Annotated in this window: 96 protein-coding genes and 2 other annotated features (1 of these 98 only partly in view); of the genes, 21 read left to right on the top strand and 75 right to left on the bottom strand. The window is 31.8% G+C overall.

Translation table 11 applies throughout. The features are described 5' to 3' along the window. The 6 genes from rpoC to RR561_RS07660 form a co-directional block, all read right to left on the bottom strand. Positions 1-1,953 carry the 5' portion of a DNA-directed RNA polymerase subunit beta' gene (gene rpoC / locus RR561_RS07685; protein ID WP_332507107.1) on the bottom strand. 1,542 nt of this gene lie to the left of the window's left edge, so the window shows 1,953 of its 3,495 coding nt (coding positions 1-1,953); the start codon lies at positions 1,951-1,953; the stop codon falls past the left edge of the window. Between the two features lie 113 nt (positions 1,954-2,066). Then, the gene (gene rpoB, locus RR561_RS07680; RefSeq protein WP_442952303.1) at positions 2,067-5,813 is read right to left on the bottom strand and encodes a DNA-directed RNA polymerase subunit beta; all 3,747 of its coding nucleotides are present in this window, start codon (positions 5,811-5,813) and stop codon (positions 2,067-2,069) included. 531 nt (positions 5,814-6,344) lie between these two features. Continuing rightward, positions 6,345-8,087: a DHHW family protein gene (locus RR561_RS07675; protein ID WP_332507104.1), complete on the bottom strand. Its 1,743-nt coding sequence runs from the start codon at positions 8,085-8,087 to the stop codon at positions 6,345-6,347. A 16-nt stretch (positions 8,088-8,103) separates the two neighbouring features. Further along, complete coding sequence (locus RR561_RS07670) at positions 8,104-9,519, bottom strand: MBOAT family O-acyltransferase (protein ID WP_334309605.1); 1,416 nt, start codon at positions 9,517-9,519, stop codon at positions 8,104-8,106. 6 nt (positions 9,520-9,525) lie between these two features. Next, a complete protein-coding gene (locus tag RR561_RS07665; protein WP_334309604.1) occupies positions 9,526-10,185 on the bottom strand; it encodes a DUF4358 domain-containing protein in 660 nt (219 codons plus the stop codon). A gap of 4 nt (positions 10,186-10,189) precedes the next feature. Further along, entirely contained in the window at positions 10,190-10,933 is a 744-nt protein-coding gene (locus RR561_RS07660; protein ID WP_332507099.1) for a GDSL-type esterase/lipase family protein, read from the bottom strand. Positions 10,934-11,356: 423 nt separating this feature from the next. On the opposite strand from RR561_RS07660, the gene RR561_RS07655 reads away from it, so the two are divergent. Beyond that, positions 11,357-11,590, top strand: coding sequence for a hypothetical protein (locus RR561_RS07655; RefSeq protein WP_332507097.1), 234 nt, complete (start codon positions 11,357-11,359; stop codon positions 11,588-11,590). Between the two features lie 91 nt (positions 11,591-11,681). Here RR561_RS07655 and RR561_RS07650 read toward each other — a convergent pair whose 3' ends face one another. The 13 genes from RR561_RS07650 to RR561_RS07590 form a co-directional block, all read right to left on the bottom strand. After that, positions 11,682-12,701 carry a lactonase family protein gene (locus tag RR561_RS07650; RefSeq protein WP_332507095.1) on the bottom strand — a complete coding sequence of 340 codons (1,020 nt, stop codon included), beginning with the start codon at positions 12,699-12,701 and terminating at the stop codon, positions 11,682-11,684. Between the two features lie 386 nt (positions 12,702-13,087). Beyond that, a complete protein-coding gene (locus RR561_RS07645; protein ID WP_332507094.1) occupies positions 13,088-13,846 on the bottom strand; it encodes an ABC transporter ATP-binding protein in 759 nt (252 codons plus the stop codon). A 4-nt stretch (positions 13,847-13,850) separates the two neighbouring features. Continuing rightward, positions 13,851-14,645 (bottom strand): ABC transporter permease, encoded by a 795-nt coding sequence (locus tag RR561_RS07640; RefSeq protein ID WP_332507092.1) that lies wholly within the window; start codon positions 14,643-14,645, stop codon positions 13,851-13,853. 11 nt (positions 14,646-14,656) lie between these two features. Further along, positions 14,657-15,640 (bottom strand): ABC transporter substrate-binding protein, encoded by a 984-nt coding sequence (locus RR561_RS07635; RefSeq protein WP_332507090.1) that lies wholly within the window; start codon positions 15,638-15,640, stop codon positions 14,657-14,659. Between the two features lie 96 nt (positions 15,641-15,736). Then, entirely contained in the window at positions 15,737-16,711 is a 975-nt protein-coding gene (locus RR561_RS07630; protein WP_332507088.1) for a hypothetical protein, read from the bottom strand. A gap of 342 nt (positions 16,712-17,053) precedes the next feature. After that, positions 17,054-17,419, bottom strand: coding sequence for a 50S ribosomal protein L7/L12 (gene rplL, locus RR561_RS07625; RefSeq protein ID WP_332507086.1), 366 nt, complete (start codon positions 17,417-17,419; stop codon positions 17,054-17,056). Positions 17,420-17,515: 96 nt separating this feature from the next. Further along, the gene (rplJ, locus tag RR561_RS07620) at positions 17,516-18,034 is read right to left on the bottom strand and encodes a 50S ribosomal protein L10 (protein ID WP_332507085.1); all 519 of its coding nucleotides are present in this window, start codon (positions 18,032-18,034) and stop codon (positions 17,516-17,518) included. 45 nt (positions 18,035-18,079) lie between these two features. Then, positions 18,080-18,207: a sequence feature (ribosomal protein L10 leader region), on the bottom strand. Positions 18,208-18,274: 67 nt separating this feature from the next. Continuing rightward, complete coding sequence (gene rplA, locus RR561_RS07615) at positions 18,275-18,973, bottom strand: 50S ribosomal protein L1 (RefSeq protein WP_332507084.1); 699 nt, start codon at positions 18,971-18,973, stop codon at positions 18,275-18,277. Positions 18,974-19,064: 91 nt separating this feature from the next. Further along, positions 19,065-19,490, bottom strand: coding sequence for a 50S ribosomal protein L11 (gene rplK / locus RR561_RS07610; RefSeq protein ID WP_332507083.1), 426 nt, complete (start codon positions 19,488-19,490; stop codon positions 19,065-19,067). A 14-nt stretch (positions 19,491-19,504) separates the two neighbouring features. After that, on the bottom strand, positions 19,505-20,047 hold the full coding sequence (gene nusG / locus RR561_RS07605) for a transcription termination/antitermination protein NusG (RefSeq protein ID WP_332507081.1): 543 nt from the start codon (positions 20,045-20,047) through the stop codon (positions 19,505-19,507). Between the two features lie 30 nt (positions 20,048-20,077). After that, the gene (gene secE / locus RR561_RS07600) at positions 20,078-20,287 is read right to left on the bottom strand and encodes a preprotein translocase subunit SecE (RefSeq protein WP_332507079.1); all 210 of its coding nucleotides are present in this window, start codon (positions 20,285-20,287) and stop codon (positions 20,078-20,080) included. Between the two features lie 48 nt (positions 20,288-20,335). Next, a complete protein-coding gene (gene rpmG / locus RR561_RS07595; RefSeq protein WP_106777200.1) occupies positions 20,336-20,485 on the bottom strand; it encodes a 50S ribosomal protein L33 in 150 nt (49 codons plus the stop codon). Between the two features lie 268 nt (positions 20,486-20,753). After that, a complete protein-coding gene (locus RR561_RS07590) occupies positions 20,754-21,836 on the bottom strand; it encodes a M24 family metallopeptidase (RefSeq protein WP_332507077.1) in 1,083 nt (360 codons plus the stop codon). 345 nt (positions 21,837-22,181) lie between these two features. On the opposite strand from RR561_RS07590, the gene pip reads away from it, so the two are divergent. Continuing rightward, a complete protein-coding gene (pip, locus tag RR561_RS07585; RefSeq protein ID WP_332507075.1) occupies positions 22,182-23,141 on the top strand; it encodes a prolyl aminopeptidase in 960 nt (319 codons plus the stop codon). Between the two features lie 653 nt (positions 23,142-23,794). Here the strand turns inward: pip and RR561_RS07580 are convergent. The 8 genes from RR561_RS07580 to RR561_RS07545 form a co-directional block, all read right to left on the bottom strand. Further along, positions 23,795-25,192 carry a peptide MFS transporter gene (locus tag RR561_RS07580; protein ID WP_332507073.1) on the bottom strand — a complete coding sequence of 466 codons (1,398 nt, stop codon included), beginning with the start codon at positions 25,190-25,192 and terminating at the stop codon, positions 23,795-23,797. Between the two features lie 224 nt (positions 25,193-25,416). Beyond that, entirely contained in the window at positions 25,417-27,243 is a 1,827-nt protein-coding gene (locus RR561_RS07575; RefSeq protein WP_332507072.1) for a bifunctional homocysteine S-methyltransferase/methylenetetrahydrofolate reductase, read from the bottom strand. A gap of 10 nt (positions 27,244-27,253) precedes the next feature. Further along, complete coding sequence (locus tag RR561_RS07570; RefSeq protein WP_332507070.1) at positions 27,254-29,818, bottom strand: homocysteine S-methyltransferase family protein; 2,565 nt, start codon at positions 29,816-29,818, stop codon at positions 27,254-27,256. Between the two features lie 10 nt (positions 29,819-29,828). Further along, positions 29,829-30,518: a hypothetical protein gene (locus RR561_RS07565; RefSeq protein WP_332507068.1), complete on the bottom strand. Its 690-nt coding sequence runs from the start codon at positions 30,516-30,518 to the stop codon at positions 29,829-29,831. A gap of 156 nt (positions 30,519-30,674) precedes the next feature. Next, positions 30,675-31,601 carry a homoserine O-succinyltransferase gene (locus RR561_RS07560; protein ID WP_332507066.1) on the bottom strand — a complete coding sequence of 309 codons (927 nt, stop codon included), beginning with the start codon at positions 31,599-31,601 and terminating at the stop codon, positions 30,675-30,677. Between the two features lie 369 nt (positions 31,602-31,970). Beyond that, the gene (locus RR561_RS07555; protein WP_332507065.1) at positions 31,971-33,248 is read right to left on the bottom strand and encodes an O-acetylhomoserine aminocarboxypropyltransferase/cysteine synthase family protein; all 1,278 of its coding nucleotides are present in this window, start codon (positions 33,246-33,248) and stop codon (positions 31,971-31,973) included. Between the two features lie 141 nt (positions 33,249-33,389). Further along, positions 33,390-33,654 (bottom strand) — a binding site (T-box leader). 106 nt (positions 33,655-33,760) lie between these two features. Then, complete coding sequence (locus RR561_RS07550) at positions 33,761-33,928, bottom strand: hypothetical protein (RefSeq protein ID WP_332507063.1); 168 nt, start codon at positions 33,926-33,928, stop codon at positions 33,761-33,763. Positions 33,929-34,181: 253 nt separating this feature from the next. Further along, a complete protein-coding gene (locus tag RR561_RS07545) occupies positions 34,182-34,817 on the bottom strand; it encodes a Crp/Fnr family transcriptional regulator (RefSeq protein WP_332507061.1) in 636 nt (211 codons plus the stop codon). Positions 34,818-34,929: 112 nt separating this feature from the next. On the opposite strand from RR561_RS07545, the gene RR561_RS07540 reads away from it, so the two are divergent. From RR561_RS07540 to RR561_RS07525, 4 genes are read left to right on the top strand one after another with little or no spacing between them, the layout of a single operon-like run. After that, positions 34,930-35,949, top strand: coding sequence for an ABC transporter substrate-binding protein (locus RR561_RS07540; protein WP_332507059.1), 1,020 nt, complete (start codon positions 34,930-34,932; stop codon positions 35,947-35,949). Further along, complete coding sequence (locus tag RR561_RS07535) at positions 35,924-36,691, top strand: ABC transporter permease (RefSeq protein ID WP_332507057.1); 768 nt, start codon at positions 35,924-35,926, stop codon at positions 36,689-36,691. The genes RR561_RS07540 and RR561_RS07535 overlap by 26 nt, the downstream gene beginning before the upstream one ends. Further along, positions 36,669-37,364 (top strand): ABC transporter ATP-binding protein, encoded by a 696-nt coding sequence (locus RR561_RS07530; protein WP_332507056.1) that lies wholly within the window; start codon positions 36,669-36,671, stop codon positions 37,362-37,364. Before RR561_RS07535 ends, RR561_RS07530 begins: the two co-directional genes overlap by 23 nt. A gap of 26 nt (positions 37,365-37,390) precedes the next feature. Further along, positions 37,391-38,032 carry a cupin domain-containing protein gene (locus RR561_RS07525; protein WP_332507055.1) on the top strand — a complete coding sequence of 214 codons (642 nt, stop codon included), beginning with the start codon at positions 37,391-37,393 and terminating at the stop codon, positions 38,030-38,032. Between the two features lie 169 nt (positions 38,033-38,201). Here RR561_RS07525 and RR561_RS07520 read toward each other — a convergent pair whose 3' ends face one another. From RR561_RS07520 to RR561_RS07395, 26 genes are all read right to left on the bottom strand, one after another. Beyond that, complete coding sequence (locus RR561_RS07520; RefSeq protein WP_332507054.1) at positions 38,202-38,627, bottom strand: GNAT family N-acetyltransferase; 426 nt, start codon at positions 38,625-38,627, stop codon at positions 38,202-38,204. Positions 38,628-38,843: 216 nt separating this feature from the next. Beyond that, on the bottom strand, positions 38,844-39,650 hold the full coding sequence (proC, locus tag RR561_RS07515; protein ID WP_332507053.1) for a pyrroline-5-carboxylate reductase: 807 nt from the start codon (positions 39,648-39,650) through the stop codon (positions 38,844-38,846). 520 nt (positions 39,651-40,170) lie between these two features. Continuing rightward, on the bottom strand, positions 40,171-42,540 hold the full coding sequence (hypD, locus tag RR561_RS07510; protein ID WP_332507051.1) for a trans-4-hydroxy-L-proline dehydratase: 2,370 nt from the start codon (positions 42,538-42,540) through the stop codon (positions 40,171-40,173). A gap of 2 nt (positions 42,541-42,542) precedes the next feature. Next, positions 42,543-43,454, bottom strand: coding sequence for a trans-4-hydroxy-L-proline dehydratase activase (locus tag RR561_RS07505; RefSeq protein WP_332507049.1), 912 nt, complete (start codon positions 43,452-43,454; stop codon positions 42,543-42,545). Positions 43,455-43,867: 413 nt separating this feature from the next. After that, positions 43,868-44,503: a V-type ATP synthase subunit D gene (locus RR561_RS07500; RefSeq protein ID WP_332507048.1), complete on the bottom strand. Its 636-nt coding sequence runs from the start codon at positions 44,501-44,503 to the stop codon at positions 43,868-43,870. A gap of 1 nt (position 44,504) precedes the next feature. After that, entirely contained in the window at positions 44,505-45,890 is a 1,386-nt protein-coding gene (locus RR561_RS07495) for a V-type ATP synthase subunit B (RefSeq protein WP_332507046.1), read from the bottom strand. Beyond that, the gene (locus RR561_RS07490; protein WP_332507044.1) at positions 45,883-47,661 is read right to left on the bottom strand and encodes a V-type ATP synthase subunit A; all 1,779 of its coding nucleotides are present in this window, start codon (positions 47,659-47,661) and stop codon (positions 45,883-45,885) included. The genes RR561_RS07495 and RR561_RS07490 overlap by 8 nt, the downstream gene beginning before the upstream one ends. A 14-nt stretch (positions 47,662-47,675) precedes the next feature. After that, a complete protein-coding gene (locus tag RR561_RS07485) occupies positions 47,676-47,999 on the bottom strand; it encodes a V-type ATP synthase subunit F (RefSeq protein ID WP_332507042.1) in 324 nt (107 codons plus the stop codon). Beyond that, a complete protein-coding gene (locus RR561_RS07480) occupies positions 47,999-48,994 on the bottom strand; it encodes a V-type ATP synthase subunit C (RefSeq protein WP_332507040.1) in 996 nt (331 codons plus the stop codon). Before RR561_RS07480 ends, RR561_RS07485 begins: the two co-directional genes overlap by 1 nt. A gap of 13 nt (positions 48,995-49,007) precedes the next feature. Next, positions 49,008-49,553 carry a V-type ATP synthase subunit E gene (locus RR561_RS07475; protein WP_332507038.1) on the bottom strand — a complete coding sequence of 182 codons (546 nt, stop codon included), beginning with the start codon at positions 49,551-49,553 and terminating at the stop codon, positions 49,008-49,010. Positions 49,554-49,589: 36 nt separating this feature from the next. Further along, positions 49,590-50,075 (bottom strand): V-type ATP synthase subunit K, encoded by a 486-nt coding sequence (locus tag RR561_RS07470; RefSeq protein WP_332507036.1) that lies wholly within the window; start codon positions 50,073-50,075, stop codon positions 49,590-49,592. 61 nt (positions 50,076-50,136) lie between these two features. Continuing rightward, complete coding sequence (locus RR561_RS07465; protein WP_332507034.1) at positions 50,137-52,113, bottom strand: V-type ATP synthase subunit I; 1,977 nt, start codon at positions 52,111-52,113, stop codon at positions 50,137-50,139. A 1-nt stretch (position 52,114) separates the two neighbouring features. Continuing rightward, complete coding sequence (locus RR561_RS07460) at positions 52,115-52,426, bottom strand: hypothetical protein (protein ID WP_332507032.1); 312 nt, start codon at positions 52,424-52,426, stop codon at positions 52,115-52,117. Between the two features lie 992 nt (positions 52,427-53,418). Then, positions 53,419-55,206, bottom strand: a complete 1,788-nt coding sequence (locus RR561_RS07455) for an aminopeptidase P family N-terminal domain-containing protein (protein ID WP_332507030.1) — start codon at positions 55,204-55,206, stop codon at positions 53,419-53,421. A gap of 335 nt (positions 55,207-55,541) precedes the next feature. Beyond that, the gene (locus RR561_RS07450; protein WP_332507028.1) at positions 55,542-56,966 is read right to left on the bottom strand and encodes a peptide MFS transporter; all 1,425 of its coding nucleotides are present in this window, start codon (positions 56,964-56,966) and stop codon (positions 55,542-55,544) included. A 369-nt stretch (positions 56,967-57,335) separates the two neighbouring features. Continuing rightward, positions 57,336-58,010, bottom strand: a complete 675-nt coding sequence (gene sigH / locus RR561_RS07445) for an RNA polymerase sporulation sigma factor SigH (RefSeq protein ID WP_332507026.1) — start codon at positions 58,008-58,010, stop codon at positions 57,336-57,338. Positions 58,011-58,034: 24 nt separating this feature from the next. After that, entirely contained in the window at positions 58,035-58,598 is a 564-nt protein-coding gene (locus tag RR561_RS07440) for an NYN domain-containing protein (protein ID WP_332507024.1), read from the bottom strand. Then, positions 58,564-59,298, bottom strand: a complete 735-nt coding sequence (gene rlmB, locus RR561_RS07435) for a 23S rRNA (guanosine(2251)-2'-O)-methyltransferase RlmB (RefSeq protein WP_332507023.1) — start codon at positions 59,296-59,298, stop codon at positions 58,564-58,566. Before rlmB ends, RR561_RS07440 begins: the two co-directional genes overlap by 35 nt. A 14-nt stretch (positions 59,299-59,312) precedes the next feature. Next, a complete protein-coding gene (locus tag RR561_RS07430) occupies positions 59,313-59,735 on the bottom strand; it encodes a Mini-ribonuclease 3 (RefSeq protein WP_332507021.1) in 423 nt (140 codons plus the stop codon). Then, entirely contained in the window at positions 59,720-61,123 is a 1,404-nt protein-coding gene (gene cysS, locus RR561_RS07425) for a cysteine--tRNA ligase (RefSeq protein WP_332507019.1), read from the bottom strand. Before cysS ends, RR561_RS07430 begins: the two co-directional genes overlap by 16 nt. Positions 61,124-61,220: 97 nt before the next feature. Beyond that, a complete protein-coding gene (locus RR561_RS07420; protein ID WP_332507017.1) occupies positions 61,221-61,682 on the bottom strand; it encodes an S-ribosylhomocysteine lyase in 462 nt (153 codons plus the stop codon). Between the two features lie 15 nt (positions 61,683-61,697). Next, on the bottom strand, positions 61,698-64,169 hold the full coding sequence (locus RR561_RS07415; RefSeq protein WP_332507016.1) for a cell wall-binding repeat-containing protein: 2,472 nt from the start codon (positions 64,167-64,169) through the stop codon (positions 61,698-61,700). 609 nt (positions 64,170-64,778) lie between these two features. Beyond that, entirely contained in the window at positions 64,779-66,122 is a 1,344-nt protein-coding gene (locus RR561_RS07410; RefSeq protein WP_332507014.1) for an APC family permease, read from the bottom strand. An 842-nt stretch (positions 66,123-66,964) separates the two neighbouring features. Then, on the bottom strand, positions 66,965-68,218 hold the full coding sequence (preA, locus tag RR561_RS07405) for an NAD-dependent dihydropyrimidine dehydrogenase subunit PreA (protein WP_332507012.1): 1,254 nt from the start codon (positions 68,216-68,218) through the stop codon (positions 66,965-66,967). A gap of 1 nt (position 68,219) precedes the next feature. Then, positions 68,220-69,449, bottom strand: a complete 1,230-nt coding sequence (locus RR561_RS07400; RefSeq protein ID WP_332507010.1) for an FAD-dependent oxidoreductase — start codon at positions 69,447-69,449, stop codon at positions 68,220-68,222. A 633-nt stretch (positions 69,450-70,082) separates the two neighbouring features. Continuing rightward, positions 70,083-70,619, bottom strand: a complete 537-nt coding sequence (locus RR561_RS07395) for a DUF1097 domain-containing protein (RefSeq protein ID WP_332507009.1) — start codon at positions 70,617-70,619, stop codon at positions 70,083-70,085. Between the two features lie 553 nt (positions 70,620-71,172). On the opposite strand from RR561_RS07395, the gene RR561_RS07390 reads away from it, so the two are divergent. From RR561_RS07390 to RR561_RS07380, 3 genes are all read left to right on the top strand, one after another. Further along, positions 71,173-72,750, top strand: coding sequence for a sigma-54 interaction domain-containing protein (locus tag RR561_RS07390; protein ID WP_332507007.1), 1,578 nt, complete (start codon positions 71,173-71,175; stop codon positions 72,748-72,750). A 305-nt stretch (positions 72,751-73,055) separates the two neighbouring features. Beyond that, positions 73,056-74,444 (top strand): dihydropyrimidinase, encoded by a 1,389-nt coding sequence (gene hydA, locus RR561_RS07385; RefSeq protein WP_332507006.1) that lies wholly within the window; start codon positions 73,056-73,058, stop codon positions 74,442-74,444. 98 nt (positions 74,445-74,542) lie between these two features. Beyond that, positions 74,543-75,775 carry a Zn-dependent hydrolase gene (locus RR561_RS07380; protein WP_332507004.1) on the top strand — a complete coding sequence of 411 codons (1,233 nt, stop codon included), beginning with the start codon at positions 74,543-74,545 and terminating at the stop codon, positions 75,773-75,775. A 108-nt stretch (positions 75,776-75,883) separates the two neighbouring features. Here RR561_RS07380 and RR561_RS07375 read toward each other — a convergent pair whose 3' ends face one another. The 7 genes from RR561_RS07375 to RR561_RS07345 form a co-directional block, all read right to left on the bottom strand. Continuing rightward, entirely contained in the window at positions 75,884-76,138 is a 255-nt protein-coding gene (locus tag RR561_RS07375; protein ID WP_332507001.1) for a glutaredoxin domain-containing protein, read from the bottom strand. A gap of 32 nt (positions 76,139-76,170) precedes the next feature. Next, on the bottom strand, positions 76,171-76,647 hold the full coding sequence (locus tag RR561_RS07370) for a hypothetical protein (protein ID WP_332507000.1): 477 nt from the start codon (positions 76,645-76,647) through the stop codon (positions 76,171-76,173). A gap of 123 nt (positions 76,648-76,770) precedes the next feature. Then, a complete protein-coding gene (locus RR561_RS07365) occupies positions 76,771-77,553 on the bottom strand; it encodes a metal ABC transporter permease (RefSeq protein WP_332506998.1) in 783 nt (260 codons plus the stop codon). Further along, entirely contained in the window at positions 77,554-78,219 is a 666-nt protein-coding gene (locus tag RR561_RS07360) for a metal ABC transporter ATP-binding protein (RefSeq protein ID WP_332506996.1), read from the bottom strand. A gap of 596 nt (positions 78,220-78,815) precedes the next feature. Then, positions 78,816-79,571, bottom strand: a complete 756-nt coding sequence (locus tag RR561_RS07355; RefSeq protein ID WP_332506994.1) for an ABC transporter ATP-binding protein — start codon at positions 79,569-79,571, stop codon at positions 78,816-78,818. Then, positions 79,558-80,502: an ABC transporter permease gene (locus RR561_RS07350; RefSeq protein WP_332506993.1), complete on the bottom strand. Its 945-nt coding sequence runs from the start codon at positions 80,500-80,502 to the stop codon at positions 79,558-79,560. Before RR561_RS07350 ends, RR561_RS07355 begins: the two co-directional genes overlap by 14 nt. Before the next feature lie 717 nt (positions 80,503-81,219). Continuing rightward, positions 81,220-82,170 (bottom strand): metal ABC transporter substrate-binding protein, encoded by a 951-nt coding sequence (locus tag RR561_RS07345; protein ID WP_332506992.1) that lies wholly within the window; start codon positions 82,168-82,170, stop codon positions 81,220-81,222. 771 nt (positions 82,171-82,941) lie between these two features. Between RR561_RS07345 and RR561_RS07340 the strand changes: the two genes are divergently transcribed. Then, entirely contained in the window at positions 82,942-84,357 is a 1,416-nt protein-coding gene (locus tag RR561_RS07340) for an alanine/glycine:cation symporter family protein (protein WP_332506990.1), read from the top strand. Between the two features lie 76 nt (positions 84,358-84,433). On the opposite strand, the gene RR561_RS07335 is transcribed toward RR561_RS07340, so the two are convergent. Further along, on the bottom strand, positions 84,434-86,434 hold the full coding sequence (locus RR561_RS07335) for an oxidoreductase (RefSeq protein WP_332506988.1): 2,001 nt from the start codon (positions 86,432-86,434) through the stop codon (positions 84,434-84,436). A 550-nt stretch (positions 86,435-86,984) separates the two neighbouring features. On the opposite strand from RR561_RS07335, the gene RR561_RS07330 reads away from it, so the two are divergent. The 5 genes from RR561_RS07330 to RR561_RS07310 all read left to right on the top strand — a co-directional run bounded on the left by RR561_RS07330 (position 86,985) and on the right by RR561_RS07310 (position 92,248). Continuing rightward, the gene (locus tag RR561_RS07330; RefSeq protein WP_332506986.1) at positions 86,985-87,992 is read left to right on the top strand and encodes a helix-turn-helix domain-containing protein; all 1,008 of its coding nucleotides are present in this window, start codon (positions 86,985-86,987) and stop codon (positions 87,990-87,992) included. Between the two features lie 110 nt (positions 87,993-88,102). After that, entirely contained in the window at positions 88,103-89,080 is a 978-nt protein-coding gene (locus RR561_RS07325) for an ABC transporter substrate-binding protein (RefSeq protein ID WP_332506985.1), read from the top strand. After that, positions 89,067-90,128, top strand: coding sequence for a FecCD family ABC transporter permease (locus RR561_RS07320; protein WP_332506984.1), 1,062 nt, complete (start codon positions 89,067-89,069; stop codon positions 90,126-90,128). The genes RR561_RS07325 and RR561_RS07320 overlap by 14 nt, the downstream gene beginning before the upstream one ends. 2 nt (positions 90,129-90,130) lie before the next feature. After that, positions 90,131-90,892, top strand: a complete 762-nt coding sequence (locus RR561_RS07315) for an ABC transporter ATP-binding protein (RefSeq protein ID WP_332506982.1) — start codon at positions 90,131-90,133, stop codon at positions 90,890-90,892. Positions 90,893-90,895: 3 nt separating this feature from the next. Next, positions 90,896-92,248, top strand: a complete 1,353-nt coding sequence (locus tag RR561_RS07310) for an MATE family efflux transporter (RefSeq protein WP_332506980.1) — start codon at positions 90,896-90,898, stop codon at positions 92,246-92,248. Between the two features lie 250 nt (positions 92,249-92,498). Here the strand turns inward: RR561_RS07310 and RR561_RS07305 are convergent, their stop codons facing one another. Beyond that, positions 92,499-93,863: an APC family permease gene (locus RR561_RS07305; RefSeq protein ID WP_332506978.1), complete on the bottom strand. Its 1,365-nt coding sequence runs from the start codon at positions 93,861-93,863 to the stop codon at positions 92,499-92,501. An 824-nt stretch (positions 93,864-94,687) separates the two neighbouring features. Here RR561_RS07305 and RR561_RS07300 point away from each other — a divergent pair. From RR561_RS07300 to RR561_RS07275, 6 genes are all read left to right on the top strand, one after another. Further along, positions 94,688-95,146: a Fur family transcriptional regulator gene (locus RR561_RS07300; RefSeq protein ID WP_332506976.1), complete on the top strand. Its 459-nt coding sequence runs from the start codon at positions 94,688-94,690 to the stop codon at positions 95,144-95,146. 250 nt (positions 95,147-95,396) lie between these two features. After that, on the top strand, positions 95,397-95,558 hold the full coding sequence (gene rd, locus RR561_RS07295) for a rubredoxin (RefSeq protein WP_332506974.1): 162 nt from the start codon (positions 95,397-95,399) through the stop codon (positions 95,556-95,558). Between the two features lie 216 nt (positions 95,559-95,774). Next, positions 95,775-96,572 (top strand): MBL fold metallo-hydrolase, encoded by a 798-nt coding sequence (locus RR561_RS07290; protein ID WP_332506973.1) that lies wholly within the window; start codon positions 95,775-95,777, stop codon positions 96,570-96,572. A gap of 91 nt (positions 96,573-96,663) precedes the next feature. Next, a complete protein-coding gene (gene rlmH / locus RR561_RS07285; protein ID WP_332506971.1) occupies positions 96,664-97,146 on the top strand; it encodes a 23S rRNA (pseudouridine(1915)-N(3))-methyltransferase RlmH in 483 nt (160 codons plus the stop codon). Between the two features lie 226 nt (positions 97,147-97,372). Beyond that, complete coding sequence (locus RR561_RS07280) at positions 97,373-98,419, top strand: DnaD domain-containing protein (protein WP_332506969.1); 1,047 nt, start codon at positions 97,373-97,375, stop codon at positions 98,417-98,419. Between the two features lie 120 nt (positions 98,420-98,539). Next, a complete protein-coding gene (locus tag RR561_RS07275) occupies positions 98,540-99,526 on the top strand; it encodes an ATP-binding protein (RefSeq protein WP_332506968.1) in 987 nt (328 codons plus the stop codon). 509 nt (positions 99,527-100,035) lie between these two features. On the opposite strand, the gene dnaB is transcribed toward RR561_RS07275, so the two are convergent. From dnaB to RR561_RS07210, 13 genes are all read right to left on the bottom strand, one after another. Beyond that, entirely contained in the window at positions 100,036-101,367 is a 1,332-nt protein-coding gene (gene dnaB / locus RR561_RS07270; RefSeq protein WP_332506966.1) for a replicative DNA helicase, read from the bottom strand. Positions 101,368-101,790: 423 nt separating this feature from the next. Then, complete coding sequence (locus tag RR561_RS07265) at positions 101,791-102,471, bottom strand: hypothetical protein (protein WP_332506965.1); 681 nt, start codon at positions 102,469-102,471, stop codon at positions 101,791-101,793. Between the two features lie 158 nt (positions 102,472-102,629). Continuing rightward, entirely contained in the window at positions 102,630-103,076 is a 447-nt protein-coding gene (gene rplI / locus RR561_RS07260) for a 50S ribosomal protein L9 (RefSeq protein ID WP_332506963.1), read from the bottom strand. Between the two features lies 1 nt (position 103,077). Then, positions 103,078-105,093, bottom strand: coding sequence for a DHH family phosphoesterase (locus RR561_RS07255; protein ID WP_332506962.1), 2,016 nt, complete (start codon positions 105,091-105,093; stop codon positions 103,078-103,080). Then, positions 105,086-106,123, bottom strand: coding sequence for a DUF2232 domain-containing protein (locus tag RR561_RS07250; RefSeq protein WP_332506961.1), 1,038 nt, complete (start codon positions 106,121-106,123; stop codon positions 105,086-105,088). Before RR561_RS07250 ends, RR561_RS07255 begins: the two co-directional genes overlap by 8 nt. Positions 106,124-106,472: 349 nt before the next feature. Further along, complete coding sequence (locus RR561_RS07245; protein ID WP_332506959.1) at positions 106,473-107,393, bottom strand: D-alanyl-D-alanine carboxypeptidase family protein; 921 nt, start codon at positions 107,391-107,393, stop codon at positions 106,473-106,475. A gap of 298 nt (positions 107,394-107,691) precedes the next feature. Next, positions 107,692-108,807, bottom strand: coding sequence for a sensor histidine kinase (locus RR561_RS07240; protein WP_332506957.1), 1,116 nt, complete (start codon positions 108,805-108,807; stop codon positions 107,692-107,694). Continuing rightward, positions 108,791-109,483 (bottom strand): response regulator transcription factor, encoded by a 693-nt coding sequence (locus RR561_RS07235; protein WP_332506955.1) that lies wholly within the window; start codon positions 109,481-109,483, stop codon positions 108,791-108,793. The genes RR561_RS07240 and RR561_RS07235 overlap by 17 nt, the downstream gene beginning before the upstream one ends. 142 nt (positions 109,484-109,625) lie before the next feature. Then, positions 109,626-111,647 carry a cell wall-binding repeat-containing protein gene (locus RR561_RS07230; RefSeq protein ID WP_332506953.1) on the bottom strand — a complete coding sequence of 674 codons (2,022 nt, stop codon included), beginning with the start codon at positions 111,645-111,647 and terminating at the stop codon, positions 109,626-109,628. Positions 111,648-112,993: 1,346 nt separating this feature from the next. Continuing rightward, the gene (gene rpsR, locus RR561_RS07225) at positions 112,994-113,221 is read right to left on the bottom strand and encodes a 30S ribosomal protein S18 (RefSeq protein ID WP_106777152.1); all 228 of its coding nucleotides are present in this window, start codon (positions 113,219-113,221) and stop codon (positions 112,994-112,996) included. A 20-nt stretch (positions 113,222-113,241) separates the two neighbouring features. Further along, positions 113,242-113,691 (bottom strand): single-stranded DNA-binding protein, encoded by a 450-nt coding sequence (locus tag RR561_RS07220; protein ID WP_332506951.1) that lies wholly within the window; start codon positions 113,689-113,691, stop codon positions 113,242-113,244. 14 nt (positions 113,692-113,705) lie between these two features. Then, positions 113,706-113,996, bottom strand: a complete 291-nt coding sequence (rpsF, locus tag RR561_RS07215; protein WP_332506949.1) for a 30S ribosomal protein S6 — start codon at positions 113,994-113,996, stop codon at positions 113,706-113,708. Between the two features lie 305 nt (positions 113,997-114,301). Beyond that, positions 114,302-115,201 (bottom strand): radical SAM protein, encoded by a 900-nt coding sequence (locus tag RR561_RS07210; protein ID WP_332506947.1) that lies wholly within the window; start codon positions 115,199-115,201, stop codon positions 114,302-114,304. Between the last annotated feature and the right edge of the window lie 142 nt (positions 115,202-115,343).

The raw sequence follows: 115,343 nt of genomic DNA, 5'->3' as shown, positions 1-115,343 counted from the left end.
ATTTTCAGCTTCTTTTATATATTCATACTTAGCTTCTGGTATATCCATGTCAGATACGGCAACTGTTATACCACCTACTGTAGAATATTTATATCCTATAGACTTGATATAGTCAAGTAGTTCTGCTGTCTTAGTATTTCCGTGTCTTCTAAAACACTTATCTATTATCTTTCCTAGTGATTTTTTGTCAGCTAAGAAATCAGCTTCTAATCCAAATGGATCTTCTTCTCTATTTACAAATCCTAGATCCTGAGGTATACCTTCATTAAATATGAATCTACCTACAGTACTCTCAACTAGAGAACTTCTTCCATCTTCAAGAGTTACCTTCATCTTTACTAGAGCATGTAATTCAACTTTTTTGTTGTAATAAGCTAGAGTAAGTTCATTGTAATCCTTAAATATTGTACCTGTGCCCTTGGCATTTTCTTGAGCTTCAATAGTCAAGTAGTATGATCCAAGAACCATATCCTGTGAAGGAGTAGTGATTGGAGAACCATCCTTAGGTGCTAGTATATTGTTTACTGATAGCATCAAATATCTTGCTTCAGCCTGAGCTTCTACTGATAGTGGAACATGGACTGCCATCTGGTCACCATCAAAATCGGCATTATATGCTGTACAAACAAGTGGATGAAGCTTAATAGCCTTACCTTCTACTAGTACTGGTTCAAATGCCTGTATTCCTAATCTATGTAGTGTCGGTGCACGGTTAAGAAGAACTGGATGACTCTTAATTACTTCTTCCAATACATCCCAAACTTCTGGCTTTACCTTCTCAACTATAGTCTTTGCACTCTTAATATTGTGTGCAAATCCTTGACTAACTAGCTTATCCATTACAAATGGCTTAAATAGTTCTAGCGCCATCTTCTTTGGAAGACCACACTGATAGAACTTAAGCTCTGGGCCAACTACGATAACAGAACGACCAGAATAGTCAACTCTCTTACCAAGCAAGTTCTGTCTGAAACGTCCCTGCTTACCCTTTAGCATATCTGATAAAGACTTAAGTGGTCTGTTACCAGGACCAGTAACTGGTCTACCTCTTCTACCATTATCTATAAGTGCATCAACTGCTTCTTGAAGCATTCTTTTTTCATTTCTTACTATGATTTCTGGAGCTCCCAATTCTAGAAGTCTCTTCAATCTATTATTTCTGTTTATAACTCTTCTGTATAAATCATTTAGATCTGATGTAGCAAATCTACCACCATCTAGCTGAACCATCGGTCTTAAATCTGGTGGTATTACTGGGATAGCTTCCAAAATCATCCAAGAAGGCTTATTTCCAGACTTCTTAAACGCCTCTACAACTTCTAGTCTTCTGATAGTTCTCACTCTCTTTTGACCAGTAGCATCTCTTAGAGCTTCTCTAAGTTCTAATGACTGAGCATCTAGATCTATATTTTCAAGCAATCTTCTAACTGCTTCAGCACCCATTCCTACTTCAAAGTTACCATATCCATATTTTTCAATGGCATTTCTGTATTCTCTTTCTGTAAGAACTTGCTTGTATGCTAGACCAGTTTCACCCTGATCAACTACTACATATGAAGCAAAATATAATACTTTTTCAAGAGATCTTGGAGACATATCCAATAAAAGACCCATTCTTGATGGAATTCCCTTGAAATACCAGATATGTGACATTGGAGCTGCTAGCTCTATATGACCCATTCTCTCTCTTCTTACCTTGGCTTTAGTTACCTCAACACCACATCTGTCGCAAACTACACCTTTATATCTTACACGTCTATATTTTCCACAGTGACACTCCCAGTCCTTAGTAGGTCCAAATATTCTTTCACAGAATAATCCGTCCTTCTCTGGCTTTAGTGTTCTATAATTAATTGTTTCTGGCTTCTTTACTTCTCCTCTAGACCATTGTCTTATCTTCTCTGGAGAAGCTAGGCCTATCTTTATCGACTCAAAATTGTTTAATTCAAACAAGGAGTTCTCTCCCTTCTTTTCGATACTTATATAATTAACTGTCTCTTAGGTTCCCGATATGAGAACCTAATGACATGTCATTCTACCCTAATTAGCTACTTTGCGAATTGTTCTTAGTACTCTTCCTTTTCTTCATCGAAGTTTTCTTCTTCATCAAAATCTGATTCTTCTTCCTCTTCTTCATCTACGAAGTTTTCATCAAATTCTTCCTCTTCTTCAACGTCTTCCTCTTCTGCATACTCATCTTTTTCTTCTTCAACTTCTTCAATTACATGAGTATCTTCTATATCATCTGGAACAATACTTTCTATTTTGAAATCATCGTGACTTTCTTCATCAACAGATTCCTTAATATCAATTGGACTACCATCTGCATCTAGTGCACTTACATCCAAGCATAATGACTGAAGCTCTTTCATCAATACTCTGAATGATTCTGGCATACCTGGTTCTGGTATATTTTCGCCCTTTACTATTGCTTCGTAAGTTTCAACTCTACCCTTAACGTCATCTGACTTCACTGTCAAGATTTCTTGAAGTATGTGAGACGCTCCATAAGCTTCTAGAGCCCAAACTTCCATTTCACCAAATCTCTGTCCACCAAACTGAGCCTTACCACCTAGTGGCTGCTGAGTTACTAGTGAATATGGTCCTGTACTTCTTGCATGTAACTTATCATCAACCAAGTGATGTAGCTTTAAGTAGTACATATAACCTACTGTGATGTCATTTTCAAATGCATCTCCAGTACGTCCATCAAATAGTTCTAGCTTTCCATTTCTTGGATATCCAGCTTCTTCTAGAGCATCCATGATGTCATACTCATTGGCACCATCAAATACTGAAGTTGCAACATGCCATCCAAGCTTTTTAGCTGCTAGTCCTAAGTGAACTTCTAGCACCTGACCGATATTCATACGAGAAGGTATACCCTGTGGATTAAGTACTATATCCATTGGAGTACCATCTGCCATGTATGGCATATCTTCTTGTGGTAATACTCTAGAGATAACACCCTTATTACCATGACGTCCGGCCATCTTATCTCCGACTTTTATCTTTCTCTTCTTAGCAATATAGCATCTAACAAGCTCATTTACACCTGGAGATAAATCATCTCCATTTTCTCTTGTAAATATCTTAATATCTACTATAATTCCTGATTCACCATGTGGAACCTTAAGTGAAGTATCTCTTACTTCTCTTGCCTTTTCTCCAAATATAGCTCTTAAAAGTCTTTCTTCTGGAGTAAGTTCAGTTTCACCCTTTGGTGTTACCTTACCTACTAATATGTCACCTGAGTTTACTTCAGCACCTATTCTTATGATACCTCTGTCATCTAGGTTCTTAATTGCATTTTCACCTACATTCGGTATATCTCTAGTAATTTCTTCAGGTCCTAGCTTTGTATCTCTAGCTTCACATTCGTATTCTTCTATATGAATAGTAGATAATCTATCTTCTTTAACTAATTTTTCATTTATTAAAACGGCATCCTCGTAGTTATAACCTTCCCAAGTCATAAATGCAATCAAGCAGTTTCTACCAAGTGCTATTTCACCAAGATCAGTAGCTGGACCGTCTGCAATAACGTCTCCTTCTTCTACTACCTCACCCTTGCTTACTATTGGAGTCTGATTTACACAAGTACCAGAGTTTGATCTCTTAAACTTAAGTAACTTATATTTATCTCTATCTCCATTTTCTTTCTTTATAAGTATTTCATCAGCAGATACTCTATCAACTATACCACTGTTCTTTGCTACAACCACTGCACCAGAGTCTTTTGCTGCTCTATACTCGATACCTGTACCGATAATAGGAGCCTCTCTTCTTACTAGTGGAACTGCCTGACGCTGCATGTTTGATCCCATAAGCGCTCTATTGGCATCATCATTTTCCAAGAAAGGAATCATAGCAGTCGCAACAGAAACAACCTGCTTAGGAGATATATCCATGTAATCAACTCTATCTTCTGGAACCAATTCAACTGCACCATGTACAGTTCTACAGATTACTCTGTTATTTATGAAATGTCCATCATCATCTAGAGGCTCATTGGCCTGAGCTCTTACATAAAGATCTTCTTCATCAGCTGTTAAATAATGTATATCATCTGTGACAACCTTGTTTTCTTTGTCATATCTTCTGTATGGAGATTCTATAAATCCATACTCATTTATCTTTGCATAAGTTGAAAGAGAGTTTATAAGACCTATATTTGGTCCTTCTGGAGTCTCTATTGGACATATTCTACCATAATGTGAATGATGAACGTCACGAACTTCGAACCCTGCTCTTTCTCTTGAAAGTCCACCTGGTCCAAGAGCTGATAATCTTCTCTTATGAGTTAGTTCTGATAGTGGGTTTGTCTGATCCATGAACTGTGACAACTGAGAACTACCAAAGAATTCTTTGATTGCTGCAGATACTGGTCTGATATTTACAAGAGCCTGAGGTGTGATAGTTTCCATATCTTGAACTGTCATTCTTTCCTTTATAACTCTTTCCATTCTAGAAAAACCTATACGAACCTGATTTTGAAGAAGTTCCCCAACACATCTGATTCTTCTGTTTCCTAGATGATCTATATCATCGACATTACCAACTCTATATTTTCCTTCTATTATATAAAATAGACCGAATTCATAGCTTATAGACGCAATAATATCATCAAGCAAGATATGCTTTGGTACTAACGCCTTTATATTAGCCTTTATTACTTCTTTGATTTCATTTTCATCATCATACTTTTCTAATATTTCCTTTAAAGTAGGATAATGAACATCTTCTTTGATATTTAAATCAGATATATCAAAGTCTACATGAGACTGTGCGTCTACGAAATTGTTACCAATTACCTTGATTTCTTTTCCGCTTTCACTTTCAACAATTATCCAAACTTGGTTAATTCCTGAATTTTGTATTCTCTTTGCTACATCAAGTTCTATCTTTTCTCCAGCCTTTACGAATACTTCTCCAGTTTCTCCATTTACTATATCTCTTGAGGCTACCTTATCCATTATTCTATAACAAAGAGCCAACTTCTTGTTGAACTTATATCTACCAACTTTGGCAAGATCATATCTCTTTGGATCAAAGAATAATGAGTTAAGAAGTGATGAAGCACTCTCTACTGTAGGAGGTTCACCTGGTCTCAATTTCTTATATATTTCTACAAGTCCTTCTTCAACATTAGTGGTATTATCCTTTTCTAATGTGGCTCTTAATCTCTCATCATCACCCATTAGGTCAAGTATTTCCATATCTGTACCTATTCCTAGAGCTCTTAGAAGTACTGTTACTGGTTGCTTTCTAGTTCTGTCTACTCTTACTGATATAATGCCTGAAGAATCTGTTTCATATTCTAACCAAGCACCTCTGTTAGGTATTACAGTAGAAGAAATTAGTCTGCTACCTGTCTTATCTCTCTCTTCAGCATAATAAACACCTGGAGATCTAACTAATTGTGATACGATAACTCTTTCTGCACCATTTATGATAAATGTACCTCTGTCTGTCATTAGAGGGAAATCTCCCATAAATACTTCTTGTTCCTTTATTTCGCCAGTTTCCTTATTTATAAGTCTAACCTTTACTTTTAAAGGTGCGCAGTAAGTGCTGTCTCTTTCCTTACACTCTTCAATATCGTACTTTGGTTTTTCATCTAGAGAATAATCCACAAACTCCAATATAAGATTTCCTGTATAATCTTCTATTGGTGATATGTCTGTAAATACCTCTTTTAAGCCTTCTCTTAAGAACCAATCGTATGAGTCTACCTGAATCTCAATCAGATTTGGCACGTCAGCTATTTCCTTAATCTTGGAAAAGCTCATTCTTTCTCTTTTTCCAATCATCACTGGATGTGGTACCACAATTTTCACCTCACTAAATTAAATTTTATTGCATTTGTTAATTTATGAGTCCACGCTTATAAATCCACCTCGCTCTAGTAATTAAATGCAAAAGAAATTTACCTCTACGAGCCCACTTTATAAATCGCAATTATCTAATAAAATAATGCTTATCGCAATAAATGCGCCAGGAAAACAATACCACGTCATTAACAAAAACGGGTAATATTTCACAACATAAGCAGTATATTATTTTATCACAAAGAGTCAAGTTTTTCAAGTATTTTTTTGTTTTTTTATATTTTAAATTCTTTTTATTATGCTTATAATTTTTTAGTCTTCATGCAAAAAGATGCGAGCCAATTGGCTCGCATCTTTTCTATCAATTTTATTTAAGCTCTCTTTTTTATTTAAATTCAACAATTAACATTTTTCATTAATTGTTATGATATTCTGAGAGCTAATTTCTCTTTTTACTAGTAAATCTATTTTTTTATTTTCATTTATACTCTTAAAATTTTTATACCTATAAGCTTAGCTTGTCTTTGACTTGCTATTTATGCTCAAGATAGATGCATCCGTGTTGAATGTATTTACATTATAAAGAAGTAAGACATCTGTAATATCATTATTATTAATTACCTCTTCCATAGTTCCTGTATAATACCTCAAATCAATTACATTTATTTCCGCATAATTATTCACCAAAAATGGTAGCATTGAGTTTGCATATGAATCTTTTACTAAAAGTAATTTCTTATCAGTATCAACATTTGTTCTTATCTTAATCTGAGTATGATTTCCTCCTGTAAACACTTCATATGGATCTCTTCCTTCTAACTTAGATGGATCATAAAGAGTAGGAACTTTTTTCTTTGTATCATAATACTTTGTTATTAGAGGATTATTTGCCTCCTGAACATATAGGTACAAATCATCTGGAGAACCTATCTGTGCTCCATTTTTATAATACAAGCTTCCATAGAATTTGTCTGTAGCCAAAGTCTTTGTAAATGTGCTCTCACTGGCAGGTTCCATTCCTAATTTCTTACAATAACTTAGATATGCTGTATAGGCTCCATCACTTGTCCAGTGGTGATCTGTCTTAAAATAAAGTTGTTCTGAGTTTTTAACTTTGTTAAAATCATCTATTAAATTTATAAACCTAATTTTATTATCTGCCATTGCACTAAGCTCTTTTAGATATTCTGCCTGAGAGTCTACTGGAGCATTTGCTGGCAACAAATTATTATAAATTTCAACTTTATTTGGAACAATCATCATACTTGTCTTTAATTTTGGATTACTAGTGACAAATGTATTGACTGCATCCATTTTTTCTTTGGTTGTCTCTTGATCTGCCTTTTTGAAACCTTCCATTAGGTAGCCATCTTTGCATACATATACACCATTGATTTCTTTCTTACCAAACATCATATCCATATTTGCCTTAGTTTTAATAAAACTACTCCTCTTTGGAAATTGATCAGACATATATTTTGCATAGTCTTTTGAGTAGCTTCCATCGACGAACTTTGACATAGAGAATTTTGGTTTTTGTTGTAATTCTCTATTTTCTGCAACAGATACCTTCTGGCTAGGAGTAGCCATTACTGCTACAGTCATCACTACTATTACTAGCATTGATACTATTGTCAAATTTCTATAGAATCTATAATCTAATACTCTTTTTCTTTCTTCTTTTACATATTTTTTCTTATCTCCACCTCTGAATATAAAATTAAAGAAAAGAGTAATTGAATATATAATTATCTGCAAGAAATTCGCTGATTTTCTCTTTCTTACCTTTTTCTTTTTCTGAGGTTTTTTCTTTTGCACTTGCTTTCTCTGTGCGTTTTCTATTTTATCTTTTGATATTCTTTGTGTTTGCTCTAGCCTAGATCCATATGTTCTTTGCTTGCCGTTTACAGGTCTAGCCTGAGTTGGCCTTGTTTGACTTGGCCTTGCTTGACTTGGTCTCGCCTGAGTTGGTCTCGCTTGACTCGGTTTTTTCGAAGATTTAGCTTTTGTATTTATAGGCTGTTGCTTCTTTTTTGTTTTAGACGAAGAAGGCCTCTGCTTCTTTGAGCTTTGCTGTTTCTTTGAATTTGGTTTTTTCTTAGATCCAGCTTTATTATTTGGTCTATTGGCCGTACCTGCAGGCTTTTTAGTTGCTTTCCTAATATATGATGGATCACTTTCTACATCCAAATCCAATAACTTTTTAAGGCTGTCAGGCATTTCAGGTTCTACGTATTTTTTTCTTTTTTTACTCATCCTGCATCACCTCCACCTAAAAATTAAAGTATAGGAATGGACTGTAGCTTTCGCCTATCAAAGAAGATACTGCTAGCATAAATATTGCAAAATAGAATATTGATATCGCTATATATCCACTTCTTCCAAACCTAGATTTTATATTATCTATTATTCTCTTTACAAGAGTTGTTGAACCGATCATTGCTGGTATTATAATCTTCCATGATGTCTTAAATAGATACATGGCAGTCGGATCAACTATTCCGTTTGCCCCAACTATAAACATATTACCATAGAATTTTGTTATTTGTGAGACTCCTTGAAGATCAAACATTACCCAACCTAATACTACTATTAATAGACAGTATAGAGTTTGAACTTTACTATTTCTTTTTTCAAGGAAGCCTAATATTTTTATTTTTTCTAAATATATAATAATTCCAAAATATAGACCCCATATTACAAAATTCCAACTAGCACCATGCCATAATCCAGTAACCATCCATACTATGAATATGTTTCTTATATGTTGCGTCTTACTTCCTCTATTACCGCCTAATGGGAAGTATATATACGTCTTGAACCAATTTCCAAGAGATATATGCCATCTTCTCCAAAACTCTGTTGCACTCTTAGATATGTACGGATAGTTAAAGTTTTCTGCCCACTTAAATCCAAGCATGTAACCTAAACCTATTGCCATATCAGAGTATCCACTAAAGTCAAAATAAATCTGCAATGTAAATGCAATTATTCCTATCCAAGCACTTGCTGCTGACATCTCTAGTCCAGGCATGTCTTTTACCTGTGCCCATATCAGTGCTAGATTATTTGCAATTAAAACTTTCTTACCAAGACCTATTATGAACTTTTCAAGCCCTTTACCAAATTTATCTGTTGTGCACCTTCTATTTTGAAGTTCTTTTTCCATCTCATTGTACTGGACTATTGGTCCTGCACCAATTTGAGGGAATATACTAATATATAATGCAAAATCTGATAAACTTGCTTGCGGCTTAGTTTTTCCAGTATAGACATCTACTATATAAGAAATTATCTTAAATGTATAAAATGAAATACCAAATGGTAATGGTAGATCAATTATTCTAAGATTCATTCTTGTGACAAGGTTGAAGTTGTCTATTAGGAATCCGTAATACTTAAAAAATGCTAATATGGCCACATTAATTACTATCAAGCAGACCATATAAAACTTTGCTTCTTCGCGCCTTTTTCTAATATCGTACATCATTCTGACACCAAACCATGTCACTAGAATTGATGCTATCATTAATATTAGATACGCAGGTTCTCCCCAGCTGTAGAAAAATAAACTCAAAACTAAAAGAACTTTGTTTTTTATCTTTCTAGGTGCCACTGTATAAATTATTATTGCTATTGGGAAGAACAAGAATAAAAATGTTAAACTAGTAAAACTCAAAACCCTCACCTTCCCTTATTTATAACTTTTTTTTATAATATTATCTACAATACTTACATCCTTTGCTGATACAAAGTATATGTAATCGCCCTTTTTCTTTAGCTCGCTGGAAGATATTATTTTATATTGATCTGGCGCATAGTTTTTGAAACTATTAGATTGTGAATCTATTCTTCCTTGAATTTTTTTCATTACAACATCTGAGTACTCTGGCTTACATTTTACTATCAAAATTTCATTGGCCTGCATATTGCTCTTTGGAGCAAATGATACATAGTTTTCAATTTCATTTTGATTAATTCCATATAGCTTTCTTAGATCCTGCTCATCTCCAACATAAAGCTCACTTATATCTATATTTTTCGAAATATTAGTCTTAAGTGCAGGAAAATCAACCTCTTTTACTTTTACAAATTGATATGCTAATACAAATACTATACAGACTATTATAGCTAGAACAATATATTTCTTTCTATATATGCTGCTCATTTTCATGGGTTTTCTATCGGCTATAATCTCTGGATTTTCTTTTATTACTATTTTTTCTTTAATTTTTTTACCGTTGGGATTATTGCCTCCCTTTTCTTTTTCTTCTTTTACAATTCTTAATCTAGCAGTGTGTTCATAGTTTACAGGTGGTTTTTTATTATCTTCTTCATTCTTCAAATGGCACACCTCCCTACATATTTTCGCTTAAGAAAAATAACCAGTTTTTATAAAAGTCGTACTTCAAATGTATTCCATCAGGTTCATACAAATCATTTGATGTAATTAATCCATCAGATGATAAGAACTGAGCCCCTGTTTCACCTGCTACTTCTTTTACTTTATCTGAAAACATCTTAATATTATCATTGTTTATTCTCATATCCTTTTTTGATGCAACACTTTCATTTACTGGAAGAGGTGCTTGTAGATAAATTTTCACGCCTGGATCTACCTTTTGTATAGATTTTACTAACTTGATATATTCTTCTTTATATTTTTCTGGAGAATAGGCATTTATATCATTTGCACCATATAGAATAACTATTTGTTTTGGTTTCAGGTTTTTTATTTCCTCCAAGTGTTTACTCGCTTGATTTATGTGTTCACCCTTCATGGCCAAAACGCTAGATGCATCCAGTATATTACCCTGTTTCAAGTATTCAGTGATTGAATCCCCCAAAAAAACGACGTCTTCGAATATTCCCTTGACAGACGCCATATTAAATTTTGTAATTGAGGTATCTTTGTTTACCTTGTTTATTTCTGCCTCTACATCATCTAGATTTTGATCAGCCTGTCTTTTCAGAAAATTAATTGTCCACTCCGGATTTTCCTTAATCTTTATAGAGCTATTTGCTGCAAAGACCTTTGATCCTATCATCATAGAGCCAGATATTAAAATAGCAGTCATAGTTAAAACTTTACTTTTTTTCATATCCAACATCCCATCTAAAATATTTTTTTAATCATACTTATAAATAAATTATAGTCTTATATTCATAACAAAACTTCCTTTCAAAATAAAACATTGTATTTTACTATGTTTTTTGTTGTTTTGCCCCCTTTGAATAATTTCTTTTAAAAACAGATATCGCTTGCAGAGTATATCTTATTTTCTGCACTAAACCTTATTTTTCACTTGCTAACATGTCTTTTAAATAATAGTTTTTAAATATTTACTCGACAAAATTAACTCCTAAATTTATTTTATAAATTGATATAAAAACGGCATTCTATTCATATTATAGCATAAAGAACTTGGTAAAATCTTGTTTTTTTCAAAAAAAGCTATACTTGTTATTAAGCTTTCTATAGTATAATATTTTATACAGATTAAAGAATAATTGGAGGTGCAAATTTGATAGCTACAAATCCAGCTGCCATAAGAATTTTTATTGTTACATTTATAGCTATGGCTATAAACACGCTTTTTCCAACGATTATGTATATCAGGGTTAAAAGAAAATCAGAAGGTAAAAAAGGCTTTTTCAAAAGATTGATTTTCACCGTTATAATACCTGAAATTTTGATTTTACTATCTAGTGTATATATTATATACCTAGTCGTGATGAGAAGCTTAGGTCTCAACTAAAAAAGATAGGTGTATCTATTTATACGCCTATCTTTTAATCTGTATATATATTTATTTTTCACTATAATTTTCCAAAGCATATTATTTATAACTAACTTAATACACACACAATTTCCTCTATATTTAGACATCTGCCATCTAAATGTTTAATTTTTCCTGTTTCTTTATCCCTATCAAATAGATGTATCAAACCATTCTGATGACCTACTAATATCATTTCTTCATCTTTTATAAGGGCAAAATCTCTAGGAGTATCTCCCTTTGTTTTTTCTATTTGAAGCAACTCTAACTTACTATTTTCAATAATTTTAAAGACAGCTATACTGTTGTGACCTCTATTTGACGCATATAAAAATCTATTATCTTTTGAAATTTTGATAGCAGAAGCAGTATTTTCCCCTTCATAGCCTTCAGGAAGAGTCGATACGTTTCTTATAAATTTAAAGGTACCCATTTTTCTATTGTATTTTACTACATCAATTGATGAGTTTAGCTCTCCAATTATATAGGCATATTCTCCTTCTCTATCAAATACCAAATGTCTTGGTCCCATTCCAGCTTTGGTGTTATACATTCCAACCAATTTATAGCTACCATCTTCGTACATTTTGTAAGAATATATACAGTCAGCTCCCAAGTTAACAACAATTAAATACTCATCATCTTTATCCTTAATTGCCATATGACATTTAGAAGAATCTTGATCAGGACTAACTATACTATGCCCAAAGTAGTTTATTGTATTTATTATTTTCATTTCAAGATTATCATCTACTTTTATTATATCCAGTCTACCTAGATGATAATTGCTTGCATATATGATACTTTGCCTCTCATCAAAATAGATATGGCAAGGTGATTTACCCATGTATCCAACCGTATCTACAAGATTGTATCTTCCATTTTCTAATTTATAAGAAGCTACTCCTCCTTCTTCCCTTGTAGTTATAGAAAATAGTTTTTTTCTATCCCTGCTCAAAGCCAAGAAAGTTGCTCCTTCTTCTCTTATAAACTCTACTTCATTTAATTTATCATTATTTTTATCTATTTTTAAAATATGAATTCCCTTATTCGTTTTCCTCGTATATCCGCCCAAATATATCCTCTTCATAAATTCACCTCCGAAACACTGTTTAACTTTCTTTTATAGTAATATAAATTAATAACGCTCTCATAGTAGTATTATACCCATTTAGAACATGGATGAACAATACTATTTTTATTACTAATATTTTTAACAATAGTATTAATATCAATTGTTCGTATTTCATTATTGTTTGTAGATATCTATTCGCTTATACTTCATTATTGTTAGTGAATATCTATTTGCTAATTTGTAAGAGCTTAATGTATATTCTTTAAATATATATAAAAATATCCTATCTATTAGATGTATACAGTGTATACATCTAATAGATAGGATATTATATTTATTAAAATTAATTCTTGTTATCACTTTTATTTTTCAGCGACTTAATTTATCAAGCAAATTACTTATTAAGATATAAGCATTTTTAAAAGCTTCTTTTTTATATCTACAAACTCTGCATCACTTATTAAATCAATTTTTCTAGGTCTTTTAAACTTTATATCCAACACTTCTATGATTTTCCCTGGATTTTTACTCATTACTATCACTTTATCTGAAAGAAGTATCGCCTCTTCAATATCATGAGTTACAAATATTATTGAAGGCTTGTAGTGTTCCCAAAGCCTTAATGTTAGCCCTTGCATCTCTATCCTAGTTTGATAATCAAGAGCTGAAAAAGGTTCGTCCATAAGAAGGATTTCAGGATGCATTATCAAACTTCTAGCAAGTGATACCCTCTGTTTCATACCACCAGACAATTTGCTTGGATAGTAACTTTCATAGCCTTTTAGGTCTATCTCCCTGATGTATTCATCTGTAAATTTTTTAATTTCATTCTTAGGTGTTTTTTTAAGCTTTAAGCCATATCCAATATTTTCTTCTACAGTAAGCCAATCAAAAAGTGCTGCTTCTTGAAATATATACCCTCTATTAGAAGATGGACCAGTTATCTTTTGCCCTTTAAATAATATAGACCCCTCATAACTGTTATTTATCCCACCTATGGCACCCAAAAGAGTTGATTTTCCGCAACCACTTGGCCCGATTATACTTACAATTTCACCCTTTTTTATGTCAAAGCTTATATCTTCCAAAACCTTTTTATAGTTTTTTCCATTTGCATATCCCAAGTTGATATCTTCTATTTTTAGAATAATTTCATCCATATATCTACCTCAATTCTGCTGGTCTAAGAACCTTAAAAATAGCAAGTAATATTAAGTCAAATATTCTTCCAAGAAATGCTATAGATATCATACAAACTATTATCATATCTACATTTCCTAGCATTCTAGAGTCCATCATAACAGCTCCTAGCCCTTCATTTACACCTGTAAGCTCACCTAGTACTAGGTAGGCCCAACACACTCCCATCCCTAACCTCAAGCCAGAAAATATTCCTGGAAGTGAGGCTGGAAGTATAATGGTCCTCATTATATTCCCTTGACTTGCTCCTAGTAGCTTGCCCACATTAATTAGTGTATCATCCACGTCATTTACTGCTCTTAAAGTATTTACATATATTGGGAAAAATGCAGCTAGTGCTACCAAAAATATTGTTGTTTTATTTCCGACACCGAACCATACCATAGCAATAGGAAACCATCCTATACCTGGAATCATTCTGATAATATGTATAAATGGATCAAACAATCTTTTTATATATATATAATATCCAGAAAGAATCCCCATACCTACACCCAGTGTACTAGCAATCAAAAAACCCACAACCACTCTATATGTACTTGCTAGAGCATTGCTTAAGAAGCTTCCAGAGTAACTACTTAGCTCATAACTACCCGTTATAAAGTCTATAAACCCTTTAGCCACTGTACTAAGTGACGGTATTAAATACTTTGGAGTATCTAGTAATGTAGGCAAAATAGCCCAAGCTGCTATAAATATAATCGGTACAATGAAGCCAACAAAATCAATCGTACTATTTTTATTTATATTTTTTTCCATTTTATTCACCACTATTTAGCTTCTTCTTTTGCTTTCTCTAAGAATGTAAGATCAAACATTTTGTCGATATCAGGAACATTATCTATTATTTTTTGTTCCTTCATTCTTTCAGCAAGATTCTTCACCTGCTTTATCGTTTGAGGTGTAATATCATATGTTAAGTCTATATTTTCAGTAGATTTAGTAATGTATTTTTTATCAGTACCAAATTCTACAGCTTTATCAATCCACTCTTCCTTATGATTCATAAGATACTTAGTTGATTCAACGTGCATATCAACCATTTCTTGAACCTTAGCTGGATCATTTTTGATTTCATCCTCAGTAGTAATCATAGCTGCATTAATATATCCTATGCTATCATCATAGTAAGGGTAGACTAATACTTTTCCATATCCATCTGTCATTGCTATTGATGGGTAAGGTTCACCGCTACAAAATGCATCAATTGATCCTGAAGCAAGCGCTTGTCCCATATCAAAGAAATCAATTTTCTTTAGTGTTACATCCTTATTTGGATCAAGTCCTGCCTTATCCAACACTTCTAACAATAATATATGATGCATCGTTCCTGGAACATAAGCTATTGTTTTTCCCTTTAAATCTTTTATATCATTTATGTTGCTATCTTTTCCAACTACTAGTGCAGAACACTTTTCTGTCATACTAGCTACAACTTTAATTGGTTCTCCCTTTGATGCAGCCATAATAGCTGTTACCCAAGTAGTTCCAGTAAAATCAAGATCTCCTGATAACAAAGCAGTCTTCATATCTCCAGGATTAGTAAAAGGTTTTACCTCTAGCTGATCTTTCTCACTTTTAAACTTATCATAAATAAATGGTTGTATGGTCTGAGCTGTCTTCCAAGTTCCTACATTCATCTCCATTTTTTTGTTGTCAGTCTTAGTTGTTTCTTTCTTTGATGAGTCACTACAACCCATCATAGAAACAGAAATAACAAGAGCTGACATTAATAGTAACGCTTTTTTCTTCATTGCTTCCTCCTATATTGATTCCCTTAAAATTTATATATTTTAATAAAAACAAATATTTTTCAAATATATTAGTCTTTATAAATATAGCATTTCTACTTATTGAACATAATATCCACTATCCACCAAAAGCATTTTTGCCTTTTCTGCATCTATAGAATCCCATTCTTTAAGTTCAATTTTTGAAGACCTCGGGATTGCACCAATATCGACCACTATTGCATTTGCCCCACAATCCAGTGCCTTTTTGTTGTATGGATGTACTATTATATCCTCAATATGCCCCCTAGTGGCTATTCTCATGACAGCTACTATATGAGCCAGTCTGTCTTCATCCAAATCACCAAAAGCAAATTTTGGAGTTCCTTCTACTGAGACTCTTTTCATGACACCACCAACGGTAGTTTTTTCTTCAACTATTCCAAGTATTCTATCTGCAATTTCTTCTGAAGTATGTTCTGGTCCTATTGGTTCTAGATACTGAGATAAAATCATCCCTGATTCAGTTATTTTTTCTAGAGTGATTTTTCTATCATCTATAGCAAAATCAGTATCCACACCTTCCCTTAATCTTATGGCTTGATAAACCATATCAAAGCCTGCATCTTTTAATTCTTTTGATCTTCTAGAGTTTTCGTCACCAGTATTCACTGTAAATATGACATCTTCTGGTAGTATGCTCTTTATTTTACGGGCATAATAAACAAGCTTATCAAAATCATAGAACTCTGTGGTTCTAATGACAAGCCAATTTACACCATTTTCTATAAAACCCTCTGTAATTTTCATCACTTCAGCTTCTTCTAGCTCATAATATTTTCTTGTAGAATTCCATTCTTCTCCCAAGGAGCAAAAGCTACAGTTCATCTTACAACTTGCATAATCTAGCCCTATGGCAGCCCAAATCTTACCTCTATTATCAGCGACACTCTTACTGATACTTCTGGCTAGGGCTCCCAATAATTTTACCTCTTGGGACTGTGAAGGTAGTTCTAAAAGGTTTACAATATCTTGCTTATCAAGAAGCTTACCATCCATAGCTTTCATTATGGAACTTTCAACCTCGTCTTTCATAATCCCTCCTATATAATATATCTATCCACTTTTAGACATATTCTTTTTCAGTTTATCATCTTATGCTTATATTAGCAATTACATACATTATTTATATATAATTGCTATAGCTCATACTATATCTATAGTAAATATCTATTTAAATATTTCAAAACGCTTTACTTTAGCTGTATATTAACTTGATCAAATATAGGCATATTTTACATAATTTTTTTCGAAATAATACTATAATATTCTCTATTTTCAATACAATTCAGCAAATTTGCGCAAAAAAAGAGTCGCCCGATCATTACGATACAGACAACCCCCTGATAGCAATTTTGTCTTAAATTAAAAGTTAAATTACTTTACTTCTACTGATGCACCAGCAGCTTCTAACTTTTCCTTTATTTCATTAGCTTCGTCCTTAGATGCGCCTTCCTTAACTGGCTTTGGAGCTCCGTCAACTAATTCCTTAGCGTCCTTTAATCCTAATCCTGTTATAGCTCTAACTTCCTTTATAACACCTATCTTTGAAGCACCAGCTGAAGTTAATATTACGTCAAATTCAGTCTTTTCTTCAGCAGCAGCACCGCCTGCAGCAGCACCACCAACCATTACTGGAGCAGAAGCTGATACGCCGAATTTTTCTTCAGCAGCCTCAACTAATTCATTTAATTCTAAAACTTTCATGTTTTCTATAGCTTCTAAAATCTGTTCTATTGTCATTTTATTGCACCTCCGTGTATTATTTATCTTTTATTTTGTCTTAATTTCGATTTAAACTTTTGGCTAATTAGCCTACCAGATTAACTGGTGTATAACTTACGCTTCTGTAGCTTCGTCTTGCTTCTTTATTATTGCATCCAATAAGTATACGAAGTTTGACATTGGAGCCTTTAGGCTGCCAAGAAGCTTTGCAATAAGTACTTCTCTTGATGGTATTGATGCAAGAGCAACAATCTTTGATTCGTTGTAGAATTCACCTTCAACAACACCCATCTTTAGAGTTATCTTTTCTGGATTCTTATCCATAAAGCTCTTAAGAATTCTAGCTGGAGCAACTGGATCTTCGTAACCAAATGCAATTGCGTTTGGTCCTACTAACTGTTCATCATTGAAGTTTGCAAAAGCATCTCCACCGACTTGGCTAGCAGCTCTTCTTACAAGTGTATTCTTGTATACCTTGTATTCAACACCAGCTTCTCTCATCTGACTTCTTAGTTCTGTTACCTGCTCAACTGTTAGTCCCTTATAATCAAGAACTATGACAGAAGCAGCTTTTTCTAGCTTATCCGCTATTTCAGCAACAACAGCTGACTTAGTTTCCATAGCATTATTCATAATCTTAGTGCACCTCCTTCACAAAAATAAAGTTTAGCACTCACCGTAAAATATAAAAAACCCCTGCAACCATTTTATAGACTGCAAGGGTACAAGTATCACGTATATCGCAACCTCGGTGGGAAATTAAGCAATGTAGCACCCACTGTCTACGGTAAATCTATTCTTTTTCAACATTGACAATGATATCATATATGTCAACCTGTGTCAACAGTATTTCAAATATTTACTTGAAATTTATTAGTCAGTTACCTTTGCAGGGTTGATTTTAACACCAGGTCCCATTGATGCAGCAACTGTAACACTCTTCATGTACTGACCCTTAGTAGCAGATGGTCTAGCCTTTATTATAGCATCCATAAGTACCTTAAAGTTGTCAAATACCTTTTCAGCACCAAATGATGCCTTACCAACTGGAACGTGTATTATATTAGACTTATCTAGTCTATATTCTACCTTACCAGCCTTGATTTCTTCTACAGCCTTAGTAACGTCAAAAGTAACTGTTCCAGACTTAGGGTTTGGCATTAATCCCTTAGGTCCTAAAACTCTACCTAATCTACCAACTACACCCATCATATCTGGAGTAGCAACAACTATATCAAAATCAAACCAGTTTTCTCCCTGGATCTTCTGAACTAAGTCTTCAGCTCCTACAAAATCAGCTCCTGCTTCTTCTGCTTCCTTAGCCTTTTCTCCCTTAGCGAAAACTAAAACCTTCTTAGTCTTACCTGTACCGTGTGGTAAAACTATAGCTCCTCTAACCTGCTGATCAGCATGTCTAGAGTCAACTCCTAGTCTTACATGTACTTCTATAGTTTCATCAAACTTTGCACTTGCAGTATCTACTGCTAGCTTCATAGCTTCTGAAGCGTCATAGTATTCATTTCTATCTACTTTAGCGATTACTTCTTCGTATCTTTTACCTTTTCTTCCCATTTTAAATTCCTCCTTGTGGTATATACGGTATTTTTACCTCCCACTAATAAGGCATTTTACCTTACATAGCGAAATATATTAGTTGATTTTATTAGTCAACTACTTCAACACCCATACTTCTAGCTGTTCCTGCGATCATTCTCATTGCAGATTCAACTGAAGCAGCATTTAAATCCTTCATCTTAAGCTCAGCTATTTCCTGAACCTGAGCGCTAGTTATCTTACCAACCTTATTCTTATTTGGTTCACCTGAACCTGACTTTAGGTTGATAGCCTTCTTGATAAGTACAGCAGCTGGTGGAGTCTTAGTTATGAAACTGAAAGATCTATCCTGATATACTGTTATAACAACTGGTATAAGCATTCCTGCCTGATCTGCTGTCTTAGCGTTGAATTCCTTTGTGAACGCCATAATATTAACACCGTGCTGTCCTAGTGCTGGTCCAACTGGTGGAGCTGGAGTTGCCTTTCCTGCAGGTATCTGTAATTTAATTTGTCCTATAATTTTCTTAGCCATTGTGTTGCACCTCCTTAAACTTTCTCTATATTTTCAAGCCCTAGTGTTACCAAGGCCTTCCTACCAAATGCATTAACATAGACTTTTACTTCTCTTTTTTCGATGTTTATGTCTTCTACTTCTCCAATATTGTCAACAAAAGCACCACTTATTACTCTTACTGCATCTCCTGGGTTTAGATCAACATCACCAGAGACAATCTTGTCAGATGGAAGTTCAATTCCCATATTAAACACTTCGTCTTCTGTTAGAGGAACTGGCTTTGAGCCAGGTCCAACGAATCCTGTAACACCTTTGGTATTTCTAACAATATACCAAGATTCATCAGTCATTTCCATTTTTACTATTACATAACTTGGAAATATCTTTCTTTGACTAATTTTTTCTTTACCAGTCTTCGTAGTTGTTACTACATCTTCTGTTGGAACTACTACCTGTTCGATAATATCTTCCATACCCCTGTTTTTAACAGTATTTTCAATTGTAGTTTTTACTTTGTTTTCATGACCAGAATAAGTATGAACGACATACCATCTCTTACTTCTTTCTTCTGACATAAAAAATCATCCTTTCAATATGGATTACTACTATCTACCAATTAGTATACTTAAAAGTTTTGATAAACCTGTGTCTACTAACCACACAAATAGAGTAGCAATTACTACTACCGCCAAGACTACTGCAGTCTTGCTAGCTAGCTCTCCTTTAGTTGGCCACGTTACTTGTTTAAGTTCATTTATTGTTCCCTTAAAAAAGCCAACTTTTTTTTCTGAAACTTCTACATTTTCCTTAGCCATCTAATCACATCCTTTACGCTAAACACTTAGTTACCTGATGTGTCTCAATTACTTAGTTTCTTTATGAGTAGTATGCTTCTTACAGAATTTACAGTACTTCTGTAATTCTATTCTGTCAGGATTATTCTTCTTATTCTTTGTTGTATGGTAATTTCTCTGACCACAGTCTTTACATGCTAAAGTTACTTTAACTCTCATCATTACACCTCCATGATTAATTTTATATATGATGATATAGCTTCCTGAAAAAAATCAAGTAACTATTACCTTCCGTAATTTTTACAACTCAAACTGACGACTATAGAAAAGCCGTCTAAAATAAAATACCACAAATTTATTGCTATGTCAATTGATTTGTGGTATTTTAATCTGATTTTTTTTATTTTTATTTTTATTTTATGACCCGTATAAAACGAGTTTATACGGGTCATATTTGTATACCATATATAATAGTATAAATTATTTATTAGTCATTTCCTATTACTTGAAGATCCTTAGTATATGAATTCAATACTTCGCATCCATCTTCTGTAATAAGAACTAAGTCTTCTATTCTAACACCGAATTCACCTGGTAGGTAAATTCCTGGTTCTATTGAGAATATCATTCCTGGTTCAGCTACGTCTGTATTTACAGATGATACATCGCCATAGTCATGATCTTCTAGACCTATATGATGTCCTGTTCTATGAGTAAAGTATTCTCCATATCCCTTTTCAGTGATGTAATCTCTACAAGCTGCATCTATATCACAGAATCTAGCACCTGGCTTAGAAGCTTCTATACCTCTTCTGTTAGCTTCTACAACTATATCATAGACTTCCTTACCCTTTGGACTTACTTCCTTCCAGAATACTGTTCTAGTCATATCAGAGCAGTACATACTCTTCTTGCAACCGATATCTATTATTATAGCATCTCCTGGTTGAGCGTATCTATCTCCTGGTTCTCCGTGTGGGTTTGCACCGTTAGCAGCCATACCTATAATAGGATCAAATGAAAGACCTTCTGCTCCCATTTCCTTATATAGATTTATTAGTTCATCAGCTATCTGCTTTTCTGTCTTATCTCCTGTAATTCTACCTATGATTTCTTCACAAGCCTTATCATTCATTACAGATGCATTTCTCATAAGCTTTTGTTCTTCTTGATCTTTATACATTCTTGATGTATCTACTATAAATGAAGAATTTACAAACTTATTGTCTGGGCACAAGTCCATTAAAGCAAGTACAAATCTTGCTGGCCAGTTCTTATCGACACCGATAGTCTTTCCCTTTTCCATATACTTAGCTACAATTGCGATTGAATCGTCTGTATCTGAGAATATAACCTTTTCTACACCTAGATCTTCTTCTATTGGGAATAAAGCGTTCACAAATAATTTATGATCTCCATTTTCCTTTAAGTATAGTGCAAATAGTCTTTCTCCTGGATTCAATAGATATCCTGTAAGATAGAATATTGAAAGTGGATCACTTACTATCATCTGAGGAATATTATTTTCCTTCATCTTCTTTAAAACTTGACTTACTCTGTTGTCTTTCATAATTAGGCCTCCACAAAAAAAATATTATGAATTTCGATCTATTTTTAGAATATTTTCTATTTAATAGTAAAATCAAAATTCATATATAATTATAACACTTAATCATAATAAATAAAACGTTTTTACGAAAAACATTATATTTATTATTTGACCATCTGATATATTTGTTATTTCATTGTCTTTTGCTAGAATTCTATTATTGTATGTGCTATAATTTTTATTAGAGTAGTATTTATAAGCTTTATATTATACTATTTTTATCGTCTTCAAATAAATAAAAATTGAATAATATTTGGATTAACTACTAAAATACTACAAAAATATTTTTTTCAAAGGAGTAGTAATATGAGCGAATTAAGAACACTTTATCCATCAATTGAAGCTAACTTTACTGATTTTATCAAGGTAGATGATGTTCATAATATTTATTATGAAGAATCTGGAAACCCAAATGGAAAGCCAGTAATATTCCTACATGGCGGCCCAGGATGCGGTACTGCCCCATCTTGTAGACAGTTCTTCGATCCAGAATTTTACAGAATAATACTATTTGACCAGAGAGGTAGTGGCAAGAGTACACCACATGCCAATCTTACTAATAATGATACAGATAGTATCATTTCGGATATGGAAAAGATCAGAGAAAAATTAGGAATAGAAAAATGGCTAGTATTTGGTGGTAGCTGGGGATCAACTCTTGCACTAAGCTATGCTATCAAACATCCTGAAAAGGTTGTAGGCCTAGTACTTAGAGGTATATTCCTAGGCAGACAGGAAGATATAGACTGGATATATCAAGAAGGTGGCGCATCTAATATATTCCCTGATAAGTGGGAAGACTATGTAAGCGTTATACCAGAAGCTGAAAGAGATGATATAGTTACAGCTTACTATAAGAGACTTACAAGCGACGACAGAGCCACTAGAGTGGAAGCTGCTAGAGCTTGGAGTATGTGGGAAGGTAGTATTGTAACTTTACTTCCAAATGAAGATTTGGTAAACGACTTTGGTGATGAAGACTATGCTATTTCTATGGCTACAATAGAGTGTCATTTCTGGATGAACAATATGTTTAGAGAAAATAGAAATTACATACTAGATGAAGCTGACATAATCAAGGATATACCTACTACTATAGTTCACGGAAGATATGATATGGACTGTAGATTTATCGGAGCTTGGTTACTTAGCAAGAAGTTAAATAAATGTGATTTAAATATTACTATTTCAGGTCACTCTTCTGGAGAACCAGAAGTAGTAGATAGACTAGTAAAGGCTACTGATAATTACAGGAAATTATTCTAGTAATTTCAGTATTATAATATTGAGTAAATTATTTTACTTTAGCATTAATATACTAAATAATCAGAATTTACTATATAAAAGAGAGCTTTATAGCTCTCTTTTTAATTAAAATATTTTTGTTATTTTATTATTTCAAGATCAATATTATCATTTTTTTAACACTTTTTATTTTAATCTATATTAAGTACACCTATATATATAAATATCCTTATATTATCTCTATTTATTTAAATTATTATTTTTTATATAATATATTTCTCTATTTATTCATTGTTTTATATCTATTTAAATTCACTCTTTTTCTTTCTATTTATCTCTATATTATTAGCTAATATTGGGGTTTTCCCAATATTGTATATAGAGTTCGCTATTTTATCTTTTTATATTTTTTCAAAATCCTTTTTGCGATTTCTAATCTATCATAAACATATCATACTTTTCCTATTATTCATTTTTATTTAATCTCTTTTTTTATTTAATTTTTTTATTTAATTAAATCATTTTATTACTTTTATTTTAATCTATTACAAAATAATTCATTCCATAAGAAAATGATAATTTTAGACCAAAATAAAAGGACTGCTACAAAAGTAGCAGTCCTTCATATAAAAATTTTATTATTCCCAAAATTTGTTGTTATTTAAAATTGCTTATTAAGCTTCTTCGTCTTCATCCTGAATCAACTTATTAAGTGGCTTAGTTAATAAGAACATTATAACTGCAACAACAAATGATACAATTGCAAATGTTACGAATATATTGTAGATACCAAGTTTTTCAACGAATCCCTGAATATATCCATTTAACTTAGATGCCACAAATGTAGCAACTGTCCAAACACCTATTAACAATGATAGATATTTTTTTGGTGCGAACTTACTTACGAATGAGTTTCCAAGTGGAGAGAAACAAATCTCACCTATTGTCAACAATAATCCAAATAAGAACAACCATAATACAGTTACCTGATGGCTTGCGTCAGCACCTACGCCTCTTGATAATTCCATAGCTATAAGTACAACATATGCTAATCCTAAGAATATAAATGATATTGTTACCTTCTGGAACATTGACAAGTCACCTTGTGGTCTCTGAGATAACTTAAACCATAACTTAGATGCACCTACACTTAGGAATATACATAGTAGACCATTCCAAGTAGTAGATAAATGCTGAGGAGCAAATGTAAATCCACCCAATGTCATGTTAACATACTTATCCATGTATATAGTTAATGCAATATCCTGCTGGTAGTAGAATAGCCAGAATATGATAGATACAAATGATACGAATACTATTGCAGCAACTCTCTTCTTTTCGTTCTTAGTAAGAGGTTCACTAGCTTCTTTCTTAGCTTCTTCCTTTGTTTCTTCTTCAGCTTCGCCTATTATGTTACCATTAACGTCAGTTTTGTACTTGAATGGCTTTATACCTTGTCCCTGAAGTGTTCTATATCCTAATGTAAAGAATACACCACCTAAGAATACCAAGATACCACAAACCAAGAATACTGGTCTGAATCCAAATACGTCTCCCTGCTTAAATGTACTCATATAAAGAACACCCGTAATCGCAGAACCTAGCATTGCACCAATATTAACAAATGAATATTGAACTGAGAATGCAGAGTCAAGTAAATCCTCATCGTCAAATAGACGACCGATAATCGCTGCAAGGTTACCCTTAAATAAACCAGTACCTATTGATACTATAGCAATCATCCATAAAATTGAGTTTACCCCTGTTGCCTTCCAGCCAAATAGATAGCCAATCGCCATAAGTACACAACCTATAGATACAGCATATCTAGCCCCTAACCAACGGTCACAAATAAATCCACCAATAACTGGTGCGATATAAGTCCAAGCAGTAAAGTCTGCAGCAATTATAGCAGCCTCTTTCGCTTCAATTCCTAGACCACCCTTTGATATAGCTGTGATCAAGAATAGGATTAATAGTGGCTTGCTACCGTAGAAAGCAAATCTTTCAAATGTGTAAGTTAAACTTGACACATAAAAGCCCTTCGGGTATTTTGCTTTAATTTCTCCCATAAACCTAAACCCTCCTTAAGATTAAATTAATAATATAAAATTTTGCGTTATCATATGAGACTACAATAACGTTATTAGAGGGATAGTAAATATCCCTCAATCAACAGTTTATATTCTAATTAAGATTTAGTCAAGGTATTTACTAAAATAAAAAAATAATATTTTTATATTTTTAAAATTTAGTGAATATTCAAAACCATGAATGCAATTAACTATACATATTCTTACTTATCTATGTATTTTTTCATTATTTCTTCAATAATTTCTACCCTGCTAAATGGCGTTATCAGATAAAACCCATCAACTTTATCTTCAATCTTTCTCATAAATTCCAAACTGATTTCTACCGCCAATCTGCTTGCTTTTTCTTTTGATACACCATTATATTTTTCTATTATTTTCTTCCCAACGCTTATTCCAGATATTTCCTCATTCATAAAGACAGCGTTTCTGTAACTGACAATAGGTATTATTCCTCCCATAACTTTTGACTTCAAAACTTTTTTAGCCCAATCCAAGTTCTCTATAGCCTTCTCAGATAGTATTGCTTGCGTAAAAAACACCTCTACACCTGCCTCTTCCTTTTTCTTTGCTTTCTCTAATTCCATTGCAAAATTTCTTGCATTTATATTTAATCCGCTTGATATCATCATATTATTTGTGAAAATCTTTTCATTCAGCTCTCTTATATACTGGGATAATATCCTTGAATTGAAATTAAAAACAGGCTTAATTTCATTTTTTTCAGCATTCGGAATAGGGTCACCTGTCACTATAATCAGATTTCTTATGTTTTCTATGTTTAAACCCAACAAAAGTGCTTTCGTCGCATTAAGGTTTCTATCCCTACAAGTAAGGTGGACTATTGGCTCTATATCTAACTCATTTTTTATCTTATATGCCATAAGAGAGCTGTCTATCCTCGCCCTAGCTACTGGACAATCTGCAATTGTAATCGCATCTACACCTGCCTTTTTTAGGCTATAGGCATTCTCCATGTATTTTTCTATATTTATGTCAGCAGGAGGATCAAGTTCTACTGCGATAACTTTCTTTGAAGAACATAGCTTGTCATAAAAAAGATTGGGATTTTTCTTCGTTTTTATCTTCCTCATAGACTCTATTTTATCAGTTGATATTAATTTTTTAAGACTTTTTATGTCCTTTCTTTCCCCTATAATATCATTTATTTTATCTATATGCTTCGGTGTAGTACCACAACATCCACCAATAATTTCCACACCATAATCCAAAAAATCCATCATTGCATTGGCAAAGTAGCTTGCATTATCAGAGTAATATACCCTATTACTTACAATAGTTGGATAAGATGCGTTGGGCATTATAGAAATTGTACTTTCCGGTAGATTGATTTTTTCTATCGTTTTCAATAAATATCCTGGACCAGAAATACAGTTAAAACCAACAGAATCCACCAGATTACTCTTGCTTATATTCTCAATTAGTTCTTCTCCATAATATCCCTTTCTCGTATAACCATCTGGGTTTATAGCAAAAGAAACCATAATAAAAGAATCTGCTTCTTTCTTCCTTATATAGTTACATACATCCAACAAAAATATATCTTCATCTAGAGTTTCAAATATAAAGTTTTTTGCGCCCAACTCTAGAAATTTATCCACAATATCCACATATTCTTCCACCAAATCTTTATAACTATATGAATCTGATGGATGAGAAATTGGACCTATATCTGCAAATACAAACCTATCTTCCCTAGCTATTTTATTATCCTTACAATATAGCTTTACAGAATCTTGAGCCAGTCTATATCCTGATTCTATAATAGTAGATAATACATCATCAGAACAGTTTAGAGACTCTTTATTTGCTCCAAATGTATTTGTCTTAATAGCTACTGCTCCTGCATCTAAGTACTCTTTATGTATATTAAAAATGACATCTCTATCAAATATATTTGCCATCTCACATTCTGGAAGTGCATTTTCTACTTTATCCCTATAGTAAGTTCCCATCGCACCATCAAATATAAGTGGAAATTTACTTTTTATTTTGTCCACATTATCCATAGCTTATCCCCTATCCAAATACTATCTTTGCACATTCAACACTTTTCTTTGCATCCTTACAATAATAGTCTGCATCAATTTTAAAAGCATATTCTTCAGTAAGTACAGCTCCACCAACCATAATTTTGCAAGCTGGGGCTGATTTTCTTACCCTTTCAATAGTTTTTTCCATACTTTTAAGTGTTGTTGTCATAAGTGCACTCAATCCCAACAATTTGATATCATATTTGACTACGGTATCCACCACTTTCTCTATGTCTACATCTCTTCCTAAATCTATTACATTATATCCATAGTTTTCTAAGATGACTTTTACTATATTTTTCCCGATATCATGAATGTCCCCCTTTACTGTAGCCATCACGATATTGCCCTTTGATACACTATCACCACCTTGAGATGCTATTTTTTCTTTAATCACCTCAAATGCCTCTTGAGATGCTTCAGCAGATTTAATCAATTGTGGCAGAAATATATCTCCTTTTTCATATCTATCTCCTACTCTGTCTAGGGTAGGTATCAGCCTATCATTTATTATTTCAAGCTCCGAGTACACGTCTAACAATTCCTCAGTGATCTCTCTTGTTTCATCTTTTAGACCTTTTTCTACTGCTTCTTCTATACTTAGCTCTCTTTTATCCTCTATTATTTTATTTCTTTTTTTATAGAACAGATTTTTATCATTTGTTTTTTTATCAGCTTCTATAAAATCACTAAATTTTTCTATATATAATTCTGAATCTTTGTCAATATTATTCAATACTTTAAATGCTGAGATATTATCCATGACCTGCTCTGAGGCAGGATTTATAATAGCCAAGTCTAGACCATTATTCATAGCCACAGTCAAAAATGTTGAATTGATCAGTTCTCTATTTGGAAGCCCAAAAGAAATATTGGACACGCCCAATATTGTTTTTAGCCCTAGATTTTCTTTTACAAGCTTTATCGCCTTTAATGTCTCTTTGGCTGCATCTTGTTGAGCCGATACAGTAAGAACTAGACAATCTACGTATATATCTTCTTTTTTTATACCGTATTTTTGACATTCCTTATATATCTTTTGAGCTATTTCAAATCTTTCCTCTGCCGTTTTGGGAATTCCCCTTTCATCTAAAGTCAAAGCAACTACTCCTGCTCCATACTTTTTAACTAAAGGTAAAATATTATCCATAGACTTTTGCTCTCCATTTACAGAGTTTAGTATTGGCTTTCCATTATATACTCTAAGACCCGCTTCCAAAGCATCATAATTTGAACTATCTATTTGAAGTGGTATATCCGTAATTGATTGGATTGCTTTTATTACTTTTCTCATCATCTCAGGCTCATCTATCTCAGGAAGCCCTAGGTTGATATCTAATATATCTGCACCTGCATCTACTTGTTCTATTGCCTGAGTCAGTATGTAATCCATCTCCTCATTTACTAGAGCCTCTTTAAATCTCCTTTTACCAGTTGGGTTGATTCTCTCACCCACAGTTTTTATACTATCTATTTCCACCAATGAACTCTGGCTACACACTACAGACTTTCTTTTCTTCTTTCTTTTGAATGATACACTGTTATTCAAATTTATTTTTTCTTCTTTATAATTGCAGTTTATATTATTACTGTTTTCATTATTTTTTCTATCACAATTTCTATTTTCATTATTGCTGCATTCATGATTCTTAATTTCATTATTGCCATTTTTATAGCTACCATTATTGTCTTCTATATGTATTGAGTCCAAAGCCTTCTTTATTTTGGATATATATTCTGGGCTAGTCCCACAGCAGCCACCTATATACTTCACGCCCAATTTGGCTATTTCTACTATATATCTACAATATTCATCCGAATCCAAATCATATCCACCTGTTTCAAGATTTGGGAGTCCTGCATTTGCCTTTACTATAATATCTATATTTGAGAGTTCTCTGATCTTTTTGGCTATTGGATATATTTCATCTGGACCCAAAGAACAGTTGATTCCTAGAGCATCTACTCCTAGACCCTCTACAGTTGCCACGAAAGATTCCACACTACAGCCAGTAAATGTCCTTCCATTTTTTTCAAATGTCATACTTGTAAATACAGGCAAGGATGTATTTTCCTTGGCTGCAAGAATAGCTGCCTTCAACTCATACAAGTCAGTCATCGTTTCTATTACAATCAAGTCAGCTCCACTTTCCTGACCAATTATCATTTCTTCTTTGAAAATATCATATGCTTCTTCAAATAAAAGACTTCCATTTGGTTCCAACAACTCTCCTATAGGACCAACATCTAGAGCTATGCACGCACTTTGACTGCCATTTCTCGCAGCTAAAACTGCATTTGAAATAACATTTTCAAGATTTAAATCTGTATCTTCTAGCTTATGTCTATTGGCACCAAAAGTATTTGTATAAATTATTTCAGATCCACTTTTCTCATATAAGGAGTGTATCTCTGATATGATTTCTTTGTTTGTAATATTAAATTTCTCAGGTCTTTCTCCTAGTTTTAGACCAGACTTTTGGAGCATTGTTCCCATAGCTCCATCTAAAATTACAAATCCATCTCTTTTCATTAGTTCATCTATCTTCATATACACCCTCCTAAAAACTTTCTTTACAAGTATTTCCAGATTTTCTATACTCACAATCCATAAACAGATTACAATTTTCGCAGCCTCTAAATCTCTTTTTCTGTCTCTTTTGTGATATACCAATTATAGCTGTCACTGATTTTCTTGGTATCATAATCCCACTACTACTGACATTTATACCAGTAATTCTTCTTGCATCTATTAGCTCTATGAAATCTTTTTGGACTTCTATTGCTAGATCACCATAGCCAGGGCTGAATCTATCCGTAATAAACTTACCTTCTTTTTCAATATCATATTCTAACTTCTCATTGATTTGATTGCAGATAGATTCAATGGCACTACTTGCACAACTATCCACCACAATTGATTTTGCCATATCTCTTATCTGTAAGCTTCTAATCATTTGATCAATTTTTATGCCAAGGGTTGCTGCTAAGAGTATACATCTATCAGAATCTTTTAAAAGGTTTTTGATATCTTCTCCTTCAAGCTCAAAATCACTATTATTTAAAAATATTTTATTTTCTCTTCTATCTATATCAAATATCTGGTAGTTGTATTTTGGATTTGAAGTTTTAATTACTTCCTCAATGCATTCATCTATCAAATTATCTATTTCTACAGGAATTTGACTACCCCTATATGACAAATATTTCAAAACTTCTTGCCTGTTAATTTTTTCAATTTCAATATCCATAATACTCCACCCTTCTTTATATATTAGTAGTATTATACATACTTTTAGCTCCTATAGTCAAAAATTTGGCATTGTACAAGCACTTTTGATTGAATATTTTTCATTCTTGATTATATATATTTTTTTAGTTTACTTATTCTAGGTTAGCTTTTGTTTCTACACTGCCCTTTCTTCAATTCTTTCTCTATTATAATTAGTTCTTTGGTATACACAATAATTTAGCCAGTTAGAAAAAAGTAAATTGCTATGAGCCTTCCACTTGACAGATATATCTTCGTTTGGATTATTATCTTTATAATAATTCACAGGCACATCTATATCTAGCCCAGAGTTTTTGTCTCGCAAATACTCTTGCTCAAGAGTCTCCTCATCATACTCACCGTGACCAGTCAGAAAAATAAATCTTTCGTCCTTTGTCGATGCAATATTTAATCCAACATCTTTAGAAGAAGAAAGTATTACTAAATCTTCAATTTCTCTGATATCATCTATATTTGAATTAGTGTGTCTTGAATGCGGAACAAAAAATTCATCATCGAATCCGTTTGTAATTATAGAGTCTTCTTCTAATACACATTTGTATACACCAAACAGCTTTTTATCTAATTTTTTCTTTTCAATTCCATAGTAGTGGTATAATGCGGCCTGAGATGCCCAACAGATAAACATTGTTGAATATACATTTTTCTTTGCAAACTCTAGAATTTCTACCATTTCATCCCAATAATCGACCTCTTCAAACTCTAAATTTTCTATAGGTGCTCCTGTAACTATCATTGCATCATATTTTTTATCTTTAATATCATCTAAAGTCACGTAGAAATTTTCCAAATGTTCCTTGGAAGTATTCTTACTTTCATGACTGCTTGTCTTTATAAAATCTATCTTTACTTGGAGTGCTGTGTTTGATATCCTCCTTAAAATCTGTGTCTCAGTTTTTACTTTTGTAGGCATCAAATTTACTATTGCCAACTCTAATGGTCTAATATCTTGTCTGTTGGCTCTTTCCTTATCCATCACAAATATATTTTCATCTATCAAGGTCTGATAGGCTGGCAAATCTCTAGGTATAATTATTGGCATTTTAATACTTCCTTTCTTTTTAATATGAAGAGATTGAGCATTATTTTAGAAACTTAATACTCAAACTCTTATATTAAATTCTTATTTTCATTTTATTTTTATTATGAACTCCCAAGAATAACTATCACAAATCTATAAAAAGCTACATTAAACACCCTCGTTAGCATATCGTAGTTTTATAATGTATTACTTTTTATATTCTAGATAAAGCTCTTGGTCATTTTAATAATATTATTATCTTCTATATTCTTGATCTTAATACTCACAATATTCTTAATCTCAATACTCACAATTTTGATATTACTAATATATATTTTAGTAATATTATATATTTTTCTTTTGACTGCTTAATCTTTTTCTAGATCAAGCTTATATTTGAGAAAGTGCTCCTTCTATATCATCTATCAAGTCTTCTACATCCTCAATTCCAACAGATAGTCTGATCAAATTCTCTGTGATTCCACCCTTTTCTAGCTGTTCCTTACTCAACTGTCTATGAGTTGTACTTGCTGGATGAATTACACAACTCTTTGTATCTGCTACATGAGTGACCAAAGATATTATATCCAGATTATCAATAAATTTCTTTGCCGCATCTACTCCACCCTTTATTCCAAAGGCAATTATTCCACTATTTCCACCCTTAAGATATTTCTGAGATAATTCATAGCTTGGGCTGCTCTTTAGACCTGGGTATTTTACCCATTCTATTATGTCTTTGTCCTCCAAATATTTTGCTATCTTTAGAGCATTTTCGCTATGTCTTTCCATTCTAATAGGAAGAGTTTCAATTCCTTGAGTAGTTAAAAATGCGTTAAATGGAGCCATGATAAATCCTATATCTCTTACAAAGGTACATCTAGCCTTGGCTGAGTAGGCTGCCTTACCAAATGATTCTACAAAACTAATTCCATGATAGCTGTCATCTGGAAGAACTAAATCTTCAAATTTTCCATTTGACCAATCAAATCTTCCTGAGTCTACCACTACTCCACCCAATGTTCTTGCGTGCCCATCAATATATTTTGTAGTCGAGTGTGTGACTATATCAGCCCCAAACTCTATCGGCCTACAAAGTATTGGTGTTGCAAATGTATTGTCAATTACCAAAGGAATATTATTTCTATGAGCTACAGCTGCAACTTTTTCTATATCTAATACATCTACTCCTGGATTTCCTATGGTTTCTCCAAATATCAACTTTGTATTTTTATCTATTGCTAATTCTAGTTCTTTTTCATCTGCATTTATATCTACAAACTTTACACTTATCCCATATCTACTAATTGTATGAGTGAACAAGCTCACTGTTCCTCCATATAGGTTGGAAAGTGCCACTATGTTATCCCCTTGCTTACACAAAGTAAGTATGGCTAACAGATTGGCCGATTGACCTGAAGATGTAGCTACTGCAGCTACCCCACCTTCAAGATCTGCTATTCTTTCTTCTAATACAGCCACTGTTGGATTTGATATTCTTGAATAGATATGACCTTCTGTCTTTAAATCAAACAAATCTCCCAACTCATCTGCTGTATCATACTTATATGTTGTTGACTGAACTAGAGGGAATACTCTAGGATCACCATTTTCTGCTTTGTAACCTGAATGAATACACTTTGTTGCTGACTTTAATTCCTTTGACATAATACTTACCTCCTAATTTTATCTTTTAATATTTAAATTTTTTATCATAATTTATTCTATGAAAAATCTATTATCCATACTCCAATGTTTTGTAAATAAAAATGCTTTGTAAATAAAAAAAGCCCTTTTCAACTATTAGTTGAAAAGGACGTTATATACACGTGTTACCACCTTTTATTTGTAGAATCCTCACAGACACCACCTCTTCGGCTACACCAGGTCTACAAATATAAATATTCGAGTACCATCATACCCTAGCGCTATAACAGGCGCACCTGAATGAGTCTAAAAAATTCGACACATCTCCTCTAAGACCATGTTCAATACGTTCATCTTCCCTGCTCTCACCAAATACAGGTTCTCTGTAGAAAAATCCAATACCTACTCTTCTCTTCAATGGATTAATATTTCTTTTTCATTTGTTAACTATCTTATAACAATTTTTGCACATTGTCAACAGTTTATTCTGATTTTTTTGATTATTCAATATTACTGGATTATCAATATTACTCCTAGAAATCATCTTTTTCACATATCTTCTTTTCCACATCTAGATCCAAATTTACTTCTTTTCTCTGATCCAACTTGCTATCAGTACTTCCTGCTCTAAAATCTTCAAGGTAATTCTCATACACTTGGTCTACAACAGCCTTACAAACAAAATTAAAATCAATATACATACAAGCCTCCCCTTTCCATAAAACTATTACATAGCTAAAATATATTTTTATTTTTCTAAAATTATCTAATAACTAATACCCAGTTCTATTTAATAACTTAATATTCACGTCTTTTCCTAACATGAATTTTACAACTTATCTTCCGCCACTCTTAGAATCAATTCGCTCTTAAATTTAACCTGTATTCGATTTACTATAATCATTACAAGGTTTTAATTTCATTTAATATTTATTATTAAATACTAATATTAAATCAAACATCTATAAGCCTAACTGTATTTCTATCAACTTGAATCAGACCTTCATTTTCCATACGTGATAATTCTCTAGATAGTGCAGATCTATCACAATAGAGATAAGATGCAAGGTCACATCTTTTAAAAGGCAATAAAATTTGTCCAGAACTCTGTCTTGGCTCTAACTTTTTAAAATATTTTATTATTTTTTTTCGCAAAGATTTTTCTAGGTAAAGATCTACCTTATGATCCAACTCATGACTTTGATTATTTTGTAATTTTATTATATTTTCCATAATATTTTTTCTTATTGGACAGTTATTTTTTTCTTTTTCAAATATTGCTCCCAAGTCTAAAATCAATATCTCTACTGGGCTTACAGCAACAAAATCTTTACTTTCATCCTTTATATCAAAAACAAAGGACTGATTCTTGAAATACCTTTCATGAAGTAGCATCTTTCCCTCTTCATCAGAACTTATTAAATCAACTGTGCCTTCTAAAACTATAGCTGCCTTTAAAGTATTTCTATCTATATTTAAATATTCTTTTGCCTTGTATTTTTTTATATGACCATCTAAACATTTTATGGCCTTTGCATAATCTTCCTCTTTTATATTATCAAAAATAACAATATTTTCAAAATTTTTCACAATATTCCTCCTTTTTGTTGCTGTAGCAACCGATAATAATTATCATTAGTATACAATATAAGTATGGATATTTCAAACATTCTTTTTGCAGTTTATTTGAAAGGATGATGATATGAAGAAAATTTTACAAATATCGACACTAGTTCTCTTGTTGGTATTTATGGTTGCTTGTTCCGACCAAACTAAAGAAGATAGTAGTGTAAAAGCAAAAAAAGAAACTTCAGCTGTTATTGATGATAAAAAAACTGACGAAGTGATAAATATTGCTGTTCCAAAGGCTCCACCTGCACTACCGCTACTTAGGATGAAAGAAAATCACTCTCTAGGCAAAAATGTAGATATAAACATTAGTACTTGGGAAGAGCCAGAATCTTTGATAGCAATGGTTCAAGGTGACGAACATGATATGTTTGCATTTCCACTCACTGTTATATCCAAGCTCTATAATAAGGGCATGGATGTGAAGCTAATGAATGTAAACACTTGGGGTGTAGCAAGCTTTTTAACTACTGATAAAAACTTTAAATCTTGGAGTGATCTAAAGGGTAAGACTGTCTATGTAACATTACAATCTTCACCTCCAGATATACTTACTCAGTATTTTCTAAAAGAAGCCGGATTGGAAGTTGGAAAAGACGTAACTATTAATTATGCCAGCAAGCCTGAAATTGCACAGCTATTGATATCAGGTAAAGCTCAGTACGCAACTTTAATAGAACCCGAGGCTACTAAGGTCACAATGGAAAATCCAAAAGCTAAAATAGCCTTTAGCTTTGAAGATGAATGGAAGAGAGTCAATAATACCGATACTATGATAGCCAATGCTGGTATTGGTGCTAAGGATTCTTTTATTTCAAAAAATCCAGACCTTATGAAAAAGTTCCAAGAAGAATATAAAAAGGCCCTTAACTGGACTCTCAAAAACCCCAAAGAGGCGGGAATTTTGGCAGAAAAACATTTGGGTCTAGATGCACAATTAATTGAGAAGGCAATTCCAAATATGGGATTAAATTACAAGTCTGCAGAGGAATCTAAGGAAGAACTATCCATGTTATATAAATTATTATTTAATTTTGACCCTAAGACAATCGGAGGGAATATACCTAATGAAAGCATGTATTACCAAGATTAAAGATAAATATTTTTATACATTTTTATCTTTATTTATAATCCTTACTATCTGGGAGTTTTCTTCTAGAAATCTCTCACCATTGGTACTACCAAGTGTTTTAGATGTTTTTAAAAAAATTATTGATATTTTTTCTAATAAAGATTCGATTTCAATGATTTTTATAACTGTTCACAGGCTTTTTATTGGATATGGTATAGGATTGGCTATAGGATTGATATTTGGAGTGTTGATGGGACAATCAAATGTACTGGACAAAATGATATCACCTCTCATAGGTATTATACAGACTATCCCTCCTGTTTCGTGGTTAGTCTTGGCTCTTGTCTGGTTTGGTATAGGTGGTAAGCCTGCAATATTTATAATATCACTGTCTACTATACCTATAGTTGGCATCAGCGTTAAAGAAGCTTTTGATAGTATTGATTATAATTTAATAGAAATGTCTAAGGTCTATAATTTTTCAAATAAAAAAACTTTCTTTGAAATAATTTTACCTACTATAATGCCCTTCTTTAGGTCAGGTAGCATATCAGCACTTGGTAATAGTTGGAAGATAGCCGCTATGTCTGAGGTTTTGACTACAACAGATGGTATAGGTGGAATGATTAAGCTTGCAAGGATAAATATAGAACCTGACAGTATCTTAGCTTGGTCAATAATTTTAGTCATTCTATATTTTATTTCAAAAGTCCTATTTGTTAAACTTTTTAGTTTAGGAGGTGTTTATTCTGATAGAAATTAAAAATATTTGCCATAAATTTGGTGAACTATCTATTATAGACAATATAAATTTTTTTATTAAGGATCAAGAAATTGTCGCGATACTTGGTCCATCAGGTTGTGGCAAATCTACTTTACTTAGAATCTTATCTGGACTTGAAGATAGCACTTCTGGAACTATCACCGGCATAAAAGGTAAAATTGCATTTACTTTTCAAGACGATCGTCTCCTAGCTTGGAGAAATGTTTGGGATAATATAAAAGTCGTCAAGGATAAAGAAAATAAAGAAAAAATAAGAACTTTAATTAAAGATGTTGGGCTCGAAGGGTTTGAATCTTATAAACCCGCTCAACTGTCTGGAGGAATGAAAAAACGTTTAGGAGTAGCAAGGACCTTTTACTACGAGGGTGATCTTATACTTATGGATGAACCTTTCTCAGGCCTAGACTACTATATGAGGCAAGATATGTTGGAAATGCTTCTAAGGGTCTGGAATAAGAATAGGCAATCCATTTTATTTGTTACCCATGAAATAGATGAGGCTCTCAAAATAGCTGATAGAATTCTTATTCTGAGTAAAAGGCCTACAAGTATTAAAAAAGAATTTCAACTTCCTGATAGGAGTCTACGTCACGAAAAACGTGAACTCATCAATAATATAAGAGAAGAGATACTTGCTCTTACTATGGATTAAAAATATATATAGAAAGGGTGATAAAAGTGAGAAACTTGGCAAAAGGTGAAGTCTTTAGAATTGAAGATAGCATTGTTTTAAAACAGCATCAAACTATATCAAAATCAATAATTGATACAGATAATTTTAATATAGTTTTGTTCTCGCTCGCAAGTGATACAGATATTAGCAAGGAGTTCTACCATACACAAAGCATATTTTATGTGTTAAAAGGAAGTATTAATGTTTTGGGTGAAAATATCAGTACGAATAATATTTTAATAAGCCCTAAAGACGTGTTAAGAGGCATAGAAACAAAGGAAGATAGCATATATTTAGAAATTGAATTTAAAGGAGAAGAAGATATGAAAAATATAGAAAAGGCTAAAATAATAAATCTGAAAGATGCAATTGAATATGTAGACGGCGGTATATCTAACTTAGATATAGTATCAAAAGATAAACTAAAAATTATGTTAATGGCATTTGACAAAGGAGAGTCACTATCTGAACATGCAGCACCTGGAGATGCTATGGTTATAGCTCTAGAGGGAAGTGCAGACCTTAAGGTTGGAGATGAAATCCATCAGATAAAGGCTGGCGAACAATTGGTATTCCCAAAGGATATAATACACAATGTAACTGCAAGAGAAAAATATAAAATGGCTCTGATTTTGGCGGTGGACTAATGGATAGTCTATCTCAGGTAGTAATAAAGGTCTCTAAATAACAATAAGTAAAACTTATTGCGTCTATATAAAAAGGGAGTGGTATTTTACCACTCCCTTTTAAATTAATCAAACTATGATTTTCATAAAAAGTTTCTATTTTACTTCAAAGCTACAGTATTTTTCAAATCTATAATTTTAGGTGTAAAATAGGATACGGTCTACCTTCATCATCTAAAGGACTTTCTTTAAAAACCTTAAAGCCTTTTCTAAGATAAAATTCTTTGGCAAGATTATTATCTTTATTTACATCTACAGTATCAACTAAACCTTCTTCGATTAAAGTATTTATTATTTTGCTACCATATCCTTTTCCTATATATTTCGGATCCAAAAATAACATGTTCAAATGTTTTTCTGAATCTGAGGAAAAACCTATGATTTCTTCACCTTCTATCCACAAATTGATTTCAAAATTCGGTAAAATCCTTACTAAATCACTTTTAATATCCTCAATTTCTTTTATACTCAAAAACTTGTGGCTGTGCTTTACTGAACGTTCCCATATATCTACAATTTCATCAAAATTATTCTCTTTTGCTATTATTTTTTTCATTTATATCCTCCTATTTTTTTATTATCACTTCCCCTCAATTTCTGATTTAATTGTTTTGCTATTTATTATCCAATTTAATTTCTTTTTCATAATCTAACTCCCCTAATTTCATATAATTATAATACACACACACATTAACTGCAATCCTATAAATTTTTTACGACGACAAATTTTATCCACAATAAAAAAGGAGGGTCATTGACCCTCCCAAAGAATTTACTTCTTTGCCATTTCTATTGATTTTTCCGCACAAGCCAACTGCCCCTGTATTACTGCATTTCTAAATCCATAAGATTCCAAAGTTTCTACTGCAGAAATTGTTGTTCCACCTGGAGAGCACACCATGTCCTTTAGTTCTGCTGGATGCTTACCTGTTTCGAGAACCATCTTTGCTGCACCGTATACTGATTGAGCTGCGAATTTATATGCTTGTGCTCTTGGCATTCCTGTAAGTACCGCAGCATCTGCCATAGCTTCTATAAACATAAATACATATGCTGGAGAAGATCCACTTACAGCGACTACTGAGTCCATTAGAGATTCTGCTACTACTTCTGCCTTTCCGAAAGAATTAAATATACTCAAAACATACTGTAAATCTTCATCAGTAACATTTTCATTAGGAGACAATGCTGACATCGCCTCACAAACCAATGCAGGAGTGTTTGGCATTACCCTTACAATTTTATTAGATGAACCTATATGTTCACTTATAGCATCTATTGAAGTAGCTGCTGCTATTGATATTATTATTTTTTCCTTATCTATCACATCTTTGACATCATCTAGAATTTTTCCTATAACATTTGGCTTTACTGCAAATATTACAGCATCCGCAGATTTAACTGCCTCTTTTGAGTCTGTTGTAGTTTTTGCTGCATAATCTTTCATTACACATTCAAGACATGATTCAAATGGATCTGATACAATAATATTTTCAGCTGATATTAAACCTGAATTTATTACTCCCCCTATTATTGCTCTTCCCATGTTTCCTGCACCTATTACTGCTAATTTCTTCATAACTTCCCCCTCATTTATTTATACAGTAGACAAGTAGATACCTAGAGTACCAGATTAATTTCTAGATCCATATTTAGATATCTACCCTCCATACTGTATGATTTATATAAATATATTTTAAATTTTATTTATACATTTTTATTACTTAATTATTTTCTTCTTTTTTATTGTTTAATACTTTTTTACCTTCTTGCTCTCTTCTTTTTATTAATTTTTTTATTTATTTTTTTTATTAATTTCTTCTTTTTATTAATTTTTTTATTTATTTTATTATTTTTATTGCTTTGGCATTTCTTATATATTTCTTATGTATTTTTTATTATCATCTATTCCTACTTTTGCATATCTTTCTAGTTAGATATATATTTTGTTCTTCACAAATTTTTATTTACTTTTCAATAAATTTATACATATATTCTCAAACTATACAAATTTTTAGCATATGGATATTTTATATTTTTATGTATAGTTTCTGAAATCGCCTAAATTTATCCATTCATATTGGAAATAATATATATGTTTAGAAAGTCTGCTCAGTTCTATTTATTATTTCATCCTGCAAAGCTCTACTTAGATTATTGAAATGGTCAGAGTAGCCTGCCACTCTAACTATCAAGTCTTTATAATCATCTGGCTTTTTCTGAGCAGCTAGCAATACATTTTTATCAAATACATTAAATTGTATATGATGTCCATCCATATTGAAGTATGCTCTAACAAGATTTCCCATATTATCTAGTCCCTCATCTCCAACCACTACTGAAGGAGCAAATCTCTGGTTTAGTAAAGTTCCACCTGTCTTTAAATGATCCATCTTTGCACATGATTTAATTACAGCTGTTGGTCCATTTGTATCAGCACCCTTTTCTGGGGATATTCCTTCAGAAAGAGGTATCCCTGATAATCTTCCATTTGGAGTTGCCTTCATTACTTCACCAAAATACACATGACAAGTAGTAGGTAGCATATTGATTCTATATTTTCCTCCTGTTACAGTTGGTCTATTGCTTACTGTGTTGTAATAAAGATCAAAGAAACTTCTCATTACTTCATCAGCATAGTCATCATCATTACCATATTTTGGAGTTTTATTTTTTACCATATTTAATATTTGTTCATATCCCTCGAAGTTTGCATCCATTGCATCCAAAAGAGTAGCCATATCAAACTTTTTCTTATCAAAGACATTATATTTAATAGCTATAAGTGAGTCACTTATAGTACCTGTACCAACACCCTGAATATATCTAGTATTGTATCTTGCTCCACCTCTTTGATAATCCATCCCCTTTTCTATACAGTCATCCACTATTATAGACATCAAAGGAGCTGGACAATGTTTAGCATATATATTTTCTATGATTTGATTTCCTCGCATCTTAATATCTACAAAATGATTAAGTTGCTTAGAAAAAGCTTCAAATAATTCATCATAAGTCATAAATTCTCTTGGATCTCCAGTTTCTATACCAAGATTTTTGCCAGATACTGGATCTAAACCATTGTTTAAAGTTATTTCTAGTACTTTTGGTATATTTAAGTATCCAGTCAAAACATATGCTTCCTTACCAAAGCATCCTGTTTCAACGCATCCACTGCTTCCACCACATCTAGCATCTTCTAGTGTTTTGCCTGCTTCCATGAGCTCTGAAACTATTGCATCAGTATTATAAAATGCTGGTTGACCCCAACCTTCTCTTGACACTTCACATGCTCTTTTTAAGAACCTCTGTGGAGTTTTTCTACTGATCTGAACATTTGAGCTAGGCTGAAGAAGCTTCATTTGATCCATTGTATCTAGAATTATATAACTTACTTCATTTACACCATTTTTGCCATCAGGAGTGATACCACCCGTATTTATATTGGCAAAATCTGTATAGGTAGCACTTTCCTTCAATGTAATACCTACCTTTGGTGGAGCTGGCTGATTATTGAACTTCACCCAGAAGCATTCCATTAATTCTCTTGCCTTTTCCCTGTCAAGTACACCCTCTTCAAGATCTTTTTCATAGAAAGGATTTAGATGTTGATCTAGCCTTCCAGGGCTAAATGCATCCCATATATTTAACTCTGTTGTAACACCTATATGAACAAACCAATACATCTGGATAGCCTGATGGAAAGTTTCTGGTTTGTGAGCTGGTACTACATCACAATTGTGAGCTATCAAAAGAAGCTCTTCCTTTCTCTTTGGATCAGTTTCAGCTTCAGCCATATCTCTAGCCTTTTGTGCATACCTTTTCCCAAGTACAATCATTGCATCACAAGCTATAGACATAGCCTCTAGATCAACTTTTTTGTTGTAGGCGTCTGTATCGTTAACAAAATCAAGTTTAGCTATTCTATTTTTAATATCTTCTTTAAATTCAGCAAAACCTTTTTGATAGAATCTATTTCCACCAACTGTATGACCAGGAGCTCTTTGCTCCATGAATTCAGTGAACATTCCTGATTCATAACAATCCAGCCACTGTTGATCTACATTACTGATTATTCTATTTCTTATCTGTCTTCCTTTCCAGAAAGGTATTATTTTTTCTTCTTGAATTTTCATATCTTCTTCTGTAACCTTGAAGTTCACAAGATCTCTACCGTTCATTACCTTCATATCCTCAAGAGAGTGACAACATTGATCTGGATATGTAGGAGCTCCTTGTGGACCATCTCCCTTTTCTCCAACAATTAATTCTCCGTCATTTATACAGAGAGATCTATTTTCCATATAATATTTAAAAGCCTTAGCTCTAAGTATTGGTGTTTCAACACTTCCTTCAAACTTCTGATATGCCTCAGTCATCAAGACAGCCCTTTCTATACTGATATAAGGCTGTGCCGAAGTGCTCTGTTCTCTTAATTTTTTTGTTCTTTCAAATGATCCCCTACTCATAACTAACCTCCAATTTTAATATTGTTAAAATTATTTTCTAAAAATAATTCTTTAATCTCTTCTAACTTTTCATTGCTTGGCTTTTTAAAGATCTCACACTTATATTCTTTATCTAATTTTTTATACTTATGTTCCATAATATTATGATAGGGCAATAAATTTATAGATGAAATTCTAAGTGGTCTTAAAATTTCGATAATTCTTTTTATTTCTTTATTATCTTTATCTACGTTTACTCCTTCTATCAAAGGTATTCTAATATTGATGTCAGCGCCAACTGAATCTAAGTATTTTAGATTGTTTAATATCAAACTATTAGATTTGCCAGTAAATTTCTTATGAGAAAGCTCGTCTGCCAGCTTTATATCATATAAAAATCTATCTACATTTGGATAAATTTGCTCAAAATTTTCTTGTGGTGCATACCCACAGGTATCTATTGCAACATCTATACCTCTATTGTGTAAAGTTTTGACTAGACTATCCAGATATTTCAAATCCTGACACATAACTTCACCACCTGACAAAGTTACACCGCCACCTGATTCTTCATAAAATATTGAGTCTTTCTCTATTTCCTTTACTAGTTCAGAAATTTCATACTCATCTCCAACAAGTTCTCTTGAGCCCGTTAGACACCAATCCAAACATTCCCCACAAAGTTCACATTTATTCTCTAACCTTATCAGTTCCCCCTCTTTCACGCATATTGCATGATGCTCACACTTATCTATGCAAGTATAACAATGAGTACATTTTTCTGGATCATACATAAAGTCGACCTTATAATTTTGACTCTCTGGATTATGACACCATGTACAATCAAGAGGGCATCCCTTAAAAAATACTGTCGTACGTATTCCTGGACCATCATGTATGCTACATTTTTGAATGTTTAATACTAAAGGTCTCACCCAATCACCACCTTAATAAATATCTATTATTGATAATTTAAATACTATAATGCAAATGTTTTCTTTGATTTTATTTTAACACTACTGTTAGGTCTTGTCTATATTATTACCTAAAATAAGTTAAGTTTTTTATTAAAAAAATAATTTATTAACATCTTTTTTTAACTCATTTTTTACAAGAGTTTTATAATTGAAATTTAAAACTTTCTTTTTAATAAAAAATTTAAATAGCTGCTATACTCTTAAAATTCATTTAAATAAATTTTATAGAATCTATTTGTTTATAGTATAAACCTTTAAATTCCTTTATAATCATGTAGAAAGTTATAAAGGAAGCGCGGTGAACACTACCGCACTTCCTTTAAACTTTATATAAATTTTAGGCAATCTATCAATTTTACTAGAGCAAGATATTACTTATTAATAATATCTTTGACTTTCATTAGTCTTGTAATAGAACTTCTTTCGTTCTCTTCAAGTTTCATTCTTATATATACAATTGTTTCTTCTAGTTGAGGAATCGTCATATATTCAAGTGCATTTACTCTTCTTCTTGTACTTTCTATCTCATCAGCCATAAGCTGACAGGCTTTCTCAATTTCAGCAAGTTTCAACAAATCTGGCAATATGTCATATAGTTTTTTGACAGCTTCATCAAGTTCTGCAGATGTCCCTCCAAAACCATATGGATATATTGCTGATGTATCATCTTCATCACTTCTATTAAATGTCATCACCGGAACGTTGACGCTCATCAAGTTCTTTGTCTCTATTTCCAGATTTATACTCTCTTTTGATATAGCTAGCGCTTCATCCAACATTTGAGATGAGTTCATACTTCTTGCCAACAAAAAATCTTCAAAGGAATCTGTAACTTTGGATTCAACTTCTTCTCTTAATTTTTTATTTTCCTTAATCATCGCTATGAACTGTCTCATCAACTCATCTTGCTTATCTTTCAAAAGTTTATGTCCTCTTGTTGAAGTAGAGAGTCTCGCCTTTAATCTCGAAAGCTCCATTCTAGTTGGATTTACATTTAATCTAGCCATATTAATCCACCTGGCTTTCCTCTGGTAAATACTTCTCTATATATTTGTCTTTTATTCTCTTTAATTCTGTTCTTGGAAGAATCTTTAATAAATCCCATCCAAGATCAAGAGTCTCAACTATAGTTCTATTGGTATTGTATCCTTGGGACACATATCTTTTCTCAAATTCATCTGCAAATTTTGCAAAAGCTTTGTCTGATTCAGATAAAGCTGACTCACCTAGGATTACCTGTAGTTCTTTTGCTTCTTTACCTGCTGCGTATGCTGCAAATAGCTGGTTCATTGTATCGGCATGATCTTCTCTTGTCTTTCCTTCACCGATACCCTTATCTTTAAGTCTAGACAAAGAAGGCAATACGTCTATCGGAGGCATCAAGTTTTTCTTGTAAAGTTCTCTCGATAGTATGATCTGACCTTCTGTTATATATCCTGTAAGGTCTGGAATAGGGTGGGTTTTATCATCTTCTGGCATTGTTAGTATTGGTACCTGAGTGATCGATCCCTTTCTTCCCTTGATTCTACCAGCTCTTTCATAAAGTGTTGAAAGGTCTGTATATAGATAACCTGGATATCCTCTTCTTCCTGGAACCTCACGTCTAGCTGCTGAAATCTCACGAAGAGCTTCACAGTAGTTTGTAAGATCTGTCATAATTACTAGTACGTGCATATCCTTTTCAAATGCAAGATACTCTGCACAAGTAAGTGCCATTCTAGGTGTCGATATACGTTCTATCGCTGGGTCATTTGCTAGATTCATAAATAAAACTGCTCTGTCTATAGCTCCAGTTTTCTTAAAGTCATCGATAAAAAACTGTGCTTCCTCAAATGTTATACCTATAGCAGCAAATACAACCGCAAACTTTTCATTAGTCCCCAATACCTTTGCCTGTCTAGCTATCTGTGCTGCTAGATTTGCATGTGGTAGACCTGACCCTGAGAATATTGGAAGCTTTTGCCCTCTAACTAGAGTATTCAAGCCATCTATAGCAGACACTCCTGTCTGTATAAATTCAGATGGATAGTCTCTAGCTACTGGGTTAATTGCAATACCATTTATATCCAATTTTTTCTCTGGAATCAGATTTGGTCCTCCATCATTTGGATTTCCCATTCCGTTAAATACTCTACCAATCATATCTTCTGATACACCTAAAGTTAGTGGTTTTGCCAAAAATCTAACCTTTGAATCTCTAAGGTTAATACCTGCAGAGCCTTCAAATAGCTGTACCATCGCCTTATCACCATTTATTTCAAGAACTCTACCACGGCGAATAGCTCCATCTTGCATTTCTATTTCAACTAGTTCTTCATATTTTATTCCTTCTACACCATCTACCATCAAAAGTGGACCGACTATTTCTCTAATGGTTTTATATTCTTTAATCATCTAGTCCACCTCCTCTACTATTTATTAGTTCATCTACTTCTTTTGCAACTTCCTTAGATATTTGATCTATTTTATCTATATCAGCCTCTTCAGTATACTTGGCTCTAGCTATAGATTCTCTTACTGGCATTTTTAATAATTCATCTAAATATACATGTTTCTCTAATGCTCTTAGAGATTCTCTATAAAACTTAAGCACCAAATCTAACATTTTATCTTGCTTTTCCAGTGATGTAAATGTATCCACCTCTTGGAAAGCATTTTGTTGCAAGTAGTCTTCTCTTATGGACTTTGCTACTTCTAGTTTCAACTGGTCTTTTTCTGATAATGTATCTCTACCTACCAATCTAACAATTTCTTGTAGACCTGATTCTTCCTGAAGTAAAGACATTGCTTCTATTCTATTTTCTGGGAATCTAGGAGATACATTATCCCCCATCCAATCATCCACATCTGGCTGATATAACGAATATGAATCAAGCCAAGATATCGCTGGGAAATGTCTTCTATAAGCTAGATTTGCATTTAGCCCCCAGAATACTTTTACTATTCTAAGAGTTGCCTGACAGACTGGCTCAGATACGTCTCCACCTGGAGGAGAAACTGCACCTATAATTGTAAGAGCACCTTCTCTATTGTCCTTACCCTTACAGATTACCTTACCAGCTCTTTCATAAAACTCTGCTGCTCTTGATGAAAGGTAGGCCGGATAACCTTCATCACCTGGCATTTCTTCAAGACGACCTGACATTTCTCTTAGAGCCTCTGCCCATCTAGATGTCGAGTCTGCCATAACCGCTACTGAGTATCCCATATCTCTGAAATATTCTGCAATTGTGATTCCTGTATATATACTAGCTTCACGAGCTGCAACCGGCATATTAGAAGTATTGGCTATTAATACAGTTCTCTTCATCAGTGTTTCACCTGTATGTGGGTCAATTAGTTCTGGGAATTCATTCAAAACGTCTGTCATCTCATTACCACGTTCGCCACATCCAACATAAACCACTATCTGGGCATCTGCCCATTTTGCAAGCTGATGCTGTACTACTGTTTTACCTGAACCAAAAGGCCCTGGAACACAGGCTGTACCACCTTTTGTAACTGGGAAAAATGTATCTACAACCCTTTGACCAGTGATTAGTGGAACTCTAGGAGCTATCTTTTGTTTGATTCTTCTACTCACTCTAACTGGCCATTTTTGCATCATTTGAACTGATGATTTTTCTCCATCTTGAGATTTTAATACAGCTATATCATCTACAATAGTAAACTCGCCCTCTTGTATGCTTTCTAGCACACCACTCATTTTATATGGGACCATTACTATATGTTTTACTACCTTGGTTTCTTGTACATAACCTAATACATCGCCCTCTTCTAGCATGTCTCCTACTTTTGCTTCAGGATGGAAATACCATTTTTTATCTCTATCTAAAGAAGGTACTTCTATACCCTTTGTTAGGAAATCTCCCGCTATAGCTCTAAACTTTTCAAGAGGTCTTTGTATACCATCAAACATATTTTCTATAAGACCGGGTCCGAGTTCCACACTTAGCTGTTCACCTGTTGTTATTACAGGTTCACCTGGACCTATACCCGCTGTTTCTTCATATACCTGTATTGAAGCTTTGTCATCACGCATTTCTATGATTTCACCTATCAGCTTTGAGTTTGATACCTTCACCACGTCATATATGTTGGCATCTTCCATTCCCTCGGCTACGACAAGCGGACCAGACACTTTTACTATTTTACCTGCCTTCACTAAGCCTCTCCTCCTTATTTATCAGAATTGGCAAATATATTACTACCTACTGCCTTTTCCACATTTTTATTTATATCATTCATTCCTATTCCCAGCGTCCCTTGATTAGAGGGAATCAGTATAATTGCTGGTGTTAGTTTTCTTTTATATCTTTGTATTGTTTCCTCAATATATTGAGCAATATGTTCTGTAACAAATATTAATCCATATTGTCTATCTGCCAAATCATCTATCACATCTCTTGCTTGATCTCCATCAACTACTGGATATACATCTATTCCTATAGACTTAAAGGCCAATATTGAGTCTTTATCTCCAACTGCTCCTATCTTATACATTAAATATCACCCAGCCTCTCTCTAAGTTTTGTAGACGGGATATTATTTAATTTTCCGACTAGTATCAGTCTGACTATCGATATTTCCTTTTCCTTTGCCACAAGATAAGCAAATATTGGTTCTGGACCAAAAGAAATAAATCTTGAATCAGAATTTAACCTTCTTAGATAAACGTCTTTTTCATTGTCTACTACAGATAGGCTTCCAGTTTCTTTGTACTGTTCTGCACTATCCAATAATGCTCTGCCAACTTTTTCAGATTTTAGTGAAGTCGCTATTCTATCAAAGCTTTCTCTTGATAGTTCAATTAACTTACCTGTGGATATTCCACCGCCTTCAACTAATATGTCGTTTAGAAAGTTGGTGTTTTTACCCATTTTCATAGCTCTTAGCATTGATGATACATTATAAAAATCTATGCTTCCACTCACATAATCACTAAATAGTTCTATCTCTAAAGAATCTGCTATACTTCTTAAGTGTCTAAAGTACGCTCTGTCCACTACAATATCTATCATTTGAGGATCCGAAGTATCACTATATTTCTCTTCAGCCTCTCTAAGAGTTTTTATAAATTCACTCTTTGTATCAGTGAAGTGTCCACTTTCAAATTGTAATCTAATTTTTTCTGGATTATTTTCACTTGAATAGATGAACAAGTCCTCGAGATTTTTGCCAGAGACCTTTGCTTTTACCATTGTCTTTAGATTGTGATAGTCATACTTCAAGGATAAAATTTCTAAAATTCTTTTATCCTGAAGCATTTCTCCACCTAATCCAAAAACCCTAGAAGTTTCATTTTTTAGTAGCAATTCATAGTCATCCACGCTTTCAACACCTTCCGCACTCTTGGAATACTCCGAATCCAAAAGCATTTTGAAAGATTCATCAGCGTCTTTTGCGTCTATCATTTTATCAAGCTTTCCTTTGTCGAGAAGTCTCTTCTCATAAACCCTCGCCATTACTACACCCTGGGCGTAATCTAATCTATCCATAAACTACCCCCCACTATCCAAAAAGTACTTTCGCTATTTCCCCTTGTATTTCATCTTTTATATAATCTATTTGAGTTCCAAAGGTAAAGTTTTTTTCGATACCCCCACTTATCTCCACAAATCCTGATTCTACAAATCTCTCTTCTGATACTCTTGATTGTGGAAATCTCTCTTTTATCAAATTCAACTTGTCCTTTTGAACCACCAACAAAGACCCTTCCGAAAAACTTGCATTCTTTTGTATATAAGATACTAATTTTTCATTGTCAATATTTTTGACATCTTCTAATGCTTCTTCAAATACCCTTTTGATTACTTCTTGCTTGGCATTTAGTTCATTATCTCTAGCCTTCAATTTGGCATTTGATTTTAATCTTTCTTTGAGGTTTTCAGCCTCTAAAGCGCCTTTTTCCACTATTGAATCATAGCTAGTCTTTGCCTGTTCCTTAGACTTTTCCATTATCTTTTCGACCTTGAGCTCTGCAGACTTAACTATTTCATCTGCTGAGACTTTTGCTTCATCTAATATTCTATTGGTTAAATTACTTAGCTCTGCCATTTAATCACTTCCTTTTCTCTGAATTTTTTGTTTTCTTTAAGCAAAGAAAGCTCCGAACTTGAAGAATAAAAGAAGTGATATAACGAATGCTAATAGTGCATAAGTCTCAACCATTACGGCATATATAATACCCTTAGTTGTCTGAGATTCATTTTTAGCAAGAATTCCTATACCACTGGCTGCAACCTTACCCTGAGATACTGCTGAGCCCCAACCTACAAATCCTATTGGCATACCAACTGCTGCAAGATACATTCCCTGTGCAAGAGTCATATCTCCACTAAGCTGTAATAATATCAACAGACCGATAACGAATCCATATAGTCCCTGTGTACCCGGTAATAGCTGTAATATAAGCGTCTTACCAAACTTCTGTGGTTCTTCTGGAACAAGACCAGATGCTGCCTGACCAACTATTGATAGTCCCTTTGCTGATCCTAAAGATGCTAGCATTGCAAATACAACGCCCAAGCCACCAAATATTACTCCACCATTTTCTACTATCCAACTTCCAAAATTCATAAATAAACCTCCCTTAAATCACGACTTTTCTCTGTCGCAGAATCTTAATTTATTTGTATAACTAATCTTCATATTGTCTATCTAAATTTATGTATTTAGTCTTATTTCTAAAGAATTTAAATGCCTTTCCTCCACCTTCATAGAATTTACCGAAGAATTCTACGTAGATTAGTCTTAATGAATGCACATATGCACCTAGACATGAAAGGAATAAGTTAAATGCATGGAATAGCACTAATATAAGGATTGCTCCTAAGTAACCTATTATTGTCTTACCCCACATCATTCCAGCAATCATATTTACTGAAAAAGCTATGTATCCGCCTGACATACCTAGTGCCATCAGACGAGAGTATGAAACAAAGTCTCCTATATAGCTTGATAGTCCATACACATTGTATAGGCCTGCAGCTATTTTTTTACCTATATTGCCTTCAGCTGCTCTTGCTCCACCAATTAGTAAAAGCACCAACCCTACTATCATTACATAAAGAGATATATCCCCAACCTTTGAAGAAAGAACTCCTGCTGCTGAAAGTAGTAGACATATTATTCCGCCTAATGTTACATACCAAGCAATAACATCAAAGAACATATCCATATACTGTTTGTCTCTTATTTGCATGTATGCTTTGATTAAAAGACCATAGAATAAGTGTATACCACCCATTATTATTGATAATACCAGTATCTCCATGAACTGAGTACTTAAGTCCAATAGTTTCCACATACCTGGAATGCTCGCTCCAAAATATGAACCATATAAAAATCCCCAGATAGTAGATGATACTCCTATTAACTGGAAGAATCTTACATTCTTTCTCATGTTTGGTGTAAAGTTACATACTTTCAATCCAATTGTAGTTAATAAAAGTAAAATGACTCCATAACCAACATCAGCTGACATCATTCCGAAAAATAATGCATATATTGGCGCATATAGAGGAGTCGGATCCACTTCATTATACTTTGGCAGTGCATATGTTGATGTAACGTTTTCAAAAGCTTTAGCAAATCTATTATTTTTCAATATAATTGGTACTTCTTCACTATTTTTATCTACTTCTTCAATTTCAAATGTATAATCTTCATTACAAATTGATTTAATTGCATTTTCTAGTCTTTTGATATCAAAGTCTGGACAGTAACCACTAAGCATACATACACTTCTAGAAGCCATGAAATCCCTTTGAGCCTGTGATCTTACTTTCAGGTTACCAAGATATTCATAGTATAGTTTGAAGTCTGCCAAAATTCCCAGCTTTGATCCTAGTTCGGAAGTAATTTCTTTTTCTCTAAAAGTAAGAGATTCTATTTCCTTTTCCAAATCGTTTATTTTATCTTTTGGTATCTTATTGGAGTCACTTTTTATAATGTTTAGATTACCTATCCTAAACATTTCTAAAACTTGATCTTCTTCTCTTCTATCATAAATAATAAAGAAGAAATGTTCCTCTTTGTAGACTCCGATTTCTTCACAGTAAGTATATTCTAAATTATCCATTTCTTCTTTGAAAATTTCTAACAACTTACCGCTTACTCCACCTACAACCGCTTTGAAGCTTTTTAGATTGTTTATAGACTCAAAGCTCACATCCATATTGGATATCGGTTCTAGTTCCTTAATTAACTCTTTTCTCTTGGAAATACTAGATTCAATCTTTGCTAGTTCATCTCCCAAAATTTTTACTTGTCCATATTCTACTTCAAAGTTAACATCTTTTACTCTGTTTTCCATTTCTTCAAATGTGTAGTTTGGAAGACCGTCAATCAAAGATTTCAGACCCGAAATCGGAGGAGTGTACTTACTGATCAAGTCAATTATATATAGACATTGATTCATCCTGTCTTCAAACTCTGAAACTTGACTATCTACTATGGGCTTTTGAAAGCTTAGTAGACCCTCATCTTCAAAATCTTCGACATTAGACACATCCTCAAACTGAATATTTCTGAAAATCTGAAGTTCTCTTAATAACTTTTCACGGTGAGAATCTAGTGCCAAGAGGTGAAATTTCTTCATTTTTACAATAGCCATATTACTTCACTATCCTCTCTACTAGTATTTTCTTAGCTTCATTGAATCTGTCCTGAGGAATGTCAGTTATGGACTTACATTTTTCCTCGCTTGCTCGAGATATGGCGTCTAGCTCTTCTTTCATATCATCTTCAGCCTTGGATCTCAGTCTATCACATTCAACCTTTGCTTTGATAGTAGCATCATCAAGCAAATTTCTGGATCTCTTCTCTGACAGAGCTATTAAATCTCTTGATTCACTTTTTGCAGTCTTAATTAACTGCTCTGCCTTCTCCTCAGCTTCTACAACTTTTAATAAAGCTTCTTTTGCCATTCAATTTCCTCCTTTCAGAAAAAAATTCTAAATTTTCAGTTTTCATTTTGTTAATTATTTTACACCATATCCGCATAAGATTCAAGTATGTAAAATAACTAAAAATAAGAAAAATTACTAATTCAATATACAATTTGTATAAAATTAGTTGATAAAAGTAACCATTTGTTGACATTCAGATAGGATAATTCGATTAAAAAACCAAGAAGAATAACTACTCCAATCACTTATCATTACTGATTCAGAATTGTTTAGAAAGCTAAGTTCCAACAATAATTAAACTAATAAAATGATTGTTAGATGTAAATATTTTTCAAATACATAAAAAAATTAAATTTCTTTTAATATAATTTTTTATTTTTCCTATTTATGAATAATATTAACCTTTATTGCTATTGAAAAATTCTATTTATTAGATAGCTATTAATACCATTATACACCTTTTAGGTTTATTTTTTAACATTTTTTCGATAATTTTCAAAAAATTTTAAAAATAATGATTTTATTAAAAATTTACTTCTAATTTCTTCTTTTTATTTTACTTTAATATTTATTCTTTTCGAAAAAACATATTACATTATATTTTCTAACCTTTTTATAATTTTATATGACTTTATTTTTTATTGATAGCTCATTTAGATTTATTTACATATCAGATATTGTGTTTTATTTTATATAATTGCATCTTTTCAATTTAACATCTTACTTGTATACCAACATAGACTTAAAATTCGATTCTGTAACTTTCTTTGCAAATACATTATTTTTTACCATATTTTTAACCACAACTTCTTATAACTATTTTTATCTTTATGTATATTTTTTCTTTTATATATATTTTTTATAAAATCGTAATATCTAACATCATACATTTTAATTATATTTTTTCACTTTAAAGTTTATTTTAACTACAAATAAAAAAGGAGAATCATTTGATTCTCCTTTAGTTTATAGCTTTTTATAGACTTTTATCTTAACTAGTTTTATAAATATTATATAGCTCTAGTATACTTCTTTAGCCATTCTTTTTCATCTGCATTTAGATGAGGGGCTATTAATTCATATACCTTTGCGTGATATTCATTAAGTTCAGTTATTTCTCTTTCAGTAAGCATTTCTGGTATTATAGCATCTAAATCAAATGGAACAAATGTTATTGGTTCAAAATACATGAACTGTCCGTATTCATTAGCTGCACCCTTTCTTACTAGTATCTCATTTTCTAGTCTTATACCATGAGATCCTCCGATATAAAGTCCTGGTTCATTTGTTATTACCATACCATCTTCTAGAGGATGAACTTCATGAGCTCTAAACTGCCATCTGATTCCTGTTGGAGGCTCATGTATGTTTCCAAGATATCCTACACCATGACCTGTACCATGATTAAAGTTCATTGCTTCTTCCCATATTGGTTGTCTAGAAAGTATATCTAAATTCATACCATTACAACCTTCTAAAAATACTGCTCTAGATAATCCTAGGTGAGACTTTAATACCAATGTAAAGTGTCTCTTCTTCTCATCATCAACATCACCTATTGCAAATGTTCTAGTAATGTCTGTAGAACCATCCATGAAACCTGCACCTGTATCAGATAGATAGAAGTTGCCTTTTTCAAACTTTACATCTGTTTCTGGAGAAGACTCATAATGAACTATCGCAGCATGCTCTCCAAATGAGCTAATAGGAGCAAATGACTGCCACTTGTAGTTTGGCTGTTCTTTTCTTAGAGATTCTAGCTTGTCACTAGCACTCATTTCTGAAGCACCTTCTTCAAGGGCATGATTTTTGATCCAATACATAAATTTAGCGTGTGCTATTGAGTCCTTAATTTCAGCCTTTTTAATATTTGCAATCTCAATTTCATTCTTTCTAGCCTTAAATAGAACTGTAGGGTTCATGTCTTCAACTACCTTGACATCTTTTTTGATATTATTATATAGAGCATAGTTTAATCTTCTTGGATCTATAAGTATAGTATCCCCAGCTCCAAATGCCTTTACATCTTCATATATGTCATTGTAAGGTCTTATCTCCACATTATCCTTTGTAAGCATTGCCTTTATTTCATCACTTACCTTAGATTCCTGTATGTAAAGTATTGCCTTATCTTCTAATACCATAGAATAGCTCAGTATCAATGGGAAGAATTCAACATCGTTACCTCTTATGTTGAATAACCAGCCTGTATCATCAAGAGTAGCTATAATATGTGCATTTGCACCCTTAGCCTTCATTACTTCTCTTACTCTTTCTAGCTTGCTAGCTGCTGATTCTCCACTATATTTTTCATCCAAATGGAATACTGGTTCCTGAGGTATAGAAACTCTATCCTTCCATATATCATCAACTAAATCATACTGATATATTATCTTTCCATTCTTTTCTCCTACTATTCTTTCATACTCTTCACCTTCACCAACGGATATAACTCTACCATCAAAGCCAATAGTACCGTTTTCAGGAAGAATATTTTCTATGTATTCTTCAACAGTTGGAACTCCTGGTTCACCCATTTTTCTTAGCTCAACACCAGTTCCTTCCATCTGTATACCAGCCTGTAAGAAATATCTACCATCTGTCCACATACCTGCCTCGTCTTTTGTAAACACAGCAGTACCTGCAGAACCAGTAAATCCTGTCATAAATTCTCTTGCCTTAAAATGTTCTCCTACATATTCACTCTGGTGGAAATCTGAAGAAGGTACCACATATACATCTATGCCCTTCTCATCCATCATTTTTCTTAATACATCAATTCTTTCTGAAACTTTCATAATCAACCTCCAGTAATTTTATTGATTTCTATTTCTATAGATATAGACTATATATTCAAATACTAAATACACAAACCAATCCCATAAACAAAGATATAGTAAATAATTAATCGAATTTATTCAAAATATCTAAGCCTAAACTATGTAAATTATCTATAATCCATAGATCTAATTATCATTATATCACTTATTCTTAAATTTTTATATAATTAAGAACTTTTTAACTCTTGTAATAGCTTTTTTTATTCATTCATATACTTCAAGCTATCTTTCGTATATTTTGTTTTGCTGAATAAATTTCTCATAGTTTGTTTATATACCCTAAGTAAAAAGTTTTATTCTTCTAACTTATCTAGCGCCATCAAATTATTTAAAAGTTTTCTCAGTAATATTAAAACTACTCCAAAGAATATTACTACGCCTGCGATGAATGCAAATACCTCTGAATACCCCATAGAAGCGGTAAACCCTGCAACTTTACCAGATATGATATTTGCAAAGAAAAAGCAAAGATACCAAGCACCCATAGCCAAAGATGCATATTTTGAAGGTGCTAATTTGTTAAACATTGCCATACCTATAGGAGATAAAAATAATTCACCCAAAGTTAGTATCAGATAAGAGAATAATAAAAATGCAATATTCATCTTGACTGATCCATCTTCGACTCCACCTAAAGTATTAATCCCTATTATCAATACTATAAAGGCAAGACCTGATAAAATCATACCCAAGCCCATCTTAGTAGGGATGGAAAAATCTCCTCTTTTTGTTCTTGCAAGCCTAACCCATAGTCCTCCTAGTAATGGAGATAAAACCACACACAATATACCATTAAAAGATGTTAACCAAGGAACTGGTATAGTTTTACCAAATGCTTTTCTATTCACTAATGTGTCTGACAAAAGAGCAAAAGACGATTGAGTTTGAAACCATGCAGCCCAAAAAAGAACGACAAACACAAATATTATAACCATTGCTATCATTCTTCTTTTCTCAAGACTAGTCAGCTTATCCTCTTTCCCTGAAGAAGCCACTTTTTCTTTAGCTACTGCTGAAGCAGGTTTTTTGCCTACATTTTTCAACCATTTTGGAGCTAAAAAAAGAAATACTAAGAAAGTTATTAACATCATAACTGCAGATAGTAAAAATCCATATCTGTAACCGTAAGAAATTATTTCTCCATTTGCACTTACTTTTGCAAACCAACTATCTGTTATAAGACCTGCAATTATAGGTCCTAATAAACTACCTATATTGGTTGCCATATAAAAATAACTATAGGCAGCATCTTTTTTTGATAGCTGATCTTTTGAGTATAACTCTCCAACCAAGGCACTTATGTTACCCTTGAAGAAAGCTCCACTACAAATCATTATTCCCAGACCTAACCATACACTTGCGACACTTGATGTAGATAAAAATAAAGCCATATAACCTGCAAATGCTAAAATTGAACCCAATAAAATTCCTTTTTGAAGCCCTAGGTATTTATCTGTCAACCATCCACCAATTAAGGGAGTCATATATCCTAAGCCTGAATACAAACCTAACATACCTGTAGCCTTTTGAACGCTCAGTCCCAATCCATTTTGACCTACATCAGCTGTAAAGAATAATATCATAAAAGATATTACTGCATATCCCGCTAAACTCTGAAGTGCTATACAAATATTTGCAAGTTTTAAGCCACTTGGATGCTTATAACTTCCTCCTCCTGAGTTTGAACCATTGATTGATACTTCCGAACCCTTTCCCATAAACAAAACCTCCTTTTTATTTTGATAATAAAATTTATTATCTAAGATTATTATACGGAATCGTTTTCATTTTATCAATCTATTATAAGTATTTAAATAGTTTTTTCTTTTTTTAATGCTTTTTAATTGATGTTTTACTTAAATATAGTGAATATTTTTCAAATATATATAATTTTGTTTAGTATATACAATATGTATTGTTAAGTTTTATGTATATTTTTTAACCAAAAATAGCGTAATAAAAGAAATAAAGATAACTTCTCTTATTACGCTATTATATTTTTTAAAATATTGCTATATTTACATATAGATATATTCCTTAATATTTCTTTTTTTTAAAAAATAAATATTATTGCTCTAAAATAATTCTTATTCACTTTCTTCTAGTGATTTTACAAGCTTTTTCTTTGCTCTTTGCATAGCATTATCTATAGACTTTGTATTTTTTCCAAGAATTTTTGCTATTTCACTATATTTCTTGCCTGACATATATAGCATCAACACCTCTTCTTCTAATGGCGTTAAAAGCTCATTTATCTTATTTTCTATGTTTCTATAATTTTCTTTACTAATTATTAGTTTTTCTGGGTCTGAATCCACGCTATTGGTAACAACTTCAAACAATGTTCTTTCAGAATCAGAATCACCATCATACACAGGTTTGTTCAAGGATATATATGAGTTGAGGGGAATATGTTTTTGCCTTGTAGATGTTTTTACTGCTGTTATCATCTGTCTAGTCACACACATTCCTGCAAAGTGTTTGAATGAACACGTCTTTTTATCATTATAATCTCTTATAGCTTTATACAGACCTATCATTCCCTCTTGTATCATATCTTCTCTATCAGAACCCATCATAAAATACATTTTTGATTTCGCCTTAACCATTATATTGTACTTATCAATTATGTGATTAATAGCCGATATATTTCCCTTTTGTGCTTCTTTTACATATTTGTAGTCTTCATCGGAATATGGAAGTTTGCTTGAATCCAATTCTTCTGCTTCCTTTGAATTCCCTTCAGTAACTATTTTAGACATCGCTACCTCCAGCTTAATTCATACTTATTTATTGCCTCTTCTAATTTTTTCCAGTTTTTCAAGAATATCACTATCTATTCTATTTTCCAGCCTATTCATACTGTTATATTTGCTAGTTTGACTTTTATTCTGTTTTCTTAAATCACTTTTCGATCTATTAAAACTATCTATTAACTCTCTAGCCGGTATCCTCGAGCACCCCTTACCAAGTACTATCTGTTGTTCAGCATAATCACTAGTCGCAACGGCTACCTCATCATACTTAGAAAGTGAGGATATGAATTTTTCTATATAACTATCTGCAGTTTGATTTTCTTTTGTAAATACTACTGTTATTCCATGATGGTCATCTATTTTTTCAGTAGTCCCCTTTACATTGTATGCATCAAACACTACATACGCTTCATAGCCCTTCATCTTTGAATATTCTAAAATATATCCAACCAATTTATCTCTGGATTCTTCTAGATTTTCCTCAGATACCTTCTTTAGACTGGGCCATGCATTTATAATATTATATCCATCAACTATCAAAAATTTTCTCGAAACATATTTATTTTTTCGCATTTCTTTGTCTATACACTTCATATAGTAGTATTCCACCTGCTACTGATGCATTTAGAGATGTTACATTCCCTGACATCGGCATACTTACAGTGAAATCACAATTTTCTTTTACTAGCCTAGATATTCCAGATCCTTCACTTCCGACTACAAGAGCCAACGCTCCTGATAGATTTTGTCTGAAAAAGGATTCTCCATCCATATCTACAGCTGCAATCCATAGACCATTTTCTTTCAAAGTTTTGATAGTGTTTGCAATATTAGTTACCTTACATACTGGCACATATTCAACTGCCCCAGCTGAAGCTTTTGCTACTACTGGTGTAATCTGTGCACTTCTTCTTTTTGGTATAATTACCGCATGTGCTCCTACAGCATCTGCCGTTCTTATTATGGAGCCTAGATTATGAGGATCTGTTATTCCATCTAATATTATAAAAAATGGATCCTCTCCCTTTTCCTTAGGAATTTTTAAGACTTCATCTAATTCATAATATTTATATTCACTGATAATGGCAATTACACCTTGATGTGAGTGACTTTCTGACATTTCATCTAGCTTATGTCTGTCCACCTGTTGTAATATTACTTTCTTTTCCTTCGCCATAGCAACTATTTTCTTTATAGAGCCCTCTTTTGCTGCTTTATTTACCATTATTTTATCTATTTCTCTATCATTTTTTAAGGCCTCTAGTACAGGATTTCTTCCTTCAATTATCGCCAAAAAAGTTCACCACCTTATCTATTTTCTATTACATCTATACTTTTTTTTATTACATATTCCAAGCGTTCATCATCTCCATCCAAGTAAAGATAGCCTATTACCGCTTCAAATCCAGTTGAATGTCTATAATCTACTATACTTGCATTTTTTGCACTTGTATTTTTTTTATGATTTCTTCCTCTTTTAAAGACATTTTCTTCCTCTTGAGTAAGAATTTCTTCTATCCCCTTGATTGCCTTTGATTGAGCTGATGCATTTACATACTTTATAGCCAGCTTATGAAGATCATTTATTTTTAAAAATATGTTCTTTCTTATAAGGTATTCCCTTATATATGATTCATATACCGTATCTCCAAGATAAGCAAGAGTAAGAGGCGATATTCTCGCCAGCTCCTCTTTGCTGATATCTTTATACTTAATTATATTCTCTTCCATTTTACTCCCTGTCTGGTATCTTCTATTGATATTCCCATACCTGTCAACTCTTCTCTAATTTCATCTGCTAGTGAAAAGTCTTTATTCTTTTTAGCATCTGCTCTTTTGGCTATCAATTCTTCTACCTTTTCAGTTAGTTCATCATCTTTTTCTGTAGACTCTTGTGCTATATTCAACACTCCTGTAAGTTCACTGAACATATCTAGGTTCTTTTGAACAAATTCTTTAGAAGATCCTTCTTGTATATTTGTATTCATAAACTTAGCAAGTTCAAATATTGAACTTATTGCGTCTGCTGTATTTAAATCATCATCCATTGCTTCAATAAACTTATCTCTATATGAGTTCAACTGATTTACTAATTCTTTTTCTGAATCGTTTAGCTTACTTTCTTCTAGCTTTCCTAAGATGAATTCTGCTCTATCTCTGGCGTTTGTAAGTCTTTCAAGACCTGCCTTAGACTGATCTAGTATAGTATCGCTAAAGTTTACTGGATTTCTATAATGAGTTGATAGTAAGAAAAATCTTACCAAGTCTAGATTATATTTTTCTCCAATTTCTCTTACTGTAAAGAAATTACCTAAAGACTTGCTCATTTTTTCTCCATCGACATTTATATACCCATTGTGCATCCAATACTTTGCAAACATCTTTCCACTGCAGCTCTCACTTTGGGCGATTTCATTTTCATGGTGAGGGAACTGTAGATCCTGTCCACCTGCATGTATATCTATAGTTTCTCCAAGGTATCTCTTTGACATAACAGAACACTCTATATGCCATCCTGGTCTGCCTTCTCCCCAAGGACTCTTCCATCCTGGTTCTCCTTCTTTCTTTGCTTTCCAAAGAACAAAATCAAGCGGATCTTCTTTCTTTTTGTCTATATCTATTCTGGCTCCCAACTCTAACTCTTCTATATTCTGGTGAGATAGCTTTCCATATTCAGGGAACTTTCTAGTTCTAAACAACACATCACCTTCAGATTCATAAGCATATCCCTTTTCTATCAAAGTCTTTATAAATTCAATTATATACTTGATGTTATCTGTAACCTGAGGATGAACTGTAGCTCTTTTGATTCCCAAAGCATCACAGTCTTTAAAGTATTCTTCTATGTATTTTTGTGCCACTTCTTCAGGAGATATCCCTTCTTCATGGCTTCTCTTTATTATTTTATCATCAACATCTGTGAAGTTTTGAATATATGTAACTTCATATCCTTTATATTCAAAATACCTTCTCAATGTATCAAATACTGCAAAAGGTCTAGCATTTCCTAGATGTATATAGTTGTATACAGTTGGCCCGCACACATACATTTTTACTTTTCCAGGTTCAAGTGGTACAAATTCTTCTTTTTGTCTCGTCATTGTATTATATATTTTCATATACAACCCCTCCAGTTTTTTTGATTTAGATATTAAGATGTTTATATCACTAACAATAGCAATATAAACATCTTAATTTATATATTATTTTATTATTTTATTTATCTCCATAAATATTCAAAGAAAATCCTTTTTCAAGAACATATTTCGTATATTTCTTAGCCCCTTCCAAAGATAAATCTCTGTAGTTACCACATTCTTCTTCTGTAGCTGCAGGCATTTCTTCAGACTTTAGAACCATTTCCAGTGCCTTTTCTAGACCATTTTTCACATATGAAGGTTCTACATCCCCCCACATAATTAAATAGTAGCCTGTTCTACAGCCCATAGGAGATAGATCTATTACTCCATCCATAGTCTCCCTTAAATAAGTAGCTAATAAGTGTTCTAGACCATGTATAGCATCTGTTTCAAACACTTCTTTGTTTGGCTGTAAAAATCTCAAGTCAAACTTTGTTACTTTGTCTCCACTTTGACCATCTAGCACGCAACACTTTCTAACATATGGTGCCTTTACCTTGGTATGATCCAACACAAAACTTTCTACTTTTGTTTCCATTTTTAATCCTTCTTTCTATTTTGCTGAATTTATAAGTAGTAATTCAGTCGTAGCCATACTATTCATACCGCCACCTACCTGAGTTACATTTTTAATATTTTTACCTCTTAGGACATCTAGCTGAGCATTTGTCAATTTCCCATGTGTCAATACTATTGGTGACTTAACATTTGCCGCATATGCTCCTATAGCAAGACCATCTATCAACATATCTTGGTTGTTATATCCATCTTTTGCTACAAAGGCATATTCTAAATTCTTATTAGGATAGAATTTTTCTATTATCTTAGCATTGGTGTCATTTCTATTTGATCCACTAATTCTGCTTACATTTTTAAAATCTTTTTCAACAGATTCTGGAACAGATTGTTTTCCACCTATAATATATGTATTTTTAACTGAGCTTGCATCTTTAAGACCTTCAGGAACTTTTACCTGTCCAGTATTATTACTTAATAAAATAGGTATCGTCTTCTCGCCTGCAACTGATGAGAAACTTATCGCATCGGCAAGTCCCTTATCTCCATTTGCTACTGCCACAGATTTTATATCATCATGCTCTTTCATTACTTCTTCTGCAATTTTTTCACTTGTTTCATATCTATTGCTTCCATATATTCTTTCTATTTTGATACCTTTTTTCTTTAGTTGATTTTCTACTGCTGGTGACACTGAAGTTTCACCACCTATAATAGTAACCGTCTTTGCATTTAAGTCCTCTATCTTCTTCATTACATTTGCATTTACACTATCTTTGTTTGTAAGAAGAACAGGTGCTGACTTTAATTTGGCTAACGGAGTAGCAGTTAGTGCATCAGCAATAGCTGATCCATTAACTAAAAATACATTATCTGACTTTTTCCATCCGTGATCTGCTATTTTAACTGCAGTATCATATCTGTTTGACCCAGATAGTTCTTTTCCACCCTCTACAGGCTTTGTTATTCCCTTTATTACTGCATTTGCAGGTGAGTATCCAGGAATTGTATTTAGATCTATCAATTGATTATTCTTTAGTACATATGTTTCTCCAAGACCTGCTTTAGCAACAAACATATTAAAGTTTGAAACATTTTTTTCAAGCCCTATACTGGATTTTTTATTGTTGCTTCTATTATCTATTCTAACAGCCAGCGATCCCTTTCCAGTTGGAAGTGGGAAGTTTGAAATATCTTCCGTAATGTATCCTGAGAAAGGCACCTTACCAGACTTTAAAAACATTCTTGAATTATAATTTAACTTTCCATTTTCTTCTGGAACAAAATATAATTCATAGTAAGCACCTACACTATCAGTAGCAAACATTACTCCTTGTAACGCTTCATTTTTTCCAAAATCGAATCTATTCACTGCTGTTATTACATTATCGTTAAGTGTAGAAGACATTGAATACTCATGCTGATACAACTTTTGTCCCTTATCCTTCTGTACTCTTCCTATTGCATAGTTATCTGTAAATGAAAGGATTGTTTTATCCTCGTATGAAATCCAGAAATATCCACCCTCTGAATTATAATTACCCCAACTATTTTTTACAAGCCAAGCTCCATTTGATTTTGGCTTAGAAGAACCGCTGTCGAACTTATCTTTTGAATAATTATCATCCCAACCTACTATTGCTATGGCATGATTTTGACCAAGTGACTCATCACAGTAAAAAGATGTCTCATCTTTACTTGTGTAGTATTTATTATTGTAGTAGCCTGACATTACTGCACCATATTGTGCTATTGCATTTTTCACAGAGGCACGATCAGTCGCTACATTTACTATATCCATTACCTGAAAATCTATCAATGGTGCTGAATCATAGTTTGATGGTTTCTTTGCTCCCTGCTGAGTAGTTTGCTTCCCATTATAAGGAAGATCTTTTTCCAGCTTAGGTCCCATCCATGATGTGAAATAACCTACAGATGTTTCATTTGTAGAGCCTGACTCATCACCTATATTCCAATTATAAGTACCATCTTTTGCCCACCATCTCATGTGTTCTTCAGATAAGTCAAAATCACCATATCCATTTCTTTTTAAATAGCTTTCCAAAGTTGCATTACCTGCAAAAGACCAACAAATACCTAACTTTTCCTGATTTCTCATGCCTGTAGTGTATCCTAATATTCTAGGATCATACTTTGAAGCAGCTGCATCACCTATTAAATTTTTCTTATTGCTCGAATTTCTAACAGTCGTTCCATCAAAATCTACTGATGATACTCCTATAGTCTCATTCTCAATACTTTCATTATTGTTTTCTGTATTTGAATTCTCCTGAGAATCCTGGCTTTCTACAGATTCTATAGTTTCTGAATCTTCATATGACTCATCATGTGGTGAATCAATTGATTCATAGCTATAGACTTCATTGTCACTTCTTGTCTGCTCTGCATTTGAGTATACTGAAGATACTCCTGTTGACAGCATTACCGATACAAGAATTGTACAAATAACCTTACTTACCTTACCTTTTTTATGCTTGTTATATATCATTACTTACACCTCATAGCAATATAAAATGCTTCCAGTTGAAACATTACTGCAGCAAAGTTGCTGCCTTCTTGACCTCAATTGCAGCAAAGCACTGCAAACACTCGCTTTTAGTGAGAAAACCAACTCTAAAAAATTGCAAAATTCCACATATACATAATACCACTAAACATCAATATATTCAACTCAATGATAGCTAAATAGCCGTTTATAAATATATTTTGCCTTCTATATGAATTTTTGGGTTTTGATACCTATTATATATCAAAAACCCAAGATTTAACTAAACTTTTACAATTTTTTTTATTTTTTTTGAGATTATCAAACTTATACCTATATACATATTCATATATTTCTACACTTTACATAGCTTGCAAATGCTTCCATACTTTACAAACATTTCTATAATATTATATCAAATTATTTTCTCACAATCAAAATATATTGTTAAGTCAAATATTCGTTATTCTAATTGTTTTTTCTTTCTTCCTTATATATACCCCAATAATCTCCATAAAACACCAATCAGCTTGTATCGATTGACACAAGCTGATGAATGTTTACTTAGTTAATAAAAAATATTTTAATATAATAATTTAATAGCCTTTTTGACTATTTATTTCCATTTTCAATTTTTTTTCTTTTCAAAGAAGCATTATATATAGGAACACCACAAAGTAGTATTATTATACTTCCTATTGACATTGCTGTACTTGTTATCAACTGTATTGACAATACAAATACTCCTCCTGCTATTGCAACAATTGGAATGAATGGATATAGAGGAACTTTAAACTTAAATTTAGAAACATCACTTAATTTTCTATTTTTAAAGACTCCTAAGAATGTTAAAACTATAAATATCCATATAGAGAATATCGCAACATCAGATAGTAAATTAAACTGTCCACTTAGAGCAAATATTGCAGAAATTACACACATTAACAATATGGAATTTTTAGGTGCAGAATGTTTATTTAGCTCCAAAAGTTTATCACTTTTTGGCAATATATTTTCTTCTGCTAGTGCATATAGGACTCTAGAACCTGTAAAGCTAAAGGCACTTGCACATCCAAATACTGATATCATTATACCTATTCCTATTATGCTTCCTGCTGAATTACCAAATAGTTCTGTTGCAACTGCCAAACCAGGTGATGGAGAATTTGCAAGAGTTGATGCTGGAAGTACCTTCAAGTATGCAACATTTATTGCTAGATATATAAATAATACTATACCTATTCCTCCTACCATAGCCTTAGATAGATCTTTTGATGGATCTTTCATTTCACCTGCTAGTGCACATACATTTATCCAACCATCAAATACAAAGAATACTGCCAATAGTACCTGACCACCTGCCACTACAGGGTTGATTCCTTCTCCTACAAAAGGTGTTGTAATTGAGTTTCCTCCCCCACCAATTGCAAGTCCTGCTACGATTATAATTGCTAAAACAGCCATTTTGCTGACTGTTGCCACATTTCCAATATAGGCACTCTTTTTTCCACCCAACATATGAGTAAAACATAAAACAGCTACCATTATCAGTGTCATAGGTATTTTCATCCATTCTAATCCAGATAGTATTACGAATTGCTCTGAGAATACAACTGCTAGTGCTGCTATCATTCCTGGAAAGTATAAAAATACTTGAACCCAGCCTGCTAAAAAGCTAAGTCTATCCCCGTATAATTCACGGATATAAACAATCATTCCACCTGTTTTAGGTATTGAAACAGCAAGTTCTGAAACAGTAAGTGCACCACATATAGTAATCACGCCTGCTATCACCCAGCAAAGCATCCCAAGTCCAGGTGCTCCTCCTGTAGCAGTATATATTGCCTGAGGTTTGAAGAACACACCACCACCGATTAGAGATCCTACTACTGTTAATATTGCAGAAACTAAACCTACGGATTTGGTTAAGTTTTTTGTCTCATTTTCATTTATCATTTTTAATCTCCAATACTAAGCTAATTTTTTATAATAAATTCATTACTTTCATTTTAATATTTTCATTTATATTGATTTTAATATAAAGATATTTTTAAAAAGTATGCCTTTAATATTACTAAAAATCCTAATATTTCAAGAATTGACTTTCAGTTGAGAATTTTCTAATACAAGTAGAGATATTTCTTTCTTTACCATTCAATTTTTGATACTCTACAGTTATCAAATTTTAATTCTTAAGCTTTCGAATATTTAACTTTATTTTTCAGACTAAAATTATCTTCCTTTACAATAAAATTTCGTAATCCCTACTCGCTTAGATAAATCTGTAGAAACAAATATCACTATAAAATTTATACAACTAATAAATATAGAACAATTCACTTCCCTCTAGAATAATCGCCATCATCCAATCGAAATTATAGTATCGATTTCCTATGATTTTAGATTTTTACCACTATTTGATACAAGTGGCAAATACTTTTCTTATCTTTAAATATTTATTAAATTGCAGAAATATTTCACTCAGTATTTTTATTTAGTAAATATCATATTTCTAACCTCTGTACATATAACTTCTGTACACAAAATTTCTTTAAACAATATGATTTTAAGCTCGATTTTTAATTGGGTTTTTCTATTCTTAAAATCTCATATACCTTAATATTTTTTTTAATTTTATAAGCTAAAATTATTATTTACCATTCTACAATAGCATTGCTATACTAAGTTATTTTGCTATAATTTATGTTTAATTTTGTTTTAGAAAATTCAAAAAGCAATCTTTCCTATAACTTTATATTTATTAGGATGGGCTTAAAGCCCATCCTAATCTTTATTTTTTATTCATAATTATGTTTCATTACTATATCGTGCTTTTCTCTACCTTCTTTAAATTTAACTTCTCCTGGCAATATACAGTCAAGAACAGGACATACATTTAGACATAGATGACATCCTACACAGTTGTCATTTATTATTGGTTTTCTATTATCCTTGTCCCAATCTATTGCCTGATGAGCTGCATCGAAGCAAGATACATAACATCTTCCACAACCTACACACTTATCTTCATCAATTGATGGAATAATCTTGAATGATCTATCAAGATCTTCAGCTGGAATAATATTTGGTAGTGCAAGTCCTATCATATCTTCTAGCTTTTCAAATCCATATTCATCCATAAAGTGAGATAGACCACTGATCATATCTTCAACTATTCTATATCCATATTGCATAACTGAAGTTGTTACCTGAAGATTTCCTGAACCAACTAGTAAAAATTCTACAACATCTTTCCAAGTTTCAATTCCACCTATACCAGTAATTGGAATATCCTTTAGTTCTGGATGCTGCTTTAACTGAGTAATAAATCTAAGCGCTATTGGCTTTACTGCAGCTCCTGAATACCCTGATATTGATGACTTTGCATTTACTACTGGCATAGCTGTCATATTTTCAACATCTATATTAGTGATTGCCTTTATAGTGTTTATTGCTGCAATACCCTTTGCTCCACCTTTTACTGCTGCCATCGCAGGAACTTCCATATTACCTATGTTTGGTGTCATTTTTGCAACAACTGGTAGATGAGTAGATTCTACTACTGCTCTAGTGTATTTTTCAACTAGTTCAGGATTCTGGCCTACATCTGAACCCATAGCGTGACTAGTCATCTGAGGACATGAGAAGTTACATTCTATAATATCTGCTCCTGCTTCAGTTACCTTCTTTGCTAAAATTCTCCACTCTTCTTCATCACTTCCCATAATACTTACAGCCATTACCTTTGTTGGGAACTCTTCTTTAAGTCTCTTAATGTATTCAAGATTTAGCTCTAGAGGCTTATCTGATATCTGTTCCATATTCTTAAATCCAGTCCATACTGTGCTTTCCTTAGATGTTATATCAAATCTAGGTGAACACTCGTCTGGTATAAATATACCTAATGTTTTATAATATACTCCACCCCAACCAGCTTCAAAAGCCTTCTTTATCATTTCATAGTTACTACATACTGGTGAAGATGATAAAAAGAATGGGTTCTCGCATTTAACGCCAAGAAAGTCTATTGAAAGATCTTTTACTAAAGTCATATTATTTTGCCTCCTTTATTTTTAAATAGTCAATAATTTCATCTGCTGATACTTTTCCGTCTGCCACAGCTTGAACTACAGTTAGTCCACCATTTATGATATCTCCATTAATAAACGCACCTTCTGCTAATTCTATCTCTTTGTAATCATCGCTTGCCTTTTGTCCTATGGCAAATACTACTGTATCTGCTTTTTTAACCATTTCAGATACATTATCCCATGATTTAAACATCATTTTTACTACATTTCCTTCATCGTCAGAAATTATTTCTTCAGGAGCAAATTTTGTAATCATTGGTATTCCCATGTCCTGAACATACTTTATTTCGTCTATGTAGGCTGGTGCTTCTTCTATAGTTCTTCTATATACTATTGCTACATTTGCACCTAACTGCTTTGATGTAGATGCACAGTCCATAGCAACATCTCCGCCACCTATTACTAGTATGTCTTCTCCTATGTCAAACTTTCCATTATTTTCTCTAGCTATCTTTAAAAAGTCCTGTGCAGAATATACACCCTTAGCATCTATTCCCTTTATATTTGGCATTGCATTGCTCCAAAGACCAACACCTACAAATACTGCGTCAAAATCTTGAAGTAGTTTTTCTACCCCATCTTTTCCATCTATTCTAGTGTTTAACTTAAACTCAACACCTACTTTTTTTACCTGATCTATATCATGATCAACCACTTCTTGAGGAAGTCTTGATGGAGTTATTCCATATGTAAGTATCCCTCCTGGTTGGTCAAACTGTTCAAATATAGTTACATCTACACCTTCTAATGCTAGCTTTGTAGCACATGCAAGAGATGCTGGTCCAGAACCTATACAAGCAACCTTTTTACCTGTATTGAAATCTGGCTTTTTAAGCACATTCATATCAGCTTCTTTTTCACAATCAATAGCAAATTTTTGAAGCTTTCCTATCTGTATTGGCTTATCAATTCCTGTTCTTGCACATTCTTTTTCACATAAATTTCCATATGGACAGACAAGTGAACAAGATCCACCAAGGATATTATTTTCTCTTATTGTTTCTGCTGCTCCCTTGAAGTTTTTAAATCTTATAGAGCGTATAAACTTTCCTGGGTCAGTTCCTGCTGGACATCCCTGTGAACATGGCGCATCTTCACATAGAAGACATCTAGATGCTTCCTCCATCGCCGTTCTTATGTTGAAATCTTTTTCTGGTTTTTCTCCGTATTTTACTTTTTTTACCTGACTCATACTCTCGACCTCCTATTTACTTTCGTAATCATCTTACCTACAATCGATTTCTATATGCTCAACAATAAGCCATAAGAAACCCCCACCTACCACATATTAGCTATATATCAAATTTGCTTTTATACATACAATCTTTACTATCTTTTTGAAGACTTTTATATTATTCTAGCTTCATAAGTTTTTAGTTAAATAAATCATAGTTACAAACAAATCTTATATCTTAAATTACAAATCATTTAATAACTTATAATTCATTTTAAAGCCACTAGTATATTGTCATCTATAATATTTTTTAAGATGTTATTTACTAATTTAATAACTCTTTTTCCTTGCTTCTGAGATATAGTTTTCTCTATCCTTTATAATCGTAATAGCGTTTTCCAAAAATACAACTATATTATTTTAATATGACCTATTCCTCATTTGAATCTTTTAGCTATTGATACATCACTTTAACACTATGCTACAACAAGCATTTAAATAGGCTTGTACTTCAAAAACAAATCTAGAAGCATAAACTTTAAATTTTTATGGTACTACAATATACTTTTAGTTTTTTATTACATTTGCCTTTAAATTTTTACAATTACTCAAATATACTATTTCGCTTGGCTCAAAGTTTTTGTAATAATATTAATCCTGAATGATATGTTCCTGAGTAATATCCTCCTGAACAGTATCTTCTTGCTTACCAAATACTTTGAACAATAAATTTCCACCTTTATCACAACAAAGTGCCAATATTGATCCGCTTAGTATTGACAATACATGTGGAAGTAAGGCTGCGCTAAAAATATTTACACCAGTTGATACGTATGCAAATGTTGAAAAACAACCTATAAAGGCACCTGGTATAAACCATAATGGCTTTACTGCTGATTTTAAGCACATTGTTCCTGATATGATACCTGTCATTAATATTGCAACCACTGGTATCCCTGGAAATTTACCCGATATAAATAAAGCTATTAAAGCTGATACTACTCCTGACATTGTGGAAAAAATTGCCGCTGACATTCCCTCTATTCCATGCTTACCTGAAGCAAAATACGCTGTACATCCAGCAAAACCTGCCCAAGTAATCAACCCTAGAGATGGAACTGCAGCAATTGCGGCCCACACACCGCAAAAAAAACCCGTTGATAGTGACAATGCTAAAAGAAAACTCATTGAACGTCCTCCTTAAGGAACTATATACATATTAATCAAATCAAATTCAGAACTTAAACCTCAATTTTTTCTTTAAAGCATATTAATCAAATCAAACAAGAATTTATAATTTCAATTTTCTATTCTTGCAATTACATATTGCAAACCCCATGCCAATTTTATAAAAAATATTTTTTTCAACAAACTTTTCTTCAAGCTGTTGAATTTTGTTGCCTTGCAGACATTTTGGCTGTAACTATATTTTTTTTGTTTATAACAGATTTTTATGCTATTTTTCAGAAACTTCAAATTGTTTTAAGTCTTTTTTGATTTATTTTTATCAAATAAAATCGCATTTAAGTCTTTTTTGACTCAGTGAAATTTCGAACGAATTTTTTGAAAATTCCGAAGTAATCTTAATTTTTATATTTATATGCTTGTTTTTATGTTAAAAAATGCATTTTTTTGTTAAATTAACCAATAGAATTAACATACATTTCAGAAAGTTATGTTATAATATAATTCATAATTGACTTATATTTATCTATCAATTTATATTTTATGGGGGATTAAAATGACTATTGATATAAACGGTATACCAAGTATGCCAATAATTATTGCTAATAAAAACAAAAAAATACTAGATTATAACTTTTTTTCAGAAATGTTTTTTCAAAATTTAAAAAAAGTACGATATATGGATCAACTCGATTTTCAAGATAAAAAATTAATGCAGATACCATTAAAAGATTTCGACGCCTATATATTTTGCGATGATAATCTTTCAGATGGATTTTTCAAAACGATTATAGATAATTCTTATGACGAAATCTTTGTTGCGGATGGCAATGGTATCGCCATCTATTGCAATGATATGTTTGAAAATAACTACGGGGTCAATCGTGGTGAGCTAATAGGTAAGCATGTAAATTATGTAGTTGAAAACAATTACGTAGATATTCTATTGTTTGATGATGTTGTAAAAAGCAAAAAAACTATTACCTATAAACAAAAGACCATAACAGGAAGAACTATATTAAATACCTCTTCTCCAATACTAGATAATGAGGGTAATGTTAGTTATGTAGTTGAAAATTGTAGAGATATCACTGAAAATGAACTATTATACAATGCTCTAAACCATACAAAAGAGCGTTTAAAGAAAGAAGAAGAATTTGTAAATAACGATGACTCGAAAAATAGTTTCAATATATTCAAAAGTAAAGTTATGAATGAAATTATTCTTAGAGCTAATAGATTTGCAGGCAAGGATGTAAATATATTGATTACAGGAGCTTCAGGAACAGGAAAGACCTCTCTTGCCAAGTACCTACATAATGTAAGTCCTCGTTCGAAGAAACCTTTTGTCAATATCAACTGTACCACTATTCCAGAAAATCTTATGGAATCAGAACTTTTTGGATACACTAAGGGTGCATTTACAGGTGCACTTACAACTGGCAAAAAAGGTCTTGTTGAACAAGCAGAAGGTGGAACTCTTTTTTTAGATGAAATTGGAGAAATACCAATAAACCTACAGGGAAAACTGTTGGAGTTGGTTCAAGAAAAGGAATATTTAGAAATTGGTGGCACGAAAAAAAAGACTGCTGATATAAGAATTATAACAGCAACAAATAGATCCTTAGAAGAGCTTGTAAAAAATGGGCAGTTTAGAGAGGATTTGTACTATAGATTGAATGTTGTACAGATGAATATGCCTTCTTTGGACGGAAGGGAACAAGATATTGAAGTTCTAACACATCATTTTATTAGATTTTTCAACAAAAAGTACAATGTAAGTGTATCCATCTCAGATTCAGTGATACCCTACATAAAAAATTACTCTTGGCCTGGAAATATTAGAGAGCTAGAGCATCTTATGGAATACCTCGTACTAAATGCTCAAAACTACTCAATAGAAATAGGTGATTTACCAAAAAATATAATTTCAGCGACAGAGGATCTTGAAAATTTTAAATTAAATATAGAATTTGAAAAAGGACTCAGTTACAAGGACCTAATGGATCAGGCTGAAAGTGACATAGTCAATCTATATCACAAAAAATATAATTCTTCATACAAGTTGGCAGAAGCCCTGAAAATTTCTCAAAGTACTGCAAATAGATTGATTAAAAAACATTGTAGGGATTAAAAATAATAATAAAATAGAAAAATATGATTTATATTATCACTTTATTTTGAAAATATTAGTATATATTATCTATATATGCAAATATAATTTCAATTATATAAATATTTTAAAAATTTAAAATATATATTGACCTCTAAAAAATATTGTGATAATATAACATCATATTAATCAATCAAAACAGGATCTTTTATAATTCTTTGTCAAAATGAGTTTTTATCATTTTGTCTTTAGTTTCGTTCAATTATTTCTATTCAATTTCAAAAACTAAAAATTTATTTTATATTCATAAGAACGGGGGATACTATATGTTTACTTATGATGTGCTTATTAAAAATGGAAGTATAACTACAAGTGGAGATTACTACAAGGCAGATATTGGTATTAAAGATGGAAAAATCAAGGATATATCTGATAAAATTGATCCAGCAAGTGCAAAAGAAGTTTTTGATGCTTCAGGAAAAATATTGATTCCTGGGGGTATCGATGTTCATACACACCTAGATATGCCTTTTGGAGGTACTTTTTCAAGTGATAACTTTGAAACTGGAACTAAAGCAGCAGCAATAGGTGGTACTACTTCTATAATAGACTATGCTGTTCAGCCAAAAGGTAAAACTCTAAATGAAACAATTGATATTTGGAATGGCAAAGCTAAAGACAAGGCTGTTATCGACTATGGATTCCATCTTGCTGTAACAAAGCTAAATGACACTACAAGAGAAGAATTGCCTGAGTTGTTGAAAAACGGTTTCCCATCTTTTAAAGTTTTTATGGTCTATGAAGGTATGAGACTAGAAGATGGTGAATTGATGGAAATACTAAAAATAGCAAAAGATAATGATGGATTAGTATGCGTACATGCTGAAAATTATGATTCAATTAATTATAGAATTAAAAATCTATTGGATGAAGGAAAAACTGAACCAATATACCATGCGATTTCTAGACCACAAAAATGTGAAGCAGAAGCTACAAATAGAGCAGTTAAATTGGCTGAGATGTTGGATGCTCCTATCTACATTGTACATGTAAGTAATGGTGAAGCTGCCGATATCATAACAGCTTCTAGAAAACATGGATTTAAGACTATGGGTGAAACTTGTCCTCAGTATCTACTATTATCTATTGATAATTATAGAGAAGAAGGATTCAATGGAGCAAAATATGTAATGAGTCCTCCTCTAAGAGATGCTTCTAACCATAAATTATTGTGGGATGACTTAAGACTTGGAGACTTACAAACTGTTGCTACAGATCACTGTCCGTTCTTTATGGAACAAAAGAGAATGGGAGAAAATGACTTCACAAAAATACCTAATGGAGCACCTGGAATTGAATCAAGAATGGCTCTTATACATCATTTTGGTGTAAATGGAGGAAATATATCTATGGAAAGATTTGTAGAATTAACTTCAACAAATCCAGCCAAGATTTTTGGTATGTACCCAGACAAGGGAACTATCGCTGTTAATTCAGATGCAGATATCGTCGTATTTGATCCAGACAAGGAAGTTACTATTTCTGTAGATAATCTACATGAAGAAGTTGATTATACTCCTTATGAAGGATTTAAGGTAAAAGGTTATCCTGTAGCTACATTCTCTAGAGGTGAATTAATCGCTGAAGATGGAAAATATATAGGAGAAGAAGGTCGTGGACTACTTCTAAAGAGAGGTAAGCCAGAAATCCAATAATACAAATATATACAGTACTTAAAAATGGAAATATTATAAATCAAAAATTAAAAATGAAAATAAAAATATAATTAAAATAGATATACGGAGGTAAGAAAATGTTTGAATGTGATATAGATAGACTCGAAGAAAAAATTAAGTGTTATAGCAAATTTGGTGATACTGGTAAAGGTGGTATTACTAGACTTTGCCTTACTCCAGAAGATGTTCAAGGTAGAAATGAGTTTATTAAGAGAACAAAAGAATTAGGTGCAACAATTAAAATAGATGATATGGCCAATATATACGCAACTTTTGAAGGAACTGATAATTCATTACCTGCAATAGTAATGGGTTCACATGCAGATTCAGTTGTTCAGGGTGGTAATTATGACGGTATTCTTGGAGTATTGACTGGACTTGAAGTTGCTGAAACAATAGTAAAAAATAAAATCCCTCATCGTCATCCTATCATAGTTATGATATGGACTAATGAAGAAGGTGCAAGATTCGATCCAGCAATGATGAGCTCTGGTGTTATATGTAAGAAGTTTGACAAAGAAAAAATGTTAGCATCTGCAGATGTTGAAGGTGTTACTTTTAAAGAAGCTCTAGAAGCTAGTGATTTCAATGGCGAAGAAAGCAATCGTATAGATCCAGATAATTGTTTGGCTATGCTTGAACTTCATATCGAACAGGGACCTGTACTAGAACTTGAAAAAGTTGATATTGGTGTTGTTGAAGGCGTTGTTGGTATGGTAAATTATGAATTTGAATTCAAGGGTCAGGCAGGACATGCAGGTACTGTTCCAATGCCTTGGAGAAGAGATGCTCTATTTGCAGCAACTAAAGGTATAGAATACTTACATACTGAATTAGACAAGTTAGATGATAAATTGGTATACACTACTGGTAGAATATTATGTAGCCCTAATGTACATACTATAATTCCAGATGATGTAAAGTTCACACTAGATGCTAGACATCAAGATCCTGAAGTAATCAAGCAGGTAGTAAAAATAGTAGAAAATATACCAAAGGAATTAGCAAAATGCGAAGTTTCATACAAAGAACTTTGGTCAAGAAAAACAGTTGCCTTCCACAAAGAATATGTTGACCTAGTAGAAAAGAACTCTGGAGAATTTGGCTATACTAACAAGAGAATGTACTCAGGTCCAGGACATGACGCTCAGTTTGTAGCTGATGTAATGCCAACAACTATGATATTTGTACCTAGCATTGGTGGAAATAGCCACTGCGAAATCGAATATACTCCAGTTGAAAACTGCTGGAAGGGTGCAAACGTGTTATTAAATACTGTACTTGATATAGACGGTTTATACAATAGATAAAAAGCTTTTTCTCCTTAAAATGCTTTTTTTCAACTTACAAAGAAAGAGGGGCTTGAAGTCAAGCCCCTCTTTCACTTTTTTATTTATCAAATATATTAATTATCTCTTTTATTTATCAAATCTATTAATTATTTCTTCGTAAAAAATAATTTCGTCATTTTCTGTAAGCATGCAAGGCACTCCAATGCTTGCTTCTTGCTTTATAATATCAAATTCGCTTCTATTATCTCTTAGCTTCAAAAATTCTTTTAGAATCATCAAATCTTCAGTAATATTTAAAAACTCATAATCTACACCCTTTTTCTCTAGCAATTCTCTTATCGGTGGACAATCTGGACACAACATAGTTCCGTACACTTTCATATTAGCCTCCTTTAAAATATACACTTACATTTCTATATTAAATTATCTTCTTTTTCTATAGATATATATAGATAACAATGAGCTTTTCCATCACCTGAATACTCAGCTGATACTGTACTATCAAAGTCATCTTCAAAAGATCTTTTTATGACGCCTGATTTTGTTTCTGACCATACTTTATTCCATGCATTTTTCGCACAAATAGCTTCATCATTACTTATATCTATCACATCATATTTTTTATATAGTCCTCTTTCAACCTTCAATTCCATCTCTGCAAAAAAACCTGAATCTACTCCCATAATGCTGAGATCATATTCACCTGTTTCATCGGATTCATAGTTACTATATCTTGATATTAATGATATTCCTTCTTTAAACATCTTATCACTATCAAATAAAACTGGTAACTTTCCTGATATAACATCTCTCCAAAGTGCACTAATCTTCTCCATTCCTTCTGGAGAGTTATTTGTGCGCATTTTTACTTCTTTTAAAATGTATGCCATAAGACTCCTCCTCTGCACTCTTCTTTTAATTAGATTCTATCATTTTAGTCTAAAGATAGTCTATATCTTTTATATATTATTTATCAAAAAAGGACATTTACCTGAGTGTAAATGTCCTTTAATCTATTTTTTTACAATCATAGCTACTATAAGAGTTATCACTCCAGCTAATACAATAGTTCCACCTGGCTTTAAGCCTAGATAAAAAGATAATACCAAGCCCACGACAGTAAATGCTAATGCAAATAAGACAGATAAAATTACTGTCATTTTATAGCTTTTAGTAAATCTCATCGCACAAGCCACCGGAATCACCATAATAGAAGAAACTATTAATGCACCAACAGTTCTAGATGCTATGGCAACTGTCAACGCTGTAAGTATTGTAAATATGAAGTCTACACTTTTTACAGGTATGCCAGCGAGTCTAGCCCCCTCTTCATCAAATGATATATACATAAGTTCTTTATACAATAGAAGAAAGGCCAACATAACTACTATAGCCAGTGCCACTACTAGGTAAAGTTCAAAGTCTGTAATTGCAACTATACTACCAAATAAAAAGCTAGTAAACACCGATGAATTATCTGTAAATCCCGATAATACACCAGCTAAACCAACTCCAGCGGACATAACTATAGCAATAGATATCTCTGCATACTTTGGAAATCTCTTCCTTATTACATTAATTCCAAATCCAGCTATAACAGTCACTATAACAGCACCTAAGATTGGATTAATACCTATCACTAGCCCAGCAGCAACACCTGCCAAAGAAGCATGGGAAAGTGCATCACCCATCATAGAAAGCCTCTTCAAAACAATTGTTACTCCTATACATGGAATAATTGTTGCTAGAAGTAGACCAACTACAAATGCCCTTCTCATAAATTCATATTCCAACATTTAATCCACCTCCTCAAAATCTTCTATTTTTATCAATTTATTAGAGTGTTTTTTTATCTTTTCTAAATCATGGGAAATCATTACTATTGTGATTTTGTTTTCCTTATGTAATTTATCGAGTAGTTCATATAAGACTCTTTCAGAGCGGTGGTCAATACCAGTAGTTGGTTCGTCCAATATCAATAGACTTGGCGAATTTACGATTGCCTTTGCTATTATTATTCTCTGTTGTTGCCCACCCGATAAGTCAGAGAATTTTCTATTTGCAAAGTCTTCCATATCCACTATTTCTAGTGTTTTCAGGACTTTTTCCCTATGCTTTTTCTTAGCAAACCTAAACCTTCCAATTTCCTTGTACATATTCATCATTACTATTTCTTCTACAGTTGCTGGAAAATCTATACCTCTAGATAATCCTACCTGAGGAACATATCCGATTGTTTCTAAATTTTTTCCTGTAGAAGGATCCTTGCCATTTACCTTTATGGAGCCTTGCTCTGGCTTTAGCTGACCCAAAATTAACTTTATCAGTGTCGATTTTCCAGTACCATTGGAACCAATAATTCCAACAAAGTCACCTTCCAATACATCAAAGCTTATATTTTTAAAAATATATTCTTTATCATATCTAAAAGACACATCCTTTACCTCTACAATTTTTTTCATCCGTATCATCCTATTCTAAAACTTTTTCCATCTAAGACGCATTCTCATCACTATTTTATAGTTAAGCGCTCTTACTCACTAGTATAATTATACAATAGATTCTTATTATTTCAATGTTTTATAATCTCTTTCTTTCTATATTTATATACCCTAGCCAATTTTTGGGCAAACAAAAGAGAGGATTTCTCCTCTCTTTTGTTTGTATAATTGAATTAGTAGATAAGCTTGGGTTTTTTGCCTACATATTTAACTTTAGGAGCTGTAAATAAGTAGTTTTGAGAAAAATAATCTACTAAATACAATCATACCATTACATTAAATTCTATCATATTAGGGGTTGTGTATAGAAGCAAAACACTTCTATAACATCTATTTATCAAACTCTTATGCATTGGGTATGGTATATATGTATAAGAGTTATTGATAGCTTTGATTACTTACACAATACTTTTTCGAATCATTTTTTATTTTAAATAGAGATTTTAAAGTCTCTTTAGATCCATATTTGAGTAAGAGTTCAATTTCATTTTTCATCTTCTTTATTTATTATTACAGAATATTCAATCTTTTATACTTTTACTTTAATAAATTTCTTTTTATACTGCATATTCAAAGCTTTCTAGAATCATTTCTGCTGTCAACTTTTCCTTTTCCTCACCTCTTAAATCCATAATTATATTTCCCTTGTGAAGCATTATCAATCTATCTCCATAGTTTATTGCATGCTTTAGATTGTGAGTCACCATTAAAGTTGTAATTCCATGCTCTCTTACTATTTTATCTGTTAAATCTATTATTTCATCAGATGTTTTTGGATCAAGTGCCGCAGTATGTTCATCTAATAATAATATATCTGGATTGGAAAGAGATGACATCAAAAGAGATATTGACTGCCTTTGTCCACCTGACAGGCTTCCCACTGGTGAATCTAGGTGATTGAGCAATCTAGGAGAAAATTCCTTCACTGCTTTTTTGTATATATCTTCTTCAAAGCTGAGACATTTTTTAAGTCCAAATAACTTTTCTTTTTTTATTGCCATAGCTAAGTTTTCTCTAATACTCATGGTTGGGCAAGTTCCCATTGATGGATTTTGAAATACTCTATTGATCTTTCTAGTCCTGATATGTTCTGGTAAATTATTTATCTCTTTTCCATTTAGCTCAATTGTCCCAGAAGTTTCCTTGGTATGCCCAGATATAATGTTTAGAAGAGTAGATTTGCCTGTTCCATTGCTACCTATTACACACACGAACTCACCTTTTTTTATTTCCAAATTAACGCTATCCAATACTTTGTTGGAAAATCCACTATCATTTGAAAATATTTTCGATATATTCTTAAGCTCTAACATTCTTATCCTCCTTTAAATTCAATACTTTTGAAGCTCTCTTTGCAGATATCTTTGGCAATACTCCCTTGACTTTATCAGCAACACTTTTTTTGCTAAGTGATATAAATACAACTATAATTAATCCAGTTACCAACTTTAAATCACTAGATTGCATTCCTGTATTTAAAGCAAAGAAAACTGCAAATTGGTAAATTATTGTTCCCAGTATTATCTTTGTTGTATCTTTTACTCTCTTCAATCCTCCAAATACTGAAATACCTATTATTATTGAGGCTATACCTAATACTAATGTTCCTATCCCCATATTTACATCTGCAAATCCAAGGAACTGACACATCATAGAGCCACTAAATGCTATAAATGAGTTTGATATCATCAGTGCAATAACCTTTATCTTACTTACATCAATACCCAGAGTTTTAACCATTTGTTCATTATCTCCAGTACCTCTAATTAGGTATCCTAGACCTGTTTTCATAAATAAATCCAAGAGTAACTTTACTATCATCACTACTACTAGTGCAATTACTAAAGTCATTACCTTCTGATCTACTCCACTAAATATTTCAGAATTTAAGAGATGCTTAGAATCAAATATTGGCGTATTTGCTCTACCCTTCATAATTCTTAGATTAATTGAATAAAGCATTCCCATAACTAATATTCCAGATAATAAATTTGTAATTTTTAACTTCACATGCAAAAGTCCCGATACCATTCCAGCCAATGCTCCACCTACTATCGAAGCTAATACTGCCAATATTGCAGGTGCTCCAGAAGCCACCATCGATGCTGTAATTGCTGCTCCCAAAGTATAGCTACCATCTGCTGTCATATCTGGAAAATCTAAAATTTTATAAGTAATGTACACTCCTATTCCCATAATTGCCAAAAACATGCTTTGCGTTAAAATCGTAATAATTGCATTCATAAAACCTCATCCTCCTATAATTTAAGTTATTTAAAAATCAAAAAAACCGCCGAATATAAAGCGGCGGTATACACAATGCGAAATTTGGGTATAAAAAAAACCGCCAACACGCGGCGATAGTAAAATTACTTTTACAACATCTTATCACTTTAGCCGACATGCCACAAACCTTTGCTTTTGTATCCTAAGCGGGGCTTGCAAACAATGCCGAAATCAAATTGATTTAATCGAAACAGTGTTACAATCCCCTATCCGTAGTAGCTAAAGTAATAATAATAATTTCTGTTGTTAAGTAATATTTTCATCTTTTTTCTCCTTTTTTAATATTTAATAATTCTATCCACATACTTATTTTAAAAGTATTCTGTGAATTAACTTCTTGTTGGTTATTATGTTACCACCTTAAAAATCATAAGTCAACCATAAATATTTTTTCCTATAAAAAAATACTCTACTTAATCAATTTATTTTTTAAGTAGAGTATCACTTTATATCACGCTTAGATTCAGCCTTTAAGAGATTTTTAAATTAACTTATAGTTCAACATTATTTTTTGTTTATTTACTCAAATTTAAAGTCAAAATTCAGAATTCAAACTTATAAGTCAGTCATCTATTTTGAGATTTTTCATTTTAATATTAAAAATAATTAAAGTACTTTCTCTAGGATTTTTTTATTATTCTTTTGTTTAATTTTCAACATCCAAATATAAGTTTACTAATTTAATGCTTTTAAGATTGAGTTTAGATTTTTTTCCATTACTGAAAAGTAATCCCCTCCGTCTTTTATTTGCTGATCAGTAAGCCCTTCTAGTGGATTTAATACTTCTGTTTTGGCACCAATCTCTTTTGCCAGGGTATCAGATACTTTAGAACTTACTAGCTCTTCAAAGAATATATATTTTACATTATTTTTTTTGGCAAAATTTGTTATTTCTGCCATTCTAGCTGCATCTGGTTCTGAATCTGGAGATAAACCTTCTATTCCTATTTGATTGATTCCATATGCTTTACAAAGATATCCAAACGCTTCATGAGCAACTATTATATCCTTCTTTTTTGTTTTTCCAATTTCATCTTTAAATTTTTGATCCAAACTATCTAACTTTACTGCATTTTCTTCATAGTTTTTCTCATAAAAGTCCTTGTTTTTAGGGTCTGCCTTTGAAAATGCTTCTTTTATATTTTTCATTTGAATTTTTGCATTCTCAGGATCAAGCCAAACATGTGGATCATATGCCCCATGCTCATGTTTATCATTGTTTATCTCTTTATCAAGATGTTCTTCTTTAGAGCTCAGTAAGTTTACACCTTTTGATGCCTCAACCATTTCCATCTTATCATTTTTAACATTTTCAGATACCTTGTCAATCCAGCCTTCCATACCTGCTCCACTGTATATAAATACGTCTGAGTCACCAATATTCACCAAATCTTTTGGTGTTGGCTCCCAATCATGTGGTTCCGTCCCTGCAGGTATTAAATTATTGACATTTACCTTGTCTTTACCTATTTTTTTTGCAAAATCATACATAGGATAAAAGCTACTATATACATTTAGTTTGCCATCATCCTTTTTTACTTGATCGGTTCCCCCTCCTGAACATCCAACCAATAAAATCGACGCTGACAAGAGAAGTGCTGAAATTTTCACTCCAATTTTTTTCATAATTACCTCCTTTTTTATATTTTTATATATTATATTCATAAATAAATTTTAATTTCCTTAAAGGGAATCAAATGCAAATTGTTCGCTTTTAATATAATAAAAGTATATTATTATATTAACTTTTTGTCAATAAAAACTGTATATTTTTCTTAAAAAATTATGAAAATATACTTTTTGCTTAATGTTTTTATAATTTAATACATAATTTTATTTTATATATATATCATTCCTCTACTATATAGATATACCCCTAAATGCCTTTTTTACTATTCTTATTCAGCTTTTTTTCTTTCTTTAATTTATTTTTTCATTTTTTATATTCTTTAATTTTTTATTTTCAGTCAAATTTTTAATTGTATTTTAAGTTTATAACTTACCCTCATAATGCTTACTTTTTATATATACTTCCTATTTAAAGCTTTCAATTTTCATAGAAAAATACATTTGATCTGGCTTTTGTTTTTTCATTGTCTTTCTAAATATGAACAAAACAGACTTTTATATTTTTTTTACGAAAAGTTTTTATAATATTCAAAAAATATGTTTCTCTATACAAGAATAAGAATAAGCCTATCTACTAATTATTAAATATATTATATTACGATATCCTACTTTTTTACTAAGTTTACTTTTTTTGAATAATATTAAGAATTCACACTAAATTCATTTATATATTATATACTTTATCAAAACAAAGTCCTTTTTTCTTTTATAAATAAAGTTATTATTTTTATTACTTTATTGGAATTTTATTTTAATAGGAGATAAGTTATGAATACGATTTTAGATGTAAACAAACTCATCGGTGAATTTGTCTGGGGCTGGCCGATGTTGATTTTATTACTCGGAACTGGACTATTTATAGGAATTAAAACTAAGTTTATTGTCTTATCCAAATTTGGATATATAATGAAAAACACTCTTTTTAAGATGTTTAAAAAAAGTAATGTCGGTGAGGGAGAAGTTTCTGCATTTCAAGCTGTATCCACTGCACTAGCTGCAACTGTAGGTACTGGTAATATAGCCGGTGTCGCACTCGCTATTGCGGTTGGTGGTCCTGGAGCTGTATTTTGGATGTGGCTGTCTGCACTTTTAGGTATGACTACAAAATTCGCCGAAGTTATACTTTCTATTACATATAGAGTAAAGGATGATGAAGGTTCTTTTTATGGAGGACCTATGTATTATATTTCTAGAGGTCTTGGCAAGAATTGGCTAGCAAAGTTATTTGCGTTGTTTGGTGCTTTAGCATCTTTTGGTATAGGATGTATGACACAATCAAACTCTATTGCAGAAGTTTTGAAGGCTTCTTTTAATGTAAATCCTATTGTTGTAGGTATTGTCTTGGCAGTTCTTTCTGGAATAGTTATTATTGGCGGTATAAAAAGAATCGGTCAAGTTACAGAAAAGTTGGTACCATTTATGGCATTATTTTATATATTAGGCTCTCTATTAATAATCTTTATAAATGCAAATCAGATTCCACATGCATTTAGCCTAATATTTAGCTCAGCCTTTACAGGTCAAGCTGCAGTTGGTGGATTTGCTGGTTCTACTCTTATGATGGCTATGAGAAATGGTATTGCACGTGGTGTATTTACTAATGAAGCTGGTCTTGGTAGTGCTCCAATAGCTCATGCCGCCGCTACTACAGATCATCCCGTAAGACAAGGTATGTGGGGAGTATTTGAAGTATTTATGGACACTATCGTTATATGTACTATGACAGCCCTAGTTGTTTTGGTTTCAGGAGTTTGGGACTCTGGACTACAGGGAGCTGCTCTTACTTCAGCTGCCTTTGAAGAAGGTATCAGAGGAGGAAAATATATTGTATCTATCGGACTTACTTTATTTGCCTTTTCTACAATCTTGGGTTGGTCATATTATGGAGAGAAATGTACTCAGTACCTACTAGGTAAAAAATTTATAACTCCTTATAGACTTATTTTTATACCACTTGTATTTGTTGGTTCAATCGGTGGACTTCAATCTATATGGGCTATATCAGATACTTTAAATGGTCTTATGGCAATACCAAACTTAATAGGTCTACTATTCTTATCTGGAGTAGTGGTTACTATGGTTAGAGATTTCTTTAAGGATCCAGACAGGCATAGAGAATCTGACAAAGAGTACCTTGATATACTTCCGGATAAATACAAGCCAAGAGATCATATTCATAAATAAATAAATAATAAAATTTACTAAGAATATATTTAAACAAAAAAGAGGTCCCAGTAATTCTGGAGACCTCTTTTATTTATTAGTACATGCAAATATGATTTGCTACTTCAAATGAATCCCAAATAGCGTACATTATATTTGATACTTCTTTTCCATCGCCTAACTCGTATATTTCAGGAATTTCTGCTTCTATTTCCTTATACAAGTCTTTATTTGAATTATATCCTATAGCTAGTATTACACTGTCTGTTTCTATTGTCTTTTCCCCACCTGGAGTTGTAATTGTAAGATTCTTACCATCAAAACTCTTAGCTTTTGAAAGCAACTCTGTATTTACATTCTTGTAAGGAATTAAAGCATGTAACATATCATGATTTGCATGACATATTGGTCCGTTAACTTTTAATATATCATCCAAAGCTTCTACTATTGTTACTTCTTTACCTAGTTCTCTTAGGTGTAGTGCTAGCTCACAACCTACTAAACCACCACCTAAAATAACTGTTTTTTCTCCTGGATCCTTCTTACCTAATAACACATCCATAGCTTCAAAAGTTTTCTCTGGACATCCTAGATCTATTACTTTTGGCTTTGAACCTGTTGCTACTATTAAGACATCAAAATATGAGTTTTTTATCATATTAGCATCAACTTTTGTATTTAAATTTACTGGAACTTCTAGTATCTCTAGCTGTCTAGCGTACCATCTTGCAAGATGCAAATCATCTTCTTTGAATGATGGAACTCCACCAGCTAACAATACTCCACCTAGTTTGTCATCTTTTTCAAATATTTCTGGCTTATGTCCTCTTATTGCAAGCACTCTAGCTGCTTCACAACCAGCAAGCCCTCCACCTATGATCATAACCTTTTTAGATTTTAATATAGGATTATATTTTGTTACTGACTCTCTACCTGCCATTGGATTAACTGCACAGTTGATTAGAGAATACTCCTGTATTCTTCCCATACAACCTTCTTGGCATGATATACAAGGTCTGATTTCATCTTTTCTAGATGATCTTAGCTTCTTTACATAGTCAGGATCTGCAAGTAATGGTCTACCCAAGCTGATTACGTCACAAGTACCATCTTTGATAGCTTCAAGTGCCATATCAGGATTATCCATTCTTCCTGCGCATATAATTGGTACATCTACATGTTCCTTCATTATCTTTGCAAATGGTCTATAAAGTCCCTTCTCTTGATACATTGGTGGATGGCTCCAATACCATGCATCATAAGAACCAACATCTACATCGAGTGCTTCATATCCATATGATACCAATAGTTTTGCTGCTTCTATCCCCTCTTCTATATCTCTTCCCTTTTCTTCAAATTCTTCTCCAGGAAGACCACCCTTTCTCCAGTCTTTAATAAAACTCTTAGGGCTATATCTCAATGTTACAGTGAAGTCTTCTCCACATCTTCTCTTTATTTCTTCCACTATTTCTTTGGCAAATCTAAGTCTATTTTCTAGACTACCACCATACTCATCTTCTCTGTGATTGAAAAATGCAATCGCAAATTGATCTAGTAAATAACCTTCATGAACAGCATGTATTTGAATACCATCAAATCCAGCTCTCTTACAGTTAAATGCACCATCACCAAATTTTTTGACCATCATTTGTACTTCTTCTTTTGTGATTTCTCTACAATCTATATCCAAAAATCTATGTGGTATTACAGAAGGTGCTACTGGAGCATGCTCTCCTATTATATTTGGTATAGATACTCTACCAAATCCTGCAGACATTTGGTAGAAAACCTTTGCCCCATAGGCATGTATTCTTTCTGTCATCTCTTTGGCAGTTCTAACAAAATGAAGTGGATTCATAGTTGATGATGGACAGGTAGGTGTTCCATGTTGCTCTACCTCTTCGTCTACAAATGATACACCGGTAATAATTAGTCCGGTTCCACCCTTTGCTCTTTCTACATAATAGTCTATCCCTCTTTGGTTGAAGCCTCCATCTGTATCAGCAAGTCCCAAAGGTCCCATAGGTGCAAGTGCAAACCTATTTTTAATCTCCACGTTACCTATCTTAATAGGCGTAAACAGTTCAGAATATTCCATTTTTTCACCCCACAAAAATATAATATAATTACAGATTCCCCCTAGAATAAGCCTATTTCATATATAAACTTATCAAGAATAATCTGAATTGATTGAAATATAAATTTCATATTTTTATTATAACATCTATTGATAGAAAATAATCAATAAATATGATTTTTATATTTTGTAACGATACACTATTGATTTATTATATTGTTTATTTTGAGCAAATACTACACCTATATTAAGATATCTACCGTAAACAGATAATAATTTAATAGAGATTTTATTTTATCTTTAATAAATTTTCTATTTAAAAATTAATTCTATTTTTTTTGCTAATAATTACACAGATTAGAGATTATAATTCCAGTTTCTAATTTTAAAACTATACCCTTATTCATATATCCATGAGCATTCTCTGCTTAGTTCTTTGGCTAAAAATATAGTATAATATAAGTAGAATATTTTTATGCAAACACTATATTTATAAGGGAAATTATATTGAATATACAACTCTAGTATATTTATAGACTTATAGACTTATTTGGTTGGATGGAGGTCCATTTTGAGTAAATATAATATTAGCAATATAAAAGATGAAGATTTAGTAGCTCAGTATTTTCTTCAAAGAGAGGTATTCTCGGATATAAAAGAGCAGAGCGAACAATTTATAATATATAAAATAAAAGAAGAGTTTGGAAGTGGCAGAATAGAGTTTTTTACGCTAAAAGAGGGACTTATGCTTGTGATATACGATGTCTTATTTAACAGAGATATGATTACCTCATTTAATATGTCCAGTGATTACTTTGAAATTGAGTATTGTATATCAGGGTCAATGGAAATAAATGAAGAAAGCTTAGGACATACAAAATTTATAGAAGGAGAGATGTCTGTCTCCCTATCAAAAGATATGAACGGCGAAGTTATATACAGAAAAGACAAGCCATATAAAGGCATTTCAATTGCTGGTGACAAAAGAAAGATCGACTCTTACTTTGGCAGCCAAGGTCTAAATTTATGGTTTGACACTATAGAAGAATTAGAAGAGAGCTCTAGATCTGACTATTATCTAGGCAGAAAAGTTGCCCCAGATATATCAAATGTATTTTTAGAAATATACAAAAATAAAATGGATTATAATAGTAAAATTCTGTTTTTGGAAGCAAAAATTATGGAAATATTTTCTAGAATTATTTCCTTTGAAAAACTTGGAGAAAATAATAGTTTGGACTTAGATTTATATGAAATTGAAAAAATAAAATTAATTCCAAGCATGCTTATGGAAAGAATAGATGATCCACCTACTATTGAAGAACTTTCCAGTATACTCGCTATTAATAAAAATAGATTAAATGATGGTTTTAAAGAAATCTATCACGATACCATTTTTAGTTATCACAGAACTAAGCTTTTAGAAAAATCTAAGTTTGATCTTGAAAACACAAGTAAAAATATCACTGAAATATCTTTTGATACTGGATATTCTTCACCTAGCAATTATACCTATGCCTTTAAAAGAAAGTATAGCCTCACTCCCAAAGAATATCGTCTACAATTTAAAAACAAATAATTCAATAAATAAATTTTCTCAATACTTTTTATGATGTGTTCAACATTGTAAAAAGTATTTTTTTGTTATTATGTAATGAGAATCAATATTAACAAGGAGGATTTATTAAAATGAAAAATAAAAAATTATTAGTAATGTTGCTATTGGTATTTCTGGTGGGATGCAGTAGTGATAAGGATTTACAAAACAAGAAAGACACAGTAAAAAACAAACCTACGCTCACTATTTATGATGACTCGGGAGAAAAAGAAGAACTCGAAATTAAAAAAGATCCAGAAAGAGTGGTTGTGCTTGGAGAGGCTTTAGTTGACTATATGGATTATTTCGGACTAAAAGATAAAATAGTCGGAGTTGGCTACCTTGATTCAGGAGATAGTGTAAAGAAGGACTCACTAAAAGGGTTAAATGTACTTACCACTATGTGGCCATCAAAGGAAGTTGTTCTTTCACTAAAGCCAGACTTGGTCTACTCTATGTCTTCTGGATTTAAAGATGATAGATCAGGTAGTCTTGAATTTTATAAATCTAATGACATAATGGCACTTCCAGCTATCAACTTCACTACTGGAAGAAGCCTTCAACAATATTATGATGACCTCGATAATTTTAAGAAAATATTCAAGATTGAAAATGAAGTGGATGAGTTTTTAAATAAGGAAAAAGAAAAAATAAATAGTTCACTAGAGTCTGTCAAAAAACACGATGAAAAGGTACTGTTTATATCAAGGTCTAGCAATAAAGATTTCTACTGCCCAAAAGAAGGTGTATTGATTTCTGAGATTATAGAAGACTTTGGATATGAGTATCAAGAAATATCAAAAGATAGTTATATTGAACTTTCTGATGAAATAATTATTAAAAATAATCCTGACAAAATTATAGTATCAGAATTTCAATCCAAAGATCCAGATTCCCTAGTGAAATCACTTCTGGACAATAAAAATTTAAAAGATATAAAGGCAATTAAAAATAAAGAGGTATTTTCAATAGATTATACATCCGCTGTAAGAGGAGAAATAGAACTTTCAAATACTTACAAAACACTTTCTACTTTTTTAAATGGAGGTGCTAGTGTTGAAAAGAACTAAGAATAATCACTTTATAATATATTTTCTATTATCCTTTTTAGCTTTAGGATTTGTGTTTATTCTATCTATATCATTGGGACAGGTCAAAATAAATTTTACTGATGTAATCTCCTTGATATCGAATAAAATATTTAATAGCAATTTTTCTATAAGTAATATGGCAAATGAAGATATGTATAAGAGTATTATTTTTGATATTAGAATAAAAAGAGCTCTCTTATCTATACTTGTTGGTATGGGACTAAGCCTGTGTGGTGTAATTATGCAGGCAACTCTAAAAAATCCACTGGCTGATCCTTATATACTTGGTATATCATCTGGTGCATCACTCGGAGCCACATTTGCTATTATGATTAGTTCGATCACAGTTATAACAGTTAATAGCCTTGGAATTTCATTCTTCGCATTTGCAGGAGCCTTTATAGCTGGATATTTGGTTCTACTTATGGCTTCTCATAAGGGCAAGCTGTCCACGGTCAAACTAATACTGGCAGGTACGATAATCAATTCTATAGCAACTAGTTTGTCCAATCTCTTGATTTACATATCTGGCAACTCAGAAAAAATCAAGGATATAACTTTCTGGACCATGGGAAGCCTTGCCAAAGCCAACAAAGAAAACTTGATTTTAATCAGTGTCTTACTTTTCTTTGCCGCTATATTTTTTATTACACAGCATCGAAATCTAAATGCTATGTTGATGGATGAAGAGGTTACTCAGACCTTAGGAGTAAATATAAATGTATACAGAAAAGTTTATATATTTATCTGTATACTTTTAATTGGTGTGATTGTCTCAAGCTCTGGAATAATTGGTTTTGTAGGACTTACAGTTCCACACATAGTAAGAGCTCTTGTTGGATCTGACCACAAAAAACTTGTACCTTTAAGTATGTTATTTGGAGGAATATTTTTGTCCTTGTCAGATATACTCTCAAGAATATTGATAAATAATACAGAACTTCCAATAGGCATTATCACTGCCCTAATAGGTGGACCAGTATTTATTTACATATTATTGAAGAGAGGAAATAGGTTTGGAGGTTAGATATGAATCTAGATGTAAGAAATTTATCAGTAGAAATAGATAAGAAAAAAATATTAAAAAATGTAGATATGAGCTGTCAAAAAAAGAAATTTACTGGAATAATTGGACCAAACGGTTCAGGAAAGTCCACACTTTTAAGAACAGTCTACAAATCAATAAATCCAAAAAGTGGTAGCATAAAACTTGGAGATATTGATATTTTAAATGATAGTTACAAGAATATATTTAAACATTTATCCGTAGTTTCACAATTTAATAATCTAGACTTTGATTTTTCTGTAAAAGAAATAGTTTTGATGGGACGTATACCCCACAAGAAAATTATGGAAAAAGATAATTTAAATGATTTTAAAATTGTAGAAGACGCCTTGAAAAAGGTTGGTCTTTTAGAATACCAAGATAGAAGCTTTCTCACACTCTCAGGTGGAGAAAAACAAAGAGTAATACTTGCTAGGGCAATCTGCCAAGAACCAGATTTTATGATACTTGACGAACCTACAAATCACCTTGATATAAAAAATCAACTAGAAATGTTTAAAATTATGAAAAATTTAAACATCAGCGTACTTGCCGCACTTCATGATATCTCTATGGCTGCAAGATACTGCGACTATCTATATATTTTAAAAAATGGAGAAATATATGCACAAGGTTCACCAAAAGAAATTATAAACAAAGAAACTATTGATTATGTTTATAATGTGGACTGCGAAGTTTATAAAAACCCCATAAATGAGGAATTAGAGATATATTATAGGAGGTAAGCAATGAAGGGTGATATGACTAAGGGAAATCCCATGTCTTTAATAATAAAGTTTTTTATTCCTATGTTTATAGGAAATTTATTTCAACAATTATACAATGTCGTTGACTCAGTAGTAGTAGGTCGTTTTGTAGGAAACGAAGCCTTCGCTGCAGTTGGATCTTGTTTTTTAATTATGAGTTTTATAAGCTCTATATTAATAGGACTTTCAATTGGTGTTGGTACTCTATTCTCACAACTTTTCGGAGCAAAGGAATATGATCAGCTCAAAAAAACTATTTCAACGTCATTTATATTTATAATGGCTATAAGCCTTATACTTAGTATATTCACCGTAATTTTTTTAGATGAAATACTAATATTATTTAAGCTTCCTGTAGAGATCCTTCCATATGCAAAAGATTATTTACTATATATTTTCATAGGATTGTTTTTCACAGGTCTATATAATATATGCGCATATCTACTGAGGTCAATTGGCGATTCAAAGTCACCACTTTATTTCTTAATGATATCAAGTGTTATAAATATTGTGCTAGATTTATTGTTTGTAATCAAATTCAATATGGCAACTATGGGTGTTGGGCTTGCTACACTAATAGCACAGGCAGTTGCAGGTATATTCGCTCTTGTATACACTGTCAAAAAAATGGAATTTTTAGAGTTTAGGAGAAAAGATTTGGTATTTGACAGATCTTGCTTTAAAGAAGTTCTCAACTATTCTGTTTTAACGGCTATTCAACAGTCAATATCTAGCTTTGGTATGATGCTTGTCCAGGGACTTGTAAATACATTTGGAACTATGACTATTGCAGCATTTGCGGCTTGTTCTAAGGTAGATGAATTTGCAAATAGACCTCTTCAGGATTTAAGCAACGCATTTTCTACATATACAGCCCAAAATAAGGGTGCAAAAGATGATGAAAGAATAAAGGAAGGCTTTAAAGATGTAGTGAAATTAATAGGAATCATATCTATTATTATCACTTCTCTAGCATTTATATTCGCACCTGATCTAATAGCTATATTTGTAAAGAGAGAATCAGTAGAGATTATAGATATAGGCGTAAGATATCTTAGATTTGTCTCAATATTTTATGTACTTCTAGGATTCATAGTCATGTTTTATGGATTCTTTAGAGGGCTTGGAGAAATCAAACTTTCAGTTATATTAACGATTATGTCTCAAGCTGTCAGGGTATTACTTGCATATGGACTTGCGAGTGTAGGATTTGGATTTAGTTCTATAGGAATTGCAGTAGTAGTAGGATGGAGCATTTCAGATGTCTTAGGTGTTTTTCTTTACAAAAAAGTTATGAATAAAAATGAGGAACTTCTGGGAGAAAAAGCAAAATAATAAAACAGATAATACAAACTTTATATCCCCATATAAAGTTCAATTATAAAATAGTAAAAGTTCAAAAGCAAATAACAATTTGCAAAAAAAGACACCCTTTCATATGAAAGGGTGTCTTTTTTAATTAGGCTAAAGCTAATTTCTTGCGAACTATAATTTAATTAGGCTAACTTAAGTATTTCACTTCTTCTTTCTAATCCAATTCTTACCTCTTAACAAATATTGCTTTTATATAATAATCTAGAATAAACTAGACTGCTATCGTTTTTTTGGAATAAGCAAAGTATATTATACTACCTATTACCAACCATAAAGCGTAACTTATCCAACTCATCAAATCAAGATTTATAATAAGGAATGTACATGTCACTATACCTAATATTGGAACTACTGGATATAGGGGGACCTTAAATCCTCCAATTGAATTCGGATACATTTTTCTAAACTTCATCAATACATAACATAGTATTGCAAAGGCTATTAGTGAACCAATATTTGCCAAATTTGCCAATGCTTTTACATCTAATATACCTGCAAATACTGCCGTAATTAGACCTATACAAAGTATCGCAAAGTTTGGACTCTTTGATTTTTTGTTCATCTTTGAGAATACCTTAGGGAAAAATCCTCCCTGTGACATCGACATAGTAATATTGGATGCTCCTAGGGAAAAGGCTAGTATTACGGCCAATATACCAACTACAGAACCTGCTGATATTATCATTGCTACTGTCGGATGTCCTATCAAGTCCATCGCAAAAGTCATAGCTTCTGGCTTGTTCAAATTAGAATATCTTGTTACTCCTGTTAATATTAGACATACAATTATATAAAGTGTTGTCGATGCTAGCACCGATATTATTATTGTTTTTGGCAAAGTTTTCTGAACATCCTTTACCTCTTCTGCTGTTGTTGCCAAGGTATCAAATCCTAAATATGCAAAGAATGCCGTTGCAGCTCCTGCAAATACACCACTTGCACCAAATGGAGCAAAAGGAGCCCAATTCATAGGTTCAATATAAAATATTCCTACAGCTACAAACAATACAAGTATGGCTAACTTTAGTATTACCATTACATTATTTATCGCTTTACTTTCCTTACTACCTCTTGTAAGTATAAAGGAAATCAACAATACAATCAGTATGGCTGGAAGATTAACTATTCCACCTTGAGAGTAACTCATCAAGAATTTCTCTGGTATTTCTATTCCAAAGTCACTAAATAGTGCTGCAAAATATCCAGTCCATCCATTTGCAACGGTTGCTGCTGAAAGTATATACACACCTATCATTGTCCAACCAAGTAGATGCGCTGGAAACTGTCCTAATACAACCCATGCATATCCATAAATACTACCTGAGTTCGGTATCGAGGTCGCAACTTCTGCATAACAGAGACCTATAAATATCGCCGCTAGTGCTGATATTCCAAATGACAGTATAACCGCTGGTCCTGCCTGAGTTGATGCTATAATACCTGTAAGTACCAATATTCCTGTACCTATTATCGCACCAATTCCCAAGAGGAATAAGTCAAAAAAACCATATGTTTTCTCCCTCACTGCTCTTTCACTAAGTAATCGACTTAAATCTTTTTTTCTAAATAACTCCATTTTTCTTTCCTCCCCTTTTTTTATTAAAATTAATGATTATAATCTCTAGTTATAATTGACAGTATATTCCGAAAATTTAAATCGTTTTTTTACTTATATTTTGCAAATACTTTTCTGCCACATATATTAAATTCAGACTTTAAATTCTAATTGTTTATAAAATAACTATTATTATATTCTTTAAATTTTTATGTTTATATTTATTTCCCTTTCAAAGGCACTTAAAACATTTTTTTATACAAAAATACTTTTTTTATTTATTTTTTCAAACAAAAACCTTATTATTTAAATGTAAGTAAATAAATAATAAGATTTATTACTTATTATTTTTAATAATAATCATATTTTTCATCTCACAAAAAATAACTAATTTGTATGAATTTCATACTTTTATTTATTATTTTAAAGAATTGATATTTTTTATACATTAAGTACTTCTTTTTCTAAGTTATATTTTTTCCTTAAAATTTTTATACTTTTTATTTCCATGAAATTGATTTTTTTCTTTATTTACTACTTTTCTATATATTTTTATTTTATATTTTAAAGCAGTATTTTCTGTTAAATGTAAAATATTTTACCCTAATCCTTCACTTTATTAGCCTTATATTTTTTCCTAACAAGAACTACTCTCATACTTTTTTATTTTGACAAACTTTTCTATCAAATTACTTTTTATTCTACTTTTCAGAGTTATAATTATCTTTGTATATGTATTTATTATATTTTTTTGTAATTTCATTACTATTTTAAAAAAATTGTTTTCTTTATTCTCAATTAAGTGGTATAATCTATTTTAAGAAGTATGAAAAAGAGGTGATAAAGTGAGTAATCCATCTTGTAATTGTTCAAGGGACAATCACAGACAAGAAAATAATGATATGTTAAAGTCTGCTAAGCTCAAAGCTACTAGAAAGAGGATGCTTCTTTTGAACTGCCTTAGACATTCAGATGCTCCTCTAACAGCAGAAGAAATATATACTGATTTAAAAAAAGAAATTAATATTAATCTGTCTACAGTTTATAGAGCTTTAAATGCGCTGACAGAATCCGACATTATCATTAAACAAATGCTTTCTGATGGTAATAGTGTGTTTCAATTAAACAATACAAATCATCAACATATCCTTACTTGTAAAATGTGTGGTAAGGTTTCATATGTGGATATTTGTCCTGTAGATTCTCTTTTAAATGAGATTTCTGATCAGACTGGCTACGAAATTACTGGACACAATCTTGAGTTTATAGGGATTTGTCCTGAATGCTCTAGAAAACTTGTTTAACTAGTTCATGAAAACTTAGTGAAGAAAAGTTAAACTATTCTAAAGTCATTTATTTAAACTGTTTAGGTCTAAAAATGCAAATACTTGGCTGAAATATATTTTACCGAAAGCCTATATTAAAGTTTGTTTAAAATTTTTAGCTAAAAAGTACAGATTTTTTAAAAAACTTGCTTATATTTTTTGTTCATGGGTATAACTAATACTAAGAGCAAAGAAAATAAATAAATTTTATATACTAGGAGGAAATGTTATGAAGAAATATGTATGCGATGTATGTGGTTGGGTTTATGACCCAGAAGTAGGAGATCCAGATGGTGGTATAGCACCAGGAACTTCATTTGATGATATCCCAGAAGATTGGGTATGCCCAGAATGTGGTGTAGGCAAGGAAGACTTCTCTGTAGTTGAGTAATCTATAAGCAGGGATTGTTAAAATGAAAAGCAAAGACTAGAGAAAAACTCTCTAGTCTTTTTTATTGCGATAAAGATAATTCCCGAAACTAAAAATTTAATCCCTTAAATTTAATTTTGAAAATTCTTTTATTATAGAAAATCAAAAAAACAATGAAATATTAATGAAAATGCCTTATAATAGATATGATTAGCTAGACCTTGGAGAGGAGGACATATGGATTATTGTTCAATAGGAAGCGGAAGTAGTGGTAATTGCCACTATGTAGGATATAAAGATACAAATATACTAATAGATGCAGGGCTTAGTGGTAAAAGAATCACTAATGGACTCAATGAAATAAATGTAGATGCTAATAAGTTAAACGGTATTTTTGTTACACATGAACATACCGATCATATAAAGGGAGTAGGAATTTTATCAAGAAAATACGACCTACCAATATTTGTCAACTATAAAACTTGGCTGGCAATAGAAGAAAAAATAGGTAAGGTAAAAGAATCCAATATAAATATATTTGAAAATGATCAGGTATATGCTCTTGGAGATATGGCAATCAAGCCCTTCTCTATTACTCACGATGCAGCCGATCCAGTAGGATTTAACCTTTTTAATGAAAAAGATGAAAAAATATCTATAGCGACAGACATCGGTCATATTTCTGATAGTATAAGAGAAAGTATTTTGGGATCAAAGTTGGTAGTCCTAGAATCAAACTATGATAAAGAAATGCTTTTGATGGGATCTTACACTTATATGCTCAAAAAAAGAGTAATGTCTGATACTGGCCATTTATCCAATGAATCAGCAGCTAAATTTGCGGTTGATTTAATTAAAAATGGAACAGAAAATATTTTACTCGCACATTTAAGCAGAGAAAATAACTTCCCTGCACTTGCATTTGAAACATCAAACTCAATACTTACAGAAAATGGAATGAAAATTGGAAGTGATGTAAGCTTAAATGTTTTGATGAGAGATGATATCTCAAAGTTATATAAAATAGCCAGATAATTATTGGAAAATATTATCTAAAATAAAGCTTATGTAAAATAGCTCTAAATACTTGCTAAAATACAATAGGCAAATTAAGGAAATAGAATGTATGATAAAAATAAGTTTAATAACCGTTGGAAAAATTAAAGAAAAATATATAAAACTTGGTATAGACGAATTTTCTAAGAGATTATCAAAATATTGCAAGCTAGATATTTTAGAAGTTAGCGATGAAAAAGCTCCAGAAAATTTAAGCGATAAAGAAATGGAAATGGTTAAGAAAAAGGAAGGATTCTCTATCCTTTCCAAAATAAAGCAAAGTCAGTACGTTATAGCCCTTGCAATAGATGGGGATAAGATGTCATCTGAGACATTTGCAGATAAAATAGAAGCTCTCTCTCTTACTGGCAATAGTCATCTTTGCTTTGTAATCGGTGGATCTTTGGGTCTATCTGATGATGTCCTTACAAGAGCAAATATGAAAATGTCATTTTCTGATATGACATTTCCACATCAAATGATGAGACTAATACTTTTGGAGCAGATTTATAGATGCTTTAGAATTAATAACCATGAACCATATCACAAGTAAATTAAAGTTTTAAAGCCTTGGAGTATTCTGGGGCTTTTTTTATATATCCATACAAGTAACAATTTTTTATCTTTACTTTCTGTGTTATAATTGTATAGATAAGATTCGAAAAAGTCCTCTATAGGACTTGATATTACTAATATAAGCCTTAGTTGCATATTAACTTATAAGGAATTTTTAAGAAAATAATTATATTGGTAAGTACTTGTAGAAAGGGGTTTTTTGTATGTTTTTTAAATCTATGGGAGATGAAAATTATAGTGACGTAATAATTCCTAGTCTATTTTTTGATCTATACATACCCATTGCAAATGGAAACCAAATAAAGGTTTATCTTCTTGGATACAAAAGTGCCTTTTTGTATAGAGGGTTTCACAGTGATGAAATGGATAATCAAGCTATAGCAAATATTATAGGAATTACAGAAGATGAAGTTGTCTCAGCTTGGAAGTTTTGGGAAAATATGGGGATAATTAAAATCCATAATAGAGATGATGGACTTGCGATTGAATTTTTGGATATTAAAACAGAATATCTATCAAAGCATTCTAGATCTAAATCTTCAAAAGAAAATCTGGATAATACCCTTGATACAGCTTCTTCTTTTGAATATATAAATATGTATAATAAAATAGAAAAAATAGCAGGAAGAGTGCTTACTCCACCTGAAAAAATTGATATTTTGGACTCAGTAAAGTTATATAATTTCGAACCAGAGATAGCTGTCAAAGCTTTTGAAAGAGCTGCCAAGGATAATGGAAGAATAAAGTCAGTAAAGTATGTGATAGGAATTATGAAATCTTGGTTTGATAATTCTGTTAAAAATGAGGATGATATAGAAATCCTTGAAGAATCTCGCTCAGATAAAAATGAAAATTATAAAACAGTATTTAGAGCCCTAGGCTTCAATCGAACTCCTACAGAATTTGAAAAAGAGGCTATTGATCGTTGGGTCTTTGATTATAATATGAGCATGGATGTGATACTAAAGGCCTGCTCAAAATCAGTAAATACAAGCAATCCAAATATTAGATACTTTGATAAAATCATTACTTCTTGGCATCAAAAAGGAATTAAAACTATTGAAGCCATTGAAATGGAAGATAAGAAGTATGCGGAAAGTCGATCTAAAAAGAGTAAAACAAAGAATAAAACTACCGCCTACTCTACTCCAAAGATTCATACAAAGTTTCATAATTTTAAACAAAGGGATACAGGTGAATATTCTGATGAAGAACTTGATAAACTTCTAAGAAATTCCAATAAAAAATAATTTCAACAATTATATAGAATTTTGATTAAGTTGTAGGTACGGGAATTTACTGGTAAAATGCTTTTTATTAGATGCTGGTCGATTCCTATATTTATATATACTTTAGAGAGGAGAAAAAACTTGAATAAAGAAAAAATGAGAAAAATTATGCTTGAATATCAGTATAGAAGAGATAGGCACCAAGATCTTTTGGATGAGAGGGTTGGAGAAATTTACAAAAAATACCCCAACATAAAATCTATAAGTGAAGAAATTCGAAAAATGGGTTTAAAAATGACAAAGTTGGTGATCTCCGGAGCATCTGAAGAAGATATTTCAAATATAAGTAGACAACAAAATGAATTGATTAATAGAAAAAATGAATTGTTCATAGAAAATAATATACCACTTGACTATCTGGAACTAAAATATGAGTGTGAAAACTGTAAGGATACAGGCTTTCTTGAAAATGGTAAAAGGTGCAATTGTCTTAGACAAAGAATGTTAAATGATTCTTACGTTATGTCAAACCTAGAAGAAATTTTAAGTATGGATAATTTCGAAAACTTTAATTTAGATCTTTTTTCAGATAAAGTCACAGAAGAAATAACTGTTAGCCCTCGCGAAAATATGAAAACTATTTTTATGGATACTCAGAACTATATTTTCAATTTCGATAAAAAAGAAGGCTCCAAAAAAGATAATTTACTTTTTAGCGGTGATCCAGGACTTGGTAAGACTTTTCTGTGTAGTTGTATTGCAAAAGATCTTTTAGATAAGGGCTATACAGTAATTTATCAGACTGCATTTAACTTGATGGAAGTTATTGAAAGATATAAATTTAAAACGGAAACTTTCTCATATTTAGATGAAGAAAATTATAATAATTTATTTACTTGCGATCTTTTAATCATAGATGACTTGGGTACAGAGATGGTAAACTCCTTCACAGCTTCAGAATTGTTTAATATAATAAACTCAAGACTTAATGCTAGGAAGAAAATCATTATCTCAACCAACCTTGGTCTATCTGAAATACGAAATTCATACACTGATAGAATCGTTTCTCGAATTGTGGGTAACTTCCAGATGTATCAATTTTATGGAAGTGACTTGAGGTTTAAATAACATATAAACACATTTAGCTAGGATCTATACACAGATTATACCTAAATTATATACAGATTATCCACATAAAATGTTAATAACATTGTGGATTGTGTGCAAAATAAAAACGCAATATAGCAACATATCAACATAAAAATATGGAGTTATCCACAGAAATCTGTTGAAAAGAACATATTTTCTGTGCATAACTCAGATTTTTTTGAAAAATGTAATTATTTATCCTAAAAATCATTTTTATCTATCAACAAGCTATAACTTATAAAAATTCTGATTTTTCTTAAATTTAAATTTATTATTTATCAAATTTAAATTATAAACTTTTAAAACATATTTTAAAATCAAATTGTAAGTTTTACCATTTTTTATTTTTAAGAAGGTATAATTCCTTATTAATTCAAACTAATATATTAGTTTTTACTTTATAATATATTATAATCGTCAAAAATAAAAAAAGTCCCGAAATCTAATATTAATTCGGGAACTTTCTAATCTATTTCTTCTTTAGTTTTTTATATCTCTCGCGCTCTATCCTTAAATTTCTGAATCTCTCCAATCCAAACAAGTTCAATATCACAAGTTTCACCATGTCTGTTTTTGGCGATTTTTATATCTGCAATATTCTTTTTTTCTGTTTCTATACCATTATAATACTCATCTCTGTAGATAAACATTACAATATCTGCATCCTGTTCAATAGCACCAGAATCTCTCAAATCCGATAACTTTGGCATATGATCTTTACCAGTTTCGGTGTTTCTAGACAGCTGAGATAGCGCTACTACTGGGCAGTTCATTTCTTTCGCCAAAATCTTTAATGATCTTGACATTTTAGAAACTTCTTGCTGCCTACTCTCATTTTTTCCATCACCTTCCATAAGCTGAAGATAATCTATCATGACCATATCAAGACCTTTTTCCATCTTGAGCTTTCTACACTTAGATCTAATTTCAGAAACCTTGATACCTGGAGTATCATCTATATATATATCTGCTGATGATAAAACCTTCATCGCATCCATAATTTTCTTCCATTCATCATCTGCTATTCTTCCTTTGGCAATATTGCTTAGAGCAACATTAGACTGAGAAGAAATCAATCTTTGTACTAGCTGCTCTTTTGACATTTCCAAACTGAAAACAGCTACACTTGCCTTCGATTTTATAGCTACATTTGAAACCAAATTTAGAGCAAATGCTGTCTTTCCCATACCTGGTCTGGCAGCTATAAGCACCAAGTCACTCTTTTGAAGTCCACCTAACTTTTTGTTAAGGTCTGAAAATCCAGTATCTAGACCAGTTATTTCAGATCCACTACTGTAGACGTCTTCTATCATAGAGTATACATCTGTCAAAACTTTTCCTATTGGGTTAAAGTCAGATGTTACTCTATCTTGTGATATATCGAAAATTTTCTTTTCTGCCTGATTCAAAACATCATCTATATCTTCATCTTCACTATAACCAAGACTTATAATATCATTTGATACCTTGATTAATCTTCTAAGAACAGATTTTTGCTTTACTATTTCTGCATAAGTTTTTACATTAGAAGTGGTTGGTACTACAGTTGTAGTACTTGAAAGATAGTTTACTCCTCCAATATCTTCAAGATAACCCTTACTTCTCAATTTTTCAGACACTGTAACTATATCTATAGGAACTCTTTCTTCACTAAGTTCTTTCATGCTATCAAATATCACTCTATGTGAGTCACTATAAAAATCTTGACTGTCTAATATCTCAGCAACGGGAATTATGGTTTCCCCTTCAATTAAAATAGAACCAATTACACATTGTTCAGATTCTATACTACTCGGTGGTATTCTATTTATGTCAGCCAATTATCTCACCTCCCTGATATATTTTAATATATCCTAAAAATACTTTCACTTTTATTCCTTGTTCTTATATCTTATCTATCCTTGTTATTATTTTTCTCATTTAAATACTTTATATAAATGTAACTCTATTCAGATAAAATTTTCCTTTATAATTCATCATATAAAATATAGTTTTCATATGATAAATTACTTCTGCAAGATGTAATTATACCATATATATATAATTAATTACACCATATATATAATATTTATTGCAGTCATTACATAGGCTCGACTGCACAATATCTAGTATGAAAAAATAAATTTTATCAATATATAAGCTAATTTTAAAAAGCATAAAAACAGAGAAGGGGATCGGCCTTCTCTGCATCTTGGAGTGAATATTATAACTTTTCAACTGGAACTTTATAATACCTAAAATATTTAGTAATCTGAATTTTCGTCATACTCATTGCTCTGACTATAATCAGTATAATCATCATTATTATAGTTATAATCTCCACTGTAGCTATCATCTGAATTATTGTTAGTGCTAGTATTGTCATTTGATTCCTTGTTCTTTTGTGATGACTCACAGCTATCGCATATACCATTTTGATTTAAATCATCAGAAAACAAAGCATTACCACAATATGTACATGCAGGTGGGTTTTCTCCACATTTAGGATGTACATACACTCCTACACCATGCACATGTGTCAAGTTGCTTATTTTATCTCTTTTTCCACAAATTTCACACACATCATATTCTTCTTTTTTACTCTCTTTTTTATTAATAACCTTGGTTTTTGTTACTACTTTTTCTTCTTTATTATTTTCAAGTGATTCTTTTTCATTTTTTTCTTTTTGCTTTTTCAGTTCTGCAGCTTTTTCATCTTCAAGCCTTATACCTACTTGTTTAGTAATTTTAGGTTTTTTTGAGAGCCATATTGGTTTTTCTCTACAACTGTTACATAATTTTGTTTTTTTATCTGATTTAAATCCACAATTATCACAATAGACCGTACTCTTTGCTATTATTTCTTTGCCAAAAATACTAAAACCAGAACATCCAGTCGTAAAAATACTAAAAACTAATAAAATTAAAACCAAGTATTTCTTCATTATCATTCTCCCTTGCCCTAAAATTTTATAATTTTAAAACTTTTCAAAATATTTTGCTTTCAATATCATTCTACTACTAATAATGCCTTTTGTCTACATCAATTTATTTAATTATCCTATAATAGAAAAAGGCCACCATAAAGGTGACCTCTTTTTTATTATTTTTCTCTTATGTCTACTCTTACCTTAGTTGTTACTTTAGGATGAATCTTTATATCTACAAATCTTGACCCTAAAGATCTAATTGGTTCATCAAGAGTTATCTTTCTCTTATCTACATCTATACTTTTCTGTTTTTTTAACTGCTCTGCAATTTCTTTTGAAGTGATTGATCCAAACAATCTTCCACCATCTCCAGCTTTTGCCTCAATAACAATGCTTACATCTTCCATCTGCTTTCCTAGTAAAACAGCTTCTTCATACTCTATTTGAGCTTTTCTTTCTTTAGACTTTTGTTTTTCATCTAATTCCTTAACATTTGTATTACTTGCTTCTATCGCAAATTTCTTTTTTATAAGGAAGTTTCTAGCGTATCCATCGCTAACTTCTTTAAGCTCCCCTTTTTTACCTGTACCTTTTACATCTTTTAATAGTATAACTTTCATATTAGTCCTCCTCATCTTCCAAGTAATCTTCTATGACTTTCTTGACCATATCATATGCTTGAGTCAAGCTGACATCCCTTATCTGTGTTCCAGCTATATCTATATGCCCTCCTCCACCTATCTTTTCCATAAGTATGTGAACATTTATATTTCCCAAAGATCTGGCACTTACAAATACAGTATCACCCTTCATTCCAAGTACAAAAGATGCATCTATATTTTTTATATTCAATAGCTCGTCAGCAGCCTTAGCTATTACTATGTTAATATTATCTATTTCTTTCTTCGAATATGCAAGACATATTCTTTCATTTATTATTTCTGTTCTTTGAATTATCTCAGCCTTAACTAAAAAGTCCTCAGCATATGAGTTGAAAAATTTCTTTACAGCCAATGTATCTGCCCCTATATTTCTCAAATATGACGCTGCTTCAAAAGTTCTTACTCCTGTTTTAAACTCAAAGTTCTTAGTATCTAAATAAATTCCTCCAAGAAGACCTTCAGCAGTCAACCTGTGAATTTTAATATCATAATCTGTATATTGAATAAGTTCTGTTACCATTTCACATGTAGATGAAACGTATATTTCGTGGAATAGTAATACTGTATCACTTATATATTCCACTCCTCTTCTGTGATGGTCAATTACTACTAGTCGCTTAGAAATTTCTAATAGCTCTGGACACTCTGTGTAGCTAGGTCTATGAGTATCTACCACTATTATAAGAGTGTCTTTGTCACACATATCGATTGCCTTTTCATGTGATATAAACATGCCATTATAATACTTATCTTCTTTGAGTCTGCTCACAAATATTTCAACAGCCTCATTCACTTCTTCGAGCACTATATTTGCTATTTTTCCATATGCTTTACATATATCAAAGACACCTACTGCAGCTCCCATAGCGTCCATATCAGGATACTTGTGACCCATTATAATTATCTTATCACTCTGATTTATAAGCTCTTTTAGAGCAAGACCTATCAGTCTTGACTTAACTTTTGTTTTTCTTTCAAAGCCTTTGGATTTTCCACCATAGAAATTGAAACTATCTTTATTTTTAATTGCAACCTGATCACCACCTCTACCTAGGGCCATGTCAATCGCTCCAGAAGCGAATTCTCCAGTTTCTTCGATAGTATCACCATCGTAACCCACTCCTATGCTCAGACTGACTGGTAGAGAGTTTCCATAGTCTATTTCTCTTGCTTTATCTAATATACTAAATTTAGTTCTTTCTAGCATTTCTAGTGCATGTTTTCTCATGAATAATACATATTTATCATTTGCCATCTTTCTCATCAAACCTTCTGTTTCCATTTCTAGATTTGAAAGAAGCTTTTCTATATCCATAGTAATTATTGGTCTATTTTCTTCTGGAGTACTCTTTAGCACATCCTCATAGCCATCTACCTCTATAATCATTACTACTTCTCTACTATTTTCATATTTTTCTTTAAGATTTTCATAGTCAGTTTCATCTATCCAATATATTATTGCTTTATAGTCTGCACTGCCATCTGTCTCATCATCGGATTTTGTAAAACAGTAATTAAGTTTGTATTTTTTATCATTATATTCAAAATCATCCTCTATTACTCTTTTTTCATCCAATACTTTTCTTAAAGTAATATCTCCTACTAGATCTTCTATATTTTTACCTATTGTTTTTTCTTCTGCATTTTCTCCTATCATTTCGTCAAATTTTTTATTTGACCAAAATATATTTCCATCTAATTCTATTATGCATAGAGGAACCGGATTGGATACCATGGTTCTTTTAATCACTTTATTAATGTCAAAGCTAAGATTTTTAATTCTTTCTTGAATCCTTTCCTCATCTTTTCTTTTTTTACTAAGATAAAAAAAGATCAATGCCACTAAGACTATTATTCCTATGATCCCTACTATATAGTTTTTGAAAAAAGAGTATAAGCTCAATATTAAAATCACTGAAAAACATATTTCTTCTAGATAGTCAAATACATAATATTTATGATTTTTATTACTCATTTTTTCCTCCAAAATTCTTTAAACTTGGATCCCATCTCAATCTATAGTTCCATAGATTGTCTAGCATCCCTAGTACAGAAATTCCTGGTAATATTCCCATAAAAATTATAAGAAATATCATCAACATCCAATTTATGTTCTTTCTTATTTTGCCCCATCTTTTGATAATAAAGACTATCAAAGACGTACCTTCTAAGAAGAACAATATATTCATTATAAATATAAAACTGTTTATAATGATTTTCGTATCAATATCTGGAGAAACCAACCCTATAACAAAGAGTACTATTATTGAAATAAAAAGAACACCTACTGGATTACCTGGTAATATAATACAATCAAACTTTATATTAAATATCTTCTTTTCACAAAACTTATTAAGTATTGGAATAGCGAAAAAGTAAGATATTACCGCTGAAATAACGGCCCTTATAAAGACTGATATCATTATTATTGTCCCAGTATTTTGAAGAACATCTAACACTCCTGAACCTTCAACAGCCTTTAGATCACTTGATTTTATTAGTTGATTATAATTTGTTACAATATCCTTTATTTCATTTTGCATACTTTGAATGATGTCAATATTCATAAAATATTTCATGGATGCATAATATCCTATTATACCCATGGCAAATATTATTATTGCTATCATAAAAACTCTTAGAGAAGCATAGCTATATACATTGTTATTTTGCCTAAAAGAAAGTTTTATTTTTCTATTTTTAGAGTCTCTAAAACCTTCATTATTATAAATTATCGCAGACAAAAATGCTGGTAATAAATATATACAAACTGTAGCTAAAGTAGCTTCACTTCCATGAACAATAAATGTAATTGCAGTCGCAAGTACAAGAGCGGATACCCTAAAAATCCAGTTTGAATTCACTACTATTATTATCATCGGAATTATTGATACTAATAAAAGTACTGAAAGAAATGGTGCTGAATTTCCAATTAAGGTACAAGCAATTAATATCGCCAACATTATAACGTTGATCACTTCTATTTTTTTTTCTATTTTTTTCAACCGCTTACCACCTCCAACTTTTCTTATCTAATATACTATAACTTTCTTAATTTATAGTATATATTACAAAATATAAGCATTTATAGTTTTATTCTATTTCTTCTAATAACACTTAAATATTTTTTGTTTTTTATCAATATGAAATCGCTTTTAAATAATTACAATTTCTTTAAATTAGCCTTTCTTATATTATACCATTATATCATTTGCTGTGTAAATAGCACGTACTTTTCAGCAAAATTAACATTTTTATACATATAATCTATATCCTTTTGGCAAATAGATTGAAATAAAAAATTGACTACAATAAAGTTTTTATTTTTTCTTCATTGTAGTCAATTTATATTTATTATTTGCTATTGTTATATACTACTTGATATATGTTTTCGGCATCTCTTACGGCAATCTTATCTCTTGACGATTTCCCGTTTGCATTCATTGTCACCAAAATATATTCCACACCATTTATCTTACTATATGTACTTAGACAATTACCTGCTTGAGTTGTATAGCCTGTCTTTCCACCAAGTATCAGGTTACTATCTGTTTTTTCAAATAAAGTACTTCTAAAGGTCATGCCTTCTGAATGTTTATTACTTTCTTTCATAGAATATCTTTTAGAGCTATATATTTCTCTAAACAAACTATTGTCCAAAGCATGGCTAATCAAAAAACTCATATCATTTGTAGTCGAATAGTTATCCTCACTATGTAAACCTGTTGAATTTTTAAAATGTGTATTTTTAAGACCGAGTTCATCAGACTTTCTATTCATAATATCCACAAATCCTTGTTCACTTCCTGAAACTAAATAGGATATAGACATAGCTGCTTCTCCACCCGATGGCAATATTGCCCCATATAAAAGATCTTTGTAGCTCACTCTTTCTCCTGGAGAAAAGCCCGCCATACTAGCTCCCTCCTGATACAATTTATCATATGCTTCTATAGGAACCTTGACTTCTTCATTTACATCTTTAACTTCATCTATCCCTGCCATTACGGTCATCAACTTTGTAAGAGATGCTGGATATGCTTTCTTGTCTCCAGAAATACTATATACTATTTTATTATTTGTCTTGTCGTAAAGCGTTAGATATTTACTTTCAATATCTAATCTTTCTAAATCTTTCTTAAGCTCAGTATTACTCTTGCTCACTTCATCATCCAAATATGTATCAGATTTTACTCCTTTGGAAAATAGATTAAATATAACTATCGTCAGCGTTAAAAGTACTATTATGCCTTTTAATAAACTTTTTTTCTTCATTTTCAATCACTCCTTATCTATGTCTTTATTAAACCATAAAAGGATTTTGTGTTTGAAAATATTCAATTAACAATATCTTAAGTTTTTATTAATTCGCTACCTTCAAGTACTTTCACTGTAATATATTATAATTTTCACCTTGTAAAAGCATGAATTTCATTCACTATTCACTATCAATTTTTTTCTTTACAAATATATTGAGTATCATATCTTCTTTTACTATATTGTTTATTAATATCTAAATCTCACATTTCAGTATGCTTTCTTCATTTATCAACAATATGGGTTTATAAGCCACCTATCTTTTTATAGATATTTCAAATATGATTTTATCTCCAATACTACGTGCCTTTATTTCTCCAGAATGAGCCTCAATTATTTCTTTTGTAATAGCTAATCCCAAACCCGATCCACCAGTCTTGCTTGACCTAGATTTATCTAACCTATAAAATTTATCAAATATATTTTCTAGATCTTTTTTACTCATTATATCGGCTTTATTTTCAAATTCTACATTTATAAATTCATCTGATATGTATGCTCTTATAACTATATCTGAATTTTCATGACTATAAAAAATAGCATTTTTTATCAAATTTTTAAAAGCTCTACTAAGTTTTTCTATATCTCCATACATCTCAATTTCTTCTGGAACTTCTAAAACTATCTTTTTATTTTTTTCTTTCAATATTAATTTAAATTCACTCAATAGTTCATTTAATAAACCTTTCAAGTTAAATCTTTCCTCGTTTAAAATTAAGTCTTTAGAATTTAATTTTGTTATGTCAAAAATCTCATTTATAAGATTTTCCAAGTGATAGGTTTTATCTAAAACCAAATCCAAATATTTTTCTTTTTTTTCTTCTTCAATATCCTTCATATCTTTTAAAAGATTTAAATATCCAATAATTGACGTCAGTGGTGTCTTTACATCGTGAGCTAGGTACATTATCAAATCATTTTTTCTCTTTTCTACATTTTTTATTTCTTCGTCTCTTTCCTTTAAAATCTTCTTTCCACGATTTAGTCTCTTCTCTAAAAACTCCATTTCTTCTGATAACTTTATCTCTTCTTCTGATTCTCCAATTAAAATATCTAAACCATCACTTATTTCATCAAAATATCTAGACATAAAAGATATCAAAACTTTAAATATTATCAATATCATAAATAAAGCTGTCAGAAACACTATTATAAATTTATTACCTCTAACTCCAGAATGATATATATAAAATGCCTCTTCATAGTCTATATTTAATACCCTCTGTAGTGCTTGAGTAAAAAATTCTCCAAATCTACCTGTAAGTATAGAATTCAAAAATAAAACAAAAGCAATTGCTATAAAAACTACAAGTAATATTTGAGAAAAAAGTTTTCTTTTAAATTTTAGATATCTATCATTCTTTTTCTTCAATTTTATACCCTACTCCCCATACAGTCTGTATATACTTGGGCTCATCAAAAGAATCTCCCATCTTTTTTCTAATATTTCGAATATGTACCATTACAGTATTATTAGAGTCAGAGTAATACTTTTCTTTCCAAACCTTTTGAAAAATCATTTCTGATGACACTACAAAATTTTTGTTTTCTATCAAAATTTTAAGTATTTCAAATTCTGTAGGAGTGAGATTTAATATATCTCCATTTAAGATTGCTATATGCTTTTTTGCATCTAACTTTAAATTCCCTACTTCTAATATATTTTTTTCTTCTTTTATTTCATTATATTCTTTATATCGTCTGAGATGCGCTTTTACCCTTGCCACTAGCTCCACAGGCTTAAATGGTTTGGTTACATAATCATCTGCCCCTATGTTTAGCCCCTTGATCTTGCTGATGTCTTCATCTCTTGCTGTCAACATAATTATAGGAAATTTATGTTTCTCTCTAATCTTTTCAGCAACCTCAAATCCATCCATATCTGGAAGCATTAGATCTAGTATGGCTAGGTCGATGTATATATTTTCAACCTTCTTTAGTGCGTCTTCTCCTGTATGACTTTTAAAAACATTATAACCTTCATTTACTAAGTAGAGTTCAATTAATTCTGCTATTTCCAGCTCATCATCTAGTACTAAAATATTCATAATTTTCTCCTTTTAATATTTTCGGCTTATTATATCATCTAAATCAATAAAAATCAAAATAAATAATTTTATAAAAAAATTGCAGTAGCTAATATTAGCTACTGCAATAAATTTTATCTATGTTATCTTATCTTTTATATTTTTACTTAAGCTCTAATAAATCATTTATTGTATTCATTACTGAATCAGATATTGATAATGGTCCACCTATTATAGTAGTACTCTTTATCTTTGAGTTATTTAAGTAACTAATAGTTGCTCCTGGTACTGCATCCTTTGTAGCAAGTAGTACTGGAGAAGCTGTATTAGCTGAGTATGGAGCTGCTATAAGAGCATCCACGAATCCTACACCATCTGTTACAACAGCATATTCAGCGTCTGGGTATGATAGAGCAGCTGCCTTAGTAGCTGTTTCATATCTGTTAGCTCCTGCAACTCTTTCTACAGAGTCAACTTCCATAGCGTTTAGAACACCCTTTGAAACAGAGTTTTCTCCACCACCAACAAATACCTTCTTAGTCTTAAACTTATCAAGAGCCTTTATAGTAGCATCTGGTAAAGTCTTAGATTCAGTGAATAGTAAAGGTGCCTTTTTCTGATTAGCTACAGTAGCCATTGCGATACCATCTGCGAAAGTATCTCCATTTACGACGATAGCTTCACTTGATGAATCTCCATTAGCATCTCTTACTTCCTTAGCGATATTTGCTGCAGTTTCATATCTATCTCCACCTGTTATTCTTCTTACAGAATAATCACCAAGCTTGTCTTCAACCTTCTTTGAAACTGAAGAATCTCCACCTATGATGATTATGTTTTCAGCACCTAATCTCTTTATTTCGTTAAGAGTACTGTTTGGTAGTACATCCTTTTCAGTTAAAAGTAATGGTGACTTTAATGCAGCTGATAATGTTGAAGCTGGAGCAACATCTGGGTAGCTCTGGCCAGTTGCAAGTATTACTGTCTTAGCTGACTTGTAAGCCTTCTTAGATACGTCTGCTGCAGTAGCATATCTAGTCTGTCCTGCTATTCTCTTAGTGTACTTTCTAGCATTGTAGTTAAAGTAAATATTTGTAAGTCTATCAGATTTTATTACATCATGATATTCTTCACCTATTAACTTTTCAAGATCTAAGTGAATGTCTATTAAGTTATTCTGCTCAAAAGCACCTGCAAATTCAGCATTGTAATCTGTCTGTCTTCCTGTAAGTGACTCATCTAGTAAATCTTCATATCCTTCTGGAAGGAATAAGTTCTTTCCATTAGCATCCTTTGCGTGTACTAGTGGATCCTTAACCTTTGTTGGCATGTATACAGTTGAGTTACCTAATAACTTAAATGATCCCATAGGAGCTACCATTTCTCCTATACCTATTGCTATCTTTTCCATTCCGCCTAAAGATCTGTCTGCATTTTCCTTAATAGGCTTTATACTCTTGTTGATGATATCAGCTCTATCTTCGTTAAAGTCACGAGTAGGTGTAACTTCTATTGAATTGATTGCATCTCTTACACCCTTTATTTTTCTTGCTGCTGATCTACCAAGTATTTCACTTGCACCCTTGTCTACCTTTACATATAGATACTTACCATCTTTTGAAACTGTTGCTTCATCTAAATCAAAATCAGCCTTACCAGTTGAAAGTAAATTATCTATTGCATCTAATTCCTGTAAAATTTCCTGTATATTAACATTTACATGAACAACATCCTTGTTTACCTGATTCATTATATCCTTTAAGTTCTTTCTTATAGAATCAGTTTCTCCTGTAATCTTCTTAAATTCTTCAGCGATTCCCTTTGTAGCTTCATTCTGTGTCCAGTCAACTGAAACTGTAGCATCTAATCTAACAGGTCCGTTTGGAGTTACTAATCCCTTCATTTCTTCTGGGATTTCTAGAACTGCATACATATTTGGTATACCTGCAATATTAATACTTGCAAGTTCCTTCATATGAAGTTTAAATTCTACATCTTTTTCTCCACCATTTAGACGTAATGGTTTCTCAGCAGTTGATCCTGAGTTATTTGAAACTTCCTTCATGTTTGTTACGCCTGTTTCAAACACTGATGCGTTAGCTACTACTGGAGCTATTGCCTGGAATGCTAATACTCCACCTAATCCAACAGTAACCGTTCTTCTTAAAGTTGATTTTCTTTTCATAATGTAAATAACCTCCTAAATAAATATCAATTATTAATTTTTTCTTGAATATAAATAAAACAACATTACTTTCTTACAATTATAATAACGTAGAATAAAATATAAGCATATTTTATCCATTTTTAAGATTTTATATTATAAAACAAAACCATACCATTGTTAATGGCATACACAATATACAGCATTACACAGCATTTTCTAAGTGAATCACATGAATTCTTCATAATTTTTAGTCAATTTTATAAAACTAAACTTGTGCTGATTTATTTAAGATTAAAAAATATATTGCTCATATTTATAATTTTAAAATAAAATTATCTTTTATAAGTTTTAAGTATTATTCCTTAAATTATAGTAAAGAATAAATACACAACTAATATTTAATTTTTATAAAATAAATCAATTGAAATATTTCCAATTTTAAATTAATTTTACATAACTAAACTTGTATTATTTTATTTGATACTAAAAAATATATTACTTATTCTTATAATTTTAAAATAAAATTATGCTTTATAAGTTCAAATTATTATTCCATACCTGTGAATAAAGAATAAGTGCACAACAAATATTTAGCAATTAAAATATGCATTAAATGAAGTTTTCATAATGTTCGTTTAAATTTATCAAACTAAACTTGTGTGGTTTTATATAAGATAAAAAAATATATTGCTCATATTTATAATCTTTAAAAATAAATAGAAACATAAAATCTTAAAAATTGATTTAGGGAAACAAAACCTAAACCAATTATAAATGTTTGAGAGAATATAAAATTACCTTTACTTACAACTAACCATCTATCTATACCGACTATATATAGCATACTAATTTTAAAAAGTAAAATTTTTTTTGTGAAATAGGCATTTTAATTTAATTAGTATATCAATATTGTATATTCTAAATATACTTAATATGAAAAGTATCTTATAAATAGCATATCTTATATCTATTCTTATTTTTATTTTATTGAATTTTTATATCATATATTAATTATTTATTTTTGAATTTTTAATTTTTTTTATTATATATTTTTATTTTTTATTAGTTTATTCCCCTTGTCTAGAATTTACAAAAAAATTACACTTTATTTTCTTAGGATATATACATATTTTTTTTATTTATATATTTTTTTTATTTTTTAATTAACGATGTTATTTTTCTATCTTTTTAAATCTGCATATCTAAAAAATCTATTACTAAAAGTCCTTCTTTTTTATTTTTTTGAAAGATATTTAGATTTATTTTCTCTTTAATATTTCTATTTTGCCTATTCGCAACTTTTTAAACAATAAAAAAGTCGTTGCATAAGCAACGACTTCGATATGTTTACAATACAGAATTTATTATTCTACTGTGTATGGTAAAAGTGCTACATTTCTAGCAAGCTTGATAGCTTTTGTAAGCTCTCTTTGATGCTTTGCACAAGTACCTGTTACTCTTCTTGGAAGTATCTTACCTCTTTCAGTAATATGCTTTTCCAACTTCTGATAGTTCTTGTAATCTATATTAGTGTTTTTATCAGCACAGAACTGACAAACTCTTTTCTTCTTACGTCTCTTCTTGTTTATCACGACTTTCACCTCTCTCTTGTCTAAAATGGTACGTCATCGTCATCAACTGCAGAAAATTCAGAAGGACTAACAACACCGCTTGGCTCGAATTTTGCTGCTTCAAAGCCTTCGTTGTTATTGTTTGTATCAGGAGCTGCTCCTGATGCAGAACCTCTGCTTTCCAATGCCTGTATATTACGACCTGATACCTTTGTGAATGTTCTTTTTTCTCCATTAGGAGTCTCATATCTATCTACTTTAATAGATCCCTGAACACCAACTAATCTTCCCTTTGTAATGTAGTTCGCACAAAATTCAGCTGGCTTACCCATGATTTCAACTGGTATGAAATCTGTTGTAGTAGAACCATCTCTATTTTTATACTCCCTATCAATAGCTAAAGTAAAAGTAGCTACTGGAGTTCCTGAACCTGGAATATATTTCAATTCTGGGTTCTTAGTTAATCTTCCGACCAACACGACATTATTCATATTAACACCACCTATTATTTTTCGTCTTGTGCAACTATGACATGTCTTATTACATCTTCAGCTATCTTAAGTCTTCTGTCTAATTCCTTTGGAAATTCAACATCAGCCTTAAAGTTAACTAGTGTATAAACACCATCTCTGAACTTCTGGATAGGGTATGCTAGCTTTCTGCTTCCCCAATTTTCGATTTCAGCAACTTCACCATTAGCAGAAGTTATTATATCCTTGATTGTGTTAAGTAGCGCTTCTCTTGCATCTTCATCAAGAGTTGGCTTTACGATGTAAAGTAATTCGTAATTTTTCATTCATTTCACCTCCCTTTGGACTATACGGCTCCGAGTCCTTTCGGAGCAGAGACAAGAATTTTACAATTCTCATACCCAAATAGTATACTCGATTAGGGTGTCAAAGTCAATAGAATTATACGATTTTATATATAATTTGACATGTTAGTTACACTTTTACTTATTTTTCTAAGATTATAAATTCATTACCTATTACTATTTTAATAACCAATTCACTTTTTAGACTTGAGCTAGCTTTCTTTTATAACAATATAGACATAATTCCAAAAAAATATTTACTTAAAATAAATTACATCCTACCTATTTTACAACCTTATACGCTTTCTATCAATCCAACTTTGCATTTCTTCAGCAGAAGACTCTTTAAATATTTCATCTATTTCATTTAGGAGTCTCCTTCTTTCATTTGGTAATATACCCTTTACAAACATTGTGTTTGAATTATGCGCAGAAGATATCATGGCTGTACTCTCAGGATTTAAGTTTTCTATCATAGTCTTTAACTCTACCAATCTATCATACTCAGTTGCTTCCTTGTATTCCCCATTTTGTGCCATAATCCACAACTCTGTCCCAGGAACTAATGTTACCGACATCGGAAATACTGCTCTACAGTTAACCTTACTCAACATTTGTCCTGTTAGTCTTCCGTTTTCAATTGCCTTGTCTACACCCTCTCCCATAAGTCCTGTAAGAACCATGGCATAGTAGTAGTAACCATACTTGTCTAGCCTTTTCATTTCACGCACAGCTTCATCCACAGTGTTTCCCTTGTCTATAAACTCTAGAGCCTTTTGATTTCCACTTTCTACTCCTATATACAAATCGCTTATTCCTGCTTCTTTAATCCTTCTAAGATCTTCATCCGACTTTCTTTCTATATCTTTAATAGAAGCATATGTTGATATCACCTCTACACTTGGAATATGTTTGTGTATTATTTCAGCTATCTTTACTAGCCTATCTGCATCTAGTACAAATGGATTTCCATTTAGCAAGAAAACCCTTTTTGATTTCTTATAATATGGGTGTTGACTTGCCTCTATCACATCTGACTCAATCTGTTTTAGACTTTCCATCCCAAATTCTGTATATCTATACATTCCACAAAACTTACACTTATTGTGTGTACATCCGTTTGTTACCTGAAGAAGAAGTGAATCGTACTCCTTCGGCGGTCTATAAATTTGCTCATCATATTTCATCTTATCACCTCTTATATTATTTATATAATTATATTCTTACTTAAAGCTTAGCAATGATTTAATTTGTCATAATGTTCATAGATAATTACATTATTATAAATATTGCCTTCTACTGAAAAAGGGCGACCCCTTCATTTTCTAA

The organism is Peptostreptococcus sp. (assembly GCF_036639115.1).
Taxonomy (GTDB): domain Bacteria; phylum Bacillota; class Clostridia; order Peptostreptococcales; family Peptostreptococcaceae; genus Peptostreptococcus.
The sequence above is the reverse complement of the archived record's forward strand: the minus strand, read 5'-3'. Positions and strand labels throughout refer to the sequence as shown.

What these genes read in the sequence shown, in the direction of transcription:
- rpoB (WP_442952303.1), bottom strand. Translation starts at nt 5,813, where the DNA reads ATGATTGGAAAAAGAGAAAGAATGAGCTTTTCCAAGATTAAGGAAATA.
- RR561_RS07675 (WP_332507104.1), bottom strand. Translation starts at nt 8,087, where the DNA reads ATGAGTAAAAAAAGAAAAAAATACGTAGAACCTGAAATGCCTGACAGC.
- RR561_RS07660 (WP_332507099.1), bottom strand. Translation starts at nt 10,933, where the DNA reads ATGAAAAAAAGTAAAGTTTTAACTATGACTGCTATTTTAATATCTGGC.
- RR561_RS07650 (WP_332507095.1), bottom strand. Translation starts at nt 12,701, where the DNA reads ATGAAGAGGATATATTTGGGCGGATATACGAGGAAAACGAATAAGGGA.
- RR561_RS07645 (WP_332507094.1), bottom strand. Translation starts at nt 13,846, where the DNA reads ATGGATGAAATTATTCTAAAAATAGAAGATATCAACTTGGGATATGCA.
- RR561_RS07640 (WP_332507092.1), bottom strand. Translation starts at nt 14,645, where the DNA reads ATGGAAAAAAATATAAATAAAAATAGTACGATTGATTTTGTTGGCTTC.
- RR561_RS07635 (WP_332507090.1), bottom strand. Translation starts at nt 15,640, where the DNA reads ATGAAGAAAAAAGCGTTACTATTAATGTCAGCTCTTGTTATTTCTGTT.
- RR561_RS07630 (WP_332507088.1), bottom strand. Translation starts at nt 16,711, where the DNA reads ATGAAAGACGAGGTTGAAAGTTCCATAATGAAAGCTATGGATGGTAAG.
- rplL (WP_332507086.1), bottom strand. Translation starts at nt 17,419, where the DNA reads ATGACAATAGAACAGATTTTAGAAGCTATAGAAAACATGAAAGTTTTA.
- rplJ (WP_332507085.1), bottom strand. Translation starts at nt 18,034, where the DNA reads ATGAATAATGCTATGGAAACTAAGTCAGCTGTTGTTGCTGAAATAGCG.
- rplA (WP_332507084.1), bottom strand. Translation starts at nt 18,973, where the DNA reads ATGGGAAGAAAAGGTAAAAGATACGAAGAAGTAATCGCTAAAGTAGAT.
- rplK (WP_332507083.1), bottom strand. Translation starts at nt 19,490, where the DNA reads ATGGCTAAGAAAATTATAGGACAAATTAAATTACAGATACCTGCAGGA.
- nusG (WP_332507081.1), bottom strand. Translation starts at nt 20,047, where the DNA reads ATGTCAGAAGAAAGAAGTAAGAGATGGTATGTCGTTCATACTTATTCT.
- secE (WP_332507079.1), bottom strand. Translation starts at nt 20,287, where the DNA reads ATGGCTAAGGAAAATGTAGAAGTTTCAGAAAAAAAAGTTGGCTTTTTT.
- rpmG (WP_106777200.1), bottom strand. Translation starts at nt 20,485, where the DNA reads ATGAGAGTTAAAGTAACTTTAGCATGTAAAGACTGTGGTCAGAGAAAT.
- RR561_RS07590 (WP_332507077.1), bottom strand. Translation starts at nt 21,836, where the DNA reads ATGAAAGACAACAGAGTAAGTCAAGTTTTAAAGAAGATGAAGGAAAAT.
- pip (WP_332507075.1), top strand. Translation starts at nt 22,182, where the DNA reads ATGAGCGAATTAAGAACACTTTATCCATCAATTGAAGCTAACTTTACT.
- RR561_RS07580 (WP_332507073.1), bottom strand. Translation starts at nt 25,192, where the DNA reads ATGGGAGAAATTAAAGCAAAATACCCGAAGGGCTTTTATGTGTCAAGT.
- RR561_RS07575 (WP_332507072.1), bottom strand. Translation starts at nt 27,243, where the DNA reads ATGGATAATGTGGACAAAATAAAAAGTAAATTTCCACTTATATTTGAT.
- RR561_RS07570 (WP_332507070.1), bottom strand. Translation starts at nt 29,818, where the DNA reads ATGAAGATAGATGAACTAATGAAAAGAGATGGATTTGTAATTTTAGAT.
- RR561_RS07565 (WP_332507068.1), bottom strand. Translation starts at nt 30,518, where the DNA reads ATGGATATTGAAATTGAAAAAATTAACAGGCAAGAAGTTTTGAAATAT.
- RR561_RS07560 (WP_332507066.1), bottom strand. Translation starts at nt 31,601, where the DNA reads ATGCCAATAATTATACCTAGAGATTTGCCAGCCTATCAGACCTTGATA.
- RR561_RS07555 (WP_332507065.1), bottom strand. Translation starts at nt 33,248, where the DNA reads ATGTCAAAGGAATTAAAGTCAGCAACAAAGTGTATTCATTCAGGTTAC.
- RR561_RS07550 (WP_332507063.1), bottom strand. Translation starts at nt 33,928, where the DNA reads ATGTATATTGATTTTAATTTTGTTTGTAAGGCTGTTGTAGACCAAGTG.
- RR561_RS07540 (WP_332507059.1), top strand. Translation starts at nt 34,930, where the DNA reads ATGAAGAAAATTTTACAAATATCGACACTAGTTCTCTTGTTGGTATTT.
- RR561_RS07535 (WP_332507057.1), top strand. Translation starts at nt 35,924, where the DNA reads ATGAAAGCATGTATTACCAAGATTAAAGATAAATATTTTTATACATTT.
- RR561_RS07520 (WP_332507054.1), bottom strand. Translation starts at nt 38,627, where the DNA reads ATGAAAAAAATAATAGCAAAAGAGAATAATTTTGATGAAATTGTAGAT.
- proC (WP_332507053.1), bottom strand. Translation starts at nt 39,650, where the DNA reads ATGAAGAAATTAGCAGTAATAGGTGCAGGAAACATGGGAAGAGCAATA.
- hypD (WP_332507051.1), bottom strand. Translation starts at nt 42,540, where the DNA reads ATGAGTAGGGGATCATTTGAAAGAACAAAAAAATTAAGAGAACAGAGC.
- RR561_RS07500 (WP_332507048.1), bottom strand. Translation starts at nt 44,503, where the DNA reads ATGGCTAGATTAAATGTAAATCCAACTAGAATGGAGCTTTCGAGATTA.
- RR561_RS07495 (WP_332507046.1), bottom strand. Translation starts at nt 45,890, where the DNA reads ATGATTAAAGAATATAAAACCATTAGAGAAATAGTCGGTCCACTTTTG.
- RR561_RS07485 (WP_332507042.1), bottom strand. Translation starts at nt 47,999, where the DNA reads ATGTATAAGATAGGAGCAGTTGGAGATAAAGACTCAATATTGGCCTTT.
- RR561_RS07480 (WP_332507040.1), bottom strand. Translation starts at nt 48,994, where the DNA reads ATGGATAGATTAGATTACGCCCAGGGTGTAGTAATGGCGAGGGTTTAT.
- RR561_RS07475 (WP_332507038.1), bottom strand. Translation starts at nt 49,553, where the DNA reads ATGGCAGAGCTAAGTAATTTAACCAATAGAATATTAGATGAAGCAAAA.
- RR561_RS07470 (WP_332507036.1), bottom strand. Translation starts at nt 50,075, where the DNA reads ATGAATTTTGGAAGTTGGATAGTAGAAAATGGTGGAGTAATATTTGGT.
- RR561_RS07465 (WP_332507034.1), bottom strand. Translation starts at nt 52,113, where the DNA reads ATGGCTATTGTAAAAATGAAGAAATTTCACCTCTTGGCACTAGATTCT.
- RR561_RS07460 (WP_332507032.1), bottom strand. Translation starts at nt 52,426, where the DNA reads ATGGCAAAAGAAGCTTTATTAAAAGTTGTAGAAGCTGAGGAGAAGGCA.
- RR561_RS07455 (WP_332507030.1), bottom strand. Translation starts at nt 55,206, where the DNA reads ATGAAAGTTTCAGAAAGAATTGATGTATTAAGAAAAATGATGGATGAG.
- RR561_RS07450 (WP_332507028.1), bottom strand. Translation starts at nt 56,966, where the DNA reads ATGGGAAAGGGTTCGGAAGTATCAATCAATGGTTCAAACTCAGGAGGA.
- sigH (WP_332507026.1), bottom strand. Translation starts at nt 58,010, where the DNA reads ATGTCTAAAATAGTTACTGAAGGGAATTCAAAGGAAGCAGAAGAATTG.
- RR561_RS07440 (WP_332507024.1), bottom strand. Translation starts at nt 58,598, where the DNA reads ATGAAGTGTATAGACAAAGAAATGCGAAAAAATAAATATGTTTCGAGA.
- RR561_RS07430 (WP_332507021.1), bottom strand. Translation starts at nt 59,735, where the DNA reads ATGGAAGAGAATATAATTAAGTATAAAGATATCAGCAAAGAGGAGCTG.
- cysS (WP_332507019.1), bottom strand. Translation starts at nt 61,123, where the DNA reads ATGAAAATATATAATACAATGACGAGACAAAAAGAAGAATTTGTACCA.
- RR561_RS07420 (WP_332507017.1), bottom strand. Translation starts at nt 61,682, where the DNA reads ATGGAAACAAAAGTAGAAAGTTTTGTGTTGGATCATACCAAGGTAAAG.
- RR561_RS07415 (WP_332507016.1), bottom strand. Translation starts at nt 64,169, where the DNA reads ATGATATATAACAAGCATAAAAAAGGTAAGGTAAGTAAGGTTATTTGT.
- RR561_RS07410 (WP_332507014.1), bottom strand. Translation starts at nt 66,122, where the DNA reads ATGATAAATGAAAATGAGACAAAAAACTTAACCAAATCCGTAGGTTTA.
- preA (WP_332507012.1), bottom strand. Translation starts at nt 68,218, where the DNA reads ATGACTTTAGTAAAAGATCTTTCAATAGACTTTCTTGGCGTTAAATGC.
- RR561_RS07400 (WP_332507010.1), bottom strand. Translation starts at nt 69,449, where the DNA reads ATGAGTCAGGTAAAAAAAGTAAAATACGGAGAAAAACCAGAAAAAGAT.
- RR561_RS07395 (WP_332507009.1), bottom strand. Translation starts at nt 70,619, where the DNA reads ATGAGTTTTCTTTTAGCATTGTCACTATCAACGGGTTTTTTTTGCGGT.
- RR561_RS07390 (WP_332507007.1), top strand. Translation starts at nt 71,173, where the DNA reads ATGACTATTGATATAAACGGTATACCAAGTATGCCAATAATTATTGCT.
- hydA (WP_332507006.1), top strand. Translation starts at nt 73,056, where the DNA reads ATGTTTACTTATGATGTGCTTATTAAAAATGGAAGTATAACTACAAGT.
- RR561_RS07380 (WP_332507004.1), top strand. Translation starts at nt 74,543, where the DNA reads ATGTTTGAATGTGATATAGATAGACTCGAAGAAAAAATTAAGTGTTAT.
- RR561_RS07375 (WP_332507001.1), bottom strand. Translation starts at nt 76,138, where the DNA reads ATGAAAGTGTACGGAACTATGTTGTGTCCAGATTGTCCACCGATAAGA.
- RR561_RS07370 (WP_332507000.1), bottom strand. Translation starts at nt 76,647, where the DNA reads ATGGCATACATTTTAAAAGAAGTAAAAATGCGCACAAATAACTCTCCA.
- RR561_RS07365 (WP_332506998.1), bottom strand. Translation starts at nt 77,553, where the DNA reads ATGTTGGAATATGAATTTATGAGAAGGGCATTTGTAGTTGGTCTACTT.
- RR561_RS07360 (WP_332506996.1), bottom strand. Translation starts at nt 78,219, where the DNA reads ATGAAAAAAATTGTAGAGGTAAAGGATGTGTCTTTTAGATATGATAAA.
- RR561_RS07355 (WP_332506994.1), bottom strand. Translation starts at nt 79,571, where the DNA reads ATGTTAGAGCTTAAGAATATATCGAAAATATTTTCAAATGATAGTGGA.
- RR561_RS07350 (WP_332506993.1), bottom strand. Translation starts at nt 80,502, where the DNA reads ATGAATGCAATTATTACGATTTTAACGCAAAGCATGTTTTTGGCAATT.
- RR561_RS07345 (WP_332506992.1), bottom strand. Translation starts at nt 82,170, where the DNA reads ATGAAAAAAATTGGAGTGAAAATTTCAGCACTTCTCTTGTCAGCGTCG.
- RR561_RS07340 (WP_332506990.1), top strand. Translation starts at nt 82,942, where the DNA reads ATGAATACGATTTTAGATGTAAACAAACTCATCGGTGAATTTGTCTGG.
- RR561_RS07335 (WP_332506988.1), bottom strand. Translation starts at nt 86,434, where the DNA reads ATGGAATATTCTGAACTGTTTACGCCTATTAAGATAGGTAACGTGGAG.
- RR561_RS07325 (WP_332506985.1), top strand. Translation starts at nt 88,103, where the DNA reads ATGAAAAATAAAAAATTATTAGTAATGTTGCTATTGGTATTTCTGGTG.
- RR561_RS07315 (WP_332506982.1), top strand. Translation starts at nt 90,131, where the DNA reads ATGAATCTAGATGTAAGAAATTTATCAGTAGAAATAGATAAGAAAAAA.
- RR561_RS07310 (WP_332506980.1), top strand. Translation starts at nt 90,896, where the DNA reads ATGAAGGGTGATATGACTAAGGGAAATCCCATGTCTTTAATAATAAAG.
- RR561_RS07305 (WP_332506978.1), bottom strand. Translation starts at nt 93,863, where the DNA reads ATGGAGTTATTTAGAAAAAAAGATTTAAGTCGATTACTTAGTGAAAGA.
- rd (WP_332506974.1), top strand. Translation starts at nt 95,397, where the DNA reads ATGAAGAAATATGTATGCGATGTATGTGGTTGGGTTTATGACCCAGAA.
- RR561_RS07290 (WP_332506973.1), top strand. Translation starts at nt 95,775, where the DNA reads ATGGATTATTGTTCAATAGGAAGCGGAAGTAGTGGTAATTGCCACTAT.
- rlmH (WP_332506971.1), top strand. Translation starts at nt 96,664, where the DNA reads ATGATAAAAATAAGTTTAATAACCGTTGGAAAAATTAAAGAAAAATAT.
- RR561_RS07280 (WP_332506969.1), top strand. Translation starts at nt 97,373, where the DNA reads ATGTTTTTTAAATCTATGGGAGATGAAAATTATAGTGACGTAATAATT.
- RR561_RS07265 (WP_332506965.1), bottom strand. Translation starts at nt 102,471, where the DNA reads ATGAAGAAATACTTGGTTTTAATTTTATTAGTTTTTAGTATTTTTACG.
- rplI (WP_332506963.1), bottom strand. Translation starts at nt 103,076, where the DNA reads ATGAAAGTTATACTATTAAAAGATGTAAAAGGTACAGGTAAAAAAGGG.
- RR561_RS07255 (WP_332506962.1), bottom strand. Translation starts at nt 105,093, where the DNA reads ATGAGTAATAAAAATCATAAATATTATGTATTTGACTATCTAGAAGAA.
- RR561_RS07245 (WP_332506959.1), bottom strand. Translation starts at nt 107,393, where the DNA reads ATGAAGAAAAAAAGTTTATTAAAAGGCATAATAGTACTTTTAACGCTG.
- RR561_RS07235 (WP_332506955.1), bottom strand. Translation starts at nt 109,483, where the DNA reads ATGAATATTTTAGTACTAGATGATGAGCTGGAAATAGCAGAATTAATT.
- RR561_RS07230 (WP_332506953.1), bottom strand. Translation starts at nt 111,647, where the DNA reads ATGAAAAGAAAATCAACTTTAAGAAGAACGGTTACTGTTGGATTAGGT.
- RR561_RS07220 (WP_332506951.1), bottom strand. Translation starts at nt 113,691, where the DNA reads ATGAATAATGTCGTGTTGGTCGGAAGATTAACTAAGAACCCAGAATTG.
- rpsF (WP_332506949.1), bottom strand. Translation starts at nt 113,996, where the DNA reads ATGAAAAATTACGAATTACTTTACATCGTAAAGCCAACTCTTGATGAA.
- RR561_RS07210 (WP_332506947.1), bottom strand. Translation starts at nt 115,201, where the DNA reads ATGAAATATGATGAGCAAATTTATAGACCGCCGAAGGAGTACGATTCA.